Source organism: Pseudomonas sp. RHF3.3-3 (genome assembly GCF_048069595.1).
Classification (GTDB): domain Bacteria; phylum Pseudomonadota; class Gammaproteobacteria; order Pseudomonadales; family Pseudomonadaceae; genus Aquipseudomonas; species Aquipseudomonas fuscovaginae_B.
The window spans coordinates 1,029,322-1,140,314 of sequence record NZ_CP182250.1 but is presented as its reverse complement, the minus strand read 5'-3'; the positions used below and the strand labels follow the sequence as shown (position 1 = coordinate 1,140,314).

General features: G+C 63.8%; 108 protein-coding genes (2 of these 108 only partly in view). 53 read left to right on the top strand and 55 right to left on the bottom strand.

All coding sequences use genetic code 11. From position 1 onward, the window contains the following. Positions 1–818, bottom strand: the 5' portion of a protein-coding gene (gene murJ / locus ACMGT0_RS05130) for a murein biosynthesis integral membrane protein MurJ (protein WP_416771716.1). It extends 721 nt beyond the left edge of the window; 818 of the gene's 1,539 nt are visible here — the first part of the coding sequence; it begins with the start codon at positions 816–818; its stop codon lies beyond the left edge, outside the window. A gap of 252 nt (positions 819–1,070) precedes the next feature. On the opposite strand from murJ, the gene rpsT reads away from it, so the two are divergent. Beyond that, positions 1,071–1,343 (top strand): 30S ribosomal protein S20, encoded by a 273-nt coding sequence (gene rpsT / locus ACMGT0_RS05125; RefSeq protein WP_010451812.1) that lies wholly within the window; start codon positions 1,071–1,073, stop codon positions 1,341–1,343. Between the two features lie 193 nt (positions 1,344–1,536). Here the strand turns inward: rpsT and ACMGT0_RS05120 are convergent, their stop codons facing one another. The 5 genes from ACMGT0_RS05120 to rplU all read right to left on the bottom strand — a co-directional run bounded on the left by ACMGT0_RS05120 (position 1,537) and on the right by rplU (position 5,275). Further along, positions 1,537–1,998, bottom strand: coding sequence for a CreA family protein (locus tag ACMGT0_RS05120; RefSeq protein ID WP_054059040.1), 462 nt, complete (start codon positions 1,996–1,998; stop codon positions 1,537–1,539). A gap of 20 nt (positions 1,999–2,018) precedes the next feature. After that, complete coding sequence (proB, locus tag ACMGT0_RS05115) at positions 2,019–3,137, bottom strand: glutamate 5-kinase (RefSeq protein WP_054059041.1); 1,119 nt, start codon at positions 3,135–3,137, stop codon at positions 2,019–2,021. A gap of 121 nt (positions 3,138–3,258) precedes the next feature. Further along, positions 3,259–4,482 (bottom strand): Obg family GTPase CgtA, encoded by a 1,224-nt coding sequence (gene cgtA / locus ACMGT0_RS05110; RefSeq protein ID WP_054063775.1) that lies wholly within the window; start codon positions 4,480–4,482, stop codon positions 3,259–3,261. A 187-nt stretch (positions 4,483–4,669) separates the two neighbouring features. Continuing rightward, positions 4,670–4,927 (bottom strand): 50S ribosomal protein L27, encoded by a 258-nt coding sequence (rpmA, locus tag ACMGT0_RS05105; RefSeq protein WP_003281574.1) that lies wholly within the window; start codon positions 4,925–4,927, stop codon positions 4,670–4,672. A 33-nt stretch (positions 4,928–4,960) separates the two neighbouring features. Next, positions 4,961–5,275 (bottom strand): 50S ribosomal protein L21, encoded by a 315-nt coding sequence (gene rplU, locus ACMGT0_RS05100; protein ID WP_017905394.1) that lies wholly within the window; start codon positions 5,273–5,275, stop codon positions 4,961–4,963. A 332-nt stretch (positions 5,276–5,607) separates the two neighbouring features. Here rplU and ACMGT0_RS05095 point away from each other — a divergent pair, with 332 nt between their 5' ends. From ACMGT0_RS05095 to ACMGT0_RS05085, 3 genes are all read left to right on the top strand, one after another. Further along, the gene (locus ACMGT0_RS05095) at positions 5,608–6,576 is read left to right on the top strand and encodes a polyprenyl synthetase family protein (RefSeq protein ID WP_416771714.1); all 969 of its coding nucleotides are present in this window, start codon (positions 5,608–5,610) and stop codon (positions 6,574–6,576) included. A gap of 132 nt (positions 6,577–6,708) precedes the next feature. Continuing rightward, on the top strand, positions 6,709–7,050 hold the full coding sequence (locus tag ACMGT0_RS05090; RefSeq protein WP_017905392.1) for a zinc ribbon domain-containing protein YjdM: 342 nt from the start codon (positions 6,709–6,711) through the stop codon (positions 7,048–7,050). Between the two features lie 205 nt (positions 7,051–7,255). Beyond that, positions 7,256–7,513 carry a hypothetical protein gene (locus ACMGT0_RS05085; protein WP_054059044.1) on the top strand — a complete coding sequence of 86 codons (258 nt, stop codon included), beginning with the start codon at positions 7,256–7,258 and terminating at the stop codon, positions 7,511–7,513. A 127-nt stretch (positions 7,514–7,640) separates the two neighbouring features. Here the strand turns inward: ACMGT0_RS05085 and ACMGT0_RS05080 are convergent, their stop codons facing one another. After that, on the bottom strand, positions 7,641–8,258 hold the full coding sequence (locus ACMGT0_RS05080; protein WP_054059045.1) for an FKBP-type peptidyl-prolyl cis-trans isomerase: 618 nt from the start codon (positions 8,256–8,258) through the stop codon (positions 7,641–7,643). Between the two features lie 190 nt (positions 8,259–8,448). Further along, complete coding sequence (locus tag ACMGT0_RS05075) at positions 8,449–8,937, bottom strand: TIGR00645 family protein (RefSeq protein ID WP_017905389.1); 489 nt, start codon at positions 8,935–8,937, stop codon at positions 8,449–8,451. Between the two features lie 172 nt (positions 8,938–9,109). Here ACMGT0_RS05075 and ACMGT0_RS05070 point away from each other — a divergent pair, with 172 nt between their 5' ends. Then, positions 9,110–10,936: a hypothetical protein gene (locus ACMGT0_RS05070; RefSeq protein WP_416771712.1), complete on the top strand. Its 1,827-nt coding sequence runs from the start codon at positions 9,110–9,112 to the stop codon at positions 10,934–10,936. A gap of 4 nt (positions 10,937–10,940) precedes the next feature. Here the strand turns inward: ACMGT0_RS05070 and ACMGT0_RS05065 are convergent, their stop codons facing one another. After that, positions 10,941–11,258, bottom strand: coding sequence for a hypothetical protein (locus ACMGT0_RS05065; RefSeq protein ID WP_054059047.1), 318 nt, complete (start codon positions 11,256–11,258; stop codon positions 10,941–10,943). A 269-nt stretch (positions 11,259–11,527) separates the two neighbouring features. Beyond that, entirely contained in the window at positions 11,528–13,966 is a 2,439-nt protein-coding gene (locus ACMGT0_RS05060; protein WP_054059048.1) for a Lon protease family protein, read from the bottom strand. A 269-nt stretch (positions 13,967–14,235) separates the two neighbouring features. Here ACMGT0_RS05060 and ACMGT0_RS05055 point away from each other — a divergent pair, with 269 nt between their 5' ends. Then, positions 14,236–14,724, top strand: a complete 489-nt coding sequence (locus tag ACMGT0_RS05055; protein ID WP_054059049.1) for a DUF3015 domain-containing protein — start codon at positions 14,236–14,238, stop codon at positions 14,722–14,724. Between the two features lie 63 nt (positions 14,725–14,787). Beyond that, a complete protein-coding gene (locus ACMGT0_RS05050; RefSeq protein WP_416771710.1) occupies positions 14,788–16,641 on the top strand; it encodes a DUF4105 domain-containing protein in 1,854 nt (617 codons plus the stop codon). Positions 16,642–16,683: 42 nt separating this feature from the next. Here ACMGT0_RS05050 and ACMGT0_RS05045 read toward each other — a convergent pair whose 3' ends face one another. Continuing rightward, positions 16,684–17,043, bottom strand: coding sequence for a hypothetical protein (locus tag ACMGT0_RS05045; protein ID WP_273824838.1), 360 nt, complete (start codon positions 17,041–17,043; stop codon positions 16,684–16,686). A 244-nt stretch (positions 17,044–17,287) separates the two neighbouring features. Here ACMGT0_RS05045 and ACMGT0_RS05040 point away from each other — a divergent pair, with 244 nt between their 5' ends. Next, a complete protein-coding gene (locus tag ACMGT0_RS05040) occupies positions 17,288–17,641 on the top strand; it encodes a hypothetical protein (RefSeq protein WP_054059052.1) in 354 nt (117 codons plus the stop codon). Between the two features lie 71 nt (positions 17,642–17,712). Next, complete coding sequence (locus tag ACMGT0_RS05035; RefSeq protein WP_416771708.1) at positions 17,713–18,207, top strand: GreA/GreB family elongation factor; 495 nt, start codon at positions 17,713–17,715, stop codon at positions 18,205–18,207. 6 nt (positions 18,208–18,213) lie between these two features. Here the strand turns inward: ACMGT0_RS05035 and gdhA are convergent, their stop codons facing one another. Next, a complete protein-coding gene (gdhA, locus tag ACMGT0_RS05030; RefSeq protein WP_054059054.1) occupies positions 18,214–19,551 on the bottom strand; it encodes an NADP-specific glutamate dehydrogenase in 1,338 nt (445 codons plus the stop codon). A 259-nt stretch (positions 19,552–19,810) separates the two neighbouring features. Then, positions 19,811–21,475 carry an energy-dependent translational throttle protein EttA gene (gene ettA, locus ACMGT0_RS05025; protein WP_054059055.1) on the bottom strand — a complete coding sequence of 555 codons (1,665 nt, stop codon included), beginning with the start codon at positions 21,473–21,475 and terminating at the stop codon, positions 19,811–19,813. Between the two features lie 288 nt (positions 21,476–21,763). Between ettA and ACMGT0_RS05020 the strand changes: the two genes are divergently transcribed. From ACMGT0_RS05020 to ACMGT0_RS05000, 5 genes are all read left to right on the top strand, one after another. Then, positions 21,764–25,615, top strand: coding sequence for an EAL domain-containing protein (locus ACMGT0_RS05020; protein WP_416771706.1), 3,852 nt, complete (start codon positions 21,764–21,766; stop codon positions 25,613–25,615). A gap of 199 nt (positions 25,616–25,814) precedes the next feature. Beyond that, complete coding sequence (gene glyA / locus ACMGT0_RS05015) at positions 25,815–27,068, top strand: serine hydroxymethyltransferase (RefSeq protein WP_054059057.1); 1,254 nt, start codon at positions 25,815–25,817, stop codon at positions 27,066–27,068. 303 nt (positions 27,069–27,371) lie between these two features. Continuing rightward, positions 27,372–28,685 carry a C4-dicarboxylate transporter DctA gene (locus tag ACMGT0_RS05010; RefSeq protein ID WP_054063768.1) on the top strand — a complete coding sequence of 438 codons (1,314 nt, stop codon included), beginning with the start codon at positions 27,372–27,374 and terminating at the stop codon, positions 28,683–28,685. A gap of 99 nt (positions 28,686–28,784) precedes the next feature. Beyond that, on the top strand, positions 28,785–29,495 hold the full coding sequence (locus ACMGT0_RS05005) for a FadR/GntR family transcriptional regulator (RefSeq protein ID WP_054059059.1): 711 nt from the start codon (positions 28,785–28,787) through the stop codon (positions 29,493–29,495). Positions 29,496–29,520: 25 nt separating this feature from the next. Beyond that, positions 29,521–30,198 (top strand): GntR family transcriptional regulator, encoded by a 678-nt coding sequence (locus tag ACMGT0_RS05000; protein ID WP_416771704.1) that lies wholly within the window; start codon positions 29,521–29,523, stop codon positions 30,196–30,198. Between the two features lie 31 nt (positions 30,199–30,229). On the opposite strand, the gene yjiA is transcribed toward ACMGT0_RS05000, so the two are convergent. The 3 genes from yjiA to ACMGT0_RS04985 all read right to left on the bottom strand — a co-directional run bounded on the left by yjiA (position 30,230) and on the right by ACMGT0_RS04985 (position 33,605). Next, a complete protein-coding gene (gene yjiA, locus ACMGT0_RS04995; protein ID WP_416771702.1) occupies positions 30,230–31,216 on the bottom strand; it encodes a GTPase in 987 nt (328 codons plus the stop codon). Between the two features lie 109 nt (positions 31,217–31,325). Next, entirely contained in the window at positions 31,326–31,523 is a 198-nt protein-coding gene (locus ACMGT0_RS04990; RefSeq protein ID WP_054059064.1) for a YbdD/YjiX family protein, read from the bottom strand. 15 nt (positions 31,524–31,538) lie between these two features. Further along, positions 31,539–33,605 carry a carbon starvation CstA family protein gene (locus ACMGT0_RS04985; RefSeq protein WP_054059065.1) on the bottom strand — a complete coding sequence of 689 codons (2,067 nt, stop codon included), beginning with the start codon at positions 33,603–33,605 and terminating at the stop codon, positions 31,539–31,541. Between the two features lie 220 nt (positions 33,606–33,825). On the opposite strand from ACMGT0_RS04985, the gene ACMGT0_RS04980 reads away from it, so the two are divergent. Then, positions 33,826–34,194 carry a PilZ domain-containing protein gene (locus tag ACMGT0_RS04980; protein WP_054059066.1) on the top strand — a complete coding sequence of 123 codons (369 nt, stop codon included), beginning with the start codon at positions 33,826–33,828 and terminating at the stop codon, positions 34,192–34,194. A 44-nt stretch (positions 34,195–34,238) separates the two neighbouring features. On the opposite strand, the gene ACMGT0_RS04975 is transcribed toward ACMGT0_RS04980, so the two are convergent. The 4 genes from ACMGT0_RS04975 to katB form a co-directional block, all read right to left on the bottom strand. Next, positions 34,239–34,961, bottom strand: a complete 723-nt coding sequence (locus tag ACMGT0_RS04975) for a hypothetical protein (protein WP_054059067.1) — start codon at positions 34,959–34,961, stop codon at positions 34,239–34,241. A gap of 20 nt (positions 34,962–34,981) precedes the next feature. Then, on the bottom strand, positions 34,982–36,349 hold the full coding sequence (gene radA, locus ACMGT0_RS04970) for a DNA repair protein RadA (RefSeq protein ID WP_054063764.1): 1,368 nt from the start codon (positions 36,347–36,349) through the stop codon (positions 34,982–34,984). 48 nt (positions 36,350–36,397) lie between these two features. After that, the gene (locus ACMGT0_RS04965; protein WP_054059069.1) at positions 36,398–36,949 is read right to left on the bottom strand and encodes an ankyrin repeat domain-containing protein; all 552 of its coding nucleotides are present in this window, start codon (positions 36,947–36,949) and stop codon (positions 36,398–36,400) included. Positions 36,950–37,034: 85 nt separating this feature from the next. After that, positions 37,035–38,534: a catalase gene (katB, locus tag ACMGT0_RS04960; RefSeq protein WP_204375736.1), complete on the bottom strand. Its 1,500-nt coding sequence runs from the start codon at positions 38,532–38,534 to the stop codon at positions 37,035–37,037. A gap of 327 nt (positions 38,535–38,861) precedes the next feature. Here katB and mscL point away from each other — a divergent pair, with 327 nt between their 5' ends. Then, complete coding sequence (gene mscL, locus ACMGT0_RS04955) at positions 38,862–39,275, top strand: large-conductance mechanosensitive channel protein MscL (RefSeq protein ID WP_054059071.1); 414 nt, start codon at positions 38,862–38,864, stop codon at positions 39,273–39,275. Between the two features lie 43 nt (positions 39,276–39,318). On the opposite strand, the gene ACMGT0_RS04950 is transcribed toward mscL, so the two are convergent. Further along, positions 39,319–40,095: a ferredoxin--NADP reductase gene (locus ACMGT0_RS04950; protein WP_054059072.1), complete on the bottom strand. Its 777-nt coding sequence runs from the start codon at positions 40,093–40,095 to the stop codon at positions 39,319–39,321. A 386-nt stretch (positions 40,096–40,481) separates the two neighbouring features. On the opposite strand from ACMGT0_RS04950, the gene ACMGT0_RS04945 reads away from it, so the two are divergent. Then, complete coding sequence (locus tag ACMGT0_RS04945) at positions 40,482–41,195, top strand: autoinducer binding domain-containing protein (protein WP_239688000.1); 714 nt, start codon at positions 40,482–40,484, stop codon at positions 41,193–41,195. Between the two features lie 164 nt (positions 41,196–41,359). Next, positions 41,360–42,484 (top strand): methyltransferase, encoded by a 1,125-nt coding sequence (locus ACMGT0_RS04940; RefSeq protein ID WP_416771698.1) that lies wholly within the window; start codon positions 41,360–41,362, stop codon positions 42,482–42,484. 112 nt (positions 42,485–42,596) lie between these two features. Here the strand turns inward: ACMGT0_RS04940 and ACMGT0_RS04935 are convergent, their stop codons facing one another. From ACMGT0_RS04935 to ACMGT0_RS04925, 3 genes are read right to left on the bottom strand one after another with little or no spacing between them, the layout of a single operon-like run. Next, entirely contained in the window at positions 42,597–42,764 is a 168-nt protein-coding gene (locus tag ACMGT0_RS04935) for a DUF2474 domain-containing protein (protein WP_081005994.1), read from the bottom strand. 55 nt (positions 42,765–42,819) lie between these two features. Then, entirely contained in the window at positions 42,820–43,827 is a 1,008-nt protein-coding gene (gene cydB, locus ACMGT0_RS04930; RefSeq protein ID WP_054059075.1) for a cytochrome d ubiquinol oxidase subunit II, read from the bottom strand. A gap of 3 nt (positions 43,828–43,830) precedes the next feature. Continuing rightward, positions 43,831–45,270 carry a cytochrome ubiquinol oxidase subunit I gene (locus tag ACMGT0_RS04925; protein ID WP_054063762.1) on the bottom strand — a complete coding sequence of 480 codons (1,440 nt, stop codon included), beginning with the start codon at positions 45,268–45,270 and terminating at the stop codon, positions 43,831–43,833. 374 nt (positions 45,271–45,644) lie between these two features. On the opposite strand from ACMGT0_RS04925, the gene ACMGT0_RS04920 reads away from it, so the two are divergent. Continuing rightward, positions 45,645–46,880 (top strand): MFS transporter, encoded by a 1,236-nt coding sequence (locus tag ACMGT0_RS04920; protein ID WP_273824721.1) that lies wholly within the window; start codon positions 45,645–45,647, stop codon positions 46,878–46,880. Positions 46,881–46,904: 24 nt separating this feature from the next. Here ACMGT0_RS04920 and ACMGT0_RS04915 read toward each other — a convergent pair whose 3' ends face one another. Further along, a complete protein-coding gene (locus ACMGT0_RS04915) occupies positions 46,905–47,360 on the bottom strand; it encodes a DUF4879 domain-containing protein (protein ID WP_239688001.1) in 456 nt (151 codons plus the stop codon). Between the two features lie 229 nt (positions 47,361–47,589). Here ACMGT0_RS04915 and ACMGT0_RS04910 point away from each other — a divergent pair, with 229 nt between their 5' ends. Beyond that, positions 47,590–48,885: an NCS2 family permease gene (locus ACMGT0_RS04910; protein ID WP_054059079.1), complete on the top strand. Its 1,296-nt coding sequence runs from the start codon at positions 47,590–47,592 to the stop codon at positions 48,883–48,885. After that, positions 48,882–49,961 carry a tRNA (uridine(54)-C5)-methyltransferase TrmA gene (gene trmA / locus ACMGT0_RS04905; protein WP_416771695.1) on the top strand — a complete coding sequence of 360 codons (1,080 nt, stop codon included), beginning with the start codon at positions 48,882–48,884 and terminating at the stop codon, positions 49,959–49,961. The genes ACMGT0_RS04910 and trmA overlap by 4 nt, the downstream gene beginning before the upstream one ends. Before the next feature lie 175 nt (positions 49,962–50,136). On the opposite strand, the gene ACMGT0_RS04900 is transcribed toward trmA, so the two are convergent. The 3 genes from ACMGT0_RS04900 to ACMGT0_RS04890 all read right to left on the bottom strand — a co-directional run bounded on the left by ACMGT0_RS04900 (position 50,137) and on the right by ACMGT0_RS04890 (position 53,191). After that, the gene (locus ACMGT0_RS04900) at positions 50,137–50,976 is read right to left on the bottom strand and encodes an amidohydrolase family protein (RefSeq protein WP_273824716.1); all 840 of its coding nucleotides are present in this window, start codon (positions 50,974–50,976) and stop codon (positions 50,137–50,139) included. Positions 50,977–51,135: 159 nt separating this feature from the next. Next, positions 51,136–52,416 (bottom strand): MFS transporter, encoded by a 1,281-nt coding sequence (locus ACMGT0_RS04895; RefSeq protein WP_416771693.1) that lies wholly within the window; start codon positions 52,414–52,416, stop codon positions 51,136–51,138. Between the two features lie 43 nt (positions 52,417–52,459). Further along, a complete protein-coding gene (locus ACMGT0_RS04890; RefSeq protein WP_054063758.1) occupies positions 52,460–53,191 on the bottom strand; it encodes a GntR family transcriptional regulator in 732 nt (243 codons plus the stop codon). Positions 53,192–53,451: 260 nt separating this feature from the next. On the opposite strand from ACMGT0_RS04890, the gene aroQ reads away from it, so the two are divergent. The 5 genes from aroQ to ACMGT0_RS04865 all read left to right on the top strand — a co-directional run bounded on the left by aroQ (position 53,452) and on the right by ACMGT0_RS04865 (position 55,866). Beyond that, complete coding sequence (aroQ, locus tag ACMGT0_RS04885) at positions 53,452–53,901, top strand: type II 3-dehydroquinate dehydratase (protein WP_054063757.1); 450 nt, start codon at positions 53,452–53,454, stop codon at positions 53,899–53,901. After that, complete coding sequence (locus ACMGT0_RS04880; RefSeq protein ID WP_416771691.1) at positions 53,898–54,752, top strand: shikimate dehydrogenase; 855 nt, start codon at positions 53,898–53,900, stop codon at positions 54,750–54,752. Before aroQ ends, ACMGT0_RS04880 begins: the two co-directional genes overlap by 4 nt. Before the next feature lie 125 nt (positions 54,753–54,877). Next, positions 54,878–55,225, top strand: a complete 348-nt coding sequence (locus tag ACMGT0_RS04875) for a transcriptional regulator (protein ID WP_416771689.1) — start codon at positions 54,878–54,880, stop codon at positions 55,223–55,225. Next, positions 55,225–55,464: a HipA N-terminal domain-containing protein gene (locus tag ACMGT0_RS04870; protein ID WP_416771687.1), complete on the top strand. Its 240-nt coding sequence runs from the start codon at positions 55,225–55,227 to the stop codon at positions 55,462–55,464. The genes ACMGT0_RS04875 and ACMGT0_RS04870 overlap by 1 nt, the downstream gene beginning before the upstream one ends. A gap of 15 nt (positions 55,465–55,479) precedes the next feature. Beyond that, positions 55,480–55,866, top strand: a complete 387-nt coding sequence (locus tag ACMGT0_RS04865; RefSeq protein WP_054059087.1) for a HipA domain-containing protein — start codon at positions 55,480–55,482, stop codon at positions 55,864–55,866. Between the two features lie 60 nt (positions 55,867–55,926). On the opposite strand, the gene ACMGT0_RS04860 is transcribed toward ACMGT0_RS04865, so the two are convergent. The 3 genes from ACMGT0_RS04860 to quiC form a co-directional block, all read right to left on the bottom strand. Beyond that, a complete protein-coding gene (locus tag ACMGT0_RS04860; RefSeq protein WP_054059098.1) occupies positions 55,927–56,226 on the bottom strand; it encodes a hypothetical protein in 300 nt (99 codons plus the stop codon). 210 nt (positions 56,227–56,436) lie between these two features. Beyond that, complete coding sequence (locus ACMGT0_RS04855) at positions 56,437–57,114, bottom strand: TetR/AcrR family transcriptional regulator (protein WP_416771686.1); 678 nt, start codon at positions 57,112–57,114, stop codon at positions 56,437–56,439. 103 nt (positions 57,115–57,217) lie between these two features. Then, positions 57,218–59,128 carry a 3-dehydroshikimate dehydratase QuiC gene (gene quiC / locus ACMGT0_RS04850; RefSeq protein WP_416771685.1) on the bottom strand — a complete coding sequence of 637 codons (1,911 nt, stop codon included), beginning with the start codon at positions 59,126–59,128 and terminating at the stop codon, positions 57,218–57,220. Between the two features lie 273 nt (positions 59,129–59,401). Between quiC and ACMGT0_RS04845 the strand changes: the two genes are divergently transcribed. Continuing rightward, positions 59,402–60,736, top strand: coding sequence for an MFS transporter (locus ACMGT0_RS04845; protein WP_054059090.1), 1,335 nt, complete (start codon positions 59,402–59,404; stop codon positions 60,734–60,736). A gap of 145 nt (positions 60,737–60,881) precedes the next feature. On the opposite strand, the gene pcaG is transcribed toward ACMGT0_RS04845, so the two are convergent. From pcaG to pcaQ, 3 genes are all read right to left on the bottom strand, one after another. Further along, the gene (gene pcaG, locus ACMGT0_RS04840) at positions 60,882–61,487 is read right to left on the bottom strand and encodes a protocatechuate 3,4-dioxygenase subunit alpha (RefSeq protein WP_054059091.1); all 606 of its coding nucleotides are present in this window, start codon (positions 61,485–61,487) and stop codon (positions 60,882–60,884) included. Between the two features lie 11 nt (positions 61,488–61,498). After that, positions 61,499–62,218 carry a protocatechuate 3,4-dioxygenase subunit beta gene (gene pcaH, locus ACMGT0_RS04835; RefSeq protein WP_054059092.1) on the bottom strand — a complete coding sequence of 240 codons (720 nt, stop codon included), beginning with the start codon at positions 62,216–62,218 and terminating at the stop codon, positions 61,499–61,501. Positions 62,219–62,347: 129 nt separating this feature from the next. Continuing rightward, complete coding sequence (gene pcaQ, locus ACMGT0_RS04830; protein WP_273824701.1) at positions 62,348–63,277, bottom strand: pca operon transcription factor PcaQ; 930 nt, start codon at positions 63,275–63,277, stop codon at positions 62,348–62,350. 167 nt (positions 63,278–63,444) lie between these two features. On the opposite strand from pcaQ, the gene ACMGT0_RS04825 reads away from it, so the two are divergent. Both ACMGT0_RS04825 and ACMGT0_RS04820 read left to right on the top strand, forming a co-directional pair. Then, positions 63,445–64,338, top strand: coding sequence for a neutral zinc metallopeptidase (locus tag ACMGT0_RS04825; protein ID WP_416771682.1), 894 nt, complete (start codon positions 63,445–63,447; stop codon positions 64,336–64,338). Positions 64,339–64,439: 101 nt separating this feature from the next. Beyond that, positions 64,440–65,396, top strand: a complete 957-nt coding sequence (locus ACMGT0_RS04820; protein ID WP_416773416.1) for an alpha/beta hydrolase — start codon at positions 64,440–64,442, stop codon at positions 65,394–65,396. 15 nt (positions 65,397–65,411) lie between these two features. Here ACMGT0_RS04820 and ACMGT0_RS04815 read toward each other — a convergent pair whose 3' ends face one another. From ACMGT0_RS04815 to ACMGT0_RS04805, 3 genes are all read right to left on the bottom strand, one after another. Beyond that, positions 65,412–66,008, bottom strand: coding sequence for an HAD family hydrolase (locus ACMGT0_RS04815; RefSeq protein ID WP_416771680.1), 597 nt, complete (start codon positions 66,006–66,008; stop codon positions 65,412–65,414). Next, the gene (tesB, locus tag ACMGT0_RS04810; RefSeq protein WP_054058689.1) at positions 66,005–66,874 is read right to left on the bottom strand and encodes an acyl-CoA thioesterase II; all 870 of its coding nucleotides are present in this window, start codon (positions 66,872–66,874) and stop codon (positions 66,005–66,007) included. Before tesB ends, ACMGT0_RS04815 begins: the two co-directional genes overlap by 4 nt. 280 nt (positions 66,875–67,154) lie before the next feature. Then, on the bottom strand, positions 67,155–67,724 hold the full coding sequence (locus ACMGT0_RS04805) for a GNAT family N-acetyltransferase (RefSeq protein WP_416771678.1): 570 nt from the start codon (positions 67,722–67,724) through the stop codon (positions 67,155–67,157). A gap of 94 nt (positions 67,725–67,818) precedes the next feature. On the opposite strand from ACMGT0_RS04805, the gene ACMGT0_RS04800 reads away from it, so the two are divergent. Continuing rightward, on the top strand, positions 67,819–68,739 hold the full coding sequence (locus ACMGT0_RS04800; RefSeq protein WP_416771677.1) for a histone deacetylase: 921 nt from the start codon (positions 67,819–67,821) through the stop codon (positions 68,737–68,739). 242 nt (positions 68,740–68,981) lie between these two features. Then, the gene (locus ACMGT0_RS04795) at positions 68,982–70,220 is read left to right on the top strand and encodes a TIGR03862 family flavoprotein (RefSeq protein WP_416771675.1); all 1,239 of its coding nucleotides are present in this window, start codon (positions 68,982–68,984) and stop codon (positions 70,218–70,220) included. Positions 70,221–70,285: 65 nt separating this feature from the next. Here the strand turns inward: ACMGT0_RS04795 and ACMGT0_RS04790 are convergent, their stop codons facing one another. Further along, positions 70,286–71,623 carry a DEAD/DEAH box helicase gene (locus ACMGT0_RS04790; protein ID WP_054063750.1) on the bottom strand — a complete coding sequence of 446 codons (1,338 nt, stop codon included), beginning with the start codon at positions 71,621–71,623 and terminating at the stop codon, positions 70,286–70,288. A gap of 71 nt (positions 71,624–71,694) precedes the next feature. Then, entirely contained in the window at positions 71,695–72,585 is an 891-nt protein-coding gene (gene yedA, locus ACMGT0_RS04785; protein ID WP_054058685.1) for a drug/metabolite exporter YedA, read from the bottom strand. Between the two features lie 158 nt (positions 72,586–72,743). Here yedA and ACMGT0_RS04780 point away from each other — a divergent pair, with 158 nt between their 5' ends. Further along, complete coding sequence (locus ACMGT0_RS04780) at positions 72,744–73,211, top strand: Lrp/AsnC family transcriptional regulator (protein ID WP_054058690.1); 468 nt, start codon at positions 72,744–72,746, stop codon at positions 73,209–73,211. A 232-nt stretch (positions 73,212–73,443) separates the two neighbouring features. Here ACMGT0_RS04780 and ACMGT0_RS04775 read toward each other — a convergent pair whose 3' ends face one another. Further along, positions 73,444–73,908, bottom strand: a complete 465-nt coding sequence (locus tag ACMGT0_RS04775) for a Bro-N domain-containing protein (protein WP_054058684.1) — start codon at positions 73,906–73,908, stop codon at positions 73,444–73,446. A 625-nt stretch (positions 73,909–74,533) separates the two neighbouring features. Here ACMGT0_RS04775 and ACMGT0_RS04770 point away from each other — a divergent pair. Next, on the top strand, positions 74,534–74,770 hold the full coding sequence (locus ACMGT0_RS04770) for a type II toxin-antitoxin system Phd/YefM family antitoxin (RefSeq protein WP_416771672.1): 237 nt from the start codon (positions 74,534–74,536) through the stop codon (positions 74,768–74,770). Further along, positions 74,767–75,108 carry a type II toxin-antitoxin system RelE/ParE family toxin gene (locus tag ACMGT0_RS04765; protein WP_054058682.1) on the top strand — a complete coding sequence of 114 codons (342 nt, stop codon included), beginning with the start codon at positions 74,767–74,769 and terminating at the stop codon, positions 75,106–75,108. The genes ACMGT0_RS04770 and ACMGT0_RS04765 overlap by 4 nt, the downstream gene beginning before the upstream one ends. Before the next feature lie 33 nt (positions 75,109–75,141). Here ACMGT0_RS04765 and ACMGT0_RS04760 read toward each other — a convergent pair whose 3' ends face one another. From ACMGT0_RS04760 to ACMGT0_RS04750, 3 genes are all read right to left on the bottom strand, one after another. Further along, positions 75,142–75,753, bottom strand: coding sequence for a PolC-type DNA polymerase III (locus ACMGT0_RS04760; protein ID WP_054058681.1), 612 nt, complete (start codon positions 75,751–75,753; stop codon positions 75,142–75,144). 28 nt (positions 75,754–75,781) lie between these two features. Then, a complete protein-coding gene (locus tag ACMGT0_RS04755) occupies positions 75,782–76,261 on the bottom strand; it encodes an NYN domain-containing protein (protein ID WP_054058680.1) in 480 nt (159 codons plus the stop codon). A 198-nt stretch (positions 76,262–76,459) separates the two neighbouring features. Beyond that, the gene (locus tag ACMGT0_RS04750; protein WP_416771670.1) at positions 76,460–77,212 is read right to left on the bottom strand and encodes a DUF2076 domain-containing protein; all 753 of its coding nucleotides are present in this window, start codon (positions 77,210–77,212) and stop codon (positions 76,460–76,462) included. 180 nt (positions 77,213–77,392) lie between these two features. Here ACMGT0_RS04750 and ACMGT0_RS04745 point away from each other — a divergent pair, with 180 nt between their 5' ends. Both ACMGT0_RS04745 and ACMGT0_RS04740 read left to right on the top strand, forming a co-directional pair. Continuing rightward, on the top strand, positions 77,393–78,055 hold the full coding sequence (locus ACMGT0_RS04745) for a YciC family protein (RefSeq protein WP_416771668.1): 663 nt from the start codon (positions 77,393–77,395) through the stop codon (positions 78,053–78,055). 87 nt (positions 78,056–78,142) lie between these two features. Then, entirely contained in the window at positions 78,143–79,225 is a 1,083-nt protein-coding gene (locus ACMGT0_RS04740; RefSeq protein ID WP_054058677.1) for an endonuclease/exonuclease/phosphatase family protein, read from the top strand. Positions 79,226–79,240: 15 nt separating this feature from the next. On the opposite strand, the gene ACMGT0_RS04735 is transcribed toward ACMGT0_RS04740, so the two are convergent. The 3 genes from ACMGT0_RS04735 to ACMGT0_RS04725 all read right to left on the bottom strand — a co-directional run bounded on the left by ACMGT0_RS04735 (position 79,241) and on the right by ACMGT0_RS04725 (position 82,183). Further along, positions 79,241–80,398, bottom strand: coding sequence for an L-dopachrome tautomerase-related protein (locus ACMGT0_RS04735; protein WP_054058676.1), 1,158 nt, complete (start codon positions 80,396–80,398; stop codon positions 79,241–79,243). Between the two features lie 194 nt (positions 80,399–80,592). After that, positions 80,593–81,357 carry an SDR family oxidoreductase gene (locus ACMGT0_RS04730; protein WP_054058675.1) on the bottom strand — a complete coding sequence of 255 codons (765 nt, stop codon included), beginning with the start codon at positions 81,355–81,357 and terminating at the stop codon, positions 80,593–80,595. Between the two features lie 28 nt (positions 81,358–81,385). Beyond that, positions 81,386–82,183 carry an SDR family NAD(P)-dependent oxidoreductase gene (locus tag ACMGT0_RS04725; RefSeq protein ID WP_054058674.1) on the bottom strand — a complete coding sequence of 266 codons (798 nt, stop codon included), beginning with the start codon at positions 82,181–82,183 and terminating at the stop codon, positions 81,386–81,388. Between the two features lie 109 nt (positions 82,184–82,292). Between ACMGT0_RS04725 and ACMGT0_RS04720 the strand changes: the two genes are divergently transcribed. Continuing rightward, complete coding sequence (locus ACMGT0_RS04720) at positions 82,293–83,237, top strand: GlxA family transcriptional regulator (protein ID WP_054063746.1); 945 nt, start codon at positions 82,293–82,295, stop codon at positions 83,235–83,237. Positions 83,238–83,280: 43 nt separating this feature from the next. Here the strand turns inward: ACMGT0_RS04720 and hrpB are convergent, their stop codons facing one another. Next, positions 83,281–85,812 carry an ATP-dependent helicase HrpB gene (gene hrpB, locus ACMGT0_RS04715; protein WP_416771664.1) on the bottom strand — a complete coding sequence of 844 codons (2,532 nt, stop codon included), beginning with the start codon at positions 85,810–85,812 and terminating at the stop codon, positions 83,281–83,283. A 108-nt stretch (positions 85,813–85,920) separates the two neighbouring features. Between hrpB and ACMGT0_RS04710 the strand changes: the two genes are divergently transcribed. Then, positions 85,921–86,340 carry a polyribonucleotide nucleotidyltransferase gene (locus tag ACMGT0_RS04710; protein ID WP_416771662.1) on the top strand — a complete coding sequence of 140 codons (420 nt, stop codon included), beginning with the start codon at positions 85,921–85,923 and terminating at the stop codon, positions 86,338–86,340. Positions 86,341–86,368: 28 nt separating this feature from the next. Further along, positions 86,369–87,259 carry a cation diffusion facilitator family transporter gene (locus ACMGT0_RS04705; RefSeq protein ID WP_054061505.1) on the top strand — a complete coding sequence of 297 codons (891 nt, stop codon included), beginning with the start codon at positions 86,369–86,371 and terminating at the stop codon, positions 87,257–87,259. Here the strand turns inward: ACMGT0_RS04705 and ACMGT0_RS04700 are convergent, their stop codons facing one another. Then, positions 87,260–88,396, bottom strand: a complete 1,137-nt coding sequence (locus ACMGT0_RS04700; protein WP_054061506.1) for a DUF6515 family protein — start codon at positions 88,394–88,396, stop codon at positions 87,260–87,262. Positions 88,397–88,826: 430 nt separating this feature from the next. On the opposite strand from ACMGT0_RS04700, the gene ACMGT0_RS04695 reads away from it, so the two are divergent. After that, a complete protein-coding gene (locus ACMGT0_RS04695) occupies positions 88,827–89,306 on the top strand; it encodes an Lrp/AsnC family transcriptional regulator (protein ID WP_054061508.1) in 480 nt (159 codons plus the stop codon). Positions 89,307–89,405: 99 nt separating this feature from the next. Continuing rightward, complete coding sequence (locus ACMGT0_RS04690) at positions 89,406–89,615, top strand: DUF2788 domain-containing protein (RefSeq protein ID WP_017903158.1); 210 nt, start codon at positions 89,406–89,408, stop codon at positions 89,613–89,615. Here ACMGT0_RS04690 and ACMGT0_RS04685 read toward each other — a convergent pair. From ACMGT0_RS04685 to ACMGT0_RS04670, 4 genes are all read right to left on the bottom strand, one after another. Continuing rightward, the gene (locus tag ACMGT0_RS04685) at positions 89,610–90,242 is read right to left on the bottom strand and encodes a pseudouridine synthase (protein ID WP_054061507.1); all 633 of its coding nucleotides are present in this window, start codon (positions 90,240–90,242) and stop codon (positions 89,610–89,612) included. The two genes, ACMGT0_RS04690 and ACMGT0_RS04685, sit on opposite strands and share 6 nt — an antisense overlap. A 239-nt stretch (positions 90,243–90,481) precedes the next feature. Then, positions 90,482–91,945, bottom strand: a complete 1,464-nt coding sequence (gene amn, locus ACMGT0_RS04680) for an AMP nucleosidase (RefSeq protein ID WP_054057108.1) — start codon at positions 91,943–91,945, stop codon at positions 90,482–90,484. Positions 91,946–92,035: 90 nt separating this feature from the next. Then, complete coding sequence (locus tag ACMGT0_RS04675; RefSeq protein ID WP_054057107.1) at positions 92,036–93,685, bottom strand: acyl-CoA dehydrogenase family protein; 1,650 nt, start codon at positions 93,683–93,685, stop codon at positions 92,036–92,038. A 76-nt stretch (positions 93,686–93,761) separates the two neighbouring features. After that, positions 93,762–96,128, bottom strand: a complete 2,367-nt coding sequence (locus tag ACMGT0_RS04670; RefSeq protein WP_054057106.1) for a hybrid sensor histidine kinase/response regulator — start codon at positions 96,126–96,128, stop codon at positions 93,762–93,764. A gap of 285 nt (positions 96,129–96,413) precedes the next feature. Here ACMGT0_RS04670 and ACMGT0_RS04665 point away from each other — a divergent pair, with 285 nt between their 5' ends. From ACMGT0_RS04665 to ACMGT0_RS04650, 4 genes are all read left to right on the top strand, one after another. Further along, positions 96,414–97,211: a hydroxymethylpyrimidine/phosphomethylpyrimidine kinase gene (locus ACMGT0_RS04665; protein WP_054063743.1), complete on the top strand. Its 798-nt coding sequence runs from the start codon at positions 96,414–96,416 to the stop codon at positions 97,209–97,211. Between the two features lie 33 nt (positions 97,212–97,244). Continuing rightward, the gene (gene thiE / locus ACMGT0_RS04660; protein ID WP_054057104.1) at positions 97,245–97,868 is read left to right on the top strand and encodes a thiamine phosphate synthase; all 624 of its coding nucleotides are present in this window, start codon (positions 97,245–97,247) and stop codon (positions 97,866–97,868) included. A gap of 18 nt (positions 97,869–97,886) precedes the next feature. Then, positions 97,887–99,170, top strand: coding sequence for a glutamate-1-semialdehyde 2,1-aminomutase (hemL, locus tag ACMGT0_RS04655; protein ID WP_054057103.1), 1,284 nt, complete (start codon positions 97,887–97,889; stop codon positions 99,168–99,170). Between the two features lie 237 nt (positions 99,171–99,407). Then, positions 99,408–99,956, top strand: a complete 549-nt coding sequence (locus ACMGT0_RS04650) for a tetratricopeptide repeat protein (RefSeq protein ID WP_054057102.1) — start codon at positions 99,408–99,410, stop codon at positions 99,954–99,956. A gap of 40 nt (positions 99,957–99,996) precedes the next feature. Here ACMGT0_RS04650 and ACMGT0_RS04645 read toward each other — a convergent pair whose 3' ends face one another. Then, entirely contained in the window at positions 99,997–100,323 is a 327-nt protein-coding gene (locus ACMGT0_RS04645; RefSeq protein ID WP_054057101.1) for a DUF1820 family protein, read from the bottom strand. 136 nt (positions 100,324–100,459) lie between these two features. On the opposite strand from ACMGT0_RS04645, the gene miaB reads away from it, so the two are divergent. The 5 genes from miaB (at position 100,460) to lnt (ending at position 105,830) form a co-directional block, all read left to right on the top strand. Then, positions 100,460–101,788, top strand: a complete 1,329-nt coding sequence (gene miaB, locus ACMGT0_RS04640; protein WP_054057100.1) for a tRNA (N6-isopentenyl adenosine(37)-C2)-methylthiotransferase MiaB — start codon at positions 100,460–100,462, stop codon at positions 101,786–101,788. Positions 101,789–101,933: 145 nt separating this feature from the next. Then, positions 101,934–102,938, top strand: a complete 1,005-nt coding sequence (locus ACMGT0_RS04635; RefSeq protein ID WP_054057099.1) for a PhoH family protein — start codon at positions 101,934–101,936, stop codon at positions 102,936–102,938. Then, positions 102,931–103,389: an rRNA maturation RNase YbeY gene (gene ybeY, locus ACMGT0_RS04630; protein ID WP_054057098.1), complete on the top strand. Its 459-nt coding sequence runs from the start codon at positions 102,931–102,933 to the stop codon at positions 103,387–103,389. The genes ACMGT0_RS04635 and ybeY overlap by 8 nt, the downstream gene beginning before the upstream one ends. 60 nt (positions 103,390–103,449) lie before the next feature. Further along, entirely contained in the window at positions 103,450–104,289 is an 840-nt protein-coding gene (locus ACMGT0_RS04625; RefSeq protein ID WP_054057097.1) for an HlyC/CorC family transporter, read from the top strand. A gap of 17 nt (positions 104,290–104,306) precedes the next feature. Continuing rightward, positions 104,307–105,830: an apolipoprotein N-acyltransferase gene (lnt, locus tag ACMGT0_RS04620; protein WP_054057096.1), complete on the top strand. Its 1,524-nt coding sequence runs from the start codon at positions 104,307–104,309 to the stop codon at positions 105,828–105,830. A gap of 84 nt (positions 105,831–105,914) precedes the next feature. On the opposite strand, the gene ACMGT0_RS04615 is transcribed toward lnt, so the two are convergent. Together ACMGT0_RS04615 and ACMGT0_RS04610 are read right to left on the bottom strand one after the other, a co-directional pair. Further along, positions 105,915–106,706, bottom strand: a complete 792-nt coding sequence (locus tag ACMGT0_RS04615; protein ID WP_054063738.1) for a YdcF family protein — start codon at positions 106,704–106,706, stop codon at positions 105,915–105,917. A gap of 116 nt (positions 106,707–106,822) precedes the next feature. After that, positions 106,823–107,143: a hypothetical protein gene (locus tag ACMGT0_RS04610; RefSeq protein ID WP_054060057.1), complete on the bottom strand. Its 321-nt coding sequence runs from the start codon at positions 107,141–107,143 to the stop codon at positions 106,823–106,825. Positions 107,144–107,366: 223 nt separating this feature from the next. Between ACMGT0_RS04610 and leuS the strand changes: the two genes are divergently transcribed. From leuS to holA, 3 genes are all read left to right on the top strand, one after another. Beyond that, positions 107,367–109,973 (top strand): leucine--tRNA ligase, encoded by a 2,607-nt coding sequence (gene leuS, locus ACMGT0_RS04605; protein ID WP_416771655.1) that lies wholly within the window; start codon positions 107,367–107,369, stop codon positions 109,971–109,973. 85 nt (positions 109,974–110,058) lie between these two features. Then, entirely contained in the window at positions 110,059–110,664 is a 606-nt protein-coding gene (gene lptE, locus ACMGT0_RS04600; protein WP_416771653.1) for an LPS assembly lipoprotein LptE, read from the top strand. 40 nt (positions 110,665–110,704) lie between these two features. Continuing rightward, on the top strand, positions 110,705–110,993 hold the start of the coding sequence (holA, locus tag ACMGT0_RS04595) for a DNA polymerase III subunit delta (RefSeq protein WP_054060059.1). 749 nt of this gene lie beyond the right edge of the window; only the first 289 of its 1,038 coding nucleotides appear in the window; it begins with the start codon at positions 110,705–110,707; its stop codon lies beyond the right edge, outside the window.

Below are 110,993 nucleotides of genomic sequence, written 5' to 3'. Positions count from 1 at the left end.
TCCATGAGGCGGTCGGCGTAATACATCCAGGATACCGACCCCGCCACCAGGAACGAGGCGAAGATCGTATTGATGATCAGCGAAATCTGGCTGACCGACACCCCGAGGATCGCCGGCAGCATCTGCTTCATCACTCGCCACACACCGCTGTCGCGCAGGTTGATGCGCGGCAGCACCAGCATGCCGATCTTCTTCAGGTGCGGCAGTTGGTAGAGCAACTGGGCCAGGCCACCCGCCAGTACCGCCCAGCCCAGCGCCATCACCGGCGGGTCGAAGTAGGGAGTCAGGAACAGGGCAAAGATGATCATGCTGATATTCAGCAGCGTCGGCACGAACGCCGGGACCGAGAAACGGTTCCAGGTGTTGAGGATCGCCCCGGCCAGGGACGATAGCGAGATCAGCAATATATAAGGAAAGGTCACCCGCAACAGGTCGGAGGTCAGCCTGAACTTCTCCGGCGTATCGGCAAAGCCGGGCGCGGTCGCCCAGATCACCCACGGCGCGGCGAGCATGCCCAGCGCCGTCACCAGGGCCAGTACCAGGGTCAGCAGGCCGCTGACATAGGCGATGAAGGTCCGGGTCGCCTCCTCGCCCTTCTGGCTCTTGTACTCGGCGAGGATCGGCACGAACGCCTGGGAAAAGGCCCCTTCGGCGAAAATCCGTCGCAGCAGGTTGGGCAGCTTGAAGGCGATGAAGAAGGCGTCGGTCGCCATCCCCGCGCCAAAGGCCCGGGCGAGGATGGTGTCGCGAACGAAGCCCAGCACCCGGGAAAGCATCGTGATGGAACTGACGGCAGCCAACGACTTGAGCAGATTCATTGAAAAATTGTGCGCCCTGGAATGAAGAGGCAGGCGAATATGGCGCCCGGCTGTGCGATACTCCGCGCCGCAACAGCACAGAGCCAAAGCTCGCGAGTTTACAGGTCGTACGCCGGAAAGAAACATCCGAAGCGCCACATCGACCACTCGGCGGAGCGCGTCGTTCGCCCTTGACAAGCCTTCAACTCATCGGCATGATTCGCGGCCTATTTTGTTTGCTATTCCCTAAAAAGTCTTTCGAGGAGCTCGACGGTGGCCAACTCACCTTCCGCCAAAAAACGTGCTAAACAGGCTGAGAAGCGTCGCAGCCACAACGCCAGCCTGCGTTCCATGGTTCGTACCTACATCAAGAACGTAGTGAAAGCCATCGACGCAAAAGACGCCGCTAAAGCACAAGCCGCCTACGTTCTGGCAGTGCCTGTTATCGACCGCATGGCCGACAAGGGCATCATCCACAAGAACAAGGCCGCTCGTCACAAGAGCCGTCTGAATGGCCACATCAAGGCCCTGGCTGTTGCTGCCTAAGCGACCAGCCTGCTGAAAAACCGACCCAAGGGTCGGTTTTTTATTGCCTGCAATTCAAGAACCACACCCTCTGCAGGAGCAGGGCCTACCCACGAAAGCGCCCTCTCCGGCAACGCAAGGTTCAAGAACCTATTCGCAGGCAAGCCCGACACCTACAAGGCGCGGCGCAGCAAGGTCACACCAACTCGACACCCTACCGATTCGGCCACGGCAGAATCGGAATCGCCGTCACCGCATTCTGCGGACTCCCTTCGATCACACGATCACTGTAGACCAGATACACCAGGGTATTACGCTTCTTGTCGAGGAAGCGCACCACCTGCATGGTCTTGAACACCAGCGACGTGCGCTCCTTGAATACCTCCTCGCCATCCTTGAGCTCACCACTGAAGCGGATCGGCCCAACCTGGCGACAGGCGATCGAAGCCTCGGCACGATCTTCCGCCAGCCCCAGGCCGCCCTTCAGGCCACCGGTCTTGGCCCGCGACAGATAACAGGTCACACCCTCGACCCTGGGGTCATCGAACGCCTCGACCACGATCCGGTCATTCGGCCCGACGAACTTGAACACCGTCGACACCTGACCGATCTCCTCGGCCGACGCCAGCAGCGGCAACGCCAGGAGCAACCCGAACAATCCCTTTGCCAAACCCATCCGCACTCCCCTCGACTCGATCACACCAGAATAAGATTATCGCGATGAACCAGCTCCGGCTCAGCCATGTAGCCCAGCAGGCCGACAATGGCATCCGACGACTGACCGATGATCTTCTGCGCCTCGAGCGCACTGTAGTTGGCCAACCCACGAGCGATCTCACGACCGTCCGGCGCCACGCACACCACCATTTCACCACGACGGAAGCTGCCCTGGACCAGCTTGACCCCTACCGGCAACAGGCTCTTGTGATCACGCGCCAGCGCATTCACCGCACCGTCGTCGAGCACCAGGGTGCCACGAGTCTGCAGGTGTCCGGCCAGCCACTGCTTGCGCGCCGCCAGCATGCCACGCTCCGGCGACAACAGAGTGCCGATGCGCTCGCCAGCCTTGAGACGATCGAGCACCCGCTCCAGGCGACCACCGACGATGATGGTATGCGCGCCCGAGCGCGCCGCCAGCCGCGCCGCCCGCAGTTTGGTCTGCATGCCGCCACGCCCCAGGGCGCCACCGGTGCCGCCCGCCACGGCATCCAGCGCCGGGTCGTCGGCGCGAGCCTCGTAGATCAGCTGCGCATCGGGATTGCTGCGCGGATCGGCATCGAACATGCCATCGCGATCCGTCAGGATCACCAGCAGGTCCGCCTCCACCAGGTTGGCCACCAGCGCCGCCAGGGTGTCGTTGTCACCGAAACGGATCTCGTCGGTGACCACCGTGTCGTTCTCGTTGATCACCGGGATGACCTTGAGCTCCACCAGCGCACGCAAGGTGCTGCGCGCATTGAGGTAGCGCTTGCGATCGGACAGGTCGTCGTGGGTCAGCAGGATCTGTGCGGTATGGCGCCCATGCTCGGCAAAGCTCGACTCCCAGGCCTGCACCAGCCCCATCTGGCCGATAGCCGCCGCCGCCTGCAATTCATGCATGGCACTCGGTCGAGCGGTCCAGCCAAGCCGACTCATGCCCGCCGCCACCGCGCCGGACGACACCAGCACCAGCTCCACGCCAGCCTCGTGCAATGCCACCATCTGCTCAACCCAGACACCCATTGCCGCGCGATCCAGGCCCTTGCCGTCCGCCGTCAGCAGTGCGCTGCCGATCTTCACGACCCAACGCTGCGCACCTGTCACCTTGCTCCGCATGATCTTCCAACCCTTGCCAGCAGGCAGCGCAACCGGGCGCCACCCACGCGATTATGTGATTTACGTATTACGGATACCAAAACGCCGCTCAGGGGAGCGGCGTTCTAGTTTACCGAATGAATCAGTCGCGGACGTAAATGATTTCCGGACCATCCTCATCATCGAAGTCATCTTCATCCCAATCATCGTCACCGATGTCGTGGACACTCTTGACGCCGCTGCGACGCAGGGCCCGCTGGTCATCCAGAGCCTGCAGCTGGGCACGCGCCTCATCCTCGATGCGCTGGTCGAGCTCACGCAACTCGTCGGCGTAGGCCGGGTCGCTGGCCAGGCGATCGAGACGATCCTCCAGGTAACGCATGATGTCACGGGTCAGACGCTCGGTACCCTCGCTGGCGATCGCCGAGATCACGTAGACCGGGCCGGTCCACTGCAGGCGATCTACCACTTCCTTGACACGCGCCTCGTGCTCTTCCTCGAGGATCTGGTCGCACTTGTTCAGCACCAGCCAGCGATCACGCTCGACCAGCGACGGACTGAAGCGCGCCAGCTCGTTGACGATCACTTCGGCCGCATCCGCGGCACTGCTTTCATCCAGCGGCGCCATGTCAACGAGGTGCAGCAGCAGACGGGTACGCGCCAGGTGCTTGAGGAAGCGAATCCCCAGGCCGGCACCCTCCGAAGCCCCCTCGATCAAGCCGGGGATGTCGGCGATGACGAAGCTCTTCCAGCGGTCGACACTGACCACACCCAGGTTCGGCACCAGCGTGGTGAACGGATAGTCCGCCACTTTCGGACGGGCGGCCGACACCGAACGAATGAAGGTACTCTTGCCGGCATTCGGCAGACCCAGCAGACCGACGTCGGCCAGCACCTTCATTTCCAGCTTGAGGTCACGCTGCTCGCCCGGCTTGCCCGGCGTGGTCTGGCGCGGTGCACGGTTGGTACTGGACTTGAAGCGGGTGTTGCCCAGGCCATGCCAGCCACCATGAGCCACCAGCAGGCGCTGACCATGCTTGACCAGATCACCGATGACCTCCTGGGTCGCGGAATCGATCACCGTGGTGCCGACCGGCACGCGCAGGTCCAGGTCATCACCCTTTTTACCGGTGCAGTCGGTGCTGCCGCCGTTCGATCCGCGCTCGGCCTCGAAATGCCGGGTATAGCGGTAATCCACCAGGGTATTGAGGTTTTCGTCGGCAACCATATAGACCGAACCGCCATCCCCACCGTCACCGCCGTTGGGCCCACCCTTCTCGATGAATTTTTCCCGACGGAAACTCATGCAACCGTTACCGCCGTCGCCAGCCTTTACGCGAATCGATACTTCATCAACAAACTTCATAACACGCCTCTCGTCACCGGGACGAGCCGATGGAAATCAAGACATAAGACTCTTGCAAAGATGAGCGTAGCGCCACCTATCCACCCATGAAACCAGCGCACGGCTCACACGAACAGCTTTGCAAGAGACTCACCCCACAAACGAAAAAGCCCCGTCGCAAGACAGGGCTTCTCCAGCATTGCCGCGATTAAGCTGCGACGACGCTCACGTAACGACGACCGAAGGCGCCTTTTACTTCGAACTTGATCACGCCTTCGACTTTAGCGAACAGGGTGTGATCCTTACCCATGCCAACGCCATAACCGGCGTGGAATTGGGTGCCGCGCTGACGCACGATGATGTTGCCCGCCTTGATAGCCTGGCCGCCGTACATCTTCACGCCAAGTCGTTTGGCTTCTGAGTCGCGACCGTTACGGGTACTACCACCAGCTTTTTTGTGTGCCATGAGTTCAATACTCCAAAAAGGGAATTAGGCGAATTAAGCCTGAATACCGGTGATTTTGATCTCGGTGTACCACTGACGGTGACCCATGCGCTTCATGTGGTGCTTACGACGGCGGAACTTGATGATGCGGACCTTGTCGTGACGGCCTTGGGAAACCACTTCAGCCGAAACGGTAGCGCCAGCAACAACTGGAGCACCGATGTTCACGTCGTCGCCGTTGGCAACCAACAGAACGCGATCAAAGGTAACGGATTCGCCAGTGGCGACTTCCAGTTTTTCAATCTTCAGGTATTCACCTGGGGCGACTTTGTACTGCTTGCCGCCGGTAACGATTACTGCGTAAGACATGGTATTTCTCCGATAATCCTGCTCACCCAGCGCTTAATAGGTAAAGGTATTGGCTGGCATGGCTGCATGGGGCTGGAACGGCCCAAGTGCAATTGCGTAAGGCAGGTGCTGCCCAGGAAGTTCAGGGTGCGCGATTGTACGCAAGCTGTCGATTCCTTGCAAGTGGATAGGAGCGCTGTCCTGCGGACGTTCTCCCTGAAAACGGTCGTCCGAGCCGGCTTTTGGGGCAGGATTATCGAGCGCAGCAGCGTTCACGGTGCCCGGGGCCGCCTTGACAGGCCGTACCCCCCGCCCTAGCATGCCGCGCAACCCTTCTGGAGCGACCCTCGCTGATGCAACCCCAAGCTTTCTACCGCGCGGTGGCGGACGATTTTAGCGCCGTCGACGGTATCATCAAGAAGCAGCTGACTTCCCGGGTGCCGCTGGTCTCGAAAATCGGTGACTACATCACCTCGGCCGGGGGCAAGCGCCTGCGTCCTTTATTGGTACTGCTTTGCGGCAAGGCCCTGGGTCGCGAAGGCGACGACCTGCGCCTGCTGGCAGCCACCATCGAATTCCTGCACACCGCCACCCTGCTGCATGACGATGTGGTCGACATGTCCGGCATGCGCCGCGGCCGCTCCACCGCCAACGCCATGTGGGGCAACGCGCCCAGCGTCCTGGTCGGTGATTTCCTCTATTCGCGCTCCTTCGAGATGATGGTCGAACTGGGCTCGATGCCGGTGATGAAGATCCTCTCCCAGGCCACCCGCATCATCGCCGAGGGCGAAGTGCTGCAACTGTCCAAGGTCCGCGACGCCAGCACCACCGAAGAAACCTACATGGAAGTCATCCGCGGCAAGACCGCGATGCTCTTCGAGGCCTCGACCCACAGCGCCGCCGCCCTGTGCGGCGCGACACCGGAGCAAGCCGAAGCCCTGCGTACCTTTGGCGACCACCTCGGCGTGGCCTTCCAACTGGTCGACGACCTGCTGGACTACAAGGGCGATGCCGAGACCCTGGGCAAGAACGTCGGTGACGACCTCGCCGAAGGCAAGCCGACCCTGCCGCTGATCTACACCATGCGCGAAGGCACGCCGGAACAGGCCGCCCTGGTACGTCGGGCCATCCAGAAAGGCGGAATCGAGGACCTGGAAAGCATCCGCGCTGCCGTGGAAGCTTCGGGCTCGCTGCAATACACCGCCCAACTGGCCCGTGACTACGTGGCCCGGGCGATTGCCTGCCTGGAGGCGCTGCCAGCCAGCGAATACCGCGATGCGCTGGTCGGACTGAGCGAGTTCGCCGTCGCCCGCACCCACTGACACACCTCTCCTTGCCGGAGCGTGCGGTGTGGCGAACCGCACGCTCCGGCAGACGTCCGCGTCATTCCCCCCTCGCCGACAAAACCCTATATAATGTGCGCTTTTAGCCTTCCCAAAACCTGAGGAGCCCTAGTGAGCACGTTGCCACCCTGCCCGAAATGCAATTCCGAGTTCACCTACGAAGACGGCGTCCAGCTGGTCTGCCCGGAGTGCGCCCATGAGTGGTCCGCCAACGGCGAAGCCGAAGCCGCCTCCGACGACAACGTGAAGAAGGACTCCGTGGGCAATATCCTCCAGGATGGCGACACCATTACCGTGATCAAGGATCTCAAGGTCAAGGGCACCTCGCTGGTGGTCAAGGTCGGCACCAAGGTGAAGAACATCCGCCTGTGCGATGGCGACCACGATATCGACTGCAAGATCGACGGCATCGGCCCGATGAAACTCAAATCGGAATTCGTCCGCAAAGCCTGAGGAAATGCCACGCTGGCGACGCGGCACCAGCCCCTGTCGCCAGCAGCCCCGGATCACCGGCAGTTTCCCCCTGGCGTCCCCCTCCTCCCCCGATTCCCGATTTCAGACCAATTCCCCCACAGAAAAACCAGGAATCCGCCAATAGGCACTTGCTATTCCTTGAATAAGAATTATTCTCATTGAAACCCATCAAGGAGATGAGACCATGACTTATTTGATCGATGCCTGGCTGGACCGCCCACACCCTTACCTGCGCATCCTGCATCGGGAAACGGGTGAAGTCTGTGCGGTACTGGAGGAAGAAGCGCTGCATGAGCTGCAGGACCAGGGCGACCTGGATGTCAGCGGGTTGAGTTCCAGCGAACCGCTGGTGCTCAAGGAACTGGTGCGCAACCTGTTCCTGTTCTGTTATGCCCGGGCATTGCGCCCCACGGCGGATCTCCACGGCAAGCTGCAGATGTGAACTCTACTCAGGCTCACACCACTGCCCCTGTGGGAGCAGGCGGTCCGGCGATACGATTTAGTCGCGAACAGGCCATCGCCTCTGCGCGGGCCAGTCGGATCGCCGCACCGCCTGCTTCAGCAGCGGCTTACAGGACGGCCAGCAGCTCGACGTCGAACACCAGCACGCTGTGCGGCGGGATGCTGCCAACGCCCTGGGCGCCATAGGCCAGCTCGCTCGGCACGTACAGACGCCATTTGCTGCCGGCGTTCATCAGTTGCAGGGCTTCGGTCCAACCGGCGATCACGCCACCCACCGGGAACTCGGCAGGCTGGCCACGCTCGTAGGAGCTGTCGAACACGGAGCCGTCGATCAGGGTACCGTGGTAGTGAGTGCGCACGGTGTCCTCACGGGTCGGCTTGGCGCCGTCACCCTGGGTCAGCACTTCGAACTGCAGGCCCGAGGCCAGAGTGGTGATACCTTCACGCTTGGCGTTTTCCGCCAGGAACGCCAGGCCGGCACCCGCTGCGGCTTCAGCCTTGGCGGCCGCTTCGGCCTGCATGATTTCACGAATGACCTTGAAGCTGGCGGACAGTTCTTCCTGGCTCACACGGCTTGGCTGGCCGTTGAAGGCGTCGGTCAGACCGACCAGGATCGCGTCCAGGCTGACGCCGGGTGGCGGGTTGTCACGCAGCTGGTCACCCAACTGACGGCCAATACCGTAGCTGACGCGGGTTTCGTCGGTGGACAGATTTACTTCGGACATCATACTGCTCCGCTGTGGGACTGCTCCGGAAAATACCCTGAAAACACGGCATCTCCCCTCGCGCCCGGAACCAAAAAGGGTGGGCAGACTAGCACAGAAGCACCCACGGTTAGCAGCCCATCCCCAGAAACGACACCGCCCGTGCGTTTCACAACGAACGGGCGGTGCGGGTCGACATGGCAGCCGGGGATCAGTGCTTGGTCACCTTGTCCAGGTAGCCCATGGCGAACGCCGAGACCACGAACGTCATGTGAATGATCACGTACCACTGCAGATGCACCGGATCGACGTTCTTGGCGTCCATGAACACCCGCAGCAGGTGAATCGAGGAGATCGCCACGATGGACGCCGCCACTTTCATCTTCAACGAAGTGGAGTCCATCTTGCCCAGCCAGCTGAGCTTCTCCTTGTCGTCGGAGATATCCAGCTGGGAGACGAAGTTCTCGTAGCCGGACATCATCACCATCACCAGCAGCCCGCCCACCAGGGCCATGTCGATCATCGACAGCAGCACCAGGATCAGCTCGGACTCGGCCATGGAAAACACGTTGGGAATAACGTGAAACACTTCCTGGAAGAATTTCAGGGCCAGTGCCAGCAACCCCAGGGACAAGCCGAAGTAGATCGGCGCCAACAGCCAGCGCGACGCATACATCGCATTTTCAATAAACCGTTCCATGAATCTCACATATCGCCTGAAAATGGCCGCGAGTATACCAGCGCCTCAACCCGAGGGAAAAAGCCTGCATCACGCACCTCGTTCAACGGCAGGACAGCTGCTTCCGGGCAATTTTCTGCTAGTGTCGGCATCAATGACATCGCGCATGTACTGTGGACAGGAAAACTGAACAATGGATTTGCGACGCCCCCTGGGTTGCCTCGGACTCTCGGCCGCTCTGCTGCTGAACGCCTGCTCGCCCCACGACAAGCCGCCCCAGGCCAGCCTTGAAGAACGGACCGCGCAGTTCGAGAAAACCCTGGACGGCATTCAGGACCCCAAGCTCAAGGACGCCGTGGCGGACCTCGGCGGCTCGCTGCTGCTGCTCGAACGGGCCCGCCTGCGCCTGCGGGACAAGCCGATCGAAACCGAGTACGGCGACGATGCCCTGGCGTTGCTCAAGCACTACGCAAGCCCCCAGGCCCTGGCCGAGACCTATATCAACGGGCTGTTCGTGCTGCGCAAGAAATCCAGCTCCGACTACCTGACCGACCTGCAGCCGATCTTCCCGTTCAGTTTCAACTACCCGACCGAATTCCCCTTCCCCCACGCACTGGAATGGCAGTCGGTAACCCTCAGCGACAAGCAGGTGATCCCTTTCCAGCCGGAATGGTCGGAAACCGATCCCGGGATCCAGTTGAGCCCCTCCAGCGCGAACCTGACCAACCCGGATGACCTGACCGTCAGCTACCCCTATATCGAGGGGCTGGAGATCGAGAACAGCAAACAGCCACAGCCGGTCACCCTGCACGGCAAGATCGAGGTGATCGCCCCGCGCAAAATCGTGACCTTCAGCCTGACCGGCAAGGACATCGGCAAGCGCCAGATCCAGGACAACATCAGCCTGACCCTGGTGTCCCTCGACAGGAACAATGCCGAAGTCGAACTGAGCAACAGCGCGCCGCAAGCCCCGCAACTCGGCGATACCCTCTTGAACCCGCTGATCGTCCAGGCCCGGGATAAAACCGGGCAGTTCCTCTCGCGCTCGGGCTCGATCAACGAGAATGCCGCCCAGCTCGCCTTCTATCAGAAGCAACTGGACGAAATGCTCAAGCAGAAGAGCTGGAGCGACGAGTTCGAGAAGAAACTCGACGATGAGCAGAAAACCTTCGAGGCCGGCCAGCCCAGCCGCTACACCCGTGTGTACTTCAACGGCCTGGTCGACAGGCTGGAAATCAGCGTGCTGGATTTCTCCGATGCGGTGGTCAACCGCAAGGACCTCGACCTGCCGGTACGCCAGTTCGACAACCCCACCGGCAAGGAAATCCAGGCGCTGCCAATGCCCGTGGTGGTCTACGACGATCAGGCCGCCAACTACCTCAAGGACGCCAACCTCGATGCCGAGCACCTGAAAAAGAGCGTCAGCATCAGCCAGTCGGTCGAGGACGCCAGCGCCGCGCGCATCGAGTTCGACCATCCCCGGACCTTCAACGACGAGTTGCTCGGTTCCTCCTTCAACCTCGGCGACAGCCCGGTGACCTTTTTCGCCGAAGACGAACAGGGCAAGCGCGGCGAACCACTGGAACTGCCCAAGGAAGCCTTCGAAGTCGATCCGATGGAAGGCTCGATCACCTACGATCTCAACCTGTTTCCGGAAACGCCGGCCTACGCCATCGGCTCGATCCCGCTGTTTCTCGCCAACATCCAGAAGAACAGCCTCGATGCCCGCCAGTTGCCCAAGGGCCTGGAGCTACGGGGCAACGCCCTGGTGGTCGATCAGAAACAGTTCCCTGCCGATGCCTGGCGCTTTTATGCCAAGGACGACAGCGGCAACTATCTGAAAGAGATTCTCTCCAGCAGCCACAACGGAAAAACCGGCTCGACGCCGGTTTATGAGGTGCATTACTTCTACGGCCAGCCGACACACCTGGAAAGCTACCAGCGCACCGACCTGCAGACCGTCGAATACGGCTTCGAGGTCAAGCTCGACAAGGTCCAGAACAACGAACCGGCCGAATGACTGCTCAATGCAGTTGCCGGCTGCGTTCGCCGTTGATCTGCCGTAGCTGCGCCTGCAGGTGCAGCCGCCAGATCTGCGGCTCCTCGGCCAACTGGTAGCCGTGCAGGGTCAGGCTTTCGACAATCGAGTCGAGGATGGATTCGGCAACGAAGGGGCCATGGAACGGGCCCTGGGACTTGATCGCGGAAGGTTGTTCTCCGGCCATTCCGGCGGCGAACAGGAGGGTCCACATTCCGTTATCCCCGGCAAGCGGGCGAATAACGCATTCGATACGGGTGACCAGACCCAGGCATTGACGGGTGAGACACAGGCTGCGCGACATGACGGCGACCCTCGGTAGATCCTGTCTTCAGACCCCGATGGAGCCTGTATCGTTCCAGTGACTACAGTGGATGTCCTTGCCCAGAGAATAGGATAAATCCAGGCAACACAAGAGCCTGGAGGACAAACGGACACCTTTTTCGAAAAACGTCAAACTCTTGACCCACCCCTTGGGAGAGCAGGTTCGTCAGCGCAGGCGCCCCCGAGGGCGCCCCCAAAAGCTTCGCGGACGGGCCCGCTCCCACAGCGAGCCCGCCGCCACAACGCCTGTCAGGACGGCTTGACCTCCGCCAGCGCCTGCTCGGCGGCCTCCTTCTCGGCCTCCTTGAGGTCGTCCTCGCTGATCAATTCGGCAATCACCCGCAGGCGCTCCACCACCCGCGCGTTGACGCTGCCCTCCGGGAACTGGCCGTCGGCATCCGGCTCACCGGCCGGCTCGCCCACCAGCAGGCTCAGCGCCTCATCGGCCTGGCGTACCGCATACACGTGGAACATCCCGGCACGCACCGCCTGCAGGACTTTCTCGTCGAGCATCAGCGTCGCGACGTTGGCCTGCGGGATGATCGCCCCCTGCTCGCCGGTCAGGCCACGGGCCTCGCAGAGCCGGAAAAAGCCCTCGATCTTCTCGTTGACCCCGCCCACCGCCTGCACCTCACCGAACTGGTTGATCGAGCCGGTAATGGCGAAGCACTGCTTGAGCGGGGTCTTCGACAGGGCCGAAATCAGCGTACAGGCCTCGCCGAGGGACGCGCTGTCGCCATCGACATAACCGTAGGACTGCTCCAGGGCGATGCTCGCGGAGATCGCCAGGGGGAACTCCTGGGCATACCGGCTACCCAGATAGCCGGTGAGAATCATTACCCCCTTGGAGTGAATCGGCTGCCCAAGGTTCACCTCACGCTCGATATCGACGATACCGCTGCCCCCCGGATAGACCGTGGCGGAAATCCGCGCCGGCACGCCAAACGCCGAATCGCCGACCTCCAGCACCGTCAGGCCGTTGCACTTGCCGACCGCCGCACCGTCGGTATCGATCAGGATGATCCCCGCCAGCATGTCGTCGAGAATCCGCGCCGAGACCCGGCCGGTGCGCGTGGCCTTGGCTTTCAGCGCCCGCTCGATATGCCCGGCATCGGTGCGCTCGTCGCCGGCCAGGTGACGGATGAAGTCCGCCTCACTGACCAGTTGGAACAGATCACCGATGCGCGCCGACAGCCGCCCCTGGTGTTCGGCCAGGCGGGCGCTGTAGGTCGCCAGGCGCGCCACCGCGTCGGCGGTCAGCGGCGCCATGCCCTCTTCCGAGGTACGGGTCTTGAGCAACTGGGCGAACTGTTCCAGGCTCTCGTCGACCATCGGAATGTCTTCGTCGAAGTCCACCAGCACGCGGAACATCTCCTGGAAGTCCGGGTCCAGGTCCTGCAGGGTGTAATACAGATGACGCGCGCCAATGATGATGACCTTGAGTTGCAAGGGGATCATCTGTGGCGTCAGGGTCACGGTCGCCAGGCGTCCCAGTTCGCCCAGCGGCGACTCCATCTTCAGCTTGCGCGACTGCAGGGCACGCTTGAGGGCATCCCAGACGAACGGCTCGCTGAGCATCTTCTCGGCTTCGAGGATCAGGAAGCCGCCATTGGCCCGGTGCAGCGCGCCCGGGCGCAGTTGCCGGTAGGTGGTGTACAGCGCGCCCTGGTCGGTGCTGTATTCGATCCGGCCGAACAGGTTGTCGTAGGTCGGATGCGGTTCGAACACCACCGGCGCACCGCCGCTGGCCGGATGCCCGACCACCAGGCTCGGGGCGTACTGCTCCTCGAGCAGCTTGCGCGCCACCGCATCGGTCTTGCTGTCGTCCACCAGTTGCTCGACCACGGTGCGCAGCAGATTGACCTGCATGGCTTGCAGATAACCGCAGACCGCCGCGTTTTCCGCGTACTTCTCCGACAATGGCGCCAGCAGCGGCTGCAGCGCCAGGGTGATGGTTTCCTCGTTCAACTGACGCAGTTGGTTGCTCGACTCGCGCTTCCATTGCGGCAGGCTGGCCAGTTCCTCGTTGAGGCGCTCCTCGAGCTCGGCGATGTCGGTGTGGAAACGCTCGCGCTCGGCCTCCGGCAATTGGGCGAACTCCGCCTCGTCGAGGGCCTTGCCGTCGCTCATGGGGGTAAAGGCGATATTGCTGCTGTCACGGTACAGGGCGACGTCCTTCTCCAGTGCCAGGCGCTCGATCACGTCCAGGGCGCGGTCATAACGCTGATTGAAGGAACGGTCGATACCGCTCTTTTTCTGCTGGTAGGACGGGTGCTCGAAAACTGCCGGAAAGGTCGCCAGCAGGTTGTCGATCAGGCCACCGATATCACTGATGAACGCGCCGGCCTCGCCCGCGGGCAGCTCCAGCGCCCGCGGCTCGCGCGGCTCATCGAAATTGTTGACGTAGACCCAGTCCGAAGGAGTCTGCAGACGCTTGCCCTCGGCCTTCAGGTAGCGTTTGACGAACGAGAAGCGACCGGTTCCCGGCTCGCCCATGACAAATACGTTGTAACCGGGGCGTGGCATCGCCACACCGAACTGCAACGCTTCGACCGCGCGTTCCTGGCCGAGCACACCGCGAAAAGGCTCCAGATCATTGGTGGTGGAGAAGCTGAACTGTTCAGCGGAAAAAGGGCGAGTCAGCGCTTCGGGCGCAAGACGCAGGCTGGCAGCAACAGAATCAGACATCGGGCTTCCTTACATCAGGCGGGGCAGATGCAGGCATTCTGGCGCTCGCCGCCCCCGGCTGGCAAGGCGACAGGCAGGCGAAACCTCACGGCGGGACAAAAGCCCTCGGAACCGTACTACAAAGCTTGTACATCATTCTTCAGGCAAAAAATCACGGAACCCTTGGATCGTGCCTAAACTCCAACGTGCGCGGCCGGACCATAACCGGCCCACCGGGGCTCGAACAGACCGGTCCCTTGTTTTGACATGCACACAAAGAGAACAAAGCTATGAAACGGATTCTTCTCGGTACTCTCTTCACCGTCGTCTCTCTCCAGGCCATGGCCCAGGCACCAGGCGGCCCGGATTGCGGCTGGGGCAACATGCTGTTCAAAGGCCAGCGCGGTACCCCGGCGCACTTCCTGGCCTCCACCACCAACGGCACCTCCGGTAACGCCACCTTCGGCATGACCTCCGGTACCAACGGCTGCTCGACCAAGGACGCGCTGACCTATGGCGGCAAATCCTGGATCGCCATGAATGGCATGATGAACGAACTGTCGGAAGACATGGCCAAGGGCCAGGGCGAGGCGCTGACCACCTACGCCGTGGTGCTCGGTGTGGCGCCGGAAGATCGTGCGCATTTCGCCGCCGTGACTCACGAGCACTTCCAGCAGATCTTCAACAAGGCCGACGTCACCGCCGACGACGTGCACACCAACACCCTGGCCGTTCTCAAGAGCGATCCACGCCTGGCCAAGTACGCCACCCAGGCTTGAGCGTGACCCGCCCGCCCTTCGGGGCGGGCATTCCCTGCCCGACCCGGACAACAGTTGCCGACCATGCTCAAACGCCTTGCCTACCTGGCGCTCTGTGCCTGTACCCCACTCCAGGCCGCTTCACACCTCGACGATCAACGTTTGCAGCAACTGGCCAACGATCCCTTCTGGATCTCCCTGGGCCATTATGAACACGCCAAGCTCGGCGGCTGGCGCAGCTACGTCAGCGACAGCAAATTTTTTCTCGCCGCTGACGGCGCCCATCACCCCGATGCGGAGCTGAAGGCCACCGTCGCCGCACTCTACGCACCGGCCAGCGCCGGCAATCAGCACGCCCAATGCGTCTACCCGGCACGTACCCGCTGGCTCAAGACACAACTGCAACTCAAGGACCTGCCGACGCCGGACTGCTCGGAATTCAACCAGTGGTTCAAGGATGTCGCCCCCCACAGCACGGTGATGATCTTTCCCGCCGCCTACCTGAACAGCCCGTCATCGATGTTCGGCCACACCCTGCTGCGAATCGACCAGGCCGATGTGCAGCGCGACCAGACCTCGCTGCTCAGCTACGCGATCAACTTCGGCGCCTACATCGAAGGCTCGGACAACAGCATCCTCTATGCCTGGAAAGGCCTGATGGGCGGTTATCCGGGGCTGTTCGCCCTGGTGCCCTACCAGGAGAAACTGTCGGAATACCGCAGCCTGGAAAACCGCGATCTGTGGGAGTACCGGCTGAACCTGACTCCGGAAGAAACCGCGCGGATGGTCGAGCACGTCTGGGAACTGAAGCAGATCCGCTTCGACTATTTCTTCTTCGACGAAAACTGCTCCTATCGCCTGCTGGAACTGCTGCAGGTCGCCCGCCCCGGCCTGCACCTGACCGGACAGTTCCCCCTGACGGCCATCCCCACCGACACCGTGAAGGCGGTCAAGGAAGCCGGCCTGGTGGAGAAGATCGACTACCGCCCGTCCCGCGAGCGTGAGCTGTTGGAGCGGGCCAAGCCGCTGGACCCCGAGGAACAGCAATGGGTACTCAAGGTCAGCGCCGACCAGAACGCCCTGCAAGACCCGGCCTTCAAGGCTCAGCCGCGCGAGCGTCAGGCGCTGATCGTCGATGCCGCCTATCGGCTCGAACGCTACCGGGCCAATGGCCAGGAGCGCGACCCGGTACGCGCGCAACGCAGCTTCGAACTGCTGCGGGCGATCAACCGCAACCCGGCACCGGAGTTGCAAATCACCCCGCCAGGTCTGCCGGAAAACGGCCATGAGTCGCGCACCTGGCAGGCCGGGCTCGGTACCCGGGGCGACCAGGCCTTCGGCGAGTACGGCCTGCGCATGGCCTATCACGACCTGAACGACAACGCCGAGGGTTTCCCGCTGGGTGCCCAGATCGAAATCCTGCAGATGAAACTGCGCCAGTACGAAGGCAACCACTGGCAACTGCAACAGTTGGACCTGGCGACCATCCGTTCGCTGACACCACGCAACGCGCTGCTGCAGCCGTGGTCCTGGCAGGTGACGGGTGGCCTGGAGCGGGTCCCGGGCAAGCATGACGACCAGACCCTGGTCAGCCATGTCAACGGCGGCGGCGGCGCCACATGGCAACTGGGCGACGACCTGCTCGGCTTCGCCCTGGGCACCGTGCGCCTGGAGCACAATGCCGACTTCGCCGCCTTCGTGTCACCGGCCAGCGGTTTCAACACCGGCCTGCTGTGGAAGAATCCGTTGGGCAACCTGAGCCTGGAAGCCAAGGGCGACTATTTCACCAACGGTGAAGTGCGCCGCAGCCTGAGCCTCAACCAGCAATGGGAGCTGTCGCGCAACCTCGGCCTGCGCCTGAGCGCCCAGCGCGAATTCAGCAAACTGGCGTCGGCGGAAAACGAGGTGATGCTGGAACTGAAGTGGTATCACTATTGAGCCGGGCCCGCGACGGCGCGGGCCACGACATGCCCATCCGGGTCAGTCACATTTCAGTTTCGTACGCCCGGGGTCGCGTTCCAGCGACTGCCCCAGCAAACGCAGGCAATGCTCCTGATCGCGCCTGAGCATGTTGTCGATGGTGATGTTACCCACACTCTCCAGCGCTTTCTGCTCGCCGAGGCGAATATCCACCAGGGGTGGCTCAGGTTGTAGTTGAAACAGACTGGCGGGCTCCTCGACTGCCGCCTTGGGGGCTTGTGTCACGGTAGCAGCAGGCAAATCGTCCACCGTCATGCCATAACGATCCAGCAGGGAACTCTCGGGAAGAGGCTCACCCAAGGCAACGCAGGCGGACAAGGTCAGGCCGACACCCATGCCATGGGCTTTGAAACAACTCATACACAACTCTCTTTCTTTGACCACACACGTCCCCGCGCCTTCGCGCGAGGCTGAAACAACCGACTTAGAGCGGTCGGCTCGCTATTACCCTACATCGAAAGATGACGACTCGTGCCGGAAAAATTTACCCGCCGAGGGTACAAACCGCTCAATCACAACCGCCTCGCGACCGCGCCTTCACGCCTTACTGACAAAGAACGGCCTACACTCAACGACAGGCAGGTAAGGCAATCAGGGTGTCGGAATGTGGCGTTGGCTGTTGTTGGGCGTGGTGATCGCACTCGCCGGGTGCGAGTCGACCCGCGACCATCTGCTCATGCAAGGTTATCCACCGGCCTTCGCCGATGGTTTCGACGACGGTTGTGCCAGCGGCCGGCAAGCCGCCGGGGCCATCACCGGTCAATTCAGGAAAAACGTGCCCCGCTACCTCCAGCAGCATGAGTACGCCACCGGCTGGGACGACGGTTTCCGCCAATGCCAGGCGATGCGCGAGAACGAAGACCGCGAGGCCTACAAGGACCGCCACTGGGATGAGCGCGAGCGTGCCTGGCAACAGGAAAAGGACCGCGATGCGGCAAGGGCCTACCGTTCGCAATAGGTCGCTTTCGGGCAACCATTCCCTGCCGGATCCTGCGAGCATGCTGCCCATGCCAGTCAAGAGAGAACGCCATGAGTCGCGCCTTCGTCAATGAAGACAGTGCCGCCACCCAGGCCAGCCAGCCGGTGGAGCGCCAGATCAGCACCCAACCCAACTACGTCACCCCGACGGGCCTGACCCAGTTGCAGGCACGCGTCGCCGCCCTGCAGACCGAGCATGGTCAGCAGAGCGCCCTGGGCGACCAGGCCGACAAACAGCGCCTGGCCGACATCGAACGCGACCTGCGCTATTTCAACCAGCGCCTGGCCAGCGCCCAACTCGCCGCGCCAGCGACCTCCAGCGAAGTCGTGCAGATTGGCAGCCAAGTGACCTTCGTCGATGAACAGGACCGGCAACAGCGGGTGCAACTGGTGGGGGAAGACCAGGCCGACTACGCCAGCGGCCTGATCAACTGGGGCTCGCCGCTGGGACGGGCGCTGCTCGGGGCGCGCCTCGGCGATGAGGTGTTGTGGAGGCGTCCGGCCGGCGACCGGATGATCGAGATCACCCGGATCGACCCGGCCTAGAGAGACTCAGACCACGCCCTGGGCCAGCATGGCCTCGGCGACCTTGACGAAGCCGGCGATGTTCGCGCCCTTGACGTAGTTGACCCGGCCGTTCTCCTCACCGTAGTGCACGCAGGCATGGTGGATCGACTGCATGATGCCATGCAGCTTGCTGTCGACCTCACCGGCGGTCCACAGCAGGCGCATGGCGTTCTGCGACATTTCCAGGCCGCTGACCGCCACGCCGCCCGCATTCGAGGCCTTGCCCGGGGCGAACAGGGTGCCGGCGTCGATGAAGATATCCACAGCCTCCAGGGTGGTCGGCATGTTCGCGCCTTCGGCCACGCAGATGCAGCCATTGCGCAGCAGGGTCCGGGCCGCCTCGGCATCCAGTTCGTTCTGGGTCGCACACGGCAGTGCGATATCGCAGCTCAGGGCCCATGGATGCTGACCCGCGAGGAATTCCAGGCCGAAACGTTGCGCCAGTTCGCTGATCCGACCGCGCTGGACGTTTTTCAGCGCCATCAGCGCCTGCCATTGTTCCTCCGTCAGCCCGGCCTCGCAGTACAGCGTGCCTTCGGAGTCGGACAGCGAGATCACCTTGCCACCCAGGTCCATGACCTTGCGTGCCGCGTACTGCGCGACGTTGCCGGAGCCGGAGATCGCCACGCGCTTGCCTTCGACGCGGTCGCCCTGGCGCTTGAGCATCTCCTCGGCGAAGTACACGCAGCCGAAGCCGGTGGCTTCCGGACGGATCAGGCTGCCGCCGTAGCTCATGCCCTTGCCGGTCAGTACCGAAGTGAACTGGTTGGCCAGGCGCTTGTACTGGCCGAACAGGAAGCCGATCTCCCGGGCGCCGACGCCGATGTCACCCGCCGGCACGTCCACATCGGCACCGATGTGGCGATACAGCTCGCTCATGAACGCCTGGCAGAAACGCATGACTTCCGCATCGCTCTTGCCCTTGGGGTCGAAGTCCGAACCGCCCTTGCCGCCGCCCATCGGCAGTGAGGTCAGGGCGTTCTTGAAGCTCTGCTCGAAGGCGAGGAACTTCAGCACGCCGAGGTTCACCGACGGATGGAAGCGCAGGCCGCCCTTGTACGGGCCGATAGCGCTGTTCATCTGAATGCGGAAGCCACGGTTGACCTGGACCTTGCCCTGATCGTCGACCCACGACACGCGAAACGTGATGGCCCGTTCCGGCTCACACAGACGCTCGAGGATGCCCGAGGTCAGATAGTGCGGATTGGCCTCCAGAAAAGGCCACAGGCTGCGCAGGACCTCCTCCACCGCCTGGTGGAATTCCGGCTGGTCCGGATCGCGTTTTTTCAGACGGGCAAGGAAGTGGTCGACTGATTCGATCATGGGAAGGGTCTCGTCAATGAGTTGTCGTTTTCAATAAGTCGACCCGGACTTTAGCAACTGAACTGGCACTATGACAGTGCAAAATGTCGCACTTATGAATTTAAATGGTGCTTTTTATGTAAATCCATGGGTGAATCAGGCCCTGAGAGCACCCTAAAAGCGCATGAGAGCACGACGACGCACCAAAGCGGAAACAGCGCAAAGGCGGGCATAAAAAAACGGAGCCCGAAGGCTCCGCTTTTTTCCACAGCCGGCCCGATCAGGCCAGTTTCTTGTGCCGTACGCGATGTGGCTGGGCCGCTGCGTCGCCGAGGCGCTTCTTGCGATCGGCTTCGTACTCGGTGTAGTTGCCTTCGAAGAACACCGCTTGCGAATCGTCCTCATAGGCCAGGATGTGGGTGGCCACACGGTCCAGGAACCAACGGTCGTGGGAGATCACGATGGCCGCGCCCGGGAAGTCCAGCAGGGCTTCCTCCAGGGAACGCAGGGTTTCGACGTCGAGGTCGTTGGACGGTTCGTCGAGCAGCAGGACGTTGCCGCCCTCCTTCAGGGTCAGTGCCAGGTGCAGGCGACCGCGCTCACCACCGGACAGGTCCTTGACGAACTTCTGCTGGTCGCCACCCTTGAAGTTGAAGCGACCGACGTAGGTACGCGACGGGATCTCGTAGTTGCCGATGCGGATCTGGTCGGAACCGTCGGAGATCTGCTGGAACACGGTCTTGCTGCCGTCCAGGTCCTCGCGGCTCTGGTCGACGCAGGCCAGTTGCACGGTTTCACCGATCTCGATGCTGCCCGAGTCCGGAGTCTCCTTGCCCATCAGCATGCGGAACAGTGTCGATTTACCGGCACCGTTACCCCCGATCACACCGACGATCGCGCCTTTCGGCATACTGAACGACAGGTTGTCGATCAGAACGCGATCGCCGTAACCCTTGGTGACATTCTTGAATTCGATGACCTTGTCGCCCAGGCGAGGACCGGCCGGGATGTAGATCTCGTTGGTCTCGCTGCGCTTCTGGAATTCCTGCGACTGCATTTCCTCGAAGCGCTGCAGACGGGCCTTGGATTTCGACTGGCGTGCCTTGGCGCCCTTGCGCACCCACTCCAGTTCTTCCTTCATGGCCTTCTCGTGAGCCGACTGCTGCTTGGATTCCTGGGCCAGACGCTCGGACTTGGCTTCCAGCCAGCCCGAGTAGTTGCCTTCGTACGGAATACCGGCGCCGCGGTCGAGTTCGAGAATCCAGCCGGCAACGTTGTCCAGGAAGTAACGGTCGTGGGTGATCGCCACCACGGTACCCGGGAAGTCGTGCAGGAAGTGCTCCAGCCAGGCGACGGAATCGGCGTCCAGGTGGTTGGTCGGTTCGTCGAGCAGCAGCATGTCCGGAGCCGAAAGCAGCAGGCGGCACAGGGCCACGCGACGTTTCTCGCCACCGGACAGGTGTTCGACACGGGCATCCCAGGCCGGTAGGCGCAACGCGTCGGCGGCGACTTCGAGCTGGCGCTCCAGGTTGTGGCCATCGCTGGCCTGCAGGATCGCTTCCAGCTTGGCCTGCTCGGCGGCCAGCTTGTCGAAGTCGGCATCCGGCTCGGCGTAGGCGGCGTAGACCTCGTCCAGGCGGGCCTGGGCATCCTTGATCACGCTGACCGCTTCCTCGACCACTTCGCGCACGCTCTTGGTCGGATCCAGTTGCGGCTCCTGCGGCAGGTAGCCGACATTCAGGTCCGGCATCGGCCGCGCTTCACCGTCGAACTCGGTGTCGACGCCGGCCATGATTTTCAACAGGGTGGACTTACCCGAGCCGTTCAGGCCAAGGACGCCGATCTTGGCGCCCGGGAAAAACGACAGGGAGATGTTTTTCAGGATTTCCCGCTTCGGCGGCACAACTTTGCTCAGCCGATGCATGGTGAAGACGTATTGAGCCATGGAGAACCTAGCGTCAGTGACTGATGAAATATGAAGGCGCAGCCCGGGCCGGCAGCATTGCGCGGCATGCGTTATGCATCATCGAATGCAGCGCCAATCCTGCGTCAACTATGGGAGCGCAAAAACGCCCGCGTAACAGGTAAAATTACCTGAATGTGTGCACCAGGGCAAACCACCGGGCGGAACAGGGCTGGCACTTTGCCACAAGTCAAGGCATGCTAGCCGCCCTTCGGGCGTCCGGCTTATAGTGCACGTCGCGCCAATCCAGCCCAACCGCAGGATCACAGTTTGAGCAACGCCAACCCGCCATCGTCCGCGCGCGCATCCCGCCAGGTGTCCGGCACGCCCCTGCGCGGCACAATCAAGGCTGTTCTGGCGATCCTGGTGCTGCTCATGCTCGCCGTACTGTTCTGGCAACTGATCGACCAGTTCCAGCAGACCCGCAAGATCCAGCGCCAGTACAGTATCGACTACAGCGCCGAGCTGGCCGATCACATCAGCCTGAACATGAAGCTCGATGCGCAGATCGCCGCCAACCTGCTGCCGATCTTCGAGAAACCCGAGACCCCCGAGCAGCAACAGCAACTGCTCGGCAAACTGCGCCTGTCCCTGCCTTCCATCCAGAGCTTCGCCCTGTTCGACATCAAGGGTAACCTGATCAGCGACAGCGCCACCGACAGCCGTGACATCGACTACCTGAGCGAACTGGTCCGGCACAGCAACCGCACCCAGGCCTACTACTTCACCAACGACGACGATGGCTCGATCGTCCACCTGCTGCTGCGCCAGGCCACTGGCGAGACCAACGGCTACTGGGCGCTGCGCCTGGGGCCGAGTCTGTTCCAGAGCCTGACCCGCCAGACCGAACAGAAATTCCGCCCGACCTGGGTGATCGAAAACCGCCTGAACCATCGTGTGCTCAGCCGCGACAACGACATCAGTCCGCGGCCGTCGGTGCTGCAGCCGGATGACGAGGCCAACAGCGTGCTGATCGCGCCACTGTCCAACAGCGACTGGCAACTGCGCGGCCTGTTCGACCAGCGCAAGATGCTCGAGGAACTGCTGCCGGCCCTGATCGGCAAGTGTCTGCTGGGCCTGGGCCTGTCGATGCTGCCGGTGCTGGCGCTGATCAACATGCGGCGCCGCCAGCGCCAGGTGCATGAAGGCCGCCGGCGCTACCAGGAAATCTTCGAAGGCACCGGCGTGGCGCTGTGCGTCCTCGATCTCTCCAGCCTGCCGGGGTTCCTGGAAAACCATCGACTGGGCGACAGCGAAAGCCTCAGGCAGTGGGTCGCCCACGATCCGCAACATCGCCGCCTGCTGTTCGAACAGCTGCGCATCACCGAAATCAACCTGGTCGCGCTGCGCCTGCTCAATGTCGACTCCCGCGAAAGCGCCTGGAGCTGCCTGATCGAGGGCTGCCCGAGCCAGGTCACCGGCATCGGCTATCCGCTGGTCGATGCGCTGATCAACCGGCAGAGCCAGTTGGAACTGGAAATCAAACAGACCGATGCCCACGGCCAGGACCAGCACCTGTGGCTGGTGCTGCGCCTGCCGGAAGACCCCAGCGACTACAACGCGGTGATCCTGAGCATCAGCGATATCACCAGTCGCAAGCTGATCGAACTGTCGCTGCTCGAACGCGAAGGCTTCTGGTCGGACGTGGTCCGGACGGTGCCCGACCACCTCTACGTCCAGGACGTGATCAGCCAGCGGATGATCTTCAGCAACCACCACCTGGGTCAGACGCTCGGCTACAGCAAGAGCGAGCTGCACCAGATGGGCGAATACTTCTGGGAGATCCTGCTGCACCCGGAGGATGCCGAGCATTATCACCGCCTGCGCCACCAGCAGCGCCACGCCGGCTACAGCCAGTTGCTGCAGTGCCAGCTGCGTTTCCGCCACCGCGACGGCCAGTGGCGGCGCTTCGAGATCCGCGAACAGGCCCTGGCCCGGGACAAGTACGACCAGGTCACGCGGATCATCGGCGTGGCCAAGGACATCACCGACCAGATCGAAGCCAGCGAATCGCTGCGCGACAGCGAACAACGCTACCGGATGCTGGCCGAAAGCATCAGCGACGTGATCTTCTCCACCGACAGCACGCTGCAGCTGAACTATGTCAGCCCTTCGGTGCAGACCGTCCTCGGTTATGACGCCGACTGGGTGTTCAAGCACGGCTGGCACTCGACCATCGCCAACCCGGCGCAACTGACCGGCATCTATCAACTGATGGAACGGGTCAGCAAGGCCCTGGACAAACCCGAACAACTGGCCGAACTGCGCAGCAAGGTCCAGACCCAGCTGTTCCTGTTCGACTGCCTGCGGGCCGACGGCCGCAAGATCCCGATCGAACTGCGGCTGGTGCTGGTCTGGGACGAGCACGGCGCGTTCGAAGGCATTCTCGGCGTCGGCCGCGACATCAGCCAGCAACGCCGGGCGGAGAAAGACCTGCGCATGGCGGCCACGGTATTCGAGCACTCGACCTCGGCGATCCTGATCACCGACCCGGCCGGCTACATCGTCCAGGCCAACGAGGCCTTCAGCCGCGTCAGCGGTTATGCGGTGTCCGACGTGCTGGACCAGTTGCCCAACATGCTTACCGTCGACGACCAGCAGGAAGCCCACCTGCGCTACGTGCTCAAGCAACTGGAGCAGCACAACACCTGGGAAGGCGAAGTCTGGCTCAAGCGCCGCAGCGGCGAGCACTACCCGGCCTGGGTCGGCATCACCGCGGTGCTCGACGACGAGGGCGACCTGGCCAGCTACGTGTGCTTCTTCAGCGACATCAGCGAGCGCAAGGCCAGCGAACAGCGGATCCACCGCCTGGCCTACTACGACGCCCTGACCCACCTGCCCAACCGCACGCTGTTCCAGGACCGCCTGCACACCGCGCTGCAACAGGCCGAGCGGCAGAAGGCGTGGGTGGTGCTGATGTTCCTCGACCTCGACCGCTTCAAGCCGATCAACGACTCCCTCGGCCACGCCGCCGGCGACCGCATGCTCAAGGAAATGGGCACCCGCCTGCTGGCCTGCGTCGCCGAGGACGACACCGTGGCGCGCATGGGTGGCGACGAGTTCACCCTGCTGCTGCAGCCACGGGCGACCCGCGAGATGGCTCTGAACCGGGCGATTCACGTCGCCGAACAGATTCTCACCAGCCTGGTCACGCCGTTCGTGCTCGAAGGCCGCGAGTTCTTCGTCACCGCCAGTATCGGTATCGCCCTGAGCCCGCAGGACGGCAGCGAGCTCAGCCAACTGATGAAGAACGCCGATACCGCGATGTACCACGCCAAGGAGCGCGGCAAGAACAACTTCCAGTTCTACCAGGCCGACATGAACGCCAGCGCCCTGGAGCGCCTGGAGCTGGAAAGCGACCTGCGCCACGCCCTGGAACAGAACGAATTCGTGCTCTACTACCAGCCGCAGTTCAGCGGCGACGGCAAGCGCCTGACCGGTGCCGAAGCACTGCTGCGCTGGCGCCATCCACGTCGCGGCCTGGTGCCGCCGGGTGACTTCATCCCGGTACTCGAAGAACTGGGGCTGGTGGTGGATGTCGGCGACTGGGTGCTGGCCGAGGCCTGCCGCCAGCTCAAGACCTGGCACCAGAACAAGGTCCGCGTGCCCAAGGTTTCGGTGAACATTTCCGCCCGGCAGTTCTCCGACGGCCAGTTGGGTACGCGCATCGCCACCATCCTGCGCGACACCGGCCTGCCGCCGGCGTGCCTGGAACTGGAACTGACCGAAAGTATCCTGATGCGCGAAGTCAGCGAAGCCATGCTGATCCTCGCCGGCCTCAAGAACCTGGGCCTGAGCATCGCGGTGGACGACTTCGGCACCGGCTACTCCTCGCTCAACTACCTCAAGCAGTTCCCTATCGACGTGCTGAAGATCGACCGAACCTTCGTCGACGGCCTGCCGTCGGGCGAACAGGATGCGCAGATCGCCCGGGCGATCATCGCCATGGCCCACAGCCTGAACCTGGCGGTGATCGCCGAGGGCGTGGAGACCCACGAGCAACTGGACTTCCTGCGTGAACACGGCTGCGACGAGGTGCAGGGCTACCTGTTCGGCCGGCCGATGGCGGCGGGCCGCTTCGAGGCGCAGTTCAGCAATGATGCGCTGTTCATGTTCGACTGAAAGCCCGCGGCGCGACAGCTGACGCTATTCGCGGGCAAGCCCGCTCCCACCGGTTTTACGCAACTGCCTGCCCGCGATGGCCCCCGCCAATCCAAGCTGAATGCCACTTATCTGCGACATGATGCCCTTTCATATGCCAGATAAAGACCATTGAGTTAGAATGCCCTCCTTTCTGCCCCCCCGATCCTTGAGGACCGCCATGTTCAGCCGTGATTTGACTATTGCCAAGTACGACGCCGATCTCTTTGCCGCCATGGAGCAAGAAGCTCAGCGCCAGGAAGAGCACATCGAGCTGATCGCCTCGGAAAACTACACCAGCCCCGCGGTGATGGAAGCCCAGGGCTCGGTGCTGACCAACAAGTACGCCGAAGGCTATCCAGGCAAGCGCTACTACGGCGGCTGCGAATACGTCGACGTGGTTGAGCAACTGGCTATCGACCGCGCCAAGGAACTGTTCGGCGCCGACTACGCCAACGTTCAGCCGCACGCCGGTTCCCAGGCCAACGCCGCTGTCTACCTGGCCCTGCTGCAAGGTGGCGACACCATCCTGGGCATGAGCCTGGCCCACGGCGGTCACCTGACCCACGGTGCCAGCGTTTCCTCCTCCGGCAAGCTGTACAACGCCGTGCAGTACGGCATCGACGCCAACGGCCTGATCGACTACGACGAAGTCGAGCGCCTGGCGGTCGAGCACAAGCCGAAAATGATCGTGGCCGGTTTCTCCGCCTACTCGCAGGTGCTGGACTTCGCCCGCTTCCGCGCCATTGCCGACAAGGTCGGTGCCTACCTGTTCGTCGACATGGCCCACGTGGCCGGCCTGGTCGCCGCTGGCGTCTACCCGAACCCGGTGCCGTTCGCCGACGTGGTCACCACCACCACCCACAAGACCCTGCGCGGTCCGCGTGGCGGCCTGATCCTGGCAAAGGCCAACCCGGAAATCGAGAAGAAGCTGAACTCCGCCGTATTCCCGGGCGCCCAGGGCGGCCCACTGGAGCACGTGATCGCGGCCAAGGCGATCTGCTTCAAGGAAGCGCTGCAGCCTGAGTTCAAGGCTTACCAGCAACAAGTGGTGAAGAACGCCCAGGCCATGGCCGAAGTGTTCATCGCCCGCGGCTTCGACGTGGTCTCCGGCGGTACCCAGAACCACCTGTTCCTGCTGTCGCTGATCAAGCAGGACATCTCCGGCAAGGACGCCGATGCCGCCCTGGGCAAGGCCTTCATCACCGTGAACAAGAACTCGGTGCCGAACGATCCACGCTCGCCGTTCATCACCTCCGGCCTGCGCTTCGGTACCCCGGCTGTCACCACCCGTGGCTTCAAGGAAACCGAATGCCGCGAGCTGGCTGGCTGGATCTGCGACATCCTGGCTGACCTGAACAACGAAGCGGTGATCGATGCCGTTCGCGAGAAGGTCAAGGCCATCTGCAAGAAGCTGCCGGTATACGGCGCCTGATACGCCCGCATCACGCAGCACGAAAGAGCCCGGTCAGCGATGACCGGGCTTTTTTTCGCCTCAAGAAAATCCCCTGCCCCCTCAAGGAGCGCCCCCCCGACAAGCCCTGCTCCTGCAGAAGCGAAGGCACATCGCGATAACTGGTCAGACCGGTCGAACCAATTTTTCGAAAAACCGCTTGTTATCCCAGAAAATCCGGGCGTAGACTGAACCCGCACTGGACATACCGGTAAGACCACAACAATTAAGTTCCAATGCCGTGGCCACAGGTCCGGACAAGGAACGCCGACCAGGATCCTCCCCATGCTCAAATGGTGCTCGCGTTCGATTTTCCTTCAGGTCGTCCTTGGATTGGTGCTGGGCATCATCTTCGGGCTCACCCTTCCCGAATACTCAACCCAGCTCAAACCCCTGGGCGACGGCTTCATCAAGCTGATCAAGATGCTGATCGGGCTGATCGTCTTCTGCGTGGTGGTCAGCGGCATTTCCGGCGCCGGCGACCTGAAGAAGGTCGGGCGTATCGGCCTCAAGTCGGTGATCTACTTCGAGGTGCTGACCACCATTGCCCTGCTGATCGGGCTGATCCTGGCCTTCTCCACCGGCATCGGCAGCGGCGCCAACATCCATCTGGAGCAACTGTCCAAGGCCGCCCTGGGCGACCTCGCCGATCGTGGCCAACACCTGCGCGGGGCCACGCAGTTCCTGATGGACCTGATCCCCAACTCGGTACTCAGCGCCTTTGCCGACAACAACATCCTGCAGGTGCTGCTGTTCTCGGTCCTGTTCGGCAGCGCCCTGAACCTGGTGGGCGAGTCGGCCTCGGGCATCTCGCGTCTGATCAACGAACTGAGCCATGTGATCTTCCGCATCATGGGCATGATCGTGCGCCTGGCGCCGATCGGCGTATTCGGCGCCATCGCCTTCACCACCAGCACCTACGGCCTGGAATCGCTGCGGCAACTGGGCAACCTGGTGGCCCTGTTCTATGTCACCTGCCTGGCCTTCGTCGTGCTGATCCTCGGCCTGGTGATGCGCGTGTCGGGGCTGCGGATCCTGCCGTTCCTCAAGTATTTCCGTGAAGACCTGCTGATCGTCATGGGTACAGCCTCCTCGGACGCCGTTTTGCCGCAAGTGATGCGCAAGCTCGAACACCTGGGAATCGGCAGCTCGACGGTCGGCCTGGTGATTCCCACCGGCTACTCGTTCAACCTAGACGGTTTCTCGATCTACCTGACCCTGGCCATCGTCTTCATCGCCAATGCCACCGGTACTCCGCTGGCCCTGACCGACCTGCTGACCATCCTGCTGGTATCACTGATCACCTCCAAGGGCGCCCATGGCATTCCCGGTTCGGCCCTGGTGATCCTCGCCGCGACCCTGTCGGCGATCCCGGCGATTCCGGTGGTCGGCCTGGTGCTGGTGCTGGCGGTCGACTGGTTCATGGGCATCGGCCGGGCCATGACCAACCTGATCGGCAACTGCGTGGCCACCGTGGCCATCGCCCGCTGGGAAAAGGACATCGACCTGCAGCGGGCGCACAAGGTGCTCGAAGGCCAGCAGGGTTATGCCTTCACCCCGAGAAAGCCGAACCCCTCCGCTCATCAGCAGGAGTTCTGATGCGATATGCCCACGCAAGGGCACCTGTACCGACCCGGCAGGGCCCGCCTCGGCGCTGCCTGCGGGTCGTGACCTGACCGCTTCACCTGGGAGAGCACCGTGATCAGCTCATCGACCGTCGTCAATTCAGTGGTGGAAAAACTCCGCGCCGCCCTGGCCCGTGGCCAGTGGCGCTCGGGCGAGATGCTGCCGGGCCAGCGTGAGCTGGCCGAACAACTGGGCATCAGCCGCCCGAGCCTGCGCGAAGCCGTCACCGTGCTGGAGACCCTTGGCCTGGTGCGGTCCATGCCCGGCAAGGGCGTGCTGGTCCTGAACAGTGCTGCAGAAACCGTACGGGCTCACGAAGGAATGACCGAGGCCAGCCTCGAGGACATCCTGCAACTGCGCTACACCCTGGAACCGTTCATCGTCGGTCTGGTGGCGCAATCGATCAGCAGCAAGGAAGTCGGCCAGTTGCGCCTGACCCTGATGGACATGCGCGAAGCCCTGGAGGCCAACGACAGCGAGGCCGGGCTGAACGCCTACATCGCCTTCCACGAAGAGCTGTTCGCCCTGACCTCCAACCCGATATTCCAGAACGTGGTGCAACAGACCGGCAACGCCCTCAAACAGAGCGCCGAGGTCCTGCGCAACTCGCCGGAGCACCTGGCCGAACGCCTGCAGGAAAACGAAGCCGTGGTCCGCGCCATCCGCAACAAGAACAGCGCCCTGGCCAGTGCGCAAATGCGCCGGCACATTCTTCAGGAAGGCTTGCGCATGGGCATCGAACTCACCATTCCGGACGACCATCCGGGCAGTATCGAGCAGTAATCCACCTCTCGAAGGGAGACCGGTCATGAACAGCGTAGCGACACTTCTGCCCTTCCCCGCCGCCCGCGCGCGCCGGCGGCCTCATGCCCGGCAGGCACTGCCGGGCGCCGACGGCCTCTATGCGCGGGTTTTCGAGGACATTCTCGAAGGACGCTTCGCCGCAGGGCTGAGCGAGGAGCTGTTGATGCGCACCTACACCGCCGGCCGCAGCGAGGTACGTCGCGTGGTGACGCGCCTGACCCGCCAACGGATCATCCACGCCCGCCCGAATCAGCGGGCCCACGTCGCCCAACCGGATGCCGAACAGATACGCCAGGTCCTGCAGGCGCGGCGGATGGCTGAAGGCACGGTGATCCAGTTGCTTTGCGGGAGGGTCGATTTAGTGGCGCTCGACTCATTGCGGATGCTGGTCGCCCGGGAACGCCAGAGCCTCGAAGAACATCGGCCGAGCACGGCGACCCGGCTGGGCGGCGAATTCCACCTGCAACTGGCACGGACGGCGGGTAACGTACCCTTGATGCACTTTCTGGAAGGGCTGGTTCCGCTGACCGGGTTGGCCCTGGCCGCTCGCCCGGGACCGCATGACCAAGGCTGGCAGGTACGACAGGCCATCCTCGCTGCCATCCAGGACGACAATGCCCGGGCAGGCATCGAGAAGATGACCCACTATCTGCAGCAGCTCGAGGGATTGGTGGCGGGGTAATCCCGTCCAACACCTCTTCAACCTGCCTGGGTCAGAGTCGCGCCATCCTGGCGAAGCCCTCGCGGATCTTCTCTTCAGGCAAATCATCGGCAATGAAGACGATGACACTCTCACGAGCCGCGCCCTCTTCCCATTCGGTATCCCAGTCGAAACCGTAAAGCTTGAGCACGCCCTGGAACACCAGGCGGCGCGGTTCGCCGGCGATATTCAGCACGCCCTTGTAGCGCAGCAGTTGCTTGCCGTGCTCCTCCAGCAGCTCGTTCATGAACTCGCTGAGCCGATCGATATCCAGCGGCTGGTCGGTGCGCAGCACCAGGCTGGAAATGCGGTCGATGGAGTGTCCCTTGCGGACCGGCCGCAGGCTCACGCCACCGCCCAGGTCGGCGTTGAGGTTGAAGCCGCGGACATCCAGCAGTTCTGCCAGGTCGATATTGCCATGCTCGACGATGCGGATCGGTGCCCGCCGGTTGATCCGCGTCAGGCGCTCGCTCAAGGCGTCGAAGGTCGCTTCGTCCACCAGGTCGCGCTTGCTCACCAGCAGTCGGTCGGCAAAGCCGATCTGCGCCTGGGCGATGGTCTGGGTCAGGTGATGTTCGGCGTGGGCGGCATCCACCAGGGTGATGATGCCGTCGAGCAGGTAGCGTTCGCGCAGCTCTTCATCGATGAAGAAGGTCTGCGCCACCGGCGCCGGGTCGGCCAGCCCGGTGCACTCGATCACCAGTCGGTCGAAGAGGATTTCACCACGGTCCAGGCGTTCGAGCAGCAGATACAACGCCTTGGTCAGGTCGGTGTGGATGGTGCAGCAGACGCAGCCGTTGGACAGCGTCATGACTTGCACCGGCTCGGCACCGAGCAGTTGGGTGTCGATGCCGGCATCGCTGAATTCGTTCTCGATCACGGCGATTTTCAGGCCGTGCTCGGCCTTGAGCAGGTGGCGCAGCAAGGTGGTCTTGCCAGCGCCGAGAAAACCGCTGAGGACGGTGACGGGAATAGGAACGGACAAACGCGAATCTCCCATACGCTAGAAAAACGGTAGGAGCCCGGCTTGCCGGCGAAGGCGTCCTCAGGAACACCTTCGCCGGCAAGCCGGGCTCCTACCGTGCGGTGTTATCTGCAAGCCACGCAGGCTAGCAGCACTTGGGCCCACCCTTGCCGCCGTAACGGGCTTCCTGGCGTTCCCGGAAGAACGCCTCGTAGCTCATCACCGGCTTGTCCGGGTGCCTGGTCTGCATATGCTCGACATAGGTGTCGTAGTCGGGCATGCCGACCATCAGGCGCGCGGCCTGCCCGAGGTACTTACCGAGACGACTCAGGTCATTGAACATTGCAGTACCCTCCCATCATGCCCCAGGCACGGCCTGGAACGGTGTTTCCTTGTCCGTACGCTCCTTGTTGCCCAACGCCGCGACACCGACCCTGAAGGCATAGAACAGGATGCTGAAGACCACGAACAGGAACAGCGCCGTCAGCGTCGCGTTGGTGTAAGCGTTGAAGATCACGTGCTGCATCTGGTTGATGTCCTTGGCCGGGGCCAGTACCTGCCCGGCTTCCAGCGCGGTGCTGTACTTCTTCGCCAGGGCGAGGAAGCCAATCGCCGGGTTGGCGTCGAACAGCTTGATGAAGCCCGCGGTGGTGGTGCAGACCAGCAGCCAGAGCGCCGGCAGCAGGGTCACCCAGATGTAGCGCTGGCGCTTCATCTTGATCAGTACGACGGTGCCGAGCATCAGCGCGATACCCGCCAGCATCTGGTTGGAGATACCGAACAGCGGCCACAGGGTGTTGATGCCACCCAGCGGATCGACCACGCCCTGGTACAGCAGGTAGCCCCAGAGTGCCACGCAACCGGCGGTGGCGATCAGGTTGGCGGTCCAGGACTCGGTACGCTTGAGCGATGGCACGAAAGAGCCCAGCAGGTCCTGCAGCATGAAGCGCCCGGCACGGGTACCGGCATCGACCGCCGTCAGGATGAACAGCGCTTCGAACAGGATCGCGAAGTGGTACCAGAACGCCATGGTGTTCTCGCCCGGCAGGACGTGATGCAGGATCTGCGCGATACCGACCGCCAGGGTCGGCGCACCACCGGCACGGGCCAGGATGGTGGTTTCGCCGATGTCACGGGCCACCGCCTGCAACGCATCCGGGGTAATCGTAAAGCCCCAGCTGCTGACGGTCTGCGCCACGGCCACCGCATCCGCACCGACCACCGCAGCCGGGCTGTTCATGGCGAAGTACACGCCCGGATCGATCACCGAGGCGGCAACCATCGCCATGATCGCCACGAAGGACTCCATCAGCATGCCGCCGTAGCCGATGTAGCGGGCGTTGGTTTCGTTATCCAGCAGCTTCGGCGTGGTCCCGGAGGAGATCAGCGCGTGGAAGCCGGACACCGCGCCACAGGCGATGGTGATGAACAGGAACGGGAACAGCCCGCCTTTCCAGACCGGCCCGGTACCGTCGACGAACTGGGTCAGCGCCGGCATCTTCAGCATCGGCATGGTGATCAGGATACCGATCGCCAGGGCGATGATGGTGCCGATCTTGAGGAAGGTCGACAGGTAGTCCCGGGGTGCCAGGATCAGCCACACCGGCAGCACCGCGGCGACGAAACCGTAGCCGATCAGCATCCAGGTGATCTGCACGCCGGTGAAGGTGAAGGCCTTGGCCCAGACCGGATCGGCGGCGATCTGCCCGCCCAGCCAGATCGAGCCGAGCAGCAGCAGGACGCCGATGATCGAGATCTCACCGATGCGGCCCGGACGGATGTAGCGCATGTAGACGCCCATGAACATCGCGATCGGGATGGTCGCCATCACCGTGAAAATGCCCCATGGGCTCTCGGCCAGGGCCTTGACCACGATCAGCGCCAGCACCGCGAGGATGATGATCATGATCAGGAAGCAGCCGAACAGGGCGATGGTCCCCGGAATCCGGCCCATTTCCTCGCGCACCATGTCGCCCAGGGAGCGACCGTTGCGACGGGTGGACAGGAACAGCACCATGAAATCCTGGACCGCGCCGGCCAGCACCACCCCGGCGATCAGCCAGAGCGTGCCGGGCAGGTAGCCCATCTGCGCGGCCAGCACCGGGCCGACCAGCGGGCCTGCACCGGCAATCGCCGCGAAGTGGTGACCGAAAAGAATGTGTTTGTTGGTTGGCACATAGTCCAGACCGTCGTTGTTCAGCACGGCCGGCGTCGCTCGATTGGCATCGAGCTGCATGACGCTGTTGGCGATGAACAGACTGTAGTAACGGTAGGCAACCAGATAGATCGCCACGGCGGCGACCACGATCCACAAGGCGTTGATCGCCTCGCCGCGGCGCAAGGCCACTACGCCCAGGGCGCACGCTCCTAAGATCGCCAGCACCAGCCAGGGGAGGTGGCGTAGCGGGCTATTATTATTTTTCATTTTGAGATTCCAGCCAGATGGACAGAAAGACAGCCACCTTGAGTTTAGCGCCAAAGCGCCCCGTGACCATACCCGACGTTGGTATAGGGCGGTCTTTTCTTGCCGCCGGGACAATTTTCGGGACATCGCGCCGACGGATGAGCAGCCCTTCTCATGCCTGGCCGCTTGCCTGGCCCGGCATGGGGTCTATAGTCAGCAGAGTCCGCACAGGAACCTGAACATGAGTGACCATCCGATCAATCGTCGCCGTTTCAAGCGTATCGCGTTCGATGCCATCACCACCCTGAGCCAGGGAGATACGGTCTGGTCGGCGCAACTGGTAGACCTTTCCCTGAAGGGACTGCTGGCCCACCAGCCGGACAAGTGGCCCGACGACGCAGCGGGCATCTTCCTGGTGGATATCCGCCTGGCGAAAAACGCCCATGTGAAAATGGATGCCGAGCTGGTCCACGTGGACCATCACCATCTGGGCTTCAAATGCCTGCACATCGGCCTGGAATCGATCCAGCACCTGCGCCGCCTGGTCGAACTGAACCTGGGTGACGAAGAGGAACTGGAACGGGAGCTGGACGCCCTGTTCGAGAGTTGATCACCCGGGTGCCACCGCGATCGGCGGCGCCCGGGATCATGCGGTCAGGGAAAGACCGAACGCTGGGGGAAGTCGCCTTCGGACTCCCAGTAGCCCTTCTCTTCCCGCGACGACACCTGCCAGACGTCACCCTTGAGGCGATAGGTCCGGTAGGTGGTCACGAAATCGTCACTGTCATCATCGGCCATCGACGACGACACCTGGAAAATCTCCGGCTGCGCGTCGTCGGCCTGCCAGGCCGCCTTGCCGGTCTGGGCGAGGAATAGTGGCTTGAGTGTGCCATCGGCCGCCTGATACTGCATCGGCTGCAGCTTGCGCCGGGCCGGCATCAGCACCTGGGTCGCCGGGCCGCTGTAGCTGCCCATCGGTGCGGTCTGGTCGACCGTGAGGAAAAATGCCGGGCTCGGCATGCCCTCCATCGCGGCCTTTTCCAGGGTCGCCAGCGGATAGGCCAGCCCCACGCTCCCGACCTCGTCACCGGAAGCCGACAGCAGCCGCAGGCGGGCCTCGACGATCGGCCGGCTGGCGACATCCTTCGCCAGCGCCTCGTCGTCAAAGGCATCCTCGTCAAACGCACTGCCATTGCCCCAGAGCGACTGATGCAGATCCGAAGTGATCCGCACATCCTCCAGCAACTCCAGCTCACCGCCATCGCCCGTGGGCATCTGCTGGGCCAGGCGATAACCTGGCGGCACCGTGGCCGCACCGGCCAAACCGGCCCACAGCATGCAACCTGCCAAACACATTGCCGTACCGACAATCCGCATCCCGATGACTCCTTATCCGGTTATTCGAACAACGCGTCCAGCGCCTGCTCCAGGCGCGTGACCGCAATGATTTTCAGGCCCTGTGGCGACTCCTTCGGCGCGTTGCCCTTGGGCACGATGGCGCGCTTGAAGCCATGCTTGGCCGCTTCCTTCAGGCGCTCCTGGCCACTGGGCACCGGGCGCACCTCACCCGACAGGCCGACCTCGCCGAACACCAGCAGGTCGTGGGGCAAGGGCCGGTTGCGCAGGCTGGACATCACCGCCGCCATCAAGGCCAGGTCGGACGCGGTCTCCAGCACTTTCACGCCACCGACCACGTTGAGAAACACGTCCTGGTCATGGGTAGGAATGCCACCATGTCGATGCAGGACCGCCAGCAGCATCGCCAGGCGGTTCTGATCCAGGCCCAGGGTCACCCGCCGCGGGTTGGCCATGTGGCTGTCGTCGACCAGCGCCTGCACCTCCACCAGCATCGGCCGGGTGCCTTCCCAGGTGGCCATGACCACGCTCCCGGGCACCTCTTCCTGGGCGCGGGTGAGGAAAATCGCCGACGGGTTGGAGACCTCCTTCAGGCCGCGGTCGGTCATGCCGAACACCCCCAGCTCGTTGACCGCGCCGAAACGGTTCTTCACCGCCCGCAGCAGGCGCAGGCGGCCATCGGACTCGCCCTCGAAATACAGCACCGTGTCGACCATATGCTCCAGCACCCGCGGCCCGGCCAGGGCGCCTTCCTTGGTCACGTGACCGACGAGGAAGATCGCCGTGCCGCTCTGCTTGGCATAACGCACCAGCAACGCCGCGCTTTCGCGCACCTGGGCCACGCCGCCGGGTGCCGATTGCAGCTGTTCGGTGAAAATCGTCTGGATCGAGTCGATCACCATGACCTTGGGCTTTTCCACCCGGGCGGTGGCGATGATGCTCTCGATGCAGGTCTCGGTCATCACCCGCAACTGGTCCTGGGGCAGGCCCAGCCGCCGGGCGCGCATGGCCACCTGCTGCTGCGACTCCTCGCCGGTGACGTACAGCGCCGGCATGCGCGTGGCGATATTGCACAGGGTCTGCAGCAGGATGGTCGACTTGCCGATGCCCGGGTCGCCGCCGATCAGCACCACCGAGCCATCCACCAGGCCGCCGCCGAGCACGCGATCGAGTTCGGCCGAGGCGGTGGAGAAACGCGGGATCTCCTCGACGCTGACTTCGGCCAGGGTCTTGATCTGGGCCTGCTGCCCGGCCCAGCCGGTACGCCCGCTGGGTGCCGCGGCGCCGCCGCTTTCCACCAGGGTTTCGGTGAGGGTGTTCCAGGCCCCGCACTCGCCGCACTGGCCGGCCCATTTGGGAAAGGTCGCGCCGCACTCGGTGCAGCCGTACATGCGCTTGGCCTTGGCCATCTCGTTCCCCCCATGGAAAAACCGCGATGATAGCTCAGCCAGCGCCGATCAGCGCGTCGGCGGCGTACGGATTTGCCCCTCGACCAGGCGTGCCGCGCTGTTGCCCAGCGGGTCCTCGGCCTGAAGATCGGCCCCCTTGGCGGCCAGCGCCTCGAGCAGCGCGGTGCGCTTGAACAGCCCGGCGTACATCGCCGCCGTCTGACCGGCGGCGTTGCGCTGGTCGGGATTGCAGTCGCTGTTCAACAGGCGTCGGGCAATCCGCACCTCCCCCTTGAAGATCGCCCCCATCAGCGCGGTGTTGCCGCGCTTGTCCTGGACACACGCATTGGCCCCGGCCGCCAGCAGGCGCTCCACCGCCGGCCCCTGGCCGTGATAGGCCGCCAGGATCAGCGCGGTGTAGCCCTGGGCGTCCTGGGTATCGAGCGGATAACCGGCGTCGATGAAAGTTTGCAGCATCTGGACGTCGCCACGGCGGGCGGCATCGAAGTAGTAGTCCTGGATCTGCGCCTTGAGCGCTTGCGGATCGGCAGGCACCGCCGGCTGATCGGCCGAGGCGCTGCAGGCACAGGCCAGGAGGAACAACAACACAGGGATACGCATCGTATGACTCCGCGATAACACCTCAATCGTCCCGGGTCCCCCCGCGGCAAGCGCCGCGAGGGGACCCGGCCCACAAGCCGGCAGGTCAGTCCACCAGCTTCGCCGCCAGCGCCTTGACCCGTGCCAGGTCGCCCTTGGCCACCTTGGTCACGCCGGTGCCGTACTCGGGATCGGCCTTGTAGAGGAACGACAGGATGATGTGCTTGCTCTCGTCGTCGGTATCGGCCAGCGAGCCACCGAAGTTCTCGATCAGGTCCTGCTTCTCCTTCTGGCTGTAGGAGCGGTACAGGTCCCCGGCCTGCTTGAAGTTCTGCTCACGCTGGATCTTCGCCTGCTGGGTGCTGCCCGACAGGGGCAACTGGCTGTAGCGCGCCGACTGCGGTTCCTCGCGCGGTAACAGGCGGCTCGGCTGGTAGTTCACCCCGGTGCTGCTGTGCCCGCTGTTCATCGCGCCATCCTGATTGCCGTTGTTCACCGCCACCCGTGGCGCATTGATCGGCAGTTGCAGCGCATTCGGACCAACGCGATACATCTGCGTATCGGCATAGGAAAACACCCGGCCCTGCAACAGGCGATCCTCGGACGGCTCGATCCCCGGTACCAGGTTCGCCGGGGCCATGGCCACCTGCTCGGTCTCCTGGAACACGTTGGCCGGGTTGCGATCGAGCACCATCTGCCCGACCTTGCGCTCCGGCACGCCGGGCCAGATCTTGGTCGCATCGAGCGGATCGAAGTCGAACTTGCCCAGTTCCTGTGGCGTCAGCACCTGGACATAGAGATCCCACTTGGGAAAGTCGCCCTTGTTGATGTGACTGACCAGGTCATGGGTCATGTGGCTGTAGTCGCGGCCCTGCACCTCGACGACCTGTTTCGGATCGAGGTTGCGGATGCCCTGCAGGCTTTTCCAGTGGAACTTGACGTAGTGCACCTCGCCCTTGGCATTGATCAATTTGTAGGCATGCACGCCGTTGCCGTCCATCTCCCGGTAGCTGGCCGGTGTGCCGGAATCGGAATACAGCTCGGTCAGGGTGCGTGTGGCCTCAGGCACGTGGGAGAAAAAATCGAAACGGCGCGAATCGTCGTCCAGGTTGGTACGCGGGTCGGGCTTGAAGGCATGGACCATGTCCGGGAACTTGATCGCATCGCGGATGAAGAAGGTCGGGAAGTTGTTCCCCACCAGGTCCCAGTTGCCATCGGCGGTGTAGAACTTGGTGGCGAAACCCCGTGGGTCGCGGAGGGTTTCCGGGGAGTGGTTGCCATGTACCACCGCGGAGAAGCGCACGAATACCGGTGTCTTCTCGCCGGCGGCGAAGACCTTGGCCTTGGTCAGGTCACTCAGGTCATGGGTGACGGTGAAGGTGCCATGGGCGCCGGTACCGCGGGCATGTACCACCCGCTCAGGGATACGTTCACGGTCGAAGCGCTGCAGTTTCTGGATCAGTTGCACGTCCTGCAGCAACACCGGCCCGGTGGCGCCGGCGGTCTGCGAGTTCTGGTTGTCGCCCACCGCCGCACCGTTGTCACGGGTCAGCGTGGCGGCCTGGACAGAAAGGGATAGCAGGCTGGCGGTCAAAATACCCAGCATGCGCCGAGTGGGAATAGCTCCCGAAACAGGAGTGATCTGCATGTCGAATTCCTCTTGATGTTGTGGTGCGCATCCAGATGCGCTCAACAGAGGCTAGAGACCGATCCGACGATTTCTAAATAGAAAAGCTCGAAGACCCCGATTGAAAAATTCCACGGGGCAAGACACGCCAGAAGGCGTATTTCGCGCGATTGGTGGCACTTTGCAAACTTATTGCCCGGCGGCGGGTCGATTAAGACGGGGGGGTGTAGGGCCCGGCATAGCGCAAGATGCCGGCGGCTGAATTACACTGCGTTCACTCAACTCATCTGCAACAGGGAATAAACTATGGGCGTGCTCAGTGAGTTCAAGGCCTTCGCGGTCAAGGGCAATGTGGTCGACATGGCCGTGGGGATCATCATCGGCGCGGCCTTCGGCAAGATCGTTTCGTCCTTCGTCGGCGACGTGGTGATGCCACCGATCGGCCTGCTGATCGGCGGGGTGGATTTCAGCAACCTGGCGATCACCCTCAAGGCTGCCGAGGGCAATACACCGGCCGTGGTGCTGGCCTACGGCAAGTTCATCCAGACCTGTATCGACTTCCTCATCGTCGCCTTCGCCATCTTCATGGGCGTCAAGGTGATCAACCGGCTCAAGCGCGAGGAGGCCGTGGCGCCGAGCGCGCCACCGGTGCCGACCAAACAGGAAGAACTGCTGGGCGAGATCCGCGACCTGCTCAAGGCCCGCAACGACAAGCCCTGAGCAACCGGCAAAAAAACAACGGCGCCTGCAGGGCGCCGTTTTTCTACCAGTAGTTTTCCACCGCGACCTGCCCCGGGCGGCGACTCAGGCTGAGCTGCAGGTCGCGTTGCTTGAGCACCTGGCGGGTGTCATCGATCATCTGCGGGTTGCCACAGATCATCACCCGCGAATGCACCGCGTCCAGGGTCACCCCGGCGGCCCGCTCCAGTTCGCCATTCTCGATCAACTGCGGGATCCGCCCTGCCAGTGCCCCCGGCAGCGCCTCGCGGGTGACGATGGGCACGAACTGCAGCTTGTGCGCATGCTCGGCCAGGTAGTCACGCTCGGCCAGCCCGGCAATCAGCTCACGGTACGCCAGTTCGGCCCCCTGGCGTACGCTGTAGACCAGCAGAATCCGCTCGAAGCGTTCCCAGACCTCGAAGTCCTGCAGGATCGACAGGAACGGGGCCACCCCGGTGCCGGTGGCCAGCAGCCAGAGATCGCGTCCGTCGACGAAACGGTCAAGGGTCAGGTAGCCCACGGCCTGGCGTTCGATCAGCAGCGAGTCGCCCACGGCCAGGCGACTCAGCTCACTGGTAAACTCCCCTCCCGGAACGACGATGGAAAAGAATTCGAGAAAATCGTCATGGGGCGACGACACCATCGAATAGGCCCGCCACACCACGCTGCCATCGGCCTTGGTCACCCCCAGGCGGGCGAACTGACCGGCCCGGAAGCGGAATCCAGCATCCCGTGTGGTTCGCAGGGTGAACAGGCTGGAAGTCAGGGGGCAGACCTCGAGCAGGGTCTGCCGGGTGAATTTTTCGGCACTGACGGTCATGGTGCGCTCCATCGGGAATGTGCCCCCAGTTTCGCGCAAAGCCGGCCACAGAAACACCGGTGATTTGTAGTGGTATAAGTTTTCAGAAAAAACATATACAAAAAAAATAAAAAATATAGCCACTAGCAAAAACATGAAGTTACAAGAGCATACCAAGCATAATCTAATAATACCCCCACTAATCCTCACACATTTTCACACTTGGCAAGACACACGAAAACCCACAAAAGGCCAAATGATATTATGCCCTGCGCGATAAACCCGCCCCTTGAAAGGCGATAAAAATATCAGTGCCATATAAAAAAATCACACCCAGAACAAGAATTTTCCTACACTACCCAAGCACGTCGGACTCAACGAATATCGCGTCTAGGAAGGGTACCTCAATGGAGAACTGGCAGGATAATCAACTGCACCAGCTCATGAGTGAAAAAGAAGAACAGGCAGTCTTCAATGCGGTTTTCAATCTGGCAGGTCAAATACGTTTCACTTTTGTTTCATTCAGGGTCAGCAGCTTATTAGGAGGCACTCAGCCCAACACCTCATCCTTCAATAATTACCCCGCAGAATGGAATGCATGTTATCAGCGCAACAACTACATTGCCGTCGACCCCCTGCTCACGCACTGCCACAACTCGGTGTTCCCCATCCTGTGGGGACCTGAAGCCTTCAGAAGTGCCCCGGCGCTCTGGCGTGACATGCAGGCCCATGGTCTCAACCACGGCTGGTCGCAGTCGGTCCACGACATTCGCGGGATTGTCAGCACCCTGAGCCTGTCGCGAACCTGCGAGCCCATCACCTCCAACGAGTTCTACTCCAAGACAGGTCATGTGCTGTGGCTGTGCAACTGGCTGCACTCGTTCATGGCGCAAAGACTGGCCAGTTCCCGTCCGGCACAGAACAGCCATCCGCTGTCGCCGCGGGAGACCGAAATTCTCAAGTGGACGGCCGAAGGCAAGACCGCCGCAGAGATAGCCAACATTCTCAATCTGACCACGCGAACCGTGGGTTTCCACATGAGCACCATCATGAGAAAGCTGGGTGTGAGCAACAAGGCATCGGCAGTGCTGCGTGCAGCCAAATCCGGATTGCTTTACTGATTGCACCCCGATCTCCTGGCAGAAGGATCTGCCACCTCCACACGCAACAGGCAATCTGCTCGAAACCCACGTAAAATCCCCCTCCTGCCATACCGTTGCCAGCCTCGCCCGGCACGAACAGCCGTGCATGGCAGCCGCAAACCGTCCCCCAGAGCCCGTGCACCATGCCCCTGCTAGAAAGTCCGTTCGCCCGTCTCGACCTGATCCGCCAGCCTGAACAGCAGGGTGAACCCCTGCAGGCATTCGACGCGGCCGATCAATACCTGCTCGACCACCTGGCCGCACAGGGCGTCTCGCCGGGCACCCGGGTGCTGGTGCTCAACGACAGCTTCGGCGCCCTGGCCGCCAGCCTGGAAGGCCATGTACAGCTCACCAGCAGTGGTGATTCGTTCCTCGCCGCGCTGGGCCTGGAAAAGAACCTGGCGCGCAATGGCAAGGCCTTCGACGCGGTCCGCCATGTACCGACCAGCGAGCAACTGGTCGGGCCGTTCGACCGGGTGCTGGTCCGCGTGCCCAAGACCCTCGCCCTGCTGGAGGAACAACTGATTCGCCTACAGGGCCAACTGGCCCCCGGCGCCCAGGTGGTCGCCGGCGCCATGGTCAAGCACCTGCCACGGGCCGCCGGTGATCTGCTGGAGCGCTACGTCGGCAACGTGCAGGCCTCGCTGGCGGTGAAAAAGGCCCGCCTGCTGGTGGCGACACCCGAGCCCCGCGACCGGGTGCCATCGCCCTACCCGACACGCTATCGGCTCGACCGCCCGGCGATCGAGTTGCTCAACCATGCCAACGTGTTCTGCCGTGAAGGCCTGGATATCGGCACGCGCGCCTTCCTCCCGCACCTGCCAGGGAACCTGGGCAGCGCCCGGGTCGCCGACCTGGGTTGCGGCAACGGCGTACTGGCCATCGCCAGCGCCCTGCAGAACCCGCAGGCCCACTACACGCTGGTGGATGAGTCGTTCATGGCGGTGCAGTCGGCGCGGGAAAACTGGCAGGCGATTCTGGGCGAGCGCGAAGTGACCGTGCGTGCCGCCGATGGCCTGGCCGGGCAGGAACCGCAGTCACTGGACGTGGTGCTGTGCAACCCGCCCTTCCACCAGCAGCAGGTGGTCGGCGACTTCCTCGCCTGGCGGATGTTCCAGCAGGCCCGGGAAGCCCTGGTGGTCGGTGGCGCACTGTACATCGTCGGCAACCGCCACCTGGGCTACCACAGCAAGCTGGCGCGGTTGTTCCGTGGGGTCGAGCAGGTGGCGGCGACGCCCAAGTTCGTGGTGCTCAAGGCGCGCAAGTAGGCGAAAGAGGGAGTCCGGCCCGCTCTCGGCGGACGTTTTTCGCGGGCCAGCCCGCTCCCACAGGGAGTATGGCGCGCACTGTCAGTGTGGGGCGGGCTTGCCCGCGAAGGGCTCAATGGGTGGTCAACCCGGCCGCGCTCATGAACAGGCGCATCAGGCTGGCCACCACGAACAGCGCCAGCACGCTGCCCGCCCAGATCATCGCCAGCCAGCCCAGGCGCTGCCAGAGCGGTTTCTTCTCGGCCTGTTCGATTTCCTGCAATGAAGGCTTGCCACGCATATCCGCTTCCTCGTCATCGAAACGGCGGCACCCGAGCGGGCGCCGCCGACAGGTACTAGTGATAACCATCCTCGTGGGTCACCTTGCCGCGGAACACGTAGTAGCTCCAGAAGGTGTAGCCCAGGATGAACGGGATGATGAACAGCGTCCCCACCAGCATGAAACCCTGGCTCTGCGGCGGCGCGGCGGCATCCCAGATCGAGATCGACGGCGGGATGATGTGCGGCCACAGGCTGATACCGAGGCCGCTGTAACCGAGGAAAATCAGCACCAGGGTCAGCAGGAACGGCGTGTAGTGCGCGTTGCGCGCCACCGCCCGGATCAGCCCGTACAGCGTGACCAACACCAGGATCGGCACCGGCAGGAACCAGAACAGGTTCGGCAGGGTGAACCAGCGCGCTGCGATCTCGGCATGGCTCAGCGGCGTCCAGATGCTGACGATACCGATCACCGCCAGCAGGACGAACGCCAGCGGCCGCGCCAGGTCGTGCATCTGCTCCTGCAGCTTGCCTTCGGTCTTCATGATCAGCCAGGTGCAGCCGAGCAAGGCATAGGCCACCACCAGCGCCACGCCGCAGAACAGCGTGAACGGGGTCAGCCAGTCCAGCGAGCCGCCGGCGAACTGCCGGTCGACCACCTTGATCCCGTCGATGAAGGCGCCCAGCGCCACACCCTGGAAGAAGGTCGCGGCGATCGAACCGCCGATGAACGCCTTGTCCCAGATATGCCGCTTGTGCTCCTTGGCCTTGAAGCGGAACTCGAACGCCACGCCGCGGAAGATCAGCCCGATCAGCATGAAGATCAGCGGCAGGTACAACGCCGACAGCACCACCGAATAGGCCAGCGGGAAGGCGCCGAACAGCGCCGCGCCACCGAGCACCAGCCAGGTTTCGTTGCCGTCCCAGACCGGCGCCACGGTGTTCATCATGACATCGCGGTCACGATCGTCCTTGATGAAGGGAAAGAGAATGCCGATGCCCAGGTCGAAACCATCCATGACCACGTACATCATGATGCCGAAGATGATGATCACGGCCCAGATCAGCGAAAGATCGATACCCATGACTCAGTTCCCCTTGTTCAGGCTGTCGCCGTGACCGTTTTCGCTGTCTTCATCGGCAGCGGAAAGCGGACGGGCCGGAGTACGTTTCTGCCCGGGACCACCGTGGCTGGTTTCCGCGCCTTCGTTGGTCTTCGGCCCCTTGCGGACCAGGCGCATCATGTAGCCCAGGCCGACACCGAACAGCGAGAAATACACCACGACGAACAGCGCCAGGGTGATGCTCATCTGCATGACGCTATGCCCGGAGGAGGCATCCGCCGTGCGCAACAGGCCATAGACCACCCACGGCTGGCGGCCGATTTCGGTGGTGAACCAGCCGGCCAGGATCGCGATCAGGCCGGACGGCCCCATCCACAAGGCCAGGTGGAGGAACGCACGGTTCTCGTACAGGCGATCACGCCTGCGCAGCCACAAGGCCCAGAGACCGGTGAAGATCATCAGCAGACCCAGGCCGACCATGACCCGGAACGACCAGAACACGACGGTCGAGTTCGGCCGGTCCTCGGGCGGGAACTCCTTGAGCGCCGGCACCTGCTTGTCCAGGGTGTGTGTCAGGATCATGCTGCCCAGGTAGGGAATCTCCAGGGCGAAGCGGGTCTTCTCGGCCTTCATGTCCGGCCAGCCGAACAGGATCAGCGGGGTCGGCTCGTCGCCGACGTTTTCCCAGTGGCCCTCGATCGCGGCGATTTTCACCGGCTGGTGCTTGAGGGTGTTGAGGCCGTGGAAGTCGCCGATCACCGCCTGGATCGGCGCGACGATCAGCGCCATCCACATGGCCATCGACAGCATTGTCCGGATCGCCGGATTGTCACGGCCACGCAACAGGTGCCAGGCCGCCGAGGAGCCGACGAAGAACGCCGTCGCGACGAACGCGGCGGTGGCCATGTGCATCAGCCGATAGGGGAACGACGGGTTGAACACCACCGCCAGCCAGTCCACCGGAATGACCCGGCCATCGACGATTTCATAGCCCTGGGGCGTCTGCATCCAGCTGTTGGACGAGAGAATCCAGAAGGTCGAGATCAGCGTACCGATCGCCACCATCACCGTGGAAAAGAAGTGCAGCCCGCGGCCGACCTTGTTCCAGCCGAACAGCATCACGCCAAGAAAACCGGCTTCGAGGAAGAAGGCGGTGAGCACCTCGTAGGTCAGCAACGGCCCGGTAATCGAACCGGCGAAGTCCGAGAAACGGCTCCAGTTGGTGCCGAACTGATAGGCCATGACCAGCCCGGAGACCACCCCCATGCCGAAGTTGACGGCAAAGATCTTCGACCAGAAATGGTAAAGGTCGCGGTAGGTGTCGTTGCGCGTCTTCAGCCACAGCCCTTCGAGCACCGCCAGGTAACTCGCCAGGCCGATGGTGATGGCCGGGAACAGGATGTGGAAGGAAACGGTGAATGCGAACTGGATTCGGGCGAGATCTAGTGCCTCTAAGCCGAACATAAGCTTTCCTCTGTCAGGTAATACCGGCTGTCGACCCACAGGCCCAGCCACTGCCCCCACGAATATGGAGTGCGGCGAATTTGGCTTCGTTCTCTTTTTTTCAACCCATCGCAACGCAGGGAGTCGGACCCTGATCACCGCCCAAAAGGCAATTGATCTGGATCAACCAACGTTGAAAGAGTAGTCCCATTACGACGAACGGGTGGAGTGGCCGGTTGCCGCGCGACAGGTTGTCTCAGGAGCAGAGGACAACTGATCCGCAAAAATTCGCCGCAGGAAAAGGCCGGACAGACAATAGATGAATAGCTCAGTAACCTTTTGTTACATCGCAATGATAATCTTCACCTTTCATCCCGCTCAGGCGAGCCCTCCCGATGCCCACCGAGACACCCTTGCTGCTGCGTCATCACCGCCCCTTCCTCGCGTTCTGGCTGGCCCGCATCTTCACCGCCAGCGGTTTCCAGATGCTCACCGTGGCCATCGGCTGGAACCTTTATCAACTGACCGGCAACGTGCTCGACCTGGGGCTGGTCGGGCTGGTGGAGTTCGCGCCACGGGTGCTGTTCATGCTGCACACCGGACATGTCGCGGACCGCTACGACCGGCGCAAGGTCGCCGCCCTGTGCCAGACGGTACAGGCACTGATCGCCCTGAGCCTGGTGATCGGCAGCCTGACCCACCAGGTCAGCCGCGAGATGATCTTCATCCTCGCGTTCCTGCTCGGCGGCGCCCGCTCCTTCGAAATGCCCACCACCCAGGCGCTGCTGCCGTCCATCGTGCCGGCGACGCTGTTCCCTCGCGCCGTGGCGGCCGCCCAGTCGGCGCAGCAACTGGCGACCATCGTCGCGCCGGCCATCGGCGGCCTGCTGTATGCGTTCGGCAGTGTCTGGGTCTATGGGCCGACGGTGGCGTTGTATGGGGTCTCCTGCCTGCTGATGCTCAACCTCCCGGCGCGCCAGACGCCGCTGAACAAGGCCAAGGCCACCCTCGACTCGCTGCTGGCGGGCATCCGCTTCATCCGCAGCCGTCCGGACATTCTCGGCGCCATCTCCCTGGATCTGTTCGCGGTGCTGCTGGGCGGCGCGACCGCACTGTTGCCGGTGTTCGCCAAGGACATCCTGCTGACCGGCGCGTGGGGCCTGGGCCTGCTGCGCTCGGCACCGGCGGTCGGTGCGCTGCTGATGTCGCTGTGGCTGGCGCGCTTCCCGGTGGAGCGCAAGGTCGGCCGGGTAATGTTCACCGCCGTCGGCGTGTTCGGCGTCGCCACCATCGCCTTCGGCCTGTCGACCTCGTTCTGGTTCTCCCTGGCCGTGCTGGTGGTGCTGGGCGCCGCGGACATGATCAGCATGGTGATCCGCGCCTCGTTCGTGCAACTGGAAACCCCGGACGAGATGCGCGGCCGGGTCAGCGCCGTGAACGGCCTGTTCATCGGCGCCTCCAATCAGTTGGGCGAATTCGAGTCGGGGCTGACCGCCCACTGGTTCGGCACCGTACCCGCCGTGGTGCTGGGCGGGGTCGGTACCCTGCTGGTGACCGGCACCTGGATGAAACTGTTCCCGACCCTGGCCAACCGCGACCGCATGCACGAGCGCCAGGCCGAAACCGCCTGAAGCCCAGGCGGCGGGAGACGGCGATCAGTTGATGTCGATGGTCGCCGTCATCGTCTGCACCGGCATCGTCAGCGAACGGTCGCTGAAGCTGAAGGTGCCCTGCTGCAGGTCCCCCAGGTCGTAGATGTAGCTGTAGCCGACCACCGCGCCACCACTGCACGGCACGAACGGTTTGTTGAACTCGCACAGGGAGTTGCGCTGGCTGTAGTTGATCGGGGTGCCATTGAACGTGGCCCCGGGCGCCCGGCCATAGCCGAGTTCCACCACCGTCACCGTGATGTTCGGCCCACGATGGGCATTCTGCGTGCGCCGGCGTCCGTCAGAAACATCCTCGATGATTCCCTGCGACGCCACTGTGTAGATAGCCACGCCTTTCAAGGCCGCCGCCGGCGCCGCCTGCAACGGCCCGATGGCCGCCAGCGAGAGTAGGCCGGCGCAGAGCAGCCGGCCCATGGCACGGCAATTGCTGACTGATTTCATACTTCCTCCCTCTTTCCGTGCCGAGAGTATGCCTCAGCGCGCGGTTTTCGGAGTAGTTCGTGCACAGTCGCGGCGAAATGGGCGGCCAAACAGCCGTCCCTATTGCACCGTCCGGCTGGTATGATGCGCGGTTTTTCCCACAGCCAAGTTTCATCAGGCCATCAGCGTCTGTGCTTTGCTGTTGGGACCGATTCATTCGAGGCGCCGAAAGCGCCATTGGGGAGCAGAGATGCTGGAAAGGCTGTTTCAACTCAAGGCACACAATACCAATGTGCGCACCGAGATTCTCGCGGGCGTCACGACCTTCCTGGCCATGGCCTACATCCTGTTCGTCAACCCGAGCATTCTCGGCGAAACCGGCATGGACAAGGGCGCGGTGTTCGTCGCGACCTGCCTGGCCGCCGCCATCGGCTCGACCGTGATGGGCCTGATCGCCAACTACCCGATCGCCCTGGCGCCGGGCATGGGCCTGAACGCCTTCTTCACCTACACCGTGGTCCTGCACATGGGCCACACCTGGCAAGTGGCGCTGGGCGCGGTGTTCATCTCGGCGGTGTGCTTCTTCCTGCTGTCGATCTTCCGCATCCGCGAATGGATCATCAACAGCATCCCGCTGCCACTGCGCTCGGCGATCGCCGCCGGTATCGGCCTGTTCCTGGCGCTGATCGCCCTGCACAACGCCGGCATCGTGGTCGGCAACCCGGCGACCATGGTCGGCCTCGGCGACCTCAAGCAGCCGGCACCGATCCTCGCCACGCTCGGCTTTGCCGTGATCGTCGCGCTGGACGCAATGAAAGTCCGTGGCGCCGTATTGATCGGCATCCTCGGGGTCACCGCCGTGTCGATCCTGATGGGCTTCAGCCCGTTCGCCGGCATCACCTCGGCGCCGCCGTCGCTGGCGCCGACCTTCATGCAACTGGACATCAAGGGCGCCCTGGACATCGGCCTGGTCAGCGTGATCTTCGCCTTCCTGTTCGTCGACCTGTTCGACAACTCCGGAACCCTGATCGGCGTCGCCAAGCGCGCCGGACTGATGGGCAAGGATGGCCACATGCCGAAAATGGGCCGTGCGCTGATCGCCGACAGCACCGCCGCCATGGCCGGCTCGCTGCTGGGCACCTCGACCACCACCAGCTACATCGAGTCGGCCGCGGGTGTCAGCGCCGGCGGCCGCACCGGCCTGACCGCCATCGTGGTCGCCATCCTGTTCCTGCTGGCGCTGTTCTTCTCGCCGCTGGCCGGTAGCGTGCCGGCCTTCGCCACCGCGCCGGCACTGCTGTTCGTCGCGGTACTGATGACCTCGGGCCTGGCGGAAATCAACTGGGAAGACATCACCGAGGCCGCGCCCGTGGTGGTCACCGCCCTGGCCATGCCCTTCACCTATTCGATCGCCAACGGCATCGCCTTCGGCTTCATCGCCTGGACCGCGGTCAAGCTGCTGTCCGGCCGTGGCCGCGAGCTGAACCCGGCCCTGGTGATCCTGTCGATTCTGTTCGTGATCAAGTTGGGTTGGTTCAACGCATGACTTTCGATTCCTTGACCTACACCGCCCAGCTCAACGACAAGGTCGCGCGCCTGCGCGACCTGCTGGCGCCGTTCGATGCCCCCGAGCCGCAAGTCTTCGACTCGCCGCAGCAACACTTCCGCCTGCGCGCCGAGTTCCGCCTGTGGCGCGAAGCCGGCGAGCGTCATTACGCGATGTTCGCCCAGGACGACAAGCGCACGCCGATCCTGATCGAAGAATTCCCGATCGCCAGCCTGCGCATCAACGAACTGATGCCCCGGCTCAAGGCGGCCTGGCAGGCCAGCGCCGCGCTGAGCCACAAGCTGTTCCAGGTGGAATTCCTGACCACCCTGGCCGGCGACGCGATGATCACCCTGTGCTACCACCGCCCGCTGGACGAACACTGGCAGAGCGCCGCCGAACAATTGGCGGCCGATCTCGGCGTCAGCATCATCGGCCGCTCCAAGGGCAAGCGCGTGGTGATCGGCCACGACTACGTGGTGGAGAAGTTCGAGATCGCCGGGCGCCGCTTCAGTTACCGGCAACCGGAGGGGGCGTTCACCCAGCCCAATGGCACGGTGAACCAGAAGATGCTCAACTGGGCCTATGACGCCCTCGGCGAGCGCTCGGACGATCTGCTGGAACTGTACTGCGGCAACGGCAACTTCACCCTGCCGCTGGCGACCCGGGTACGCAAGGTGCTGGCCACCGAGATCAGCAAGACCTCGGTCAACGCCGCGCTGAGCAACCTCGACGAGAATGCCGTGGGCAACGTCACCCTGGTGCGCCTGTCGGCCGAGGAACTGACCGAGGCGCTGAACGAGGTGCGGCCGTTCCGCCGCCTGGCGGGTGTCGATCTGAAGAGCTACACGTTCGGCAGCGTGTTCGTCGATCCGCCCCGTGCCGGCATGGACCCGGACACCTGCGAGCTGACCCGGCGTTTCGACAACATCCTGTACATCTCCTGCAATCCGCAGACCCTGGCGGCGAACATCGCGCAGTTGCACGACACCCATCGCATCGAGCGTTGTGCATTGTTCGACCAGTTTCCCTGGACCCACCACATGGAATCCGGGGTCCTGCTGACCCGCCGCTGAAGCCGGTGAGGGCCGGCTGACGGGGTGTCAGCCGGCCTGGGTTTCATCTGACAGGGCGCTTTCGCGGGCAAGCCCGGCTCCTACAGGCCTGTGTCTTAGACAAGGAACATGTACGACGAGGGACTGCCGGGCTTGCCCGCGAAAGCAACCGACGCCGCTGCGCATACTGTCCGCATTAGGCCCGAACGAAACCGAACAACTGCGCCGCCGTATCGCACAGCAGATGCTGGCGCAACGGCGGCGCACAGGCCAGGCGGCGCAGGCGATCGAACTCGCTGGCGAAGCTCACCGCCTGTTCGTGCTGGGTATGCGGCCAGTCGCTGCCCCACAGCAGGCGGTCCGGCCCCAGGCTCTGTAGCATCAGCGACAGGGCCTTTTCCGCGAAATGCAGGTTCTGCGCCGCCGTCCCGCCCAGCCGGTAGATGCCCGATACCTTGATCCACAGGCGCCCGCTCTCGCCCAGCTCAAGCAACCGGGCGAAGGCTGGCTGTTCGACACCGAGGCGCGCATCGGGACGGCCAAAGTGGTCGACCACCACCTTGCAGCCCATCTCCAGCAAAGGCTGGACCAGACCCGGCATATCCTCAAGATGGCGATGCAACTCGACATGCCAGTCCAACTGCCGCAGGTGCCGGAAAAACGCCTGCCAGCCGGCCTCGGTGAAATCCGGTAGCGACTGCCCCATCAGGTTCAGACGGACACCCGCGACGCCAAGGGCAGCCATGCGCTGCAACTCGTCGAAGGCGATATCGCGCTCGACCACCACCACCCCGCGCAACCGTTCAGGGGCCTGTTGCAAGGCGGCCAACAGATAACTGTTATCGGTCCCGAGGAAGCTCGGCTGCACCAATACGCCGTGGCTCAGGCCGTTTTCCTCCAGCCGCGCCAGGTAGTCGGCCAGGCTGGCGTCATAATCCGGCGCGTAGCGGCGCACGGTCGCCAGGCCCAGTCCACGTTCGAAGACATGGGCGTGGGCATCGATGCCGCTGATGGGCAATGGGCAAATCTCGGACATGGAACTCATCTGTGAACTCAAGAACCCCGCCTCCACCCTGTGGGAGCCGTCTTGCTGGCGATTACGATCCATCCGGCAACATCACCGTTGTCTGACAGGTCGCTATCGCCAGCAAGCCGGCTCCTAACAGAAGCCGGTCGGGGCGGGAAGAAGGTGAAATCAATGGGACAACTGGCCCGCCCCCTTGCCGGACTCCGCCTGCGGCGTGACGTCCTGCAGATTGCGCCCACGGGTTTCCGGCAGCAGCAGCGCCGCCAGCACCGCCACGCCATAGGCGATGCCGGCATCGATGCCGATGGCCGAGCCGAGCGACATCGACTCGCTCATGTGCCCGACCATGAACGGAAACACCGCCGACAGCACCCGGCCGAAGTTGTAGCAGAAGCCGACACCGGCCCCGCGTACATCCGCCGGATACAGCTCATTGAAGAACGAGCCCAGGCTGGCCGGAATACCCGCGGCGAAGAAACCCAGGGGGAAACCGAGGAACAGCATCTGCGCGTTGCTCAACGGCAGGAACAGGTAGCACTGCACGGTGATCACGCAGCAGAAGGCGAAGAGGATGATGTTCTTGCGCCGGCCAATACGATCCAGCAGCATCCCGCTGACCACGCAGCCGAGCCAGAACGCGACGATGATCACCGCCAGGTAGCCACCGGAACTCAGTACCGAAAGATTGCGCTCGGTCTTGAGAAAGGTCGGCAGCCAGGTCATCACGGCGTGATAACCACCGTGGGCACCCAGGCCGAGAATACCGCCCAGCAGCGTGACCCGCAGCAGTTCGGGGCGAAAGATCGCCGCCATCGACGCCAGCAGGCTGCGCCCCTGCACCTTGGCCTGACGCTGGCTGGCGTCGGGCTCGACCACGCTGCGGCGCACATAGATCACCAGCAGCGCCGGCAACAGGCCCACCAGGAACATCACCCGCCAGGCCATGGCCTCCGGCACGAAGGTGTAGACCAGGGTGAACACCCCGACCGCCGCGCCCCAGCCAACCGCCCAGGCACTCTGCACCGCACCCATCACCTTGCCGCGATAACGCGACTGGATGGTCTCGGCCATCAGCACCGCGCCCGCCGCCCACTCGCCACCGATACCGAAGCCCTGCAGCGCCTTGACGATCAGCAACTGGTTGAAGCCGGTGACGAAGGCCGAGAGGAAGGTGAACAGCGAGAACCAGAGGATCATCCACTGCAGGGTCCGCACCCGGCCATACCGGTCGGACAGGGTGCCCCCCAGCCAGCCGCCGATGGCCGAGCTGACCAGCGTCACGCCGCTGATCATCCCGGCCTCGCCCTTGCTCAGGGCGAAGGCGGCGATCAGCGCGGGAATCGCCAGGCCGAACATTTGCACTTCCAGTGCATCCAGGGACCAACCGCCAAAGCAGGCCCAGAACGTCTTGCGCTCCCTCGAAGTGATATCGCGGTACCAACTGAACATGATTTTCTTATCCTTGTAGACCAACAGGGAGCCCAGGCAGGGCTCAGCGAATCTCGACGCTGTAGCGGAAGTGGCTGGCATGGCCACGGGAACGGCGCCATTCCAGCGGCTGGCCGGCGTAGTCGCGCGCCAGTCGCTCGATCACCACCACCGGGCTGTCAGGCTCGATCTGCAACAGCCGGGCATGCACTTCGCCGACGGCTTCGGCGGTCAGGCTCTCCTCGGCGCAGGCGACGACCTGGCCGCAAAGCGCTTCGTAGATCGGATAGAGCAGCGGACCCTGCTGGTCGAGGTCGACCGTCAGCAGCGCCTGGAAGGGCGCCTTGGGCAACCAGATTTCCTCGGCCAGCACCGGTGTGCCTTCGAGCAGACGCAGGCGGACCAGGCGAATCACCTCGGCCTCGGGTGGCAGCCCCAGGGCCTGGCTGACGGCCGAAGGCGCGGGCAGCGAATCGATGGTGAGAATCCGGCTTTGCGGCAGTTGGCGTTCGCCGGCCAGGTTCTGGAAGCGGAAGAAGCGGAACAGCGAAGACTGGAACTGCGGCCGGCGGATGAAAGTGCCACGCCCCTGGTGGCGTTCGAGCACGCCCTCTTCCACCAGCTTGTCGACGGCCTTGCGCACGGTGCCGATGGACAGTTGGTATTCACCGGCCAGCACGGCCTCGGTGGGGATCGCCTCGCCCGGGCGCCAGCGGTTGTTGGCGATCTGCCGGGCCAGTTCGTCGCGCAGGCGCTGATAGAGCGGGAGACGTTCGTCGCTGGAGAGTGAATTCATTTTTGTAGTTATCCAGTCATCTATATGAATTTTTGCCGAGTATTCTCCCTGGATGAAAAGGCGTCAAGTGCGTCGTTGCAAAGGTTAAAGGCCCGCAGCCGCTGTGCCCCCACTACTGTCCGCTGATCGAACAGAAAAAAGTGACGGCTATCCATGCCTTGTCTTGTTCATTTGACTGGATTAACTGGTTAGTACATTTTACCTCCTCAGACCCGATCACCTTGCGGTCCAAGCCAAAAACAACAATTGGAGACTTGCCCATGCCCCCTATCGTGCTGGTGCTCAACGGCCCCAACCTGAACCTGCTGGGAACCCGCGAGCCGGCGACCTACGGCCATGAAACCCTGGCGGACCTTTCCGCCCTGTGCGGACGCACGGCAGCCGAACTGGGCCTGACCGTGGAATTCCGCCAGACCAATCACGAGGGCGAGCTGCTCGACTGGATCCACGGGGCCCGCGGCCGCTGCGCCGGCATCATCATCAACCCGGCCGCCTGGACCCACACCTCGGTGGCGATCCGCGATGCGCTGGTGGCCAGTGAGCTGCCGGTGATCGAAGTGCACCTGTCCAACGTCCACGCCCGCGAACCGTTCCGTCATCATTCCTTCGTCTCCTCCATCGCCAAGGCGGTGATGTGCGGCTTCGGCAGCCAGGGCTACCGCCTGGCGCTCGACTATTTCAGCCAGACGCTCAAGGGGGCGCAGCCATGAGCCCGACTACCCACAAGGGCATACTGGCGGGCCTGATCGGCGCCGGCATCCAGGCCTCGCGTACCCCCGCCATGCACGAGCGCGAGGGCGATGCCCAGGGCATCCGCTACCTGTACCGGCTGATCGATCTGGACCTGCTGCAACTGGACGTCAACGCCCTGCCCGAGCTGCTGCAGGCCGCCGAGCGCATGGCCTTCACCGGCCTGAACATCACCTTCCCCTGCAAGCAGGCGATCATCCCGCTGCTCGACGAACTGTCCCCCGAGGCCCGGGGTATCGGCGCGGTGAACACGGTGGTGTTCAAGGACGGCAAGCGGGTCGGCCACAACACCGACTGCCTGGGTTTCGCCGAAGGTTTTCGTCGGGGACTGCAAGGCGTCGCCGTAGACCGCGTGGTCCAGATGGGAGCCGGGGGGGCCGGCGCGGCGGTTGCCCACGCCCTGCTCGACGAAGGTGTGAAACAGTTGACGATCTTCGACGTGGACGCCGAACGGGCCCGCAGCCTGGCGGACAACCTCAACCAGCATTTCGGCGCCGGCCGGGCCCGGGCCGGCAGCGACCTGCCGACGGCCATGGCAACCGCCGACGGCCTGGTCAACACCACGCCGATGGGCATGGCCAAGCTGCCCGGCATGCCGGTGCCCCGGGAACTGCTGCGAGCCGAACTGTGGGTCGCGGAAATCGTCTACTTCCCGCTGGAAACCGAACTGCTGCGCAATGCCCGGGCCCTGGGCTGCCGCACCCTGGATGGCGGGACCATGGCGGTGTTCCAGGCGGTCAAGGCGTTCGAACTGTTCAGCGGCGTGACAGCGGATTCGCAGCGGATGCTGGGGCATTTCCAGAGCTTATAAGGCTCGTTTCAGTGAGCCTTAAGTTGCTTAAAGCGTATTAAAACGCGCCTTACTGTGGAATCATTGGGAAATAAGACATGCTATAGTGAGCCTTATCCAATATAAGGCTCACTATGGCGAGTATTATGAAGGCGTTCTTTCCTGTCGGTTGCAGCGACACCCTCAGTAAAATCGGGCTTCTGATAAAGGCCAGGCGCCTCGACCTGGGCCTGCGCCAGTCAGACTTCAGGTCCAGCCTCGGCATCTCCGAACACACCCTGCGCAAGATCGAAAATGGTTCGGAACGGGTGGAGCTGCGCTCCTTCATGCTGGTGCTCTGGCGGCTGGGCATCGACGAGATGATTTTCGGCGCACTGGACGGTGTAGAGCAGTCCTCGCAAATCACCAAGCACCTGACTCATAAAGAGGACGCTCGCGCGAGCCTCTCTTCAAAACGAGTTCGCCTGCGCAAACCCAGGATGGAGGACTTCTGATGTCTCGCGCCTACATCTACATGGAGCATCCGCAGACAGGCGAAACCATCACCCTCGGCCGGCTGACCCTGCAAGGCAAGGTCGGCGAGTTCCTGTATGCCCCCGACTACGTGTCCAGTAACGGCTGGGGCCCCGACCCGATCCACTATCCACTGCGCGCCGAAGCCTATTCCGGCATCACCAAGAATCGCGGTATTCCGGGCTTCATCAACGACGCCATGCCGGACGGCTGGGGGTAACGCCTGCTCCATCGAGTGTACGGCCAGGACCTGCAGGAGCTGTTCAAACGCATGTGCTATAACGCCCTGGTCGGCAACAGCGATGATCATCCGCGCAATCACGCGATTATCTGGACGGGGGGCCAGTGGCGCCTCTCTCCGATGTACGACGTACTGCCGATCCTCGATGAAGGCCCGGCCCAGGCACTGGCCATGGCCGTGGGACGTGAAGGCACCCGGATCAGCCGTAACAACCTGCTCAGCCATCATGAACACTTCGCACTGTCCCGCGAACAGGCCGAACAGATGCTGGATGAAGTGATCAGTTGGGAACAGGAACTCAAGGACTACTACGGGCAATGGCTCAATGGCGCAGAGTTGCAAATGGCGCAGGAGGCGACCAGCGCTGCACGGATGCGCTAGTGGCCTGTGTGGCTAATTCGCACACTCAAATTAACCGTACAGGCCACTAGAAGATGATGCTCAGGGTTGACGGCAATCGCGCTTAACAGACAAGTGCGGGGCAGGTTCAAGACGAACCTGCTGCAAGCCCTTGTCGCCCTGAAAGATGAAGTACTTGCTGCGACAGTCCCGGAACATCGGCGAGTAGCCTTCGGCGCGCAGGGCCTGCCCTTCGATGGTCTTGGTCACCGTGTTGTTGCGACTGACCACGGCCAGCACCTGAGCGTAGCTGTCGCCCATCTGCACGCCCGGCTCGACGGTCGCCGAAGGCGACGGCGGCGAAGCGCAGCCGACCAGGCCCATCGCGCCAAGGACCGCCATTGCCAGCCAGCCGAACGAGCCGCGTGCGTGGGATCGCCAAAAATCCGAGGACAGAATCCTGAACTGAGGGCCGAAAAGCATTTCTCATCCTTGTGAATGAAATGTCCGATGGCCAGCAGTGTAACCAGAACCCGGGCAGGAAGGTGCAGTGACGAATCGTCAAACTGTGAGACAGCCCTCAGAAAGCGCCAGCCCTGCCCGGCAAGACCCTCAGGCCTGCAGATAGCGCAACACCGCCTCGCAGATCATCTCCCGGTGCCGCACCTTGACCTCTTCGTTCGGCAGGTCGATCGGAAACAGCGCGCCGAGGGTATGGCGGTTGGATACGCGGTAGAAACAGAACGAGCTGACCAGGATATGCACGTCCAGCGGGTCCAGGCCACGGCGGAACACCCCCGACTGTGCGCCACGCTCGAGGATCTCGCCCAGCGCCGTGAGGATGGTGACGTTCAGCGAACGAATCGCCCCCGACTGCTTGACGTACTCGCCCTTGTGGATGTTCTCGATGCTGACGATACGGACGAAATCGACGTTGCGGTCGTGGTGATCGAAGGTGAACTCGACCATCCGCCGGATCGCTTCGCGCGGCTCCAGTTCTGTCAGGTTCAGGCGGCTTTCGGTGCTGCGGATGTCACCGTAGAGTTTTTCCAGCACCTCGACATAGAGCTGTTCCTTGCTGCCGAAGTAGTAATAGATCATCCGTTTCGAGGTGTGGGTGCGCTCGGCGATCGCGTCGACGCGCGCACCGGCCAGGCCCTGCTGGACGAACTCGACGATGGCTTCCTGGAGGATGTTCTCGCGGGTCTTCTCGGGATTGTTCTTGCGACTCTTGCGCGGCACGACGACGGAGGCGTCAGCCGTGGCGGATAGTTCTGAAGTCATGGTCACTCTGGCTCACGGCCATCTCGGCGGATGGAGGCGATTATGGGCCGCGTGCCACCGAGAAGGAAGCAGGGAGACCCGCCAATTCACCTCCCTGCTTCAGCCAGCGCTACAACCGGGCCTGGCGGGTCCCGCCGCTGCGGGATTTGGCCATCGCCGCCAGACGCACCGCGACGTTCGCCGCGCCGTAGCCGGCATAACCGTTGCGGCGCTGCAGGATCTCGAAGAAGAACCGCCCCTCGAACGGCTCGGTATACACGTGGAACAACTCGCCGCCCTGGGCATCGCGGTCATACAGCACGTTGTAGTAGGCCAGTTCGCTGAGGAACTCGTCGTCGAAATCGAAACGCGCCGCCAGGTCGTCGTAGTAGTTGAGCGGGATATCCAGCAGCGGTACCCCGGCCTCCTTGGCCCGGCGGACTTCGGCGAAGATGTCCTCGCAATCGAAGGCGATATGGTGCACACCGGAGCCGCGATAACTCGACAGCGCGTGGGAAATCGCCGTGTTGCGGTTTTCGGAGATGTTCAGCGGCAGGCGGATCGAACTGCAGCGGCTGCGCAGCGCCCGGCTCTTGACCAGGCCGTAGGGGTCGGGCAGCACCACTTCGTCGTCGGCCTCGAAATCCAGCAGGCTCTTGTAGAACAGCACCCAACTGTCGAGGCTGTCGGCCGGCAGCGCCATGGCCATGTGGTCGATGCGCTTGAGGCCGGCCTGCGACGGTGCGACGGGCAGCAGGTGGAAGTCGGTTTCGTAGAGTTTCTGCCCGGCCGTATCCTGGTCGGCCAGGTAGATCAGGCTGCCATCCGGCGCGCGCACCGCAGCCAGTTCCAGCTCGTTGGGGCCGACCAGGCCGCGATAGGGCTGGCCCTTGTAGGCCACCGCCCGGGCCAGGGCACTGGCGCTGTCCTTGACCCGGATCGCCGTGGCGCACAACGACGGCCCATGGGCCTCGAAAAAGCTGTGGGCAAACGAATAGGGTTCGGAGTTGAGGATCAGGTTGATATCGCCCTGGCGCAGCAGGCTGACGCTTTTCGAGCGATGCTGCCCGGCCTTGCTGAAGCCCAGGCGCTCCAGCCAGTGGGTCAGTTTGGCGCCGAGGCTTTCGTCCACGGCGAACTCGAGGAACTCGATACCGTCGTTCTCACTGACCGGCGGCGGCGCGAACAGCGTGTCGAGATGGGCCACCGGCGCGGCCTCCCGGGCCAACCGCTCGCGGGTTTTCTCTTCCAGATAGAGCAACGAGCGCAGGCCATCGGCGGCATTGGCCCGCGGCGGCGCGGCGCGGAAACCGTCGTTGAAGATTTCCAGGGAAAGCGGGCCGGTGTAACCGCTCTGGATGATCGGCGCGAGGAACCCCGGCAGGTCGAATTCGCCCTGCCCCGGGAAGCAGCGGAAATGCCGGCTCCACTCCAGCACATCCATCGCCAGGATCGGCGCGTCGGCCATCTGCACGAAGAAGATCTTGTCGCCGGGAATCTGCGCGATGGCGCTCGGGTCGCCCTTGAGCGACAGGGTGTGGAAGCTGTCGAGCAGTACCCCCAGGCTGGGGTGATCGGCCTGACGGACGATGTCCCAGACCTGCTGGTAGGTGTTGACGTGCCGGCCCCAGGCCAGGGCCTCATAGCCGATGCGCAGGCCACGGGCACCGGCGCGCTCGGCGAGCAGGTGCAGGTCATCGACCAGGATCTGCCGCTCGCCCAGGCTGTCGGCCGAGGCGTTGCTGCAGACCAGCACCAGGTCGGTACCCAGTTCCTGCATCAGGTCGAACTTGCGCTCGGCCCGCTCCAGGTTGCGCGCCAGGCGGTCGCGGCGGCATCCTTCGAAATCGCGGAACGGCTGGAAGAGGGTGATGGCGATGCCCAGGTCCGCGCACCGCTGGCGGATTTCCCGCGGGCTGCCGTCGTAGTACAGCAGATCGTTTTCGAAGATTTCCACGCCATCGAAGCCGGCGGCGGCAATGGCATCGAGTTTTTCCGGCAGGGTGCCGCTCAGGGACACGGTGGCTATGGAACGCTGCATGAATCGACTCCCGGCAGTGGGCTTCTTATTGTGGACACGGACCGAAACCGAGGATTGTCGAACCTCGGGAAGTGACCGGATTATTGATGCAGCACGCCACCACTTCAATCAAAGTGTACGAACTGGTTAGTTTTGTGTGCGATTATCGACCACAATGGTCCGCAGCGAATTGACGGTCTTTTGCCCGCTGCGCACCATCATCCGGGCCAAGGCAGTGCTTCAAACGTTCCGCAAACCCAGCCAGACAATTCCAAAAAAAACGGGTAATCGCTCATGCTTTCATCCTCACAAAGCTCCCCTGTGACCCAGGGCAGCACCCGCGGCGGCATCGCCGCCAAACTTCGCGGCGCCATGGCCGTCGGCTCGACCCGCTGGGGCATGCTGGCCCTGGTGTTCTTCGCCACCACCCTGAACTACATCGACCGGGCCGCCCTGGGCGTCATGCAGCCCATCCTCGCCAAGGAGATGAGCTGGACGGCGATGGACTACGCCAACATCAACTTCTGGTTCCAGGTCGGCTATGCCGTCGGCTTCGTCCTGCAGGGCCGACTGATCGACCGGCTCGGCGTGAAGCGGGTGTTCTTCTGCGCCGTACTGCTGTGGAGCCTGGCCACCGGTGCCCACGGCCTGGCGACCTCGGCCGCGGGCTTCATGATCTGCCGCTTCATCCTCGGCCTGACCGAGGCCGCCAACTACCCGGCCTGCGTGAAGACCACCCGGCTGTGGTTCCCCGCCGGCGAGCGGGCGGTGGCCACCGGCATCTTCAACGCCGGGACCAACGTCGGGGCGATGTTCACCCCGATGCTGCTGCCGATCGTCCTGCAGGTCTGGGGCTGGCAGGCCGCCTTCCTGTGCATGGCCGCGCTGGGTGCCGTCTGGCTGCTGTTCTGGGGCCTGAAGTACTTCAACCCCGAAGACCACCCGTCGGTGAAAGCCTCGGAACTGGCGTACATCCAGAAGGAAGCCGAGCCGGAACAACCCGGCGTGCCGTTCTCGCGGATCCTGCGCATGCGCGGCACCTGGGCCTTCGCCCTCGCCTACTCGCTGACCGCACCGGTGTTCTGGTTCTACCTGTACTGGCTGCCGCCGTTCCTCAACCAGCAATACAACCTGGGCATCAGCGTGACGCAGATGGGTATCCCGCTGATCATCATCTACCTGACCGCCGACTTCGGCAGTGTCGGCGGCGGCATCCTGTCGTCGTTCCTGATCGGTCGCGGGATGGACCCGATCCGCGCCCGGCTGCTGTCGATGCTGCTGTTCGCCTGCTGCATCATCGGCGTGGTGCTGGCGGCCGGTTCCAGTCACCTGTGGGTGGCGGTGGGGGCGATCTCCCTGGCCATCGGCGCGCACCAGGCCTGGACCGCGAACATCTGGAGCCTGGTGATGGACTACACGCCCAAGCACATGATGAGCACGGTGTTCGGCTTTGGCGGCATGTGTGCGGCGCTCGGCGGGATGTTCATGACCCAGTTGGTGGGCTACATCCTGACCACCACGAACAACAACTATGCGGTGTTGTTCACGCTGATTCCGGCCATGTACTTCCTGGCGCTGACCTGGATGTACTTCATGGCCCCGCGCAAGATTCCGAAGCTGGACGACTGATCGCGTCGTAACAGAGGGTTATGGGTAGGGCTTGCCGGCCTATTCGCGGGCAAGCCCTGCTCCTACAGTGTGGATGTGGATGTAAATATCGCATGCGCCACAAAACCTGCGGGAGACGGCCGGGCGGCCGTCTCCCGAAGTCTTGTCAGAAGTCGAAGAACACCGTCTCGCCTTCACCCTGGATACGGATATCGAACCGGTAGGCCGTGCGTCCATTCACTTCGCAGCGCTGGGCAACCAGGGTCTCGCGACGCTGCGGCTGCTCGATCAGGTTGAGCACCGGGCATTTGCCGTTGGCCTCGGCCTCATCGGAGAAATACAGGCGGGTCTGCAGGTGGATGTTGATCCCCCGGGCAAACAGCGAGACGTTGATATGCGGCGCCATCGGTACACCGGCGGCGTTGTTCACCACGCCCGGCTTGATGGTTTCCAGGGTCCACTCCCCGGCATCGAAGGTGGTCGCGGTGCGGCCAAAGCTGTTGAAGGCCTTCTCCGAGTCGAAGTCGCTGTCGTAGACGCCCTCATGGTTGGCCTGCCAGAACTCCAGGAAGGAGTCGCGCACCAGATGGCCGTTGCCGTCATAGACGTTGCCGAACACCAGGATATGCTCGCCCGGCGCCTCGGGCTTGGCCATGCGGTTCCAGATTTCCTCGGGACGGGGCGGGTTGCCGGCAGCGGCCAGCGCCAGGCCGATGTGCACGTAGGGACCGGCGGTCTGGGACGGGGTTTCCATGAGCAGTTGAACAGGCATGGTCGGTCTCCTCAGCAGTTTTCGAAGTGGGTCTTGCGCTGGCCGCGCAGCACGATGTCGAAGCGATAGGCCAGGCAATCCATCGGATTGGCATTGCCCATGTCCAGGCGGGCGATCAGGCTCTGCACCGCCTCGGGGTTGGCGATCGACTTGACGATCGGGCACATCGGGATCAGCGGGTCGCCTTCGAAATACAGCTGGGTGATCAGGCGCGTGGCGATCGACGGGCCGCTGATCGACACATGGATATGCGCCGGGCGCCAGTCGTTCGGGCCATTGCGCCAGGGGTACGGCCCGGGCTTGATAGTGCGGAAGCTGTAGTTGCCATCACGGTCGGTGAGCGCCCGGCCGACACCGCCGAAGTTCGGGTCCAGGGGCGCCAGGTAGCGGTCGTTCTTGTGGCGGTAGCGACCGCCGGCGTTGGCCTGCCAGATTTCTACCAGGGTATGGGGAATTGGCTTGCCGTACTGGTCGCAGACCCGCCCGGCGAGGACGATGCGCTCGCCCACCGGCAGGCCGCCGTTGTTGAAGTTGAGCAGCAGGTCGTTATCGAAACGGCCGAACTTCAGATGGGAAAAGTCCGGGCCGGTGCTTTCGCTGATCGACTGCGGAATGCTCACCAGCGCCTGGCGCGGGGAACGGGCGATGGAAGTCTTGTAGTCCGGGGTCAGGGCCTTGGGGTGCCAGTTACGGTCACGAATGACAAAACGACTGCTGTCTGCTTCAGACATGTCGGTCTCCTGTTGTTTTTATCGGGAAAGGTAGCTGCACGCTACACACTGCAAATCACGCGGTTGCAGCGTGCCCCAAGAGGAAACCGCTGAAAATTGAAAAGCCGGGCCCAACTCATAACCAAATGGTTATGGATAATGCCCTTCGCGATAGGCCTGCCCCACCTCCCGCAGCACCTCCACAGCCCATTGCGCGGCCAACGCCAGCGGCAGGCTGGCGTTGCTGGAAATACCCACCGAACCACCCGGCTCACGCTGCCCGAGGTCGATCTCGCGCAAATCGCCCCGCGCCAGGTCCAGGCGCACCGCATCCAGTGGCGCCAGCCAGAGTGCCGCGCTGGACAGCACATAGCGCCGGCTCAACGCCACCGAGAGGGTTTCCAGGCGCTGCCGCGAGGGGTTGAGACCACACTGCACGAACAGGCTGTCGGCGAACTTGCGGATGGTGGTGCCCGCCAGCGGCAGCACCAGCGGATAGTTTTCCACAGCCGCACGATCCAGCACGCCCTGCAACAGTGGATGATCGGGACGGGCCACCAGGGTCATGGATTCGCTGTACAGGTGCTCGAAGGTCAGCCCCTGGATCTGCGGGCTATCGGTCATCCGCCCGACCACCAGGTCGACATCGCCGACCCGCAACTGCGAGAGCAGATAGGCGCTCGGTCCGGTGACCACACTGACCACCAGCGCGGGATGGCGCTCGTGCAGGCGCCGCACCACTTCCGGGATCAGCAGGCTTTCCACGGTCGACAGCACCCCGAGCCGCACCACGCCGGCGGCATACTCGCCTTCGCGCAAGACCTGCACGCCCTCGCGCAAGGTCTGCACCGACGGCCCGGCATAACGCAAAAAGGCCACCCCGGCCTCGGTCAGGCTGATACCGCTCTTGCTGCGCACGAACAGGCGGGTCTCCAGCAGTTCCTCCAGCTCCTTGAGGGTCTTCGACATCGCCGGCTGGCTGACCGCCATGACATCCGCCGCCCGTGCCAGGCTGCCCTGGCGGGCCATTTCGAGAAAGCACACGAGGTGACGGAATTTGATGCGACTATCGATGTTCACGGGACGGCGGGCTCCGGCTACGGATCGGGACAGCGGCAATTGTGTCTGATATTCGGCGCGGGTGGCGGTTTCTGAACTCAATTGGCAATCCAGTGCCTGACGACCGGACTGGCGGTGAAGCGTCACGGCAACGACACTCAAAGGCACAACGACGGGAGGATTCCCACATGCTCTGGAAAAAAGGACGGCGCAGCGACAACGTGGTGGATGCTCGCGACGATAGCAATGCCGGTGGCGGCGGCCTGCGTTTCGGCGGCGGCAAGGGCTTGAGCCTGACGGCGGTGGTCCTGATCGTCGGTATCGGCCTGTTGACCGGCCAGGACCCGATGCAGATCCTCGGACAGCTCAGTGGCCAGCTGGGCCAGCAGGCTTCGGTACCCACCACCACGCAGACGCGCCAGGCGCCGGCGGCCAATGACGAACAGGCGGACTTCGTCCGGGCGGTTCTGGGCGACACCGAGGACACCTGGGGCCAGATCTTCCAGCAGGCGGGGCGCCAGTACCGCGACCCGACGCTGGTGCTGTTCCGCGGCCGGGTCAACTCGGCCTGCGGCCTGGCGTCGTCGGCCACCGGACCGTTCTACTGCCCGGCGGACCAGCGGGTCTACCTGGACCTGGATTTCTTCCGCGAAATGTCCCAGCGCTTCAAGGCCGCCGGCGATTTTGCCCAGGCCTACGTGATCGCCCACGAAGTCGGCCATCACGTGCAGACACTGCTCGGTGTGTCGGCGAAGATCCAGGCGGCGCGCCAGCAGGGTCGGCGGATGGAGGGCGACGGCGGCCTGCTGGTGCGCCAGGAACTGCAGGCCGACTGCCTGGCCGGGGTCTGGGCCTGGCATGCCCAGCAGCGCCTGCACTGGCTGGAGCCCGGCGACGTGGAAGAAGCCTTGAATGCCGCCAATGCAATCGGTGATGATCGCCTGCAGCAACAGGGTCAGGGCCGCGTAGTCCCCGACTCGTTCACCCACGGCACCTCCGCACAGCGGGTGGGCTGGTTCAAGGTCGGCTTCGCCCAGGGGCAACTCAGTCAATGCGATACCTTTGCCGCAAAGAGTTTGTGAATGAACGAGGCAGTGGCTGGCTGACCGGAGTGTTTCGCCAGTTGGCTGCCCGCTCGTCCGGTCGGGCGCCATCGCCCGCAAGCCGGCTCCTGCAGGGAGCGCTGTTGCTGGGGCTGTGTGTCAGCGCGGGAGCGGCGGAGCATGGCGTCAGGGAGGTCAGCCCCGATCACCTGAAACTGTCGGGCGGCGAATTGAGCGTCGGCCTCAACCGCGACTGGAAGGGGCCGATGCCGGATGTGCAGCGGGTGCTGATCATCGTCCACGGCCGCCTGCGCAACGCCATGACCTATCTGCAGAGCGCCGAAACGGCCGCGGACCAGGCGGACCAGGCGCGCAACACGCTGATCATCGCGCCGCAGTTTCTCAACGAGAGCGATGTGCGGCGCAATCACCTGCCCGACCGTCTGTTGCGCTGGCACGACAATGACTGGATGGCTGGTGAGCCCGCCACCGGGCCCGCTGCCATGAGCTCCTATGCCGCGCTGGATGAAGTCCTGGAGCGCCTGGGCAATCGCAAGAAATTCCCGGCACTGCGCGAGGTGGTGATTGCCGGGCACTCCGGCGGTGGGCAGGTGGTCCAGCGTTATGCACTGGTCGGGCACGGCGACGCACAGTTGGCCGGCAGCGGTATCCGGCTGCGTTATGTGGTCGCCAATCCGTCGTCCTACGCCTATTTCAGTGCACAACGGCCGGCGAAAGGTTTCGACCCGGCGGGCTGCCCGGGCTTCAACGACTGGAAGTATGGCCTGCAGAACCTGCCGGCTTACGTCACCGGGCAATCACCGGCCCAACTGGAACAGGCCTACGTACAGCGTGATGTCACCTACCTGCTCGGGCAGAAAGACATCAACCCGAACCATCCGGCGCTGGACAGGAGCTGTGCGGCCGAGGCCCAGGGTGCGTATCGGCTGGTGCGCGGGCACAACTACTTTGCCTATCTGCAGCAGCGGCATCCGCAGGGGTTGGCTCAGAAGCTGGTGGAAGTGCCGGGGGTGGGGCATGACGGCAGCCGGATGTTCACTTCACCACAGGGGCAGGAAGCCTTGTTCCCGCGCTGAGCCTCGTGGCAATCGCTACGACCGGCCAATCATCCGCTGCAACACCGCACAATCCTCGGCATGCCAGTCGGCCAGCTCCGGCCAGGGATTGTCCGGCAGGTTCACCAGCACCGTCCGGGTCCCCGCCGCCCGCCCGCAATCGAGGTCGAAGCGGTAGTCGCCGACCATCACCATCTCGCCCGGCGCCACGTCCCAGGCCTCGGCCAGTTTCAGCAGACCGCCCGGGTGCGGCTTGGGTGGCGCGTCGTCGCGGCCCAGCACATCCTCCATGGCGAAGCAGTCGGCCAGGCCGATCGCTTCCAGGGTGACATGGGCCAGCTCGCGGGCATTGCGCGTCAGGATGCCCAGGCGATAGCCGCGCCCGGCCAGTTCGCGCACCAGTTCCACCGCCCCCACCGCCGGCCTGGACCCCAGCGCCAGGTCACGCTCATGCTCCAGCAGCCAGGCATGCTTGGCCGCCGCCTCGTCGGCCGGCAGCGCCGCCAGGTGGGTGAGAATGTCGTCTTGCGGCGGAATCGACAGGGCCACGCGAATCGCCGCGAAATCATGCACGGCGACGGTCAGGGTGCCGTCCATGTCGAACACCCAGTGACGTACATCGGCCAGGCTCATGCCCAGTCCTTGCGGTGACGGATCAGGCCTTCCTGGGTCACCGACGCCACCAGCACACCGGCGCGGTTGTACACGCTGCCACGGGAGAAACCGCGGGAGTTGCCGGCCCAGGGGCTGTCCATCGCGTACAGCAGCCAGTCATCGGCGCGCAGGTCGGAGTGGAACCACAGCGCGTGGTCCAGGCTGGCGACCTGCATGTCCTTCTGCCACACCGACTTGCCATGGGGCAGCATCGAGGTGGTCAGCAGGCCGAAGTCCGAGGCGTAGGCCAGCAGGTACTTGTGCAGCGCCGGAATATCGGCCAGGGCGCCGTCGGCGCGGAACCAGACATACTTGATCGGATCGGCCGGCTGCGGGTTGTAGGGGTCCTTCTCGGTCACTGGGCGCACTTCGATCGGTTTGGGGCACAACAGCTTGTCGCGCATGTGCTCGGGGATCAGGTGGGCGCGCTGGCGGGTGATTTCCAGCTCCGACGGCAGGTTCTCCGGCCCCACCACCTGCGGCATGCTGCTCTGGTGCTCGAAGCCTTTTTCGTCGTACTGGAACGACGCGCTGCAGGTGAAGATCGGGTGGCCCTTCTGGATCGCGGTCACGCGCCGGGTGCTGAAGCTGCCGCCGTCGCGCACGCGGTCGACCGAATACACCACCGGCAGCGCCGCATCGCCGGGGCGCAGGAAGTAGCCGTGCAGCGAATGTACGTGCCGCGCGTCCTCGACGGTCTGGCTCGCCGCCGACAGGGATTGGCCCAGCACCTGGCCACCAAACAGCTGGCGAAAGCCGAGGTCCTGGCTACGCCCGCGAAAGAGGTTTTCCTCGATAGATTCCAGGGTCAGCAAGTCGACCAGGTCTTCCAGCACGTGGCTCATCAAAACGCTCCTCACACAGGGCAATGCCGCCCAGCCTTGGCTGCGGCGGTCGAGGTCATTCGCTGTTCGACGACAGCGCTCATGCCGCAAATGATACAGCGTTTGCAGCCCCCAGGCCCTAGTGGCCCGTGTAGCTAATTCGCATGCTCGACTCCGAGCCCATGGCTTCGCCAGACAGCGTTGCCATTCCTCGCCGTAGCCCTGCTACGACTCGTCATGGCGCCTTGCCTGGCAACCCCCTGGGCCCGAATTTGAGTATTCGAATCAACCATACAGGCCACTAGCCGTGCAGGGTTTCCAGCCACTGGTCGCGGCTGATGCGGTACAGCACGTGCTTGCGCAACGGATGGTCCTCGGCCAGCTTGGGATGCTCGAAATCCGCCGACGGATCGTAGTGCATGCCGATGGCCTGCATGACCTTCTGCGAAGGGGTATTGGTTTCGGTGGTGAAGGCCACCACTTCCTCCAGTGCCAGGCGGTCGAACGCACAGCGCAAGGCGGTCCAGGCGGCCTCGCTGGCATAACCCAGGCCCCAGTGCTCATGGGCCAGGCGCCAGCCGATCTCCACCGCCGGGGTGAAGTCGGCGTCGAAGCCGACGTGGGCCAGCCCGGTCAGGCCGATGAACGCACCGGTGTCCTTGCGCTCCAGGGCCCACAGGCCAAAACCGTGCTCGGCGAAATGGCCGCGAAGGCGCCCGATCAGCGCGGCGCTTTCCAGGCGGCTCAAGGTCACCGGGAAATAGCGCATCACTTGAGGATCGGCGCACATCCGGGCAAATTCCGGCAAGTCGTCGTCACGCCACTGGCGCAACAGCAGACGCGCACTCTCAAGTTCCAGTATCGGCTCCATCATTCCCCCCTTCAGGTTTCCTTGCCACGCTGTTGCCTGCCCGCAAGTGTATCGCGCTGATAAGATCCTTCACTCATTCCTACATGAAATCGCCATGCCGTTGCCACTGATCTATCACGACGACTACAGCCCCGAGTTTCCGCCGGAGCATCGTTTCCCCATGGACAAGTTCCGCCTGCTGCGCGATCACCTGGTGGACAGCGGCCTGACCAGCGACCCGGCGTTGCTGCGCCCGCAGATCTGCCCTGTGGATATCCTCGCCCTGGCCCATGACCGGGCCTACATCGAACGCTACATGGCCGGCGAACTGTCCCGTGAGGACCAGCGCCGCCTCGGCCTGCCCTGGAACGAAGCCCTGGCCCGGCGCACCGTGCGGGCGGTCGGCGGCTCGCTGCTGGCCGCCGAACAGGCCCTGGAACATGGCCTGGCCTGCCACCTGGCCGGCGGCACCCATCATGCCCACTACGACCACCCGGCAGGTTTCTGCATCTTCAACGACCTTGCGGTGATCAGCCGCTATTTCCTCGAGAGCGGGCGCGTGGACCGGGTGCTGATCTTCGACTGCGACGTGCACCAGGGCGACGGCACCGCCCGCATCCTTGAAGACACTCCCGAAGCCATTACGGTTTCCCTGCATTGCGAGAAAAACTTCCCGGCGCGCAAGGCCCGCAGTGACTGGGACATCCCCCTGCCCATGGGCATGGGCGATGCCGACTACCTGCGGGTGGTGGACGATGCGCTGAACTATCTGCTGCCGCTGTATCAGCCGGACCTGGTGCTGTATGACGCCGGTGTCGACGTGCACAAGGACGATGCCCTCGGCTACCTGCAACTGACCGACGAAGGCGTCGCGGCCCGCGACGAAAAGGTCCTGCGCCACTGCCTGGGCCGTGACATCCCGGTGGTCGGGGTGATCGGCGGCGGCTACAGCAAGGACCGCCAGGCCCTAGCCCGCCGCCACGGCATCTTGCATCACAGTGCACAGCGGGTCTGGACGTCATCAGGCTGTCATTGAGTTGTGCAGGCTTACCCACAATGCCTGTGGAACCGCCTGTGGATAACCTGCGTGAAAGGCTGCACAGGCCTTGCAGAGCAAGGCTCACAGGTGACTGTATGTTTTTCGTACACATGCCGATGTCGTGCCGGTTCGATCGATGTGTGCAAGACAGGAGGGTCCTGCCCCGCACCGCCCACCCCACACAAGGCTGTGGAAAAACGTAGAATACGCGCCCCCATCCAGCCGATTCTCAGCCCGCCATGACCCGTCCAGCCCCCGATACTCCTTCCCGCGTCGCCATCATCGGCGGTGGCCCCGCCGGCCTGATGGCCGCCGAGGTCCTGAGCCAGGCGGGTATCCAGGTCGACCTGTACGACGGCATGCCCTCGGTCGGACGCAAGTTCCTGCTGGCCGGCGTCGGCGGCATGAACATCACTCATTCCGAGCCCTACCCGGCCTTTCTCTCGCGCTACGCCGAACGTGCACCGCAGATCGCGCCGATGCTGCGGGCGTTCGGCGCGGATGAACTGCGCGAGTGGATTCACGGCCTGGGGATAACCACCTTCGTCGGCACCTCCGGCCGGGTTTTCCCCAGCGACATGAAGGCCGCACCGCTGTTGCGCGCCTGGCTCAAGCGTCTGCGCGAGGCCGGGGTGGTTATCCACACCCGCCATCGCTGGACCGGCTGGCAGGACGGCAAGCTGGTTATCCACAGCCCGGACGGCGAAAAGCTCGTCAACCCCGACGCGACCTTGCTGGCCCTCGGTGGCGGCAGCTGGGCCCGGCTGGGCTCCGACGGTGCCTGGCTGCCGCTGTTGGCACAGCATGCGGTCGGGGTTGCGCCGTTGCAACCGAGCAACTGCGGCTTCGAGGTCGAGGCCTGGAGCCCACTGCTGAAGGACAAGTTTGCCGGCGCGCCGCTGAAGAACGTCGCTATCGGGCTGCAGCACGACGCCCTGCGCCTCGGCGAGTGCGTGATTACCGTCAGCGGGATCGAAGGCAGCCTGATCTACGCCTTGTCCGCCGGGATTCGCGAACAGATCAATCAGCAAGGCTCGGCCGTGATCGAGATCGACCTGCTGCCCGGCAAGACCCGGGAACAACTGCGCAACGCCCTGGCCAAGCCACGTGGCTCGCGCTCGATGGCCAAGCACCTGCACAGCCAGGTCGGCATCGACGGGGTCAAGGCGGCGTTGTTGCGTGAGCTGACGGATGCTGCCTGCTTCGGCGACCCCGAGCAGCTGGCAAACGCGATAAAGGCCCTGCCATTGAAGTTGGTAGCGCCCCGCCCGCTGGACGAGGCCATCAGCAGTGCCGGTGGCGTGACCTTCGAAGCGATGGATGAGCGCCTGATGCTCAAGGCGTTGCCGGGGGTATTCTGCGCCGGCGAAATGCTCGACTGGGAAGCGCCGACCGGCGGCTACCTGCTGACCGCCTGCTTCGCCAGCGGGCGGGTGGCGGGGAAAGGCATGCTGGAGTGGCTGCGGCGCCAGTCCTGAAGTCTGACGACTCGATGTTCATGATCGCTCCCACGCACCGCGTGGGAACGATCGGAAGATCAGGCTCAGGGCTTGCGCTTGCGCGGCCCGGTATTGAACGCCGGCACCTTGCGCACCGGTTTGACCGGCGGCGCCACGTCCTCCGGTTTCTCGCCACTGTCCACCCAGCGCCCCAGGTTGCGCTTGCCACCGCCCGATTCCTTGGGTTTCTTCGGCTTCTTCGGTTTCTTCACCACGTTGCCGGCCCCGTCGGTCTGCGGCACCCGGTGATCCGGCTCGAAACCGGCCTCGTCCTGCCGCTTGAGGGTCTGGCGGGTCAATGTCTCGATCGCCGACAACAGGTTCACTTCATCGGCACACACCAGGGAAATCGCCTCGCCGGTGGAACCGGCACGACCGGTGCGACCGATCCGGTGCACGTAGTCCTCGGCGACGATCGGCAGGTCCAGGTTGACCACCAGCGGCAGGTCCTCGATATCCAGGCCACGGGCCGCGACGTCGGTCGCCACCAGAATCTGCACTTCGCCCTGCTTGAAGCTGTCCAGCGCCCGTTGCCGGGTCGCCTGCGGCCGGTCGCCATGGATGCCGTCGGCACTCACGCCCAGTCCCTGGAGCTTTTCCACCAGTTGGTCGACGCCGTTGCGGGTCTTGGCGAACACCAGCACCTGTTTCCACTTGTTCTTGCGCAGCAGGTGCACGAACAGTTCCGACTTGCGCTTCTTGTCGACCGTCACCACCCACTGCTTGACAGTGCTGGCCGCCACGTTGCGCGGGCTGACCTCGATGCTCAGCGGATTGTTCAGCGTCTGCCCGGCGAGCAGGCGGATGGCGTCGGAGAAGGTCGCCGAGAACAGCAGGGTCTGGCGCTTCTTCGGCAAGGCCCGGTAGATGTTGCCCAGCTCTTCCTGGAAACCCAGGTCGAGCATGCGGTCGGCCTCGTCCAGTACCAGGGTCTGCAACTGGTTGAACTTGATGGCGTTCTGGCGAAACAGATCGAGCAGGCGGCCCGGAGTCGCCACCAGCAGGTCGACGCCGCGGCGCAGCTTCATCATCTGCGGGTTGATGCTGACCCCACCGTACACCGCGTAGGTACTCAGCGGCAGGTGCTCGGCGTACTGGCGAACGCTTTCGTGGACCTGCTCGGCCAGTTCGCGGGTCGGCACCAGGATCAGCGCGCGCAGCGAGTTGGCGGCGACCTTGGGGCCCTCCATGGCCAGCAGTTGCAGCAGTGGCAGGGCGAAACCGGCGGTCTTGCCGGTACCGGTCTGGGCCGCGGCCATCAGGTCGCGGCCGGCCAGCACGGCGGGAATGGCCTGGGCCTGGACCGGCGTCGGCTCCTTGTAGCCAAGAGTGTCCAGGGCCCGGGTCAGGGGTTCGATCAGGCCGAGAGTGGCGAATGTCATGCAAGTACCATAAAAAAGAGCACCGTAGGAAAAGAGTCAGCGCAAGAAGCCATGCGCGGCAGTTTAACCTGTCAGGCCCCTTTCGGCTTGCGCCACTGCGGCAAACCGATCAGCACCACGGCACTGATGATCACCGCCATGGCCAGGCATTCGTGCCAGCCAATGTGCTCGTCGGCGAACAGGATGCCCAGCAGCACCGCCACCGCCGGGTTGACGTAGGCATAGCTGGTGGCCGCCGCCGGACGGACATTCTTCAGCAGGTACATGTAGGCGTTGAAGGCGATGATCGAACCGAAGAACACCAGGTAGGCCATGACCACCCAGCCTTCGACGGAGGGCATGTGGGCCAGGCGCTCGCCGCGGGCAAAGCTGGCCAGCAGCAGCACCACGCCGGCCACCAGCATCTCCGCCGCGCTGGCCATGCCGCCGGGCGGCAGTGGCAGGTGCTTGCTCCACACCGAACCGAAGGACCAGGTGGCGGCCGCCAGCAGGATAAGGCCCGCACCCAATGGGCTGCCCTGCAGGTTGGAGCCCATGTTGAGCAGAGCGATACCGATCAGCCCGAGCACGATGCCGGCCCATTCGAGACGGGTGGCGCGGCCCCCCCAGAAGTAGCCGCACAGCAGGGTGAACAGCGGTACGGTGGCGACCGTCAGCGCGGCAATCCCCGAGGCCACGCCGATATGCTCGGCCAGGGTCACCGCACCGTTTCCGAAGGTCAGCAGCAACACGCCGATCACCGCGGCGGCCTTCCACTGCTGCCAGGTCGGCGCCGGCACTCCGCGCCAGCGCTGGTAGGCATACATCAGGGCACCGGCGATCACGAAACGGATCCCGGCCATCATCAGCGGCGGCCAGGACTCGACGCCAATGCGGATCGCCAGATAGGTCGATCCCCAGATGAAATACAGCGCGAAAAAGGCACCGATCAACGGTAGCGGAAAGCGGCGAGGGGCAGGCATGGGAGGCTCTGGGCAGGACAAGGGAAGGCTATTCTAGAAAGGCCTTCGGTAAATAATAAGTTACAAAACCGCGTAATCACGCCGGTGCACTTTCTAAATCATGGATATCACGGGTATAAACCGTGATTTCGAAAGTCGGCCTTGCGGAGACCCTGCAGATGGATAAATACGACCGTTTGATCCTCGGTGCGTTGCTGGAAAACGGCCGCGCCTCGTTCGCCGAACTGGCGCGCAAGGTCAACCTGTCGGCCCCGGCGGTGGCCGAGCGGGTCTCGAAGCTGGAGAGCAGCGGCGTGATCACCGGCTACCAGGCCAAGGTCGACCTGGACAAGCTCGGCCTGCCGATCCGCTGCGTGATCGAGTTACGGATGAACCAGCATGGCAAGCAGCAGATCTACGACGATCTGGCGCAGATCCCGCAGATCACCGAATGCCATCGGGTCACGGGCGACCCTTGCGTGATCATGCAGGCGGCGGTGGGCTCGATGGGCGAGCTGGAGGACCTGATCAACCGGGTGGCCCAGTTCGGCCTCAGCAAGACCTCGGTCGTGCTGTCCAGCGCCATCGAGCCGCGGGTGCCACTGGGGCACCTGGAAACCAACGGCAATGGCAAGGCCAAGGGCTGACAAGACATGGAAGCTGGCTACAGCTTGTGGTGATCGGACCAGGGGGATGTGGCGATCAAGCTTTTGTGGCGAGCGGGCTTGTCGGGACGCCGCACCGCCGCGCTGGGGCGCAAAGCGGCCCCGAAACCAGACAACCGAGAACGCCCAGGCCACTGAGGTGTCCGGTTTTACGGCTGCTTCGCAGCCGAGCGCGGGCAAGCCCGCTCGCCATAGAGTCATTCAGGTCAGCCCCTCACCAGAGACAACCACTCCCAGCCACCGGCACCACCTGCGGCATGTCCCGCAGGCGGATCCAGGGCTCCTTGCGCCAGTGCAGCAGGCTCAGTGCCCCTCCTTGCCACTCCAGCAAGCCCAGGCTCGGCGCCTGGGTCTGAGCCGGTTGCGGCTGGTCGCGCAACATCGGCAGCACCTGGTGAGTCAGCCACTGGCGCAAGTGGCGGTTCTCCGGCAGGTAGTGATAGACCAGCATCGCATAGACACCGGACTCGCTGATCATCAGATGTTCCTCGGGGCCGCTGTTGCCCTGCAGGTTCAGGGTACGACGCTGATCCGGGTCGAGCTTGACCGCCTTGCGCTCGTGCCACTCGATCCCCATCAACCGCCCGACATCACGGGCGCAGAACCAGGCTTCGTCATGCAGGAGCAAGGCGCGGAGTTTCAGGTGGTGGCGGTTAAATATCTGCGGTTCGAAGGCCATGTTGGCTGCAGGTCCAAGCTGCCCTGACGCACCAGAAGCAGTGCCGTTATCAAGAAGGCCTTGTATGGTTTCAGCGAGACTTTCGAGAATGACTTTTCCCATTTTGGAACACTCCGAGAGATTCAAGGAGCTGCCATGTAAAGCCTTCCTACGGACTTGGGTGGCAGCCGTACGCGGGGTAGGAACCGAGCTCTCTCGGACACTCGGCCACGAATCAACGTGCCCGCGCACGGCCACCATAAAGGGCACACTGGCTAAAGAAGCCAGCGAGTATGGTGGATGCTCAGTATCGAAAGAGTCAATTGCAAGGGTTCCTACGCCCTGTCACCGATTTGGCGATGACGCGGAAAGGCTAGCGGCGATACACCACACGGAAAAGACAGCACATGTCGCCACCAGAAGTACGACATTTCCCAAAGTCGGGAAAATAGCCGTAGGTACCGTGCAGGCTTATCCATCTCCCCATACTATCCCTATCTCTGCAAATGGCTGATGGCGAGGAGTTTGCCCAGAATCTTACGAGCGGTTCAAATTCGGACTGAATTAGGTTCATACTAGTCAAGGATCATCCGGCCCAGCCTGATACTCCAACACACCGCTCGCACCTCGATGGAGACAGTCGCTCATGCGCGTCGAGACAATCAGCTACCTGAAAGCACATGCGTCCGATCTGGACCTTCAAGAACCGATGATCGTTACGCAAAACGGCAAGCCGGCTTATGTCGTCGAATCCTATGAAGATCGAGTTCGCCGGGATGAAGCCTTGGCCCTTGTCAAGCTACTGGCTATCAGCTCTCGCGAATATGCCGAAGGCAAGTTCCTGACGGCTGACGAAATGCGCGCTCGTAGAGCCAGAAAATGACCCGTACGGTTTTCACCCACGCCGCCATCCGCTCGATCGACATGCAGGAACTCCATCTGGCCAACAAGGTTGGCCATCAAGCCGCCTCAAAGTACTTTGGTGAACTGGAAGATAAAGTAGAAAACCGACTCAACGACCACCCGGAATCCGGACAGCTCTGCCTGCAAGCTGCGGAACTGGGGGCCATTCAGTATCGAGAACTGAATTACAATCCTTATCGGGTTATCTACAGCCATGACGCCGCCAGCGACACAGCCGTTGTGCACCTGGTATTGAATCAGGCACAAAACGTGAGGGATTGGCTGGTGCATTACTGCCTGATTAAAGATCTCGATTAACACGACTCAGGGCAACACTCATCCTGGTTTGATTCAAACACCCCGATACCGCTTCAACTGCTCCCCCACCTTCGCCGCCGGCACTTTCTGCAGCTTGCACAACAGGTCATGGGACAACTCCCGCAGCCCGTGCTTGTCACGCAATTCCCCAACCATATGCGCCAGCAGGTTCGCCGCCATCTCGGCATCGGCCATGGCCCGGTGCGCCTTCCCGGTATTGGGCAACTGTGCATAGGTGGTCAGGGTGCCGAGCTTGTGGTTCGGCGCCGCCGGCATCAGGCGGCGCGCCAGCAGCAGTGAGCAGGCAAAGTTCTGCAGGCGGGTGCGCTTGATCCGCGATAGCTCGTAGTCCCAGAACTTCTGGTCGAACGCCGCATTGTGCGCCAGCAGCGGCGTGACGCCGACGAACTGGTTGACCTCGTTCATCACCTGCTCGGCCGATGGCGCCGTGCGCAGCATGGCGTTGCTGATGCCGGTCAGTTGTTCGATGAACGCTGGCACTCGCACACCGGCATTCATCAGGCTCTGGTAACGGTCGACGATGCGCCCCTCTTCCAGGATGACCACGGCAATTTCCGTCGCCCGGCAACTGCTGCTCGGCGAGATCCCGGTGGTTTCAAAGTCGATGACCGCAATACGTTCCAAAAGCCCTGCCCTTTCAATAATCGGTTGTTCAGTTTTTCAGCAGCAACGCGCCTTCGATCGGCACGTAGCGGCTCGCTGCGCGAATCAGCGAGTTGGCGGTCAGCCCCGGCACACCGTAGGCCACCGCGTCGACCCCGTGCCTGGCGATGATGCGTTCGAGCAGCAGGTCGAAGTCGCCATCGCCGGAAGCCAGCACCACTTCATCGACATTCGGTGCCGCATCCATGATGTCGAGGGTGATGCCCACGTCCCAGTCGCCCTTGGCCGAACCGTCGCTGCGCTGGATGTACGGCTTGAGTTTCACCGTGAAACCCAGGTTGCGCAGGATCTGCTGGAATTGCTGCTGCTTGCTGTCGCCGCGGTCGATCGCATAGGCATAGGCCTCGACGATTTCCCCACGCCGGCTGATATCGGCCCACAGGGCGGCATAGTTGAAATGGCAACCATAGGCCTGGCGGACGGTGTAATAGAGGTTCTGCACATCGGCGAACACAGCGATTTTCTTCACCGCGAATCCTCATGGCGCAGACGCGCACTGGCGGGCTGACGGACACTCGAAAGCGAGCAGACGCCCAGTATGCCAGCATGGGGCAAGATTCCGCGAACAATCGCCACCTGCGCTTCGTCCGCGAATGGCCGGGAAGACGGCCTTCCGTAGGGGGATAAGGGTAGTCCGGGGCACCCTGGCGCCCCGGATTGCGAGGAATCAGACGTAGGAGTCGTCGTCAGAGAAGGCGCTGTCGTCGCTGTCGAGGAAACCGCCCTGGTCGTTATTGCCCCAGGCGTCGTTGTTGGCCATACGCTGCTCGTCGCCCCAACCGCCACCATTGCCCCAGCCATCGTTGTTGCTCATCGGCGCGGGCTCGATGATTTCCTCGATGATCTGCGGCTGTTGCTGGTTGTGATGGAACAGGCTGCTGATACCTTCGGCCAGCATCACGCCACCGGCCACGCCCGCGGCGGTTTTCAGCGCGCCACCGAGGAAGCCGCTGCCGATCGGCGCGGCCGGGGCCGCCTGCTGTGGTGCGTAGCTGGGTGGAGGGTTGTAGCTCTGCTGCGGCTGGGCGTTGAAAGCTGGCCGCGCCGGCTCACGCCAACCGCCACCCGAGCTGGCAGGTGCCGGAGCCGGCGCCGCTTCGCGATTGCCGCCACCGAAGAGGCTCGACAGGAACCCGCCACTGCTCTGCGCCGGTGCCGCGCCCTGGGAGCGAGCCTGCTGCAGTTCAGCCTGGAGTTGCTGGAGTTGAGCCTGCAATTGCTTGTTCTGCTCGTCGAGACTCTTGATCGCGTGCTCCTGCACCAGGATCGATTGAGTCATGTAGTACGGCGCAGCCGGCTGGCGCGTCAGATGCTCCTTGATCCGCGCCTCGGCCTGGACGTCACGCGGGGCTGAATCCTTTTCGGCTTGTTGCAACCGTGAAAACAGTCCATCGATCAGGGTTTGCTCTTCGCTATTCATGGCGACCTCATGAGATTGCCGGGTAGAAATCGGTCGTCCGGGCCAACGCTGGCAGGGACGTGCATCAGTTATGGGGTTGTTGCAGGAAGTTTCAATGATCCTTACGCAACGTTTACATTTGAGTGTCGGCCAGCCGCATCGGTTAAAGTGGCGCCTTGCTTTGACCTTGATAGCGATCCCATGACTCCGTTCACCGTACTGCGCGACTCCCTGTATTTCTTCCGCCGCAACCTGGGCCGGATCGCCGGGCTCTGCCTACCCCTGATAGTGCTCGAAACGGTGCTCCAGCACCTGCTGGACAGCGCCATCGGTCCCGACGCCCCACCCACCTACGACCTGCTGGCCGGGCTGGTGGTCTACCCGCTGTACACCGCGGCACTGATCCTGTTCCTCGATGCCCGTACCCGCGCAGAAGCACCCGCCAATCGCGTACTGCTGGCCGCGGCCCTGAGCCTGTGGCCACGCATGGCCCTGCTGGCGGCGACCACCACCGTGGCGACCGTGCTGGGTTTGTCGTTGTATTTCCTGCCCGGCATCTGGCTGACCGTGGTCCTGGCTTTCGCCGAATACCGGCTGGTGCTGAACAGGAGCGAGCCCCTGCGGGCGATGAAGGAGAGCTTCAATCTCAGCCGTGGGCATTTCTGGCTGATCTTCACCTGCATCCTCTGCGTCATGGCGCCGCTGTGGATACTCAAGGGGATCACCGCCAACCTCTACCCGGAGCCGCAGAACCCGCTGCTGACGCTGGTCATCGACAGCGCCCACAGTTTTTTACAACTGTTCACCAGCGTCGTGCTCTTCCGTTTGTATATGCTGATCAGCGAAAAGCCTGGCCGGGACTGACCGGACAGCCCTCAGGGAGCGGGGTTAACCGCTGACAAGGCTGTCGGGTATGCTCCCACATCAACTGCAACGTCATAAGCCGCGCCCATGACCCGTTTATTACGTTACACCGTTCTGAGCCTCGTCCTGATCGCCGCCCTGCTCGGCCTCGCCCTCTACAGCCTGACCTGGCGCCCCGCCGACAAGGAAACCCTGCCCGTCAGTTGCACCGCCCAGGCGCCGGTGCTGGTCGCCGGCCAGGCGCTCAAGGTGATGACCTGGAACGTCCAGTACCTGGCCGGCAAGCGCTACGTGTTCTGGTACGAAACGGCCGACGGCAACGGCAAGGATGAACGCCCGACGCAGGCCGACATGGCCTTCAGCCTCGATGAAGTCTCGCGGGTGATTCGTGACGAGCAGCCGGACCTCGTGCTGTTGCAGGAAGTGGACGACAACGCCAAGGCCAGCGCCTATCAGGATCAGCTCAAACTGCTCCAGGAACGGGTCGCCGACCTCTACCCGTGCAGCACGCAGGCCTTCGACTGGAAAGCCGATTTCGTGCCCAACTGGCATATCCTCGGCAGCGTCGGCCGCAAGCTGGCGATTCTCAGCCGCTACCAGGTCGAACATGCCGAGCGCCTGCAACTGCCCCTCGGCCCGGCCAACCTGATCGCCCGCCAGTTCCAGCCCCGCCCGGCACTGCTGCTCAACTACCTGCCGATGAGCAATGGCGATCAACTGGCGGTGATCAACACCCAGCTGGCGCCCTTTGCCCAGAACGATACCCAGTTGCGCCAGGTGCAGGCGACCACCCATCTGCTGGACAAGCTCGAAAGCCAGGGCACGCCCTGGCTGATCGGCGGCGATTTCAACCTGCTGCCCCTGGGCCAGTATCTGCGCCTGCCGGCGCAGTTGCGCGGCGGCTATTCGGCGGACAGCGAACTGCACGTGCTGTGGGACAAGTACCCGATGATCCCGAGCAACAATGAAGCCAGCGGGATCGACCGCGAGCAGTGGCTGACCTTCTATCCGAACAACCCCGCCATCAGCGGCCCGGACCGCACGCTGGACTACTTCTTCTACAGCGCGAAGATGCGCCGGGTGCAGGCACAGGTGCGCCAGGACGATACGCTGAAGATCTCCGATCACCTGCCGCTGGTGGCGCGGTTTCTATTGCCGGCCGGGCACTAGCGGCCTTCAGTGCCCTCAGTGGGTCGCCGCCGGCTTGGCGTCGATCCGCACCCGCATCAGCCGGTAGGGTTTTTCCCGCTTGTCCTGCCCATCATGGAAACCGGGCGAGCGATGCAGCTGGTTGGCGGTGAAGTAAAGATAGCCGTCCGGCCCGATCGACAGGGTGTCCGGCCACTGCGCCCGCGGGTCCTGGACGATGGTCTGCCAGCGCCCGTCGGGCAGGCGCTGGCGGATGGCGTCGTGTTCGTAGTCGCCGGCATACACCGAACCGTTGGCGTCCGCCTCGAGGCCGTCCGAGGCGCCCTTTTCCCCCAGGTCGACGACCGCCTTCTCCAATTCGGCCTCGCTCACGCTGGCGTCGCGCAGCAACGCGGTCGAAATCGAATAGAGGTGCCGGCTCGACAGCGGGCAGAAGTACAGGGTCTGGCCATCGCTCGACAGGGCAATGCCGTCGGAGGCGACCTTGAGGAAGCTGTTCCCCCCCTGGGCGTCACGGGTGATCAGTGCCGGCTTGCCCTCGATCACCGGGACGAAGGACGGGTCGACCGAAGTCGACTTCGCACCGCTCAGGCGCCGGCTGGCGTTGCCAGTGGCAAGGTCGACCACGATGATCCCGCCGGGACCGCTGACGGAAGAGTCGGTCACATAGGCGACACCGGCCTGGCCGACGCGGAAGTCGAAGCGCACATCGTTGACGTAGGTACTCGGCAGGATGACGCTGGCGGGGAACACCAGCGTCTTCACCACCTTGTTCGAGGCCAGGTCGATCGCCACCAGCTTGGCGCCCCCGGCCCTGGGTCGGGAAAACCCGGGAGCGGCGGTGTCGAGCACCCAGAGCCGGCCACGGCCATCGGCGACCACGCTCTGCACGCTGATGAAGCCGGCGGCGGGGTCCTTGGGATCGGCGGTATTGATCGACCGGTTCGGGTAGGCGACCAGCTTGCCGTCGACGATTTCCGCCACGGTGAATTCGACGTTGTCACCCCAGCGCGGGAAGTTGACGAAGATCCTTCCGGTTTCGCTCACCGTCACCCCCGTCGGCATGGCGCCGTCGAACGCGTAGACCTGTTCGAGAGCGGCCTTGCCGGTCGGCGTGGCGGCCTGCTCGGCGAAAGAGAAAGCGCTGGCGGAAATGGCCAGCGCGAGGCTTGCAACCTTGAAGAGGGTTTTCATTTTCGATTTCCTGGACTTCGAACTGACACTGCCGGGAGCCCGCCACCTCATCAGAGGTTGGCACCGACAGAATGGGAGTGGTGTCAGGCTATCCGTGCCGCTCAATCGGAAAAACCGCCCGATCGGGGCAAGACCTTCAATGTTTCATTGAAAATGCTGGGGCACCTGCCGGAACACGGCAGGTGCCCACCCACTCAGGCGACAGGAATCGGGTTGTCGACCAGCGACAGGTTGAACTGGTGGATCAGCTCATGCTCGCCCTGGCCCTGGTTGGCACGCAGCGGCACGACCCGGTCCACCAGTACTTCGGTGGTCGCGGTTTCGAGCTTGACCAGGGTTTCGCGGATGAACTCGTCCAGCGGCATGGCGCGCTCGTCGCCGCTCTTGTGGATCAGGTCGGTGTCCACCCACGGCGGCGCGATTTCCAGCACCTTGACGCTGGTATCACGCAGGGCGAAACGTTGCGACAGCGAGTAGGAGTGGATCGCGGCCTTGGTCGCCGAGTACAGGGCCGTGGCCGCCAGTGGCAGGTAGGCCAGTACCGAACTGTTGTTGATGATGTACGCCTCGGGCTGGCGCTTGAGATGCTCGACGAACGCCGCGCTGATCCGCACCGGGCCGAGCAGGTTGGTTTGCAGGAGGCCTACGGCCTGCTCATCGTCGTAGTCACCGGAGCCAGGATTGTCGAAGGGCATGATGCCGGCGTTGTTGATGACCACGTTCAGCGACGGATGGCGGCGAATGACTTCCCCGGCGACCGCCTTGATCTGCTGCGGATCGTTGATATCCAACTGGATGGTGTCGATCCCCGGGTTGGCCCGGGCGATCTCGTCCAGCAGGGCCTGGCGCCGGCCGGCGATGATGACCTGGTTGCCACGCTGGTGGAACGCCTCGGCCAGGGCCCGGCCGATACCCGAGGTGCCGCCGGTGATGAAGACAGTGTTTGCGCTGAGTTTCATGGGTCGTGTCCTTCTCAATGAACGGGGATCAGTTGGCGCTGTAGCGAGGCGCCAGGCGGTTGCTGGAAAGCTGGCTGAACAGGGCCTGCCGGCTGGCTTCGTAGTGTTCGAACGGTTGCAGGTCATGCAGCGACGGAATGGAAATCAGCACATCCCGGTCGAAGTCCTGCAGGGCGCCGTCGACCAGGTCGGAGGCCGACATCACGATGCCCGGGTCGAGGTTTTCCAGCGGCAGGCCGCCGATCTGCCAGAAGTCGGTCGCGGTCGCCCCGGGCAGGACGGCCTGGACCTTGATGCCCTGTGCCGACAGCTCCTTGTGCAGCGACTGGCTGAAGGCGGTGACATACGCCTTGCTGCCGCCGTACACGCCATTGAGCAGTTCCGGGGCCAGGCTGACGATCGACGAGATATTGATCAGCGCGCCCTGCCGGCGGGCGATGAAGCCCGGTACCGCGGCGTAGGTCAGGCGGGTCAGCGCGGTGACGTTGAGGCCGATCATCTCGGCCATCCGCTCCACGTCGCTTTCCAGCAGGCTGGTGTGGGTGCCGATCCCCGCATTGTTCACCAGCAGGGTGATGCTCGCGTCTTCGCGCAGCTTGCGCTCGACCCGGGCCAGGTCCTGCGAGTCGGCCAGGTCCGCCGGGAAGACTTCGACGTTGCGCTGGGTGTCGGTGGTGATGCGGCTGGCCAGCATGTTGAGGCGGTCACGGTTGCGGGCCACCAGCACCAAGTCGTAACCGCGACGAGCCAGGCGCTCGGCATAGATGGCACCGATTCCGCTGGAAGCGCCGGTGATGAGGGCGGTGCCTTTGTGTTCCTGAGTCATGTTGCTGCTCCGTCATGTGTGGGGGACTGGAGCCATGATGCGGAAAACCGACTATGTCTTAAACGACGTATATGGTAGTTTTTCAGGACATCAGAACAGGAGCATTGCCATGCACCGAGTGGGCTATCTGCTGACCGAAGGTTTTCAGGTCATGTCCCTGGCGACCCAGGCGGTTTTCGAGTTCGCCAACATAGTCGCGGGGGAGCCGGTCTACCGGATCCAGAACTTCTCCCTGGCGGGAGGCCTGGTGCGCTCGTCCCTGGGCATGCAGATCGACACGCTGGCGCTGGGCAAGCCCGGCCTCGCCGACAGCTGGATGGTGGCGGGCACCCTCGAGCCGCTGACGCCACCAGACGCGGGCGTGCTCGACAGTGTGCGCGGCTTCACCGAAAACGCCCGGCGCACGGCGGGGATCTGCACGGGTGCCTTTGTCCTGGCCGCAGCGGGCGTGCTCGACCATCGTCGCGCGACCACGCACTGGGCCTATGCCGCGGACCTGCAGGCGAATTACCCGGACATCGAGGTCGAGGACGACCGGATCTACATCGTCGATGGGCCGGTATGGACCTCCGCCGGCATGACCGCCGGGATGGACATGACCCTGGGGATGGTGGAGAAGGATCTGGGGCCCGAGCTCGCACGGTCGGTGGCACACCGCCTGGTCATGCATCAACGCCGCTCCGGCGGACAGTCGCAGCACTCCGAACTGCTGTCGCTGTCACCCAAGTCGGACCGGATTCAAAGCGCCCTGGACTATGCCCGCCAGCACCTGAGCCGGCCGTTGAGCGTCGAGGAACTGGCCGAGGTGGTGCACCTGAGCCCGCGGCAGTTCACCCGCGTGTTCACCGCCGAGACCGGCCAATCGCCGGCCAGGGCCGTGGAGAGCCTGCGGCTGGAGGCGGCGCGGTTGATGATCGAGCAGAGCCGCCACAGCCTGGATGTGGTGGCCCGGGAAACCGGCTTCCGGGACCGGCGTCACATGCGCGAGGTGTTCATCCGCGGCTTTGGCGTGCCGCCGCAGGCGGTGCGGCGGGACGCCCGGCGGGTTGGCTGAACAGACGCCGATCACGCGCCTGCAGGTGGGCGGTGTCGGGTGGTTATTTGCGCGGCTTGGCCCGCGCCGTCGCCTCGGCCACCAGCGGATCATCCGGCCAGTAGTGCTTGGGGTAACGCCCCTTCAGATCCTTCTTCACGTCGGCATAGGTGCTGCGCCAGAAGTTCGCCAGGTCCTGGGTCACCTGCACCGGCCGTCGCGCCGGAGACAGCAGGTGCAGCTTCACCACCTGCCGGCCGCCGGCCACCCGCGGCGTCTCGGCCAGCCCGAACAGCTCCTGCAGGCGCACCGCCAGGATCGGCGGCTGCTCGCTGTAGTCCAGGCGGATCGACGAGCCCGACGGCACGCTCAGATGGTGCGGGGCCAGTTCGTCCAGGCGCTGCGGCAACGGCCACGGCAGCAGGTTGTGGACGATGCTCGCCAGTTCCAGGTTGGCGAAATGGCTGAGCCGCGAAACCCGCCCCAGGTAAGGTGCCAGCCAGTGCTCCAGGCTCGCCAGCAGGGCCGGGTCGCTGACGTCCGGCCATTCGCTCTCGCCCTTGTCCGCCAGGTCAAGCTGGCGCAACAGGGCCACCCGCGCCTGCCACTGGCGCAGTTCCGGCGTCCAGGGCAACAGTTCGAGGCCCTTGCGCCGCACCAGGTTGACCAGCGCCTGGCTGCGGGCGCTCTCGTCCAGGCCGGTCAACGGCTCGCGACTGAGCACCAGTTCGCCAACCTTGCGCTGGCGTTCGGCACGCAGCACGCCCTCACGCTCATCCCAGTCCAGTTGATCGACAGTGCTCACCTGCTCGGCCAGCACCGTGTCGAACAGAGCGGGGTCGAACTCGGCCGCCAGGTAGATCCGCTCTTCGCGCTGCCCCTGGCGACTGCCGAGGTCGGCGATCACCAGCCAGGGCTGCTTCATCAGACTGTCGGTTTCGCTGAACATCGCCGCGCGGCCGTTGGCCAGGCGGTATTCCGCACCACCGGCGCGGCGCTGCTGGGCGACCCGGTCCGGGTAGGCCAGCGCCAGCAGCGCACCGAGCCAGCGCGAATGCTCGGGATCGGCCACCGGCTCGGTCGCCTTGCCGCGCAGGTAACCCCGGTATTGCCGCGCCAACTGCCGGGCGCGCTGCACCCCGCCCTGTCCACCGCGGGCCACCCGCTGCTCACCGGCCAGCAAGGCCAGGCGGCTGTGCAGGTCGGCACCACCGCCACGCTGGATATCGCGCTCGCCGAGCAGGGCCGCGACATCGCAGGCCATGTTCGCCAGACCCAGCGCCTGGCCACGCAACAGCAGGTGGGCGATACGCGGATGCGCCGGCAGCTCGGCCATGGCCTGGCCATGGCGGGTCAGCGTCGGAGCCTCGCCCGGCCTAACCGCCAGGGCCCCCAGGCGCTGGAGCAGGTCGCGGGCCTGGGCAAACGCCGCGGCCGGGGGCACATCGAGCCAGACCAGTTGCTCGACCGCCACGCCCCAGCGCGCCAGTTGCAGGGCCAGCCCGGCCAGGTCGGCCTGGAGAATCTCGGCGCTGCCGTAGGCCGCCAGTTGTTCATGCTGGGCCTCGGACCACAGCCGATAGCACACGCCCGGCTCCAGGCGCCCGGCCCGGCCGGCACGCTGGGTCGCACTCGCGCGGGAAATGCGCTGGGTATCCAGGCGGGTCATGCCGCTGCCCGGGTCGAAGCGCGGCACCCGCGCCAGCCCGGCGTCGATCACCACCCGCACGCCGTCAATGGTCAGGCTGGTTTCGGCGATGTTGGTCGCCAGCACCACCTTGCGTTTGCCCGCCGGGGCCGGCTCGATGGCCGCACGCTGGGCCGCCAGGTCCAGCTCGCCATGCAACGGGCAGAGCAGGATCTCCGGGCGGCTGCCCAGGGCTTCCTCCAGTTGCTGATGCACGCGGCGGATCTCAGCCTGCCCCGGCAGGAACACCAGCAGGCTGCCGCTTTCATCGCTGACCGCTTCGTGCACCGTCTGCACCACCCGCGGCTCGATGAACTCGCCGGGCTGGAAAGGCCGCCCCCAACGGGTCGCCACCGGGAACATGCGGCCCTCGCTGCGCACCACCGGCGCGTCCCCCAGCAGGCTGGACAGGCGCTCGCCCTCCAGGGTCGCCGACATCAGCAGGATCTTCAGCGGCTGCTCGTCACGAAACATCTCGCGACCATTGAGGCTCAGGGCCAGGGCCAGGTCGGCGTCCAGGCTGCGCTCGTGGAACTCGTCGAAGATCAGCAGGCCGACGCCCTCCAGGGCCGGGTCATCCTGCAGGCGCCGGGTCAGGATACCTTCCGTGACCACTTCGATCCGCGTGCCGGGGCCCACCTTGCTCTCCAGGCGGATACGATAACCCACGGTTTCGCCGACCTTTTCCCCCAGCTCCGCCGCCAGCCGCTCGGCCGCCGCACGGGCCGCCAGGCGCCGAGGTTCGAGCATCAGGATGGTTTGCCCGGCCAGCCACGGCTCGTGCAGCAGCGCCAATGGCACCCGGGTGGTCTTGCCCGCGCCGGGCGGGGCTTCGAGCACGGTTTCGTGGCGTTCGCCCAGGGCCTGGCGCAGGGCAGGCAAAACTTCATCAATCGGCAAGGAAATCATGGTGGCTCCAGAACAGGCCGCCGAGTATAACGGCGAACCGAGCTGCATTAATCACGGTCTTATTCGTTGACCCTTGTATAGTTGGCCTTTCCCCCAGGAGATCCTTGCATGCGTATTTCTTCGCGCGTTATCGGCGGCGTCGTGGTTGCCACCCTGCTGACCCAGTTGACCGCCTGTGGCTCGATCTTTTTCCCCGACCGCCGTGGCCAGATCGAAGGCAAGATCGACCCGCTGGTCGCCGGCCTCGATGCCATCGGCATCCTGTTCTATGTCATCCCCGGGCTGATCGCCTTCGGCATCGACTTCGCCACCGGCGCCATCTACCTGCCCAACGGCACCACCGCGCAGATCGCCCCGGAAAAACTCCATGAGTCCGTCGGCACCGATGGCCGGGTGGACAACCAGAAACTGCAGGCCATCATCCAGACCGAACTGGGCCAGAGCCTGCCGCTGAACGATCCGCGGCTGATCCAGCACAAGGGCAGCCTGCAGCAACTGGCGCTGTACGGCCTGCAACCTTCCGCCTGATACCCGCCCGCACAAGGACCGCCCCTGCATGAGCAACAGCCCCGAACACGCTCGCCTGCTGCGCCTGGCCACCCGCGCCTCGGTGGCGGTCGCCAGTATCCTGATCGTGACCAAGGCCATCGCCTGGTGGCTGAGCGGCTCGGTGAGCATGCTCGCCGGCCTGACCGACTCGGCGCTCGACGGCGTGACCTCGTTCCTCAACCTGCTGGCGGTGCACTATGCGCTGCGCCCGGCGGATGACGATCACCGCTACGGCCATGGCAAGGCCGAGTCGCTGTCCGGCATGGCCCAGGCGCTGTTCATTGCCGGCAGCGCCATTCTGATCGCGGTACAGGCGGTGGAACGGATCCGCCATCCGGAGCCGGTCGGCGCGCCCTGGCTGAGCATCGGCGTGATCGTGCTGTCGCTGGCGCTCACGGCCGCGCTGCTGGTGCTGCAACATCGGGTCATCCGTGCCACCGGCTCCACCGCCGTGCGCGCCGACTCGCTGCATTACCGCTCGGACATGCTGCTCAACGGCAGCATCCTGCTGGCCCTGGTCTTCGCCAGCCTCGGCTTCGCCCAGGTGGACGCCTGGTTCGGTCTGGGGATCTCGGCCTACATCCTGTGGAGTGCGATCCAGATCGGCCGCGAGAGTTTTGCCGTGCTGATGGACGAGGAACTGTCGCCCGAAATCAGCCAGCACATGCTGGAGCTCGCCAAGGGCGTGCCGGGTGTGCTCGGCGCCCATGACCTGCGTACGCGGGTGTCGGGCAACCACTGGTTCGTGCAGTTGCACCTGGAGTTGCCGGGGGAATTGACGCTGTCGGTGGCCCATGGCCTGAGCGACCAGGCCGCCGATGCGATCAGCGCCGTTTACCCGAAGGCCGAAGTGCTGGTGCACGCCGACCCTCGGGAAGTGGTGAAGCGCCGCGACTGATCAGTAGTTGACCTGGTAGCCGCGGCTGCTCAGGCAGTTGCCCTGTGCCTGGCGGTAGGTCTGCACCACCGAGGGGTCCGGGGCATAGGTGGCCCGGGCCGGGTCGAAGCCGCTCTGCTGCACGGCCCAGCGATAGCAGTCCTCGCCATCCTGCTGCACCTGCTCGGGGCTCTGGCCGTTGGCCGGGTAGGCCACCACGTCATAGCCATTGCCCGATGGCGCCGGCGCCACCTGTGGCGCGGCGGCGGGCGGATCGACCACCACGTAGTCCTGGGTATCTTCCTGATAGAGGTAGTAGGCGCCTGCCGCAAGGAAGAACAGCGTGCTGCCGACCCAGACTTCCCGTGCATAGTCGGGCAGGTAGCTGATACGGATCCCGCGCGGTGGGGCGACCACCACATAACGTGGCCCCTGCGGGCGATACCAGTAGCCGCCGGAGAAGAAGTAGTCCTGCCCGCGATACGGCACCCGCCAGTTGCGGTCGGGGAAACGGTCGATCACATAACCGGGACGATACTGCGGCCCGGGGCCCCAGCCATTGCCATGGCCGGACGGCCGCCCCGGCCAGCGGTGGTCGTTGGGGTGATCGAAGTTGCCACCGGGCCGGCCGTTGTAGCCGCCGGGCTGCCAGCCGGGGTTGTAGCCGTTGCGCCGGGGAATGTCCGAGTAGTTGCCACGCAGCGGCTCCTGGGTCTGGCGCACGGTATCGGGCCGGCTCTGGATCGGCAGGTTGTTCTGCGGCTGTGGCGCCGGGCGACTCTGCTGGTTGGGATCGTTCTGGGGTGGACGCGGCTGCCACTGGCCGCCGAAGTTCTGCTCGCGCCGCTCGAAGTGCGGGTTGTTCTCCGGACGGGGCTGGCTGTTCTGCGGATGGAACGGGGTCATCTCCGGACGGGCCTGGGGTGCCTGCGGGCGAACCTCTGGTGTCTGCGGACGCGGCTGGACGTTCTCCGGGCGCGGCTGATTGTTCCCCGGCCGCTCCTCATGACCGCCCGGCCGCCCTTCGGGGCCACGCTGGCCACCGTTGGGATGGGGATGTTGCTGATTATCGTCACCCCGATCTTCAGCCAGCGCTTGCGCACCAACACTCATACAGAGCAAGCCAACACCTGCCAGACGCCAGATGCGCGATTTCATTCGGTTCCTCACTGCGGTTCAGGGCATGACCATAAGACTGGGAAAGCGGATTCCGGTTCTGCAACACTTTATCAGTCACGCGACTTATTTTACGCCCAATAAAAAAGGGAGGCTCGTCAGCCTCCCTTTGGGGAATTTCGTCCGTGCTCGACGCTTTTGACGCCGGCTCACCTCACACCGTCTTCTGGACCGTGTGTAGCCCGGGGGCCTGCACAACCCTGTGGGATTGCCGGCCGCGGCGCGCCTGATTCGGCGGACCGCTGTGGACTCGATGTCCGGGCAGTGATTCGTGTTGCAGTGATTCTGGTGATAAGAATAGGCCGACAGCGGCGGCAGGCGATTGCGAACATTGCTCTAATAAACATGACTTGCGCAATATTTCGCTTCAGATGGATAATTCAGCGCAATTGTTATGATAAAGGTCTGAATGATGAGCAAACTCGACCGATACGACCTGAGCATTCTGGCGGAATTGCAGCGCGATGCCCGCATCTCCAACCAGGAGCTGGCCGAACGCATCGGCCTGTCGCCATCGCCCTGTTCGCGGCGGGTCAAGCAATTGGAAGACGACGGCTACATCTCGCGCCAGGTCGCCCTGCTGGACCGCAAGAAGCTCGGCTTGAGCCTGACCGCCTACGTGTTGATCGGCATGGACCGGCACACCCCTGAACGCTTCGAGAACTTCGAGGCGGCGATCCGCAGCTTGCCGCAGGTACTGGAGTGCAGCCTGGTCACCGGGATGGATGCCGACTACCAGTTGAAGGTGGTGGTGGCCGACATGGATCACTACCAGAAACTGCTGCTCGGCCACCTGACCCGTATCGAAGGGGTGACCAGCGTGCGCTCCAGCTTCGTGCTCAACCAGGTGCTCAACAGCACCGAGTTGCCGTTGAATCACCTGCGCAACTGAACCGGGATCTGAGGCAAACCGCCGCAGGTCAATGCCGGCCGATTCTTCGCTGGCGTATACTCGGCGGGCTTTTTACCTCGCGTGTGCTGGAGAGTCCCGATGGATCCTGCCGTTTTCGAAGAATGGATGATGACCGGCCTGGTCAGCATCCTGATCATTTTCATGGGTTTCATCGTCTGGGACCTGGCGAAAAAGTCCAAGGCCGGACGCTTCGGTACGCTGATCCTGTTTTTCGTGCTGGGCCTGGGCGTGGCGGCGTTCGTGATCAAGAGCGTGGTGATCGGCCTGATCGAGTCCGGCTCGCTATAACCGCGCCGGGACTTCCTTCCACTGGCCCTGGTCGAGCCCGTCGAGCGTCCAGTCGCCAATCCGCACCCGTACCAGGCGCAGGGTCGGCAGGCCCACCGCCGCCGTCATCCGCCGCACCTGGCGGTTGCGGCCTTCGCGGATGGTCAGTTCCAGCCAACGGGTGGGGATACTCTGGCGAAAGCGCACCGGTGGGTTGCGCGGCCAGAGCTGGGGTTCCTCGAGCAGCCGGGCCTGGGCCGGCAGGGTCATGCCATCGTTCAACTCGACGCCCTTGCACAAACGCTCGATCTGCTCCGCCGTGGGAATGCCCTCGACCTGCACCCAGTAGGTTTTCGCCAGCTTGTGCTTCGGGTCGGCGATGCGCGCCTGGAGCTGGCCGTCGTTGGTCAACAGCAACAGCCCCTCGCTGTCGCGGTCCAGACGGCCGGCCGGGTAGACACCCGCCACATCGATGAAGTCCTTGAGCGTTGCCCTTCCCTCACCGTCGCTGAACTGGGTCAGCACATCGAACGGCTTGTTGAACAGGATCAGCTTGGGCTCGCGCGGCGGCGCCTTGGCGACACGACGGGGAGCGACAGGGCTTTTCGCCGCCGAACGGCGGGCGATGGGACGGGGGGGACGAGGCATGGCGAAGTGGACATCTGAGGATCAGGAGCCGTCATGCTAGGGCGTGCCGGGGATTATTTCCAGACGGGCCATGACCAGTGCTTTCGAGGATGATAAAAGCTTCGCGGGCAAGCCCGGCTCCTACAGTACTGCGTCGTTCACAGATTTTGTATACGACGCGGTACTGTAGGAGGCGGGCCTGCCCGCGAAAGCGTCAACCTGGGCGACACAAGACTCCGCGGCCGCCCACGCCAGCGATATCAGCGGAACGGCGGCTCGTCGAAACTGCGCAGCTTGCGCGAGTGCAGCGAGTGCAGCTCGGTACGCAGCAGGTCCACCGCGGCGATGCCGATCTTCAGGTGCTGGCTGACCGCCCGCTCATAGAACGCGTTCGCCGACCCCGGCAGCTTGATTTCGCTGTGCAACGGCTTGTCCGATACGCACAGCAACGTCCCGTAGGGCACACGCAGGCGATAGCCCTGGGCGGCGATGGTGCCGCTTTCCATGTCCACCGCCACGGCACGGGACAGGTTGATCAACGGACGCTCCTGGGCCCAGCGCAATTCCCAGTTGCGGTCGTCGTAAGTCAGCACGGTACCGGTACGCAGGCGCTTCTTCAGGTCGTCGCCCTTGTCGCCGGTGACATTCGCGGCCGCTTCCTGCAGCGCCAGTTGCACTTCGGCCAGGGCCGGAATCGGGATGTTCGGCGGCACCACCCGGTCGAGGATGCCGTCACGGCGCATGTAGGCGTGGGCCAGCACGTAGTCGCCGATGGTCTGGGATTGGCGCAGGCCGCCGCAGTGGCCGATCATCAGCCAGCAATGCGGACGCAGCACCGCCAGGTGGTCGGTGATGTTCTTGGCGTTGGACGGACCGACGCCGATGTTGACCAGGGTCACGCCATGACCATCCGCGGCCTGCAGGTGATAGGCCGGCATCTGGTAGCGGTGCCAGACCACCGCGGCCGCCACCGCCTGGGCCTCGGCGTAGTCCATGCCCTTGTCGATGATCACGTTGCCCGGCAGCACCATGCGCACGAAACGCGGATCGTCGCGCAGTTGTTCCAGGCCATGGAGGATGAACTGGTCGACGTAGCGGTGATAGTTGGTCAGCAGAATCCACGGCTGCACATGGCGCCAGTCGCTGCCGGTGTAGTGCACCAGGCGACGCAGGGAAAAGTCGACCCGCGCCGCATCGAACAGCCCCAGCGGCAGCGGCTCGGCGTTTTCCCAGTCGTGCAGGCCATCGGCGATATCGTCGGTGGCGGCGGACAGGTCGGTACTCGGGAACACCCGTGCCAGGGCCGCGGCGGTCACGCCGGAACCGGCCAGTTCATCGCCCTGCTCGACCACGTACGGATAGGGAATGTTCTGCTCGCTGACACCGACTTCCACCGTCACGGTGAAATCGCGCATCAACGGCACCAGCTGTTCCAGCAGATATTTGCGAAACGCCCTGGGATGGGTGACGGTGGCGCTGTAGGTGCCCGGCAACTGGACCTTGGCATAGGCGCGAGTGGTCGTCGGAACCTCGCCCTGATAGGTGTAGGTCAGGCGCAGTTCGGGGTAACGGAACAGGGCGCGCTGGTCGGCGTCGGGTTCGACGCGGTCCTTGAGATAGCGCTTGAGCGCCTGGCTCAGGGCGGTCGTCGCACGCTCGTGGAGTTCGGCCAGGCGGTCGACGGCCTGCTCGGGGGTTTGCACGACAATAAAAGCTTCGGTCACGGAGAGTATCCTGTCTTTTGATGTTGCAGGCCCTCATCTTGCCTGCAACCTCGTCGGACGGGAACATCGGCGTTTCGTTCCGCCACGCGATCAGAAGCCCTGCGGGGTCGAACGGGCAACGATGGCTTCGACATTCACCCCGCGTGGCAAGGTGCCGTAGACCCGGCCAGCGCCGTCCAGGCGCCCGGCGATGAAACCGTCGCTGACCGCCGAGTTGCCCGCCTCCAGCAGCAGCTTGGCCTGCAGGGCCAGGGCGATGTCCTCGGTCAGTTGCCGGGCACGGTACTGGATGTCGCCGGTATCGGCGAACGCCTGCCTGAGTTGCCCGATATGCCGGGCCAGGCGCGGGTCGCCATGACCATCGCCCAGCTCGTCGAACAGCACTTCGAGCACCCCCGGCTCCTTCGACAGCGAGCGCAGTACATCCAGGCACTGCACGTTCCCCGAACCTTCCCAGGTCGAGTTCACCGGTGCCTCGCGGTACAGCCGCGGCAGGATGCTGTCTTCCACGTAGCCGGCGCCGCCCATGCATTCGGCCGCCTCGTTGATCATCGCCGGCGCCCGCTTGCAGATCCAGTACTTGCCCACCGCCGTGACCAGCCGGGCGAAGCGGGCCTCGCGCTCATCTCCCAGGCGGTCCAGCGCCTGGCCCATGCGCAGGCTCAGGGCCAGGGCCGCCTCGCTCTCCAGCGCCAGGTCCGCCAGCACGTTCTGCATCAGCGGCTGCTCACTCAGCAGGCGCCCACCGACCCGTCGATGCGCACAGTGGTGGCTGGCCTGGGTCAGGGCCTGGCGCATCAGGGCACTGGAGCCGACCATGCAATCGAAGCGGGTCATCGCCACCATCTCGATGATGGTCGGCACGCCACGCCCTTCTTCGCCGATCATCCAGGCCAGGGCGCCACGAAATTCCACTTCGCTCGAGGCGTTCGAGCAGTTGCCCAGCTTGTTTTTCAGGCGCTGGATGTAGAACTGGTTGCGGCTGTCGTCCGGGCGGTGCCGCGGCAGCAGGAAACAGGTCAGGCCCTTGTCGGTCTGGGCCAGGGTGAGGAAAGCGTCGCACATCGGTGCCGAGCAGAACCACTTGTGCCCCACCAGCTCATAGGGCTGGCCGGGACCGCCAGCGCCGACGGGATACGCGCGCGTGGTGTTGGCCCGGACATCCGTGCCGCCCTGCTTCTCGGTCATGGCCATGCCGATGGTGGCGCCGCTCTTGTGGGCGATTCCGACATTACGCGGGTCATAGCGGGTGCTGAGGATGCTCGGCAGCCACTGCCCGGCGATGTCCGCCTGCAGCCTCAGGGCCGGCACGCAGGCGAAGGTCATCGTCAGCGGACAGCCGGTGCCGGCCTCGGCCTGGCTGTGCAGGTAAGTCATCGCGGCGCGGGCCACGTGGGCACCGTCCTGCGGGTCGGTCCAGGGCAGCGAGGGCAGGCCGTGCTCGATGGCGGTACGCATCAGCTCGTGATAGGCAGGATGAAACTCCACCAGGTCCTGGCGATGACCATAGCGGTCATGGCTGACGAACACCGGCTTGTTCTGGTTGGCCTGGAAACCCGCCTCCATCAGCGGCCCTCCGGCCAGCGCCCCATACTCGTCGATACGGGCCTGCGCCCAACCGGCGCCAAGGCGCCGCGACCACTCCTGCAGCGGCAGGTCGATCCGGTAGAGGTTGGCGCCATCGAGCGAGGGTGGCTGATTGGTGACTTCGTGGGTTTCGGCGTACTGATGGAGATTCATCGGGGCTGCTCCTGCAGGAAGTACCTGGAAGGCCAGTGAATCATGCAGCACACCGGGAAAAAAGTGGCATATACGCCTAAATGCCGGCGCTTTCGCCCTCTACCTGACTCAACAGCCGCCGCGCCAGGACACTCTGCAACTCCTCGAAACGCACCGGCTTGTGCAGGTAATCGGTGACGCCAGCGGCCCGGGCCCCCTCGTGCTCCACGCCATTGACAAGGCCGGTCAGCGCCAGGATCGGCACCTGCGCGAGGCGTACCTGCTCGCACAATATCGCCGCCCCCTGCGGTTCGGCCGCACTATCGAGCAGCAGCGCGTCGACACTGTCCTGCCGCAACAGGTCGATGGCCGCCCGAGGCACGTTGGCGGTCAGCACCCGATAGCCGAGCTTGAGGAGCATGCCCCTGACCACCAACTGGCTGACCTCATTGCCGTCCACCAGCAACACCGTGCACTCCTGCGGCTTGCGCGGTGTCGACAATGGCCGGGAAAGCCGCGGCGCCGACACCGTCACATCGACCTCGATCTGGAAGCGGCTGCCCATGCCCGGTTCGGATTGGTGAGTCATGCGCCCACCCAGCAGTTCGATCAGTTGCCGGCAGATCGCCAGGCCAATGCCCAGGCCGCCGTATTCGCGGGTCATCGAGCCATCGAGCTGGAAGAACCGCTGGTACAGCGTGGCTTCGTCCAGATGGGTGAAACCGATTCCGCTGTCGATCACGGCAAAGGACAGGGTCAGGTGCCCGGGCTCGGCCGAGTGGCCGATCACCCGCAACACCAGCCCGCCTTCACGGGTGAACTTGATGGCATTGTCCACCAGGCACTCCAGGCACTGGACGATTTTCGTCGCATCGCCGTGGAGGCTGTCGGGCAGTTCGTCGGCCACTTCAACGGAGAAGTGCAGCCCCTTGTTCAGCACATTCCCGGCGAACTGTTCCTGCAGGCCCTTGAGCAGGCCCCGCAGACTGAAAGCCTGCGGATACACCTTGAGCCGCCCGGCCTGCAGCTCGGTGAGGGTGAGCAGGCCGTTGACCATGCGCATCATGTCCCGCGCCGAACCGGCGGCCGTCTGCTGGTACTGCTCCAGTTCCGGATTCAGTTCCAGGGTCTGCATCAGTTCCAGCGAACCGATCACCCCATTCATCGGCGTGCGCAATTCATGGGTGACCGTCGCCAGGAACTCGTCCTTGAGACGATTGCTGTTGGCCAGCTCCTGGTTCAGTACCTCCAGTTTCTGCCCGGACTCCAGCAGGGTCTGCGCCTGCTGTTCGCGCATGGCATTGATCCGGTCGGCCAGGGCCAGCGACAACAGGCCAACCTCCAGGGCCGAGCCGATCTGGCTGGCGTACATGGTCAGGAACATGTTCGGCAGATAGCCCAGCACCATCAGGGTGTTGACCAACCCGCCCAGCAGGAACGCCGACCAGGCGATGATGAAATAGCGGGCCACCCTCTGGCCGCGGTACCAGGCACTGAGCCCGGCGAAGAAGATGGTCACGGTAAAGGCCAGGGCCAGCGCCGTTGCCAGGCGCAGGGCCAGTGCATAGCCGCTCATCAGCGACAACGCCATGACCAGCGCCCCCACCGCCATCAACAGCAGCAACAGGCGATCCAGCCAGCGACTGTGGGCCGCCGTATTCAGGAAGCGGCGGGAAAACTGGCAACCGAAGAAACCCGCCGAACCGATCAGGAACGGCGTCGCGGCGTTGGCCCACCAGGGGTTGTTCGGCCAGAAGTACTGGACCGCCGCACCGTTGACCGACAACTGGTAGAAGCCGAACGAGGCGATATAGAAGATGTAATAGAGGTAGCTGGTGTCGCGCACGCTGAGGTAGATGAACAGGTTGTAGACCAGCATCCCCAACAGCACGCCATAGATCAGCCCGAGCACGTACAGGCGCACCGGCTGCTCCTCCAGGTAGGCCTGGCTCGACCACAGGCTCAGCGGCGCCTGGACCGAACCCGCGGTCTGCAGGCGCAGGTAGACGGTCTTGCTTTCGTTCGGGGCGAAATCCAGCTCGAACAGGTAGTTGTTCTGCTTGATCGGCCGGCTGGCGAAGGGCAGTTCATCACCGGTACGCTGGTTCAGACGGTATTCGCCGCTGGCGTCCGGCAGGTAGAGGTCGATGTGGTCCATCGGCGGGTAGGCCAGTTCCAGCAGCCAGGTTCGCCGTGCGTCGGGATTTTTCGGCTTGTAGGTCAGGTCGACCTTGAGCCAGAACGCCGATTGCGAATAACCGGCGTTGAGCGCGTCCTTGTCGTGCTGACGAAAGTGGCCGGCCATGGCGGGCGAGGCAATTTGCGCGATAGCGGCCTGGCCGCCCACGTCCTCGAACACTTGCATGACCCGGCCCAGGGGCAGGCTCTGAGTGGATTCATCAAACTCGACTGCGCTCGCCATCAGCGGCAGCAAGCTCAACAACATCATCAGCAAATAGCGCATACAGCCCCAGCATGGCCATTCCGGTCGCGTCAGGAGCCCCCATTCCCTTGAGACGACGTGATGCCGCATAGCCTGTTATTCGTTTGGATCCACTCTAGCATAGCCACTGATGGCTAAAAAACACCATTGTAATATTTCGGCGAATCGCTCTAGAACGGGCATTTGCGCGATTGAATCGAATTTGTGAGTAGCTGCTGTCGGCCACATCGGACAAACCTTCCGGGAAAAGATGCAACGCTGCGTGGACGATTCCGAAAAAAGCGATTGGTGGTAAGCTCGCGCCCCATGAATATCTACAGCTCTCGTCCCGTTGTTCTCTGCCTTTCCGGACACGACCCCAGTGGCGGCGCCGGCCTCCAGGCGGATATCGAAGCCCTGCTCGCCCAGGGTTGCCATGCCGCTCCCGCGGTCACCGCGCTGACCGTGCAGGATACGGTGAATGTCAGCGACTTCCGCGTGCTCGATCGCGAGTGGGTGTTGGCCCAGGCCAATGCGGTGCTCAACGACTCGACGGTCGCGGCGGTCAAGCTGGGCATGCTCGGCTCCCTGGAAATGGTCGACACGGTAGTCGAACTGCTCCAGGCGCACCCCCATCTGCCGATGGTCTGCGACCCGGTGCTGCGCGCTGGCGGCGGCGGCCGACTGGGCAAGGACGAGGTCGGCTACGCCATGCGCGAGCGCCTGCTGCCCCTGGCGAAGATCGCCACCCCCAACCTGCCCGAAGCGCGCATCCTGGCCGAGTTGCCCGAAGGCAGCGCCGATGAATGCGCGCAAAAGCTCCTGCCGTACTGCCAATACCTGCTGATCACCGGCGGCCATGGCGATGAGGAGCAGATCCACAACCGCCTGTACGGTCGTGACGGCAGCCGCCAGACCTTCAAATGCCAGCGCCTGCCCGGCAGCTATCATGGTTCGGGCTGCACCCTGGCGAGCGCCCTCGCCGGTCGCCTGGCCCAGGGCGAGCAACTGGTCAGCGCCGTGCAATCGGCCCTGGACTACACCTGGCGCACCCTGCGTGACGCCGAACAACTGGGCCAGGGGCAGTTCGTACCGCGCCGCCTGCCGCTGGATTTCTGCTCGTAATGTCTCCACCCGTAACGTCTTGAGGCCGAATCGATGAAACTACGTGGCCTGTATGCCATCACCGACAGCCAGTTGCTGGCCGGCAAGTTCCTCGCCCATGTCGAGGCCGCACTGGAAGGTGGCGTGACGCTGCTGCAGTATCGCGACAAGAGTACCGACGAGGCCCGCCGCCTGCGCGAGGCCGAGGCCCTGCTCAGGCTCTGCGAGCGCTACGGGACCCGGCTGATCATCAACGATGACGCCGAACTGGCCGCGCGCCTAGGGGTCGGCGTACACCTCGGGCAGACCGACGGCCCACTGACCCCGGCCCGTGCCCTGCTCGGCAGCCGGGCGATCATCGGTGCCACCTGCCATGCGCAACTGGAACTGGCCGAACAGGCCGCCCGGGAAGGCGCCAGCTACGTCGCCTTTGGCCGCTTCTTCAATTCCAATACCAAGCCCGGTGCACCGGCGGCCGATATCGCCCTGCTCGAACGGGCCCGCCCTGCGTTGCACCTGCCGATCTGCGTGATCGGCGGTATCACCCTCGACAATGCCGCGCCGCTGGTCGCCCAGGGTGCCGACCTGCTGGCGGTGATCCACGGGCTGTTCGGTGCCGAAAGCGCCCAGGAAGTGACGCGCCGCGCGCGCGCCTTCAATGCCCTCTTCACTTCATGATTTTCTGAGAGCCCGACCATGTCTCGTTCCGAAACGCTGTTTGCCAATGCCCAGAAACATATTCCCGGTGGCGTGAACTCGCCCGTTCGGGCGTTCAAGAGCGTCGGCGGCACCCCGCTGTTCTTCAAGCACGCCGAAGGCGCCTACGTCACCGATGAGGACGACAAGCGCTATGTCGACTACGTCGGTTCCTGGGGGCCGATGATCCTCGGCCACAGCCATCCGGACGTGCTCGATGCGGTGCGCAGGCAGCTGGAACACGGCCTGTCCTATGGCGCACCGACCGCCATGGAAACCGAAATGGCCGACCTGGTCTGCTCGATCGTGCCGTCGATGGAAATGGTGCGCATGGTCAGCTCCGGCACCGAGGCGACCATGAGCGCCATCCGCCTGGCCCGTGGCTACACCGGCCGCGACAGCATCATCAAGTTCGAAGGCTGCTACCACGGCCACTCCGACAGCCTGCTGGTCAAGGCCGGCTCCGGCGCGCTGACCCAGGGCGTACCGAGCTCGGCCGGCGTGCCGGCGGCGTTCGCCAGGCACACCCTGACCCTGCCGTTCAACGACATCGACGCGGTGGCGAAGATGCTCGGCGAGGTCGGCCAGGACGTGGCGTGCATCATCGTCGAGCCAGTGGCCGGCAACATGAACTGCGTGCCACCGGCGCCAGGTTTCCTCGAAGGCCTGCGCAGCCTGTGCGACCAGCACGGCGTGGTGCTGATCTTCGACGAAGTGATGACCGGCTTCCGCGTCGCCCTCGGCGGTGCCCAGGCCCACTACGGTGTGACCCCGGACCTGAGCACCTTCGGCAAGATCATCGGTGGCGGCATGCCCGTAGGCTGCTTCGGCGGCAAGCGCGAGATCATGTCGCGCATCGCCCCACTGGGCCCGGTCTACCAGGCCGGCACCCTGTCCGGTAACCCGCTGGCCATGGCCGCCGGCCTGACCACCCTGCGCCTGATCAGCCGTCCGGGCTTCCATGCCGAACTGACCGACTACACCACGCGCCTGCTCGACGGCCTGCAGCAGCGTGCCGATGCCGCCGGTATCCCGTTCGTCACCACCCAGGCCGGCGGCATGTTCGGCCTGTATTTCAGCGGTGCCGACGACATCGTCACCTTCGACGACGTGATGGCCAGCGACGCCGACCGCTTCAAGCGCTTCTTCCACCTGATGCTCGAAGGCGGCGTATACCTGGCGCCAAGCGCCTTCGAAGCCGGCTTCACCTCGATCGCCCACGGCGACACCGAGCTGAAACTGACCCTGGATGCCGCCGAGCGGGCTTTCGCCGCGCTGAAATAAGCGCAGGCACCCGTCACCGATTCGACGCCGGGCCCGACCGGCGTCGACTTTCCCGGCTAAACTTTCGGTGTCGCTCCCCGTCATCCCATCCATGTCCGGCAAAACCGGGCGATATAACGCCCACGCAGCAGAAAAACGAGTAAAGACTTTGTAAGGTGGCCCCCGCTTATTTCATAATGCGCGCCATACACATCCCCTGGCCGGGTACGCCCGCCCTTCAGAGGTACGTCAATTCCCATGAACCGCACCAGCCGCGCCCTTTCATTGGGCTGCCTGTTGCTCCTTCAGCCGCTGCTGGCCCATGCCGGTGGCAACTCGTTGTTGATCCCGGCAATGGGGCGTTGCACCCTCAACACCCAGCCGCAGGATCTCGCCGAGGCCCTGAGCGCCTGCGAACAGGCAGCCAAGGGCGGCGACGCGCAGGCGCAATACGAGTTGGGCGAGTTCTACTACGACGGCAAGAATGCCCCACGCGACCTCAACAAGGCCCTGAGCAACTTCGAACTGGCTTCCCTGCAGGGTCACGCCCAGGCCCAGTTCCAGCTCGGCATCATGTTCTACAAGGGTGAGGGCGTACCGGCCAACAATGTCCAGGCCTATATCGTGCTGAAGATGGCGGCGGTCAATGGTGCCGAGGACGCCCTGGACACCGCCGACGAAGTCGCGGCACAGATGCCGCGGGACGAACTGGAGATGGCGACCCAGGTACTGGGGCAGATCTTCCGCAAGTACCTGCTGGAATTGCAGACCGCGGATGGGCGCACGCCCTTTTCACCGCTGCCCTGACCCGTTCCCTTGCGGGAAGTGACCGCCTTCAAGCCAGCGGTTATTTCTCCGGCATCGGCATCGGAAACGGCGTGACATTGCCCATGCCCCGCGCCTCGCTGATCTTCGGTGTACCCAGGCGCTCGACCTCGTCGATCCGCACGATCGAGTGCATCGGCACGAAACTGCGCACCACGCCCTCGAACTGTGCCTTGAGCTTTTCCTCGCCCGGATCGACCACCAGTTGCGTGCGCTCGCCAAAGACGAACTCCTCGACCTCCAGGAAGCCCCACAGATCGCTCTGATAGATCTGCTTGGCGTACATTTCGAACACCTGGCCCTGGTTGAGGAAAATCACCTTGTAGATCGGGGTTTCACGTTTGCTCATGGCGGGCGGACAACACATCGGGGCTATGGAAAGAGGGCGCGAACTATAGCATAGCCGTCGGACGCACAATGCTAGGAAGCGACCGCGATGACCCTTATAATGCGCGGTTCTTTGAATCACTCGACGACACCCGCCCATGGCCAAGAAGCTCTATATCGAAACCCACGGTTGCCAGATGAACGAGTACGACAGCTCGCGCATGGTCGACCTGCTGGGCGAACATCAGGCCCTGGAAGTCACCGCCCGCGCCGAAGACGCCGACGTCATCCTGCTCAACACCTGTTCGATCCGCGAACGCGCCCAGGATCGGGTCTATTCCCAGTTGGGCCGCTGGCGCGAGCTGAAGGAAGGCAATCCGGACATGGTGATCGCCGTCGGCGGCTGCGTCGCCAGCCAGGAAGGCGAGGCGATCCGCAAGCGCGCGCCGTATGTCGACGTGGTCTTCGGCCCGCAAACCCTGCACCGCCTGCCGGAGATGATCGACGCAGCGCGGGTCACCCGCCTGCCGCAGGTGGACATCTCGTTCCCGGAAATCGAGAAGTTCGACCACCTGCCCGAACCGCGCATCGACGGCCCCAGCGCCTACGTCTCGGTGATGGAAGGCTGCAGCAAGTACTGCACCTTCTGCGTGGTGCCCTACACCCGTGGCGAAGAGGTCAGCCGGCCATTCGACGACGTGATCGGCGAAATCATCCACCTGGCCGAGAACGGTGTGCGCGAAGTGACCCTGCTGGGGCAGAACGTCAACGGTTATCGCGGCGTCACCCATGACGGACGGCTGGCCGACCTGGCGGAACTGATCCGGGTGGTGGCGGCCGTCGACGGCATCGAACGCATTCGCTACACCACCTCGCATCCGCTGGAGTTCTCCGACAGCCTGATCCAGGCCCACGCCGAGGTCCCGGAACTGGTCAAGCACCTGCACCTGCCGGTGCAGTCGGGCTCGGACCGCATTCTCGCGGCCATGAAACGCAATCACACCGCGCTGGAATACAAGTCCAAGCTGCGCAAACTGCGTGCCGCCGTGCCGGGCATCTGCATCAGTTCGGACTTCATCGTCGGCTTCCCCGGAGAAACCGAGAAGGACTTCCAGCAGACCATGAAGCTGATCGAGGACGTCGGTTTCGACTTCTCCTACTCGTTCGTCTACAGCCAGCGCCCCGGTACGCCAGCGGCGGACCTGCCGGACGACACCCCGGAAGAACTGAAGAAAGAGCGCCTGAACGCGTTGCAGCACCGCCTGAACCAGCAGGGGTTCGAGATCAGCCGACAAATGGTCGGCTCGGTCCAGCGCATCCTGGTGACCGACTACTCGAAAAAGGATCCGGGCGAACTGCAGGGCCGGACCGAGAATAACCGTATCGTCAACTTCCGCTGCGACAATCCGCAGTTGATCGGCCAGTTCGTCGACGTCCACATCGATTCCGCGCAGCCGCATTCGCTGCGCGGCTCGATGCTCCAGTAACGCCGTTGTGAGCAGCCTGGCCCCGATGAACCGTGTTCCTCGTCAAAGAGGGGACGGTCTGTCAGACGGAAGCGCTTTCGTCCCCCGGCTGCTAGCGTTATCCTTGAATTCATCTCCATTGCCGTCGGGCGGCTGATAAACAACCTTGAACGCACCCATAGAACCCCATCGTTTCATCCTCGAGCCCTTCGAGGCCCATCGCTTCGCCAATCTGTGCGGGCAGTTCGACGAGCATTTGCGTCTGATCGAACAGCGCCTGACCATCAAGATCCGCAACCGCGGCAATCAGTTCGAACTGATCGGCGAACCCAAGCTCACCACTTCCGCAGAACAACTGCTGCGCCGCCTGTACCGGGAAACCAAGGGTACCGAGCTGTCTCCGGACATGGTGCACCTGTTCCTGCAGGAATCCACTGCCGATGACCTGGAGAACAATCCGGTCGCCGAAGCCACGGTGGCGCTGCGCACGAAAAAGGGCATGATTCGCCCGCGCGGCCTGAACCAGCAGCGCTACGTGAAGGAAGTGCTGGCCAACGACATCAACTTCGGCATCGGCCCGGCGGGTACCGGCAAGACCTACCTGGCGGTGGCCTGTGCCGTGGACGCCCTGGAGCGCGAGCAGGTGCGGCGGATCCTGCTGGTGCGCCCGGCGGTCGAGGCCGGGGAAAAACTCGGCTTCCTGCCGGGCGACCTGGCCCAGAAGATCGACCCGTACCTGCGCCCGCTGTACGACGCGCTGTATGAAATGCTCGGTTTCGAACACGTGGCCAAGCTGATCGAGCGCCAGGTGATCGAGATCGCCCCGTTGGCCTACATGCGCGGCCGCACGCTGAACAACAGCTTCATCATCCTCGACGAAAGCCAGAACACCACCGTCGAGCAGATGAAGATGTTCCTGACCCGGATCGGCTTCGGCTCGACTGCGGTCATCACCGGTGACATCACCCAGGTCGACCTGCCACGCGGCACCAAGTCCGGCCTGGCCCATGTCATCGAGGTACTCAAGGACGTGCCGGGTATCAGCTTCACCCACTTCCAGCCCAAGGACGTGGTGCGCCACCCGCTGGTGCAGCGCATCGTCGAAGCCTACGAGCGTTTCGACAAGCGCACCGAGTCCGCTGCGGCCAGGGACAGCCAAGCCGATGCTTGAACTCGACCTGCAACTGGCCACTGACGCACCGGCCCCGAGCGAGGCCGATTTCCGTACCTGGTGCGCCCTGGCCCTGCGCCAGCGCAGCGCCGACTCGGAGCTGACCATTCGACTGGTGGACGAGGCCGAGGGCCGCGAACTGAACCGTACCTGGCGCCAGAAGGACTACGCGACCAACGTGCTGTCCTTCCCCGCCGACGTGCCGGACGAGTTGCTGGATATTCCCCTGCTGGGGGATCTGGTGATCTGCGTTCCGGTGGTCGCTCGCGAGGCGGCCGAGCAAGGCAAGGCACTGGAGGCCCACTGGGCCCATCTGGTCATTCACGGCTGCCTGCATCTGTTGGGTTACGACCACATCGATGACGAGGAAGCCGAGGAAATGGAAGCACTGGAACGAGAGTTGCTTGCTGAACTGGGTCATCCGGACCCTTATGCCGATGACGAGCACTGATCACTCATCCATTGATCACCAACGACTGATCACTCAATCAAGGAAAACGAGTAAATCGCTATGAGCGAAGACCGATCGAGCAACGGGCAGAAGTCCTGGCTGGGTAAGCTGACCCAGGCTTTTGCCCATGAGCCGAAAAACCGCCAGGAGCTGATGGAGCTGCTGCGCGAAGCCCACCAGAACAAATTGCTGGACAGCGAAGCGCTGGCCATCGTCGAAGGCGCCATCCAGGTTGCCGACCTGCAGGTACGCGACATCATGGTCCCGCGCTCGCAGATGATCAGCATCAAGGCGACCCAGACACCCCGCGAATTCCTTCCCGCCGTCCTCGATGCCGCCCACTCGCGCTATCCGGTGATCGGCGAAAGCCACGACGACGTCATGGGCGTCCTGCTGGCCAAGGACCTGCTGCCGCTGATCCTCAAGGAAAACGGCGAAGGCTTCAACATCAAGGACCTGCTGCGCCCGGCGACCTTCGTCCCCGAATCCAAGCGTCTGAACGTGCTGCTGCGCGAGTTCCGTGCCAACCACAACCACATGGCCATCGTCATCGACGAATACGGCGGCGTGGCGGGCCTGGTGACCATCGAGGACGTGCTGGAGCAGATCGTCGGCGATATCGAGGACGAGCACGACGTCGAGGAAGACAGCTACATCAAGCCGCTGCCCAGCGGTGACTTCCTGGTCAAGGCACTGACGCCGATCGAGAACTTCAACGAATTCTTCGACAGCGGATTCTCCGACGACGAGTTCGACACCGTCGGCGGCCTGGTGATGAGTGCGTTCGGCCATCTGCCAAAGCGTAATGAAACCACCGAGATCGGCGCGTATCGTTTCCGTATCCTGAATGCCGACAGCCGTCGGATCCACCTGATCCGCCTGACACCCATCAATCGCTAAGGACTGGAAGCTTCCCTATGCTGCGCTTAACCCGTCCCGGCTGGCCCGGTAACCTGCTGGCCGTGGCGGCTGGCGCGCTGACCACCCTGGCCCTGGCGCCGTTCGATATCTGGCCCCTGGCGTTGCTGGCGGTCGGCCTGTTCTATGCCGGCCTGCGCGAACTGTCGCCACGCCAGGCCCTGTGGCGCGGCTGGTGTTTCGGCTTCGGCCTGTTCGGCGCCGGCACCAGCTGGATCTATGTGAGCATCCACACCTACGGCGGCGCCTCGGTGCTGTTGGCGGGCCTGCTGATGCTGGCGTTCATCGCCGCCATCGCCTGGTTCTTCGCCCTGCCCGCCTGGCTCTGGGCACGTTGGATCCGCCGCAATGAGGCGCCGCTGGCCGATGCCCTGGCCTTCGCCGCCCTGTGGGTCGCGCAGGAAGCCTTCCGCGGCTGGTTCCTGACCGGCTTCCCCTGGCTCTATTCCGGCTACAGCCAGCTGGACGGCCCCTTGGCCGGTCTCGCTCCACTGGGCGGGATCTGGCTGATCTCCTTCACCCTGGCCCTCACCGCGGCCCTGCTGTACAACGCCCGGCGCCTGCTCAAGGGGGGGCGCAAGGCGTTTATCGCGGCGGGCCTGGTGCTGCTGGTCGGGCCATGGGCCATCGGCCTGGCACTCAAGCATCATGCCTGGACCAGCCCGGCGGGCGAGCCGCTGAGCGTTGCCGCCCTCCAGGGCAATATCGAACAGAGCATGAAGTGGGACCCGGCGCAACTCAACGCACAATTGGCCTTGTATCGCGACATGAGCTTCAGCGCCAGGCGGACTGACCTGCTGGTGTGGCCGGAGACCGCGGTCCCGGTACTGAAGGAGTCCGCCGAAGGCTACCTGTCGATGATGGGCAACTTTGCCGCCGACCGGCATTCGGCCCTGATCACTGGCGTACCGATCCGCCAGGTGGTGCATAACGAGAAGCGCTACTTCAACGGCATCGTCGCGCTTGGCGAAGGCGACGGGGTCTACCTGAAGCAGAAGCTGGTACCGTTTGGCGAGTACGTCCCCCTGCAGGACCTGCTGCGAGGGCTGATCGAGTTCTTCGACCTGCCGATGTCCGACTTCGCCCGTGGCCCTGTCGACCAGCCGCTGTTGCAGGCCAAGGGCTATCAGATCGCCCCGTTCATCTGCTACGAAGTGGTCTACCCGGAATTCGCCGCCAGCCTGTCGGCACGTAGCGACCTGCTGCTGACCATCAGCAACGACACCTGGTTCGGCACCTCGATCGGCCCGCTGCAACACCTGCAGATGGCACAGATGCGCGCACTGGAAGCCGGACGCTGGATGATCCGCGCCACCAACAACGGCGTGACCGGGCTGATCGATCCGTTCGGCCGGATCACCACGCAGATCCCGCAGTTCGAGCGCGGCATCCTGTATGGCGAAGTGGTACCGATGCACAACCTGACTCCGTACCTGCAGTGGCGTTCGTGGCCGCTGGTCATTCTCTGCGGCCTGCTGTTCGGCTGGGCGTTGCTGGCCAGCCGGATTGCCAAGACCGTCTGAAACACACCTGCGTCTTGTAGGAGCGTGGCTTGCCCGCGAAGCGCTTGACGTCCTTGAGGACGCCTTCGCGGGCAAGCCCTGCGCCTACAGAGGCGGTGAGCTGCTTTCGGGCACAGCCCGGTAGAAAAGTCGGTACCCTACCTGCCCCACCGCCTCGTTGATCAGTTGCCCACTGCGCCAGATCGCCTTGAACTCCGGCATCCAGCCACCCAAAGGGCTGGCGTTGTCCCGCCCCAGGAAGCCGACCGGTGCCGGCACCACACTGAAACCGGCCTGTTCGAAGCTCCAGACCGCCCGCGGCATATGCGCGGCATGGGTGACCACCACCACGCGCCTGATCCCCAACGGCGCCAGCAATTCATGACTGAACCGGGCATTTTCCCAGGTTGTGGTGCTGCGCTCCTCCAGCCAGCGCACCGTCACCCCGGAATCCTCCCGCATCGACTCGGCCATCAACGCCGCCTCGCTGGGCGGTGTGCCATAGTGCAGGCCGCCGCTGGTCAGCACCGGCAAGCCCGAAGCCTTGGCCAGCCGCGCCGCATAGCGCTGGCGCTCCAGGCCGATACCGGTCGGCTGGTCGCTGCCCCAGGCCGAATCGCCGCGCTCGCGCCCGGAACCGAGCACCACGATGGCATCGGCGCGCTGCGCCAGCCCCGCCCACTCGCTACGCTCCAGCGCCGGCACGGTCTCCAGCGCCCGCGCGGACCATTCGACCACCACCGGCAGGCTGATCAGCCAGAACCCGCCAAAACCCAGGGCAAAGCACACCGCCGCCAGCCGCGGCCGGCGCCTGCGCAGCCACCAGGCCAGCGCCAGCAACAGCAGCAACAGGCCGGGCGGCAGCAACAATTGTTTTAGGATGTAGCGAACAGGCATCGGGCACCTCCAGAAGATGCCCGAAGCCTAAGTGCATCAGGGTCAATCAACAACCTTGCGGATCCTTGGCCCGGGGAACAGGCCAGGACAGACAACAGGATGCAGCCGGGCGGGCCTCATTTGGCCCGAAATGACTTGAACCGCGCCGAATACAGCTTCGGCGCCCTGTCCTTCAACCAGATGATCTCGGCCGAACGTACGTCTTCCCTCGGTTGTGAAACGGTTGCGCCAGACGTGTGCACGCCGCGACCGCTCAGGTCCAGATAGGCCCTGATCAGTTCGAACTCGGCGCTACTCAGGCCCCGCAACTCCAGCTCGGCAGGCCGCTCGTCACGCAGGCGGACCGCCGTCCTCGCCGCGTCGAGGGCGAGCCCAAGACGCGTGATCAGGCGTTCGTACAGCTCGGGATCAGTTACATTTCGCTGCGACTCCACCATCCGCTCACCTCATTGAAGATAAGTATCACTTCCCCCTCTATGAGCTTAGCGGCGCCCGGCCAACCAGCCTGCCGCCGCGACCAACGGCCTTCGTCGCGCAATCAGGGTTTCCCTCGGCGGAGCGGCGTCATGTATGCTACGGGGCTTCCTGTAACTCCACTTCCAGCAGCACCCGCACGGTGCGTTGAAGAGGATTGGGCCACCCTTTCCAGAACAAGTAGCCATGCACGAACACTATCAGCCCCGTGAAATCGAAAACGCCGCCCAATCGTTCTGGGACGAGCAGAAGTCCTTTGAAGTCAGTGAACAGCCAGGCAAGGACACCTACTACTGCCTGTCGATGTTCCCTTACCCCAGCGGCAAGCTGCACATGGGGCACGTGCGCAACTACACCATCGGCGACGTGATCGCCCGCTACCAGCGCATGCAGGGCAAGAACGTCCTGCAACCCATGGGCTGGGATGCCTTCGGCATGCCGGCGGAAAACGCCGCGATGAAGAACAAGGTCGCACCGGCCAAGTGGACCTACGAAAACATCGCCTACATGAAGAGCCAGCTGCGCAGCCTGGGCCTGGCGGTGGACTGGTCCCGCGAAGTGACCACCTGCAAGCCCGACTACTACCGTTGGGAACAGTGGCTGTTCACCCGCCTGTTCGAGAAAGGCGTGATCTACCGCAAGAACGGTACCGTGAACTGGGACCCGGTGGACCAGACCGTACTGGCCAACGAGCAGGTGATCGACGGCCGCGGCTGGCGTTCCGGCGCGCTGATCGAGAAGCGCGAAATCCCGATGTACTACTTCAAGATCACCGCCTACGCCGATGAACTGCTGGAAAGCCTCGACGAACTGCCGGGCTGGCCCGAGCAGGTCAAGACCATGCAGCGCAACTGGATCGGCAAGTCCCGCGGGATGGAAGTGCAGTTCCCGTACGACGTCGATTCCATCGGCGAAGCCGGCACGCTGAAAGTCTTCACCACCCGTCCGGACACCCTGATGGGCGCGACTTATGTCGCCGTCGCCGCCGAGCACCCGCTGGCGACCCAGGCCGCGCGCAACAACCCCGAACTGCAAGCCTTCATCGCCGAATGCAAGGCCGGCAGCGTCGCCGAAGCCGACGTCGCCACCCAGGAAAAGAAAGGCCTGCCAACCGGCCTGTTCGTCGCCCACCCGCTGACCGGCGAAAAACTGCCGGTGTGGGTCGCCAACTACGTGCTGATGCACTACGGCGACGGCGCCGTAATGGCAGTGCCGGCCCACGACGAACGTGACTTCGAGTTCGCCAGCAAGTACCACCTGCCGATCAAGTCGGTGGTGCGCACCAGCTCCGGCGACACCCACCCGGCCCCGTGGCAGGACGCCTACGGCGAACACGGCACCCTGATCAACTCCGGCGAGTTCGACGGCCTGGACTTCGCCGGCGCGTTCGACGCCATCGAAGCCGCGCTGATCAGGAAGAACCTCGGCGCCTCGCGTACCCAGTTCCGCCTGCGCGACTGGGGCATCAGCCGCCAGCGCTACTGGGGCTGTCCGATTCCGATCATCCACTGCGACAGCTGTGGTGACGTACCGGTACCGGAAGACCAACTGCCGGTCGTGCTGCCGGAAGACGTGGTGCCGGACGGCGCCGGTTCGCCACTGGCGCGCATGCCCGAGTTCTACGAGTGCAACTGCCCGAAATGCGGCCAGCCGGCCAAGCGTGAAACCGACACCATGGACACCTTCGTCGAGTCGTCCTGGTACTACGCCCGCTATGCCTCGCCACGCTACGAAGGTGGCCTGGTCGACCCGAAAGCGGCCAACCACTGGCTGCCGGTGGACCAGTACATCGGCGGTATCGAACACGCGATCCTGCACCTGCTGTACGCGCGCTTCTTCCACAAGCTGATGCGCGACGAAGGCCTGGTCAGCTCGAACGAGCCGTTCAAGAACCTACTGACCCAGGGCATGGTGGTCGCCGAGACCTACTACCGTCGCGAAGCCAACGGTGGCTACACCTGGTACAACCCGGCGGACGTCGAGCTGGAGCGCGACAGCAAGGCCAAGATCATCGGCGCCAGGCTGATCAGCGACGGCCTGCCGGTGGAGATCGGTGGCACCGAGAAGATGGCCAAGTCGAAGAACAACGGCGTCGATCCGCAATCGATGATCGAGCAGTACGGCGCCGACACCTGCCGCCTGTTCATGATGTTCGCCTCGCCGCCCGACATGAGCCTGGAATGGTCCGACTCCGGCGTCGAGGGTGCACACCGCTTCCTCAAGCGTGTCTGGCGTCTGGCCCAGGCCCACGTGACCCAGGGTCTGCCGGGCAAGCTGGACCTGACCGCGCTGAACGACGAGCAGAAAGCGGTCCGCCGCTCCATCCACCTGGCGATCAGGCAGGCCAGCCAGGACGTCGGCCAGAACCACAAGTTCAACACCGCCATCGCCCAGGTGATGACCCTGATGAACGTGCTGGAAAAGGCGCCGCAGGGCTCCACCCAGGACCGCGCGCTGATCCAGGAAGGCCTGGAAACCGTGGCCCTGCTGCTCGCGCCGATCACCCCGCACATCAGCCACGAGCTGTGGAAACAGCTGGGTCAGGACGGCGCCATCATCGACGCCGGCTGGCCGGTGCTGGATGAAAGTGCCCTGGTCCAGGACAGCCTGGTGCTGGTGATTCAGGTCAACGGCAAGCTGCGTGGTCAGATCGAGATGCCGGCCAGCGCCACCCGCGAGGAAATCGAAGCGGCGGCCCGGGTCAACGAAAACGTACTGCGCTTCATCGATGGCCTGACGATCCGCAAGGTCATCGTCGTGCCCGGCAAGCTGGTCAACATCGTCGCCAGCTAATTGGACCAGGCGCCCGTCAGAGCGAGCGCCTTACAGGATTTCCGGGGCCGCCATGCCGGCCCGCGGTTTCAAGGGGAGCAACAAGATGATCAAACGCAATCTGCTGGTAATGGGCCTTGCGGTGCTGCTGAGCGCGTGCGGCTTCCAGCTGCGTGGCACGGGCACCTCCGAACTGACGATCAAGGAATTGTCGGTCAGCGCCCGCAACGCCTACGGGGATACGCTCAAGCAACTGACCCAGGTGCTGGAGCACAGCGGCGTCGACGTCCACAAGGGCGCGCCTTACAAGCTGGTACTGACCAACGAGCAGGAAACCCAGCGTGCAGCGAGCTACAGCGGCTCGGGTCGTAACGCCGAGTACGAACTCAACACCGCGCTGAACTACGAGATCCGTGGTGAGAAGGACCTGCTTCTGACTGACGGCAAGCTGGAAGTGCAGAAATACTATGTGCACGACGGCAACAACATCACCGGTGGTGACGCCGAGGCCGCGGAGCTACGCAAGGAAATGCGTCGTGACCTGGTGCAGCAGATGGTCATCCGCCTGCAGGTGCTGACCCCGCAACAGCTGGACAGCCTCCAGCAGGCCGCTGATGCCAAGGCCAAGGCGGATGCCGATGCCCTGGAAGCCGCGCGCAAGTTCGAGGCCTCGCAGCCACAACAATCGCCTCTGGAACTGCCGAACCCGTAAACCATGTGGGGCGCCCCTGGCGCCCCCTGGCAACCCGCCCATGAAACTCGCTCCCGCCCAACTCGCCAAACACCTGCAAGGTGGCCTCGCGCCGGTCTATATCATCAGCGGCGACGATCCGCTGCTGTGTCAGGAGGCTGCCGACGCCATTCGTGCCACCGCCCGCCAGCAAGGCTTCGATGAGCGCCAGGTGTTCAGTGCCGACGCCAACTTCGACTGGGGCACCCTGCTGCAAGCCGGTGCCAGCATGTCGCTGTTCGCCGAGAAACGCCTGCTGGAACTGCGCCTGCCGTCGGGCAAGCCGGGTGACAAGGGCGCCGCCGCGCTGA

Excerpts from the sequence above, each read along its gene's own strand:
- ACMGT0_RS05120 (WP_054059040.1), bottom strand. The coding sequence starts at position 1,998 with ATGGGTTTGGCAAAGGGATTGTTCGGGTTGCTCCTGGCGTTGCCGCTG.
- proB (WP_054059041.1), bottom strand. The coding sequence starts at position 3,137 with ATGCGGAGCAAGGTGACAGGTGCGCAGCGTTGGGTCGTGAAGATCGGC.
- cgtA (WP_054063775.1), bottom strand. The coding sequence starts at position 4,482 with ATGAAGTTTGTTGATGAAGTATCGATTCGCGTAAAGGCTGGCGACGGC.
- rpmA (WP_003281574.1), bottom strand. The coding sequence starts at position 4,927 with ATGGCACACAAAAAAGCTGGTGGTAGTACCCGTAACGGTCGCGACTCA.
- rplU (WP_017905394.1), bottom strand. The coding sequence starts at position 5,275 with ATGTCTTACGCAGTAATCGTTACCGGCGGCAAGCAGTACAAAGTCGCC.
- ACMGT0_RS05095 (WP_416771714.1), top strand. The coding sequence starts at position 5,608 with ATGCAACCCCAAGCTTTCTACCGCGCGGTGGCGGACGATTTTAGCGCC.
- ACMGT0_RS05085 (WP_054059044.1), top strand. The coding sequence starts at position 7,256 with ATGACTTATTTGATCGATGCCTGGCTGGACCGCCCACACCCTTACCTG.
- ACMGT0_RS05080 (WP_054059045.1), bottom strand. The coding sequence starts at position 8,258 with ATGTCCGAAGTAAATCTGTCCACCGACGAAACCCGCGTCAGCTACGGT.
- ACMGT0_RS05075 (WP_017905389.1), bottom strand. The coding sequence starts at position 8,937 with ATGGAACGGTTTATTGAAAATGCGATGTATGCGTCGCGCTGGCTGTTG.
- ACMGT0_RS05070 (WP_416771712.1), top strand. The coding sequence starts at position 9,110 with ATGGATTTGCGACGCCCCCTGGGTTGCCTCGGACTCTCGGCCGCTCTG.
- ACMGT0_RS05065 (WP_054059047.1), bottom strand. The coding sequence starts at position 11,258 with ATGTCGCGCAGCCTGTGTCTCACCCGTCAATGCCTGGGTCTGGTCACC.
- ACMGT0_RS05060 (WP_054059048.1), bottom strand. The coding sequence starts at position 13,966 with ATGTCTGATTCTGTTGCTGCCAGCCTGCGTCTTGCGCCCGAAGCGCTG.
- ACMGT0_RS05055 (WP_054059049.1), top strand. The coding sequence starts at position 14,236 with ATGAAACGGATTCTTCTCGGTACTCTCTTCACCGTCGTCTCTCTCCAG.
- ACMGT0_RS05050 (WP_416771710.1), top strand. The coding sequence starts at position 14,788 with ATGCTCAAACGCCTTGCCTACCTGGCGCTCTGTGCCTGTACCCCACTC.
- ACMGT0_RS05045 (WP_273824838.1), bottom strand. The coding sequence starts at position 17,043 with ATGAGTTGTTTCAAAGCCCATGGCATGGGTGTCGGCCTGACCTTGTCC.
- ACMGT0_RS05040 (WP_054059052.1), top strand. The coding sequence starts at position 17,288 with ATGTGGCGTTGGCTGTTGTTGGGCGTGGTGATCGCACTCGCCGGGTGC.
- ACMGT0_RS05035 (WP_416771708.1), top strand. The coding sequence starts at position 17,713 with ATGAGTCGCGCCTTCGTCAATGAAGACAGTGCCGCCACCCAGGCCAGC.
- gdhA (WP_054059054.1), bottom strand. The coding sequence starts at position 19,551 with ATGATCGAATCAGTCGACCACTTCCTTGCCCGTCTGAAAAAACGCGAT.
- ettA (WP_054059055.1), bottom strand. The coding sequence starts at position 21,475 with ATGGCTCAATACGTCTTCACCATGCATCGGCTGAGCAAAGTTGTGCCG.
- glyA (WP_054059057.1), top strand. The coding sequence starts at position 25,815 with ATGTTCAGCCGTGATTTGACTATTGCCAAGTACGACGCCGATCTCTTT.
- ACMGT0_RS05010 (WP_054063768.1), top strand. The coding sequence starts at position 27,372 with ATGCTCAAATGGTGCTCGCGTTCGATTTTCCTTCAGGTCGTCCTTGGA.
- ACMGT0_RS05000 (WP_416771704.1), top strand. The coding sequence starts at position 29,521 with ATGAACAGCGTAGCGACACTTCTGCCCTTCCCCGCCGCCCGCGCGCGC.
- yjiA (WP_416771702.1), bottom strand. The coding sequence starts at position 31,216 with ATGGGAGATTCGCGTTTGTCCGTTCCTATTCCCGTCACCGTCCTCAGC.
- ACMGT0_RS04990 (WP_054059064.1), bottom strand. The coding sequence starts at position 31,523 with ATGTTCAATGACCTGAGTCGTCTCGGTAAGTACCTCGGGCAGGCCGCG.
- ACMGT0_RS04985 (WP_054059065.1), bottom strand. The coding sequence starts at position 33,605 with ATGAAAAATAATAATAGCCCGCTACGCCACCTCCCCTGGCTGGTGCTG.
- ACMGT0_RS04980 (WP_054059066.1), top strand. The coding sequence starts at position 33,826 with ATGAGTGACCATCCGATCAATCGTCGCCGTTTCAAGCGTATCGCGTTC.
- ACMGT0_RS04975 (WP_054059067.1), bottom strand. The coding sequence starts at position 34,961 with ATGCGGATTGTCGGTACGGCAATGTGTTTGGCAGGTTGCATGCTGTGG.
- radA (WP_054063764.1), bottom strand. The coding sequence starts at position 36,349 with ATGGCCAAGGCCAAGCGCATGTACGGCTGCACCGAGTGCGGCGCGACC.
- ACMGT0_RS04965 (WP_054059069.1), bottom strand. The coding sequence starts at position 36,949 with ATGCGTATCCCTGTGTTGTTGTTCCTCCTGGCCTGTGCCTGCAGCGCC.
- katB (WP_204375736.1), bottom strand. The coding sequence starts at position 38,534 with ATGCTGGGTATTTTGACCGCCAGCCTGCTATCCCTTTCTGTCCAGGCC.
- mscL (WP_054059071.1), top strand. The coding sequence starts at position 38,862 with ATGGGCGTGCTCAGTGAGTTCAAGGCCTTCGCGGTCAAGGGCAATGTG.
- ACMGT0_RS04950 (WP_054059072.1), bottom strand. The coding sequence starts at position 40,095 with ATGACCGTCAGTGCCGAAAAATTCACCCGGCAGACCCTGCTCGAGGTC.
- ACMGT0_RS04945 (WP_239688000.1), top strand. The coding sequence starts at position 40,482 with ATGGAGAACTGGCAGGATAATCAACTGCACCAGCTCATGAGTGAAAAA.
- ACMGT0_RS04940 (WP_416771698.1), top strand. The coding sequence starts at position 41,360 with ATGCCCCTGCTAGAAAGTCCGTTCGCCCGTCTCGACCTGATCCGCCAG.
- ACMGT0_RS04935 (WP_081005994.1), bottom strand. The coding sequence starts at position 42,764 with ATGCGTGGCAAGCCTTCATTGCAGGAAATCGAACAGGCCGAGAAGAAA.
- cydB (WP_054059075.1), bottom strand. The coding sequence starts at position 43,827 with ATGGGTATCGATCTTTCGCTGATCTGGGCCGTGATCATCATCTTCGGC.
- ACMGT0_RS04925 (WP_054063762.1), bottom strand. The coding sequence starts at position 45,270 with ATGTTCGGCTTAGAGGCACTAGATCTCGCCCGAATCCAGTTCGCATTC.
- ACMGT0_RS04920 (WP_273824721.1), top strand. The coding sequence starts at position 45,645 with ATGCCCACCGAGACACCCTTGCTGCTGCGTCATCACCGCCCCTTCCTC.
- ACMGT0_RS04915 (WP_239688001.1), bottom strand. The coding sequence starts at position 47,360 with ATGAAATCAGTCAGCAATTGCCGTGCCATGGGCCGGCTGCTCTGCGCC.
- ACMGT0_RS04910 (WP_054059079.1), top strand. The coding sequence starts at position 47,590 with ATGCTGGAAAGGCTGTTTCAACTCAAGGCACACAATACCAATGTGCGC.
- trmA (WP_416771695.1), top strand. The coding sequence starts at position 48,882 with ATGACTTTCGATTCCTTGACCTACACCGCCCAGCTCAACGACAAGGTC.
- ACMGT0_RS04900 (WP_273824716.1), bottom strand. The coding sequence starts at position 50,976 with ATGTCCGAGATTTGCCCATTGCCCATCAGCGGCATCGATGCCCACGCC.
- ACMGT0_RS04895 (WP_416771693.1), bottom strand. The coding sequence starts at position 52,416 with ATGTTCAGTTGGTACCGCGATATCACTTCGAGGGAGCGCAAGACGTTC.
- ACMGT0_RS04890 (WP_054063758.1), bottom strand. The coding sequence starts at position 53,191 with ATGAATTCACTCTCCAGCGACGAACGTCTCCCGCTCTATCAGCGCCTG.
- aroQ (WP_054063757.1), top strand. The coding sequence starts at position 53,452 with ATGCCCCCTATCGTGCTGGTGCTCAACGGCCCCAACCTGAACCTGCTG.
- ACMGT0_RS04880 (WP_416771691.1), top strand. The coding sequence starts at position 53,898 with ATGAGCCCGACTACCCACAAGGGCATACTGGCGGGCCTGATCGGCGCC.
- ACMGT0_RS04875 (WP_416771689.1), top strand. The coding sequence starts at position 54,878 with ATGAAGGCGTTCTTTCCTGTCGGTTGCAGCGACACCCTCAGTAAAATC.
- ACMGT0_RS04870 (WP_416771687.1), top strand. The coding sequence starts at position 55,225 with ATGTCTCGCGCCTACATCTACATGGAGCATCCGCAGACAGGCGAAACC.
- ACMGT0_RS04860 (WP_054059098.1), bottom strand. The coding sequence starts at position 56,226 with ATGGCGGTCCTTGGCGCGATGGGCCTGGTCGGCTGCGCTTCGCCGCCG.
- quiC (WP_416771685.1), bottom strand. The coding sequence starts at position 59,128 with ATGCAGCGTTCCATAGCCACCGTGTCCCTGAGCGGCACCCTGCCGGAA.
- ACMGT0_RS04845 (WP_054059090.1), top strand. The coding sequence starts at position 59,402 with ATGCTTTCATCCTCACAAAGCTCCCCTGTGACCCAGGGCAGCACCCGC.
- pcaG (WP_054059091.1), bottom strand. The coding sequence starts at position 61,487 with ATGCCTGTTCAACTGCTCATGGAAACCCCGTCCCAGACCGCCGGTCCC.
- pcaH (WP_054059092.1), bottom strand. The coding sequence starts at position 62,218 with ATGTCTGAAGCAGACAGCAGTCGTTTTGTCATTCGTGACCGTAACTGG.
- ACMGT0_RS04825 (WP_416771682.1), top strand. The coding sequence starts at position 63,445 with ATGCTCTGGAAAAAAGGACGGCGCAGCGACAACGTGGTGGATGCTCGC.
- ACMGT0_RS04815 (WP_416771680.1), bottom strand. The coding sequence starts at position 66,008 with ATGAGCCTGGCCGATGTACGTCACTGGGTGTTCGACATGGACGGCACC.
- tesB (WP_054058689.1), bottom strand. The coding sequence starts at position 66,874 with ATGAGCCACGTGCTGGAAGACCTGGTCGACTTGCTGACCCTGGAATCT.
- ACMGT0_RS04805 (WP_416771678.1), bottom strand. The coding sequence starts at position 67,724 with ATGGAGCCGATACTGGAACTTGAGAGTGCGCGTCTGCTGTTGCGCCAG.
- ACMGT0_RS04800 (WP_416771677.1), top strand. The coding sequence starts at position 67,819 with ATGCCGTTGCCACTGATCTATCACGACGACTACAGCCCCGAGTTTCCG.
- ACMGT0_RS04795 (WP_416771675.1), top strand. The coding sequence starts at position 68,982 with ATGACCCGTCCAGCCCCCGATACTCCTTCCCGCGTCGCCATCATCGGC.
- ACMGT0_RS04790 (WP_054063750.1), bottom strand. The coding sequence starts at position 71,623 with ATGACATTCGCCACTCTCGGCCTGATCGAACCCCTGACCCGGGCCCTG.
- yedA (WP_054058685.1), bottom strand. The coding sequence starts at position 72,585 with ATGCCTGCCCCTCGCCGCTTTCCGCTACCGTTGATCGGTGCCTTTTTC.
- ACMGT0_RS04780 (WP_054058690.1), top strand. The coding sequence starts at position 72,744 with ATGGATAAATACGACCGTTTGATCCTCGGTGCGTTGCTGGAAAACGGC.
- ACMGT0_RS04775 (WP_054058684.1), bottom strand. The coding sequence starts at position 73,908 with ATGGCCTTCGAACCGCAGATATTTAACCGCCACCACCTGAAACTCCGC.
- ACMGT0_RS04770 (WP_416771672.1), top strand. The coding sequence starts at position 74,534 with ATGCGCGTCGAGACAATCAGCTACCTGAAAGCACATGCGTCCGATCTG.
- ACMGT0_RS04765 (WP_054058682.1), top strand. The coding sequence starts at position 74,767 with ATGACCCGTACGGTTTTCACCCACGCCGCCATCCGCTCGATCGACATG.
- ACMGT0_RS04750 (WP_416771670.1), bottom strand. The coding sequence starts at position 77,212 with ATGAATAGCGAAGAGCAAACCCTGATCGATGGACTGTTTTCACGGTTG.
- ACMGT0_RS04745 (WP_416771668.1), top strand. The coding sequence starts at position 77,393 with ATGACTCCGTTCACCGTACTGCGCGACTCCCTGTATTTCTTCCGCCGC.
- ACMGT0_RS04740 (WP_054058677.1), top strand. The coding sequence starts at position 78,143 with ATGACCCGTTTATTACGTTACACCGTTCTGAGCCTCGTCCTGATCGCC.
- ACMGT0_RS04735 (WP_054058676.1), bottom strand. The coding sequence starts at position 80,398 with ATGAAAACCCTCTTCAAGGTTGCAAGCCTCGCGCTGGCCATTTCCGCC.
- ACMGT0_RS04730 (WP_054058675.1), bottom strand. The coding sequence starts at position 81,357 with ATGAAACTCAGCGCAAACACTGTCTTCATCACCGGCGGCACCTCGGGT.
- ACMGT0_RS04725 (WP_054058674.1), bottom strand. The coding sequence starts at position 82,183 with ATGACTCAGGAACACAAAGGCACCGCCCTCATCACCGGCGCTTCCAGC.
- ACMGT0_RS04720 (WP_054063746.1), top strand. The coding sequence starts at position 82,293 with ATGCACCGAGTGGGCTATCTGCTGACCGAAGGTTTTCAGGTCATGTCC.
- hrpB (WP_416771664.1), bottom strand. The coding sequence starts at position 85,812 with ATGATTTCCTTGCCGATTGATGAAGTTTTGCCTGCCCTGCGCCAGGCC.
- ACMGT0_RS04710 (WP_416771662.1), top strand. The coding sequence starts at position 85,921 with ATGCGTATTTCTTCGCGCGTTATCGGCGGCGTCGTGGTTGCCACCCTG.
- ACMGT0_RS04705 (WP_054061505.1), top strand. The coding sequence starts at position 86,369 with ATGAGCAACAGCCCCGAACACGCTCGCCTGCTGCGCCTGGCCACCCGC.
- ACMGT0_RS04700 (WP_054061506.1), bottom strand. The coding sequence starts at position 88,396 with ATGAAATCGCGCATCTGGCGTCTGGCAGGTGTTGGCTTGCTCTGTATG.
- ACMGT0_RS04695 (WP_054061508.1), top strand. The coding sequence starts at position 88,827 with ATGAGCAAACTCGACCGATACGACCTGAGCATTCTGGCGGAATTGCAG.
- ACMGT0_RS04690 (WP_017903158.1), top strand. The coding sequence starts at position 89,406 with ATGGATCCTGCCGTTTTCGAAGAATGGATGATGACCGGCCTGGTCAGC.
- ACMGT0_RS04685 (WP_054061507.1), bottom strand. The coding sequence starts at position 90,242 with ATGCCTCGTCCCCCCCGTCCCATCGCCCGCCGTTCGGCGGCGAAAAGC.
- ACMGT0_RS04675 (WP_054057107.1), bottom strand. The coding sequence starts at position 93,685 with ATGAATCTCCATCAGTACGCCGAAACCCACGAAGTCACCAATCAGCCA.
- ACMGT0_RS04670 (WP_054057106.1), bottom strand. The coding sequence starts at position 96,128 with ATGCGCTATTTGCTGATGATGTTGTTGAGCTTGCTGCCGCTGATGGCG.
- ACMGT0_RS04665 (WP_054063743.1), top strand. The coding sequence starts at position 96,414 with ATGAATATCTACAGCTCTCGTCCCGTTGTTCTCTGCCTTTCCGGACAC.
- thiE (WP_054057104.1), top strand. The coding sequence starts at position 97,245 with ATGAAACTACGTGGCCTGTATGCCATCACCGACAGCCAGTTGCTGGCC.
- hemL (WP_054057103.1), top strand. The coding sequence starts at position 97,887 with ATGTCTCGTTCCGAAACGCTGTTTGCCAATGCCCAGAAACATATTCCC.
- ACMGT0_RS04650 (WP_054057102.1), top strand. The coding sequence starts at position 99,408 with ATGAACCGCACCAGCCGCGCCCTTTCATTGGGCTGCCTGTTGCTCCTT.
- ACMGT0_RS04645 (WP_054057101.1), bottom strand. The coding sequence starts at position 100,323 with ATGAGCAAACGTGAAACCCCGATCTACAAGGTGATTTTCCTCAACCAG.
- miaB (WP_054057100.1), top strand. The coding sequence starts at position 100,460 with ATGGCCAAGAAGCTCTATATCGAAACCCACGGTTGCCAGATGAACGAG.
- ybeY (WP_054057098.1), top strand. The coding sequence starts at position 102,931 with ATGCTTGAACTCGACCTGCAACTGGCCACTGACGCACCGGCCCCGAGC.
- ACMGT0_RS04625 (WP_054057097.1), top strand. The coding sequence starts at position 103,450 with ATGAGCGAAGACCGATCGAGCAACGGGCAGAAGTCCTGGCTGGGTAAG.
- lnt (WP_054057096.1), top strand. The coding sequence starts at position 104,307 with ATGCTGCGCTTAACCCGTCCCGGCTGGCCCGGTAACCTGCTGGCCGTG.
- ACMGT0_RS04615 (WP_054063738.1), bottom strand. The coding sequence starts at position 106,706 with ATGCCTGTTCGCTACATCCTAAAACAATTGTTGCTGCCGCCCGGCCTG.
- ACMGT0_RS04610 (WP_054060057.1), bottom strand. The coding sequence starts at position 107,143 with ATGGTGGAGTCGCAGCGAAATGTAACTGATCCCGAGCTGTACGAACGC.
- leuS (WP_416771655.1), top strand. The coding sequence starts at position 107,367 with ATGCACGAACACTATCAGCCCCGTGAAATCGAAAACGCCGCCCAATCG.
- lptE (WP_416771653.1), top strand. The coding sequence starts at position 110,059 with ATGATCAAACGCAATCTGCTGGTAATGGGCCTTGCGGTGCTGCTGAGC.